General features: G+C 43.1%; 111 protein-coding genes (2 of these 111 running past the window's edge). 4 read left to right on the top strand and 107 right to left on the bottom strand.

From position 1 onward, the window contains the following. Positions 1-354, bottom strand: the 5' end (the start) of a protein-coding gene (locus tag B9Y67_RS16690; RefSeq protein WP_139823833.1) for a sulfotransferase family 2 domain-containing protein. 360 nt of this gene lie to the left of the window's left edge; the window shows 354 of its 714 coding nt (coding positions 1-354); the start codon lies at positions 352-354; its stop codon lies beyond the left edge, outside the window. Between the two features lie 196 nt (positions 355-550). Between B9Y67_RS16690 and B9Y67_RS16685 the strand changes: the two genes are divergently transcribed. The 3 genes from B9Y67_RS16685 to sat are packed head-to-tail and all read left to right on the top strand — an operon-like array spanning position 551 to position 3557. Then, positions 551-1807 carry an SLC13 family permease gene (locus B9Y67_RS16685; protein WP_085508435.1) on the top strand — a complete coding sequence of 419 codons (1257 nt, stop codon included), beginning with the start codon at positions 551-553 and terminating at the stop codon, positions 1805-1807. Positions 1808-1814: 7 nt separating this feature from the next. After that, complete coding sequence (cysC, locus tag B9Y67_RS16680; protein WP_085508433.1) at positions 1815-2402, top strand: adenylyl-sulfate kinase; 588 nt, start codon at positions 1815-1817, stop codon at positions 2400-2402. An 18-nt stretch (positions 2403-2420) separates the two neighbouring features. Beyond that, complete coding sequence (sat, locus tag B9Y67_RS16675; RefSeq protein WP_085508431.1) at positions 2421-3557, top strand: sulfate adenylyltransferase; 1137 nt, start codon at positions 2421-2423, stop codon at positions 3555-3557. A gap of 265 nt (positions 3558-3822) precedes the next feature. Here sat and glnA read toward each other — a convergent pair whose 3' ends face one another. The 7 genes from glnA to miaA all read right to left on the bottom strand — a co-directional run bounded on the left by glnA (position 3823) and on the right by miaA (position 10530). Then, positions 3823-5154 (bottom strand): type I glutamate--ammonia ligase, encoded by a 1332-nt coding sequence (gene glnA / locus B9Y67_RS16670; RefSeq protein ID WP_085508429.1) that lies wholly within the window; start codon positions 5152-5154, stop codon positions 3823-3825. 20 nt (positions 5155-5174) lie between these two features. Beyond that, entirely contained in the window at positions 5175-5579 is a 405-nt protein-coding gene (locus B9Y67_RS16665) for a MerR family transcriptional regulator (protein WP_085508427.1), read from the bottom strand. 123 nt (positions 5580-5702) lie between these two features. Continuing rightward, positions 5703-6983 (bottom strand): methionine gamma-lyase family protein, encoded by a 1281-nt coding sequence (locus tag B9Y67_RS16660; protein WP_085508425.1) that lies wholly within the window; start codon positions 6981-6983, stop codon positions 5703-5705. Continuing rightward, entirely contained in the window at positions 6980-8215 is a 1236-nt protein-coding gene (gene hflX, locus B9Y67_RS16655; protein ID WP_085508423.1) for a GTPase HflX, read from the bottom strand. Before hflX ends, B9Y67_RS16660 begins: the two co-directional genes overlap by 4 nt. A 69-nt stretch (positions 8216-8284) precedes the next feature. Beyond that, positions 8285-9223, bottom strand: a complete 939-nt coding sequence (locus tag B9Y67_RS16650; protein WP_085508421.1) for an AAA family ATPase — start codon at positions 9221-9223, stop codon at positions 8285-8287. A gap of 107 nt (positions 9224-9330) precedes the next feature. Beyond that, positions 9331-9555, bottom strand: coding sequence for an RNA chaperone Hfq (gene hfq, locus B9Y67_RS16645; RefSeq protein ID WP_085508419.1), 225 nt, complete (start codon positions 9553-9555; stop codon positions 9331-9333). Between the two features lie 39 nt (positions 9556-9594). Further along, positions 9595-10530, bottom strand: a complete 936-nt coding sequence (gene miaA / locus B9Y67_RS16640) for a tRNA (adenosine(37)-N6)-dimethylallyltransferase MiaA (protein ID WP_085508416.1) — start codon at positions 10528-10530, stop codon at positions 9595-9597. A gap of 277 nt (positions 10531-10807) precedes the next feature. Between miaA and B9Y67_RS16635 the strand changes: the two genes are divergently transcribed. Then, the gene (locus B9Y67_RS16635; protein WP_062445918.1) at positions 10808-11164 is read left to right on the top strand and encodes a helix-turn-helix domain-containing protein; all 357 of its coding nucleotides are present in this window, start codon (positions 10808-10810) and stop codon (positions 11162-11164) included. A gap of 52 nt (positions 11165-11216) precedes the next feature. On the opposite strand, the gene B9Y67_RS16630 is transcribed toward B9Y67_RS16635, so the two are convergent. The 99 genes from B9Y67_RS16630 to sucC all read right to left on the bottom strand — a co-directional run. Continuing rightward, on the bottom strand, positions 11217-11783 hold the full coding sequence (locus tag B9Y67_RS16630) for a hypothetical protein (protein WP_085508414.1): 567 nt from the start codon (positions 11781-11783) through the stop codon (positions 11217-11219). A 79-nt stretch (positions 11784-11862) separates the two neighbouring features. Continuing rightward, entirely contained in the window at positions 11863-13725 is a 1863-nt protein-coding gene (gene mutL / locus B9Y67_RS16625) for a DNA mismatch repair endonuclease MutL (RefSeq protein ID WP_085508412.1), read from the bottom strand. Positions 13726-13741: 16 nt separating this feature from the next. Continuing rightward, positions 13742-16318 carry a DNA mismatch repair protein MutS gene (mutS, locus tag B9Y67_RS16620; protein WP_085508409.1) on the bottom strand — a complete coding sequence of 859 codons (2577 nt, stop codon included), beginning with the start codon at positions 16316-16318 and terminating at the stop codon, positions 13742-13744. Positions 16319-16407: 89 nt separating this feature from the next. Then, complete coding sequence (locus B9Y67_RS16615) at positions 16408-16605, bottom strand: hypothetical protein (RefSeq protein WP_085508407.1); 198 nt, start codon at positions 16603-16605, stop codon at positions 16408-16410. A 432-nt stretch (positions 16606-17037) separates the two neighbouring features. Further along, entirely contained in the window at positions 17038-17598 is a 561-nt protein-coding gene (locus B9Y67_RS16610; RefSeq protein ID WP_062445914.1) for an outer spore coat protein CotE, read from the bottom strand. A gap of 183 nt (positions 17599-17781) precedes the next feature. Beyond that, positions 17782-18207 carry a YlbF/YmcA family competence regulator gene (locus tag B9Y67_RS16605; RefSeq protein WP_085508405.1) on the bottom strand — a complete coding sequence of 142 codons (426 nt, stop codon included), beginning with the start codon at positions 18205-18207 and terminating at the stop codon, positions 17782-17784. 2 nt (positions 18208-18209) lie between these two features. Further along, positions 18210-19781, bottom strand: coding sequence for a tRNA (N6-isopentenyl adenosine(37)-C2)-methylthiotransferase MiaB (gene miaB / locus B9Y67_RS16600; protein WP_085508403.1), 1572 nt, complete (start codon positions 19779-19781; stop codon positions 18210-18212). 131 nt (positions 19782-19912) lie between these two features. Then, positions 19913-21091: a glycine C-acetyltransferase gene (locus B9Y67_RS16595; RefSeq protein WP_085508401.1), complete on the bottom strand. Its 1179-nt coding sequence runs from the start codon at positions 21089-21091 to the stop codon at positions 19913-19915. Between the two features lie 136 nt (positions 21092-21227). Further along, entirely contained in the window at positions 21228-22268 is a 1041-nt protein-coding gene (gene tdh / locus B9Y67_RS16590) for an L-threonine 3-dehydrogenase (RefSeq protein ID WP_176224034.1), read from the bottom strand. Between the two features lie 226 nt (positions 22269-22494). Then, the gene (locus B9Y67_RS16585; RefSeq protein ID WP_085508399.1) at positions 22495-23361 is read right to left on the bottom strand and encodes a 2-oxoacid:ferredoxin oxidoreductase subunit beta; all 867 of its coding nucleotides are present in this window, start codon (positions 23359-23361) and stop codon (positions 22495-22497) included. Next, positions 23362-25107: a 2-oxoacid:acceptor oxidoreductase subunit alpha gene (locus B9Y67_RS16580; protein ID WP_139823830.1), complete on the bottom strand. Its 1746-nt coding sequence runs from the start codon at positions 25105-25107 to the stop codon at positions 23362-23364. A 212-nt stretch (positions 25108-25319) separates the two neighbouring features. Further along, a complete protein-coding gene (locus B9Y67_RS16575) occupies positions 25320-26246 on the bottom strand; it encodes a dipeptidase (RefSeq protein WP_085508397.1) in 927 nt (308 codons plus the stop codon). A 710-nt stretch (positions 26247-26956) separates the two neighbouring features. Next, complete coding sequence (gene spoVS, locus B9Y67_RS16570; protein WP_085508395.1) at positions 26957-27217, bottom strand: stage V sporulation protein SpoVS; 261 nt, start codon at positions 27215-27217, stop codon at positions 26957-26959. Positions 27218-27324: 107 nt separating this feature from the next. After that, positions 27325-28122, bottom strand: a complete 798-nt coding sequence (locus B9Y67_RS16565; protein ID WP_085508393.1) for a TIGR00282 family metallophosphoesterase — start codon at positions 28120-28122, stop codon at positions 27325-27327. 174 nt (positions 28123-28296) lie between these two features. Next, a complete protein-coding gene (gene rny, locus B9Y67_RS16560) occupies positions 28297-29862 on the bottom strand; it encodes a ribonuclease Y (protein WP_085508391.1) in 1566 nt (521 codons plus the stop codon). Positions 29863-30191: 329 nt separating this feature from the next. Further along, positions 30192-31235 (bottom strand): recombinase RecA, encoded by a 1044-nt coding sequence (recA, locus tag B9Y67_RS16555; RefSeq protein ID WP_085508390.1) that lies wholly within the window; start codon positions 31233-31235, stop codon positions 30192-30194. Positions 31236-31371: 136 nt separating this feature from the next. Then, a complete protein-coding gene (locus B9Y67_RS16550) occupies positions 31372-32646 on the bottom strand; it encodes a competence/damage-inducible protein A (RefSeq protein WP_085508389.1) in 1275 nt (424 codons plus the stop codon). After that, on the bottom strand, positions 32646-33224 hold the full coding sequence (pgsA, locus tag B9Y67_RS16545) for a CDP-diacylglycerol--glycerol-3-phosphate 3-phosphatidyltransferase (protein ID WP_085508388.1): 579 nt from the start codon (positions 33222-33224) through the stop codon (positions 32646-32648). Before pgsA ends, B9Y67_RS16550 begins: the two co-directional genes overlap by 1 nt. A 116-nt stretch (positions 33225-33340) precedes the next feature. Next, the gene (locus B9Y67_RS16540) at positions 33341-34270 is read right to left on the bottom strand and encodes a helix-turn-helix domain-containing protein (RefSeq protein ID WP_176224033.1); all 930 of its coding nucleotides are present in this window, start codon (positions 34268-34270) and stop codon (positions 33341-33343) included. 20 nt (positions 34271-34290) lie between these two features. After that, positions 34291-35082: a DUF3388 domain-containing protein gene (locus B9Y67_RS16535; protein WP_062445900.1), complete on the bottom strand. Its 792-nt coding sequence runs from the start codon at positions 35080-35082 to the stop codon at positions 34291-34293. Positions 35083-35301: 219 nt separating this feature from the next. Then, complete coding sequence (locus tag B9Y67_RS16530; protein ID WP_085508383.1) at positions 35302-35562, bottom strand: DUF3243 domain-containing protein; 261 nt, start codon at positions 35560-35562, stop codon at positions 35302-35304. 96 nt (positions 35563-35658) lie between these two features. Next, entirely contained in the window at positions 35659-36381 is a 723-nt protein-coding gene (gene ymfI, locus B9Y67_RS16525) for an elongation factor P 5-aminopentanone reductase (RefSeq protein WP_085508381.1), read from the bottom strand. A gap of 2 nt (positions 36382-36383) precedes the next feature. Beyond that, complete coding sequence (gene yfmH / locus B9Y67_RS16520) at positions 36384-37676, bottom strand: EF-P 5-aminopentanol modification-associated protein YfmH (RefSeq protein ID WP_085508379.1); 1293 nt, start codon at positions 37674-37676, stop codon at positions 36384-36386. Beyond that, the gene (gene yfmF, locus B9Y67_RS16515; protein ID WP_085508378.1) at positions 37676-38965 is read right to left on the bottom strand and encodes an EF-P 5-aminopentanol modification-associated protein YfmF; all 1290 of its coding nucleotides are present in this window, start codon (positions 38963-38965) and stop codon (positions 37676-37678) included. The genes yfmH and yfmF overlap by 1 nt, the downstream gene beginning before the upstream one ends. Before the next feature lie 307 nt (positions 38966-39272). Then, positions 39273-40232 carry an ABC transporter permease gene (locus B9Y67_RS16510; RefSeq protein WP_085508375.1) on the bottom strand — a complete coding sequence of 320 codons (960 nt, stop codon included), beginning with the start codon at positions 40230-40232 and terminating at the stop codon, positions 39273-39275. A 1-nt stretch (position 40233) separates the two neighbouring features. Further along, positions 40234-41280, bottom strand: a complete 1047-nt coding sequence (locus B9Y67_RS16505; RefSeq protein WP_085508373.1) for an ABC transporter permease — start codon at positions 41278-41280, stop codon at positions 40234-40236. Beyond that, the gene (locus B9Y67_RS16500) at positions 41280-42806 is read right to left on the bottom strand and encodes an ABC transporter ATP-binding protein (RefSeq protein WP_085508371.1); all 1527 of its coding nucleotides are present in this window, start codon (positions 42804-42806) and stop codon (positions 41280-41282) included. The genes B9Y67_RS16505 and B9Y67_RS16500 overlap by 1 nt, the downstream gene beginning before the upstream one ends. Positions 42807-43027: 221 nt before the next feature. After that, positions 43028-44146 carry a BMP family lipoprotein gene (locus B9Y67_RS16495; RefSeq protein WP_303393603.1) on the bottom strand — a complete coding sequence of 373 codons (1119 nt, stop codon included), beginning with the start codon at positions 44144-44146 and terminating at the stop codon, positions 43028-43030. Between the two features lie 117 nt (positions 44147-44263). After that, positions 44264-44989, bottom strand: coding sequence for a GntR family transcriptional regulator (locus B9Y67_RS16490; protein WP_085508368.1), 726 nt, complete (start codon positions 44987-44989; stop codon positions 44264-44266). A gap of 243 nt (positions 44990-45232) precedes the next feature. Continuing rightward, the gene (locus B9Y67_RS16485; RefSeq protein ID WP_085508366.1) at positions 45233-47551 is read right to left on the bottom strand and encodes a DNA translocase FtsK; all 2319 of its coding nucleotides are present in this window, start codon (positions 47549-47551) and stop codon (positions 45233-45235) included. Between the two features lie 178 nt (positions 47552-47729). Beyond that, positions 47730-47939, bottom strand: coding sequence for a YlzJ-like family protein (locus B9Y67_RS16480; protein ID WP_085508364.1), 210 nt, complete (start codon positions 47937-47939; stop codon positions 47730-47732). Next, complete coding sequence (locus B9Y67_RS16475) at positions 47939-48682, bottom strand: ClpP family protease (protein WP_082412051.1); 744 nt, start codon at positions 48680-48682, stop codon at positions 47939-47941. The genes B9Y67_RS16480 and B9Y67_RS16475 overlap by 1 nt, the downstream gene beginning before the upstream one ends. 149 nt (positions 48683-48831) lie before the next feature. After that, on the bottom strand, positions 48832-49704 hold the full coding sequence (gene dapA / locus B9Y67_RS16470; protein ID WP_085508361.1) for a 4-hydroxy-tetrahydrodipicolinate synthase: 873 nt from the start codon (positions 49702-49704) through the stop codon (positions 48832-48834). A gap of 28 nt (positions 49705-49732) precedes the next feature. After that, the gene (dapG, locus tag B9Y67_RS16465; RefSeq protein WP_085508359.1) at positions 49733-50950 is read right to left on the bottom strand and encodes an aspartate kinase; all 1218 of its coding nucleotides are present in this window, start codon (positions 50948-50950) and stop codon (positions 49733-49735) included. A gap of 24 nt (positions 50951-50974) precedes the next feature. Beyond that, entirely contained in the window at positions 50975-52021 is a 1047-nt protein-coding gene (gene asd / locus B9Y67_RS16460) for an aspartate-semialdehyde dehydrogenase (protein WP_085508356.1), read from the bottom strand. A 99-nt stretch (positions 52022-52120) separates the two neighbouring features. Beyond that, positions 52121-52720: a dipicolinate synthase subunit B gene (locus tag B9Y67_RS16455; RefSeq protein ID WP_085508354.1), complete on the bottom strand. Its 600-nt coding sequence runs from the start codon at positions 52718-52720 to the stop codon at positions 52121-52123. Beyond that, positions 52717-53616, bottom strand: coding sequence for a dipicolinic acid synthetase subunit A (gene dpaA / locus B9Y67_RS16450; RefSeq protein WP_085508353.1), 900 nt, complete (start codon positions 53614-53616; stop codon positions 52717-52719). Before dpaA ends, B9Y67_RS16455 begins: the two co-directional genes overlap by 4 nt. Positions 53617-54509: 893 nt before the next feature. Then, positions 54510-54749 carry a YlmC/YmxH family sporulation protein gene (locus B9Y67_RS16445; protein ID WP_176224032.1) on the bottom strand — a complete coding sequence of 80 codons (240 nt, stop codon included), beginning with the start codon at positions 54747-54749 and terminating at the stop codon, positions 54510-54512. Positions 54750-54767: 18 nt separating this feature from the next. Next, positions 54768-55703, bottom strand: coding sequence for a polysaccharide deacetylase family protein (locus B9Y67_RS16440; protein ID WP_085508351.1), 936 nt, complete (start codon positions 55701-55703; stop codon positions 54768-54770). Between the two features lie 175 nt (positions 55704-55878). Then, positions 55879-58005 (bottom strand): polyribonucleotide nucleotidyltransferase, encoded by a 2127-nt coding sequence (pnp, locus tag B9Y67_RS16435; RefSeq protein WP_085508350.1) that lies wholly within the window; start codon positions 58003-58005, stop codon positions 55879-55881. 212 nt (positions 58006-58217) lie between these two features. Next, positions 58218-58487, bottom strand: a complete 270-nt coding sequence (gene rpsO / locus B9Y67_RS16430) for a 30S ribosomal protein S15 (protein ID WP_062445880.1) — start codon at positions 58485-58487, stop codon at positions 58218-58220. A 122-nt stretch (positions 58488-58609) separates the two neighbouring features. Next, entirely contained in the window at positions 58610-59557 is a 948-nt protein-coding gene (ribF, locus tag B9Y67_RS16425) for a bifunctional riboflavin kinase/FAD synthetase (protein ID WP_085508348.1), read from the bottom strand. Positions 59558-59593: 36 nt separating this feature from the next. Continuing rightward, entirely contained in the window at positions 59594-60490 is an 897-nt protein-coding gene (gene truB / locus B9Y67_RS16420; protein ID WP_176224031.1) for a tRNA pseudouridine(55) synthase TruB, read from the bottom strand. Between the two features lie 698 nt (positions 60491-61188). Continuing rightward, positions 61189-61542 carry a 30S ribosome-binding factor RbfA gene (gene rbfA, locus B9Y67_RS16415; RefSeq protein ID WP_085508346.1) on the bottom strand — a complete coding sequence of 118 codons (354 nt, stop codon included), beginning with the start codon at positions 61540-61542 and terminating at the stop codon, positions 61189-61191. 30 nt (positions 61543-61572) lie between these two features. Next, a complete protein-coding gene (locus B9Y67_RS16410; protein WP_062445877.1) occupies positions 61573-61851 on the bottom strand; it encodes a DUF503 domain-containing protein in 279 nt (92 codons plus the stop codon). Continuing rightward, positions 61848-63971 (bottom strand): translation initiation factor IF-2, encoded by a 2124-nt coding sequence (infB, locus tag B9Y67_RS16405; protein WP_085508338.1) that lies wholly within the window; start codon positions 63969-63971, stop codon positions 61848-61850. Before infB ends, B9Y67_RS16410 begins: the two co-directional genes overlap by 4 nt. 4 nt (positions 63972-63975) lie before the next feature. Further along, positions 63976-64287, bottom strand: a complete 312-nt coding sequence (locus B9Y67_RS16400) for a YlxQ family RNA-binding protein (protein WP_062445875.1) — start codon at positions 64285-64287, stop codon at positions 63976-63978. A 1-nt stretch (position 64288) separates the two neighbouring features. Beyond that, positions 64289-64558, bottom strand: coding sequence for an RNase P modulator RnpM (gene rnpM, locus B9Y67_RS16395; RefSeq protein ID WP_085508337.1), 270 nt, complete (start codon positions 64556-64558; stop codon positions 64289-64291). A gap of 12 nt (positions 64559-64570) precedes the next feature. Beyond that, the gene (gene nusA, locus B9Y67_RS16390; protein ID WP_085508336.1) at positions 64571-65686 is read right to left on the bottom strand and encodes a transcription termination factor NusA; all 1116 of its coding nucleotides are present in this window, start codon (positions 65684-65686) and stop codon (positions 64571-64573) included. A 15-nt stretch (positions 65687-65701) separates the two neighbouring features. Next, positions 65702-66175 (bottom strand): ribosome maturation factor RimP, encoded by a 474-nt coding sequence (rimP, locus tag B9Y67_RS16385; protein ID WP_085508335.1) that lies wholly within the window; start codon positions 66173-66175, stop codon positions 65702-65704. 290 nt (positions 66176-66465) lie between these two features. After that, positions 66466-70761, bottom strand: coding sequence for a PolC-type DNA polymerase III (locus B9Y67_RS16380; protein WP_085508334.1), 4296 nt, complete (start codon positions 70759-70761; stop codon positions 66466-66468). A gap of 152 nt (positions 70762-70913) precedes the next feature. Beyond that, positions 70914-72617 carry a proline--tRNA ligase gene (locus B9Y67_RS16375; RefSeq protein ID WP_085508333.1) on the bottom strand — a complete coding sequence of 568 codons (1704 nt, stop codon included), beginning with the start codon at positions 72615-72617 and terminating at the stop codon, positions 70914-70916. 142 nt (positions 72618-72759) lie between these two features. Continuing rightward, positions 72760-74016 carry an RIP metalloprotease RseP gene (gene rseP / locus B9Y67_RS16370; RefSeq protein WP_085508332.1) on the bottom strand — a complete coding sequence of 419 codons (1257 nt, stop codon included), beginning with the start codon at positions 74014-74016 and terminating at the stop codon, positions 72760-72762. A gap of 111 nt (positions 74017-74127) precedes the next feature. Continuing rightward, the gene (gene dxr / locus B9Y67_RS16365; RefSeq protein ID WP_085508331.1) at positions 74128-75273 is read right to left on the bottom strand and encodes a 1-deoxy-D-xylulose-5-phosphate reductoisomerase; all 1146 of its coding nucleotides are present in this window, start codon (positions 75271-75273) and stop codon (positions 74128-74130) included. Positions 75274-75303: 30 nt separating this feature from the next. Continuing rightward, on the bottom strand, positions 75304-76095 hold the full coding sequence (locus B9Y67_RS16360; RefSeq protein WP_085508330.1) for a phosphatidate cytidylyltransferase: 792 nt from the start codon (positions 76093-76095) through the stop codon (positions 75304-75306). A gap of 14 nt (positions 76096-76109) precedes the next feature. Further along, the gene (locus B9Y67_RS16355; protein WP_085508329.1) at positions 76110-76877 is read right to left on the bottom strand and encodes an isoprenyl transferase; all 768 of its coding nucleotides are present in this window, start codon (positions 76875-76877) and stop codon (positions 76110-76112) included. A 281-nt stretch (positions 76878-77158) separates the two neighbouring features. Further along, entirely contained in the window at positions 77159-77716 is a 558-nt protein-coding gene (gene frr / locus B9Y67_RS16350) for a ribosome recycling factor (RefSeq protein ID WP_085508328.1), read from the bottom strand. Between the two features lies 1 nt (position 77717). Further along, complete coding sequence (pyrH, locus tag B9Y67_RS16345) at positions 77718-78440, bottom strand: UMP kinase (protein WP_085508327.1); 723 nt, start codon at positions 78438-78440, stop codon at positions 77718-77720. Between the two features lie 121 nt (positions 78441-78561). Further along, positions 78562-79446: a translation elongation factor Ts gene (gene tsf / locus B9Y67_RS16340; protein WP_085508326.1), complete on the bottom strand. Its 885-nt coding sequence runs from the start codon at positions 79444-79446 to the stop codon at positions 78562-78564. A 180-nt stretch (positions 79447-79626) separates the two neighbouring features. Further along, entirely contained in the window at positions 79627-80376 is a 750-nt protein-coding gene (gene rpsB, locus B9Y67_RS16335; RefSeq protein WP_085508323.1) for a 30S ribosomal protein S2, read from the bottom strand. A gap of 155 nt (positions 80377-80531) precedes the next feature. After that, positions 80532-81020: a DUF6115 domain-containing protein gene (locus tag B9Y67_RS16330; protein WP_139823828.1), complete on the bottom strand. Its 489-nt coding sequence runs from the start codon at positions 81018-81020 to the stop codon at positions 80532-80534. Positions 81021-81612: 592 nt separating this feature from the next. Beyond that, positions 81613-82389 (bottom strand): FliA/WhiG family RNA polymerase sigma factor, encoded by a 777-nt coding sequence (locus B9Y67_RS16325; protein WP_085508319.1) that lies wholly within the window; start codon positions 82387-82389, stop codon positions 81613-81615. Positions 82390-82440: 51 nt separating this feature from the next. Further along, positions 82441-82749: a hypothetical protein gene (locus tag B9Y67_RS16320; RefSeq protein ID WP_085508317.1), complete on the bottom strand. Its 309-nt coding sequence runs from the start codon at positions 82747-82749 to the stop codon at positions 82441-82443. Positions 82750-82796: 47 nt separating this feature from the next. Next, complete coding sequence (locus tag B9Y67_RS16315) at positions 82797-84095, bottom strand: chemotaxis protein CheA (RefSeq protein WP_085508316.1); 1299 nt, start codon at positions 84093-84095, stop codon at positions 82797-82799. Beyond that, positions 84092-84982, bottom strand: coding sequence for a MinD/ParA family protein (locus B9Y67_RS16310; RefSeq protein WP_139823827.1), 891 nt, complete (start codon positions 84980-84982; stop codon positions 84092-84094). Before B9Y67_RS16310 ends, B9Y67_RS16315 begins: the two co-directional genes overlap by 4 nt. Beyond that, positions 84972-86096 (bottom strand): flagellar biosynthesis protein FlhF, encoded by a 1125-nt coding sequence (flhF, locus tag B9Y67_RS16305; RefSeq protein ID WP_085508313.1) that lies wholly within the window; start codon positions 86094-86096, stop codon positions 84972-84974. Before flhF ends, B9Y67_RS16310 begins: the two co-directional genes overlap by 11 nt. Further along, positions 86093-88123 carry a flagellar biosynthesis protein FlhA gene (flhA, locus tag B9Y67_RS16300; RefSeq protein ID WP_085508311.1) on the bottom strand — a complete coding sequence of 677 codons (2031 nt, stop codon included), beginning with the start codon at positions 88121-88123 and terminating at the stop codon, positions 86093-86095. Before flhA ends, flhF begins: the two co-directional genes overlap by 4 nt. Before the next feature lie 21 nt (positions 88124-88144). After that, positions 88145-89224: a flagellar biosynthesis protein FlhB gene (gene flhB, locus B9Y67_RS16295; protein ID WP_085508310.1), complete on the bottom strand. Its 1080-nt coding sequence runs from the start codon at positions 89222-89224 to the stop codon at positions 88145-88147. Position 89225: 1 nt separating this feature from the next. After that, positions 89226-90005, bottom strand: a complete 780-nt coding sequence (gene fliR, locus B9Y67_RS16290; RefSeq protein WP_085508308.1) for a flagellar biosynthetic protein FliR — start codon at positions 90003-90005, stop codon at positions 89226-89228. A gap of 3 nt (positions 90006-90008) precedes the next feature. Beyond that, positions 90009-90278 (bottom strand): flagellar biosynthesis protein FliQ, encoded by a 270-nt coding sequence (fliQ, locus tag B9Y67_RS16285; RefSeq protein ID WP_085508306.1) that lies wholly within the window; start codon positions 90276-90278, stop codon positions 90009-90011. A gap of 18 nt (positions 90279-90296) precedes the next feature. Continuing rightward, the gene (gene fliP, locus B9Y67_RS16280; RefSeq protein WP_085508304.1) at positions 90297-90962 is read right to left on the bottom strand and encodes a flagellar type III secretion system pore protein FliP; all 666 of its coding nucleotides are present in this window, start codon (positions 90960-90962) and stop codon (positions 90297-90299) included. Further along, the gene (locus B9Y67_RS16275; protein WP_176224030.1) at positions 90955-91611 is read right to left on the bottom strand and encodes a flagellar biosynthetic protein FliO; all 657 of its coding nucleotides are present in this window, start codon (positions 91609-91611) and stop codon (positions 90955-90957) included. The genes fliP and B9Y67_RS16275 overlap by 8 nt, the downstream gene beginning before the upstream one ends. 34 nt (positions 91612-91645) lie before the next feature. Beyond that, positions 91646-92008, bottom strand: coding sequence for a response regulator (locus B9Y67_RS16270; protein WP_085508300.1), 363 nt, complete (start codon positions 92006-92008; stop codon positions 91646-91648). A gap of 22 nt (positions 92009-92030) precedes the next feature. Then, entirely contained in the window at positions 92031-93212 is a 1182-nt protein-coding gene (fliY, locus tag B9Y67_RS16265) for a flagellar motor switch phosphatase FliY (protein WP_085508298.1), read from the bottom strand. Continuing rightward, complete coding sequence (gene fliM / locus B9Y67_RS16260) at positions 93202-94206, bottom strand: flagellar motor switch protein FliM (RefSeq protein WP_085508296.1); 1005 nt, start codon at positions 94204-94206, stop codon at positions 93202-93204. Before fliM ends, fliY begins: the two co-directional genes overlap by 11 nt. A gap of 34 nt (positions 94207-94240) precedes the next feature. Beyond that, positions 94241-94663, bottom strand: coding sequence for a flagellar basal body-associated protein FliL (gene fliL / locus B9Y67_RS16255; protein WP_085508295.1), 423 nt, complete (start codon positions 94661-94663; stop codon positions 94241-94243). Next, positions 94660-94875, bottom strand: coding sequence for a flagellar FlbD family protein (locus tag B9Y67_RS16250; RefSeq protein ID WP_085508293.1), 216 nt, complete (start codon positions 94873-94875; stop codon positions 94660-94662). The genes fliL and B9Y67_RS16250 overlap by 4 nt, the downstream gene beginning before the upstream one ends. A 46-nt stretch (positions 94876-94921) precedes the next feature. Further along, positions 94922-95734 carry a flagellar basal body rod protein FlgG gene (flgG, locus tag B9Y67_RS16245; RefSeq protein WP_085508291.1) on the bottom strand — a complete coding sequence of 271 codons (813 nt, stop codon included), beginning with the start codon at positions 95732-95734 and terminating at the stop codon, positions 94922-94924. 86 nt (positions 95735-95820) lie between these two features. Continuing rightward, a complete protein-coding gene (locus B9Y67_RS16240; RefSeq protein ID WP_085508289.1) occupies positions 95821-96192 on the bottom strand; it encodes a TIGR02530 family flagellar biosynthesis protein in 372 nt (123 codons plus the stop codon). A 12-nt stretch (positions 96193-96204) separates the two neighbouring features. Further along, positions 96205-96636 carry a flagellar hook assembly protein FlgD gene (flgD, locus tag B9Y67_RS16235; RefSeq protein WP_085508287.1) on the bottom strand — a complete coding sequence of 144 codons (432 nt, stop codon included), beginning with the start codon at positions 96634-96636 and terminating at the stop codon, positions 96205-96207. 9 nt (positions 96637-96645) lie between these two features. Next, positions 96646-97908, bottom strand: coding sequence for a flagellar hook-length control protein FliK (locus tag B9Y67_RS16230; protein ID WP_085508285.1), 1263 nt, complete (start codon positions 97906-97908; stop codon positions 96646-96648). 35 nt (positions 97909-97943) lie between these two features. Continuing rightward, positions 97944-98525 (bottom strand): MotE family protein, encoded by a 582-nt coding sequence (locus B9Y67_RS16225; protein ID WP_085508283.1) that lies wholly within the window; start codon positions 98523-98525, stop codon positions 97944-97946. Positions 98526-98529: 4 nt separating this feature from the next. Continuing rightward, entirely contained in the window at positions 98530-98979 is a 450-nt protein-coding gene (gene fliJ, locus B9Y67_RS16220; protein ID WP_176224029.1) for a flagellar export protein FliJ, read from the bottom strand. A 5-nt stretch (positions 98980-98984) separates the two neighbouring features. After that, a complete protein-coding gene (gene fliI, locus B9Y67_RS16215; RefSeq protein ID WP_085508278.1) occupies positions 98985-100292 on the bottom strand; it encodes a flagellar protein export ATPase FliI in 1308 nt (435 codons plus the stop codon). Next, the gene (fliH, locus tag B9Y67_RS16210) at positions 100285-101046 is read right to left on the bottom strand and encodes a flagellar assembly protein FliH (protein ID WP_176224028.1); all 762 of its coding nucleotides are present in this window, start codon (positions 101044-101046) and stop codon (positions 100285-100287) included. The genes fliI and fliH overlap by 8 nt, the downstream gene beginning before the upstream one ends. After that, entirely contained in the window at positions 101039-102049 is a 1011-nt protein-coding gene (gene fliG, locus B9Y67_RS16205) for a flagellar motor switch protein FliG (protein WP_085508273.1), read from the bottom strand. The genes fliH and fliG overlap by 8 nt, the downstream gene beginning before the upstream one ends. A gap of 12 nt (positions 102050-102061) precedes the next feature. After that, positions 102062-103663, bottom strand: a complete 1602-nt coding sequence (gene fliF, locus B9Y67_RS16200) for a flagellar basal-body MS-ring/collar protein FliF (RefSeq protein ID WP_085508271.1) — start codon at positions 103661-103663, stop codon at positions 102062-102064. 64 nt (positions 103664-103727) lie between these two features. Further along, entirely contained in the window at positions 103728-104033 is a 306-nt protein-coding gene (gene fliE / locus B9Y67_RS16195) for a flagellar hook-basal body complex protein FliE (protein WP_085508268.1), read from the bottom strand. 14 nt (positions 104034-104047) lie between these two features. Continuing rightward, complete coding sequence (gene flgC / locus B9Y67_RS16190) at positions 104048-104506, bottom strand: flagellar basal body rod protein FlgC (RefSeq protein WP_085508266.1); 459 nt, start codon at positions 104504-104506, stop codon at positions 104048-104050. A gap of 1 nt (position 104507) precedes the next feature. Further along, positions 104508-104909 carry a flagellar basal body rod protein FlgB gene (gene flgB, locus B9Y67_RS16185; RefSeq protein WP_085508263.1) on the bottom strand — a complete coding sequence of 134 codons (402 nt, stop codon included), beginning with the start codon at positions 104907-104909 and terminating at the stop codon, positions 104508-104510. Positions 104910-105348: 439 nt separating this feature from the next. After that, positions 105349-106128 carry a GTP-sensing pleiotropic transcriptional regulator CodY gene (gene codY / locus B9Y67_RS16180; RefSeq protein WP_028782780.1) on the bottom strand — a complete coding sequence of 260 codons (780 nt, stop codon included), beginning with the start codon at positions 106126-106128 and terminating at the stop codon, positions 105349-105351. Positions 106129-106158: 30 nt separating this feature from the next. Continuing rightward, positions 106159-107553 (bottom strand): HslU--HslV peptidase ATPase subunit, encoded by a 1395-nt coding sequence (gene hslU, locus B9Y67_RS16175; RefSeq protein WP_085508261.1) that lies wholly within the window; start codon positions 107551-107553, stop codon positions 106159-106161. A 13-nt stretch (positions 107554-107566) separates the two neighbouring features. Further along, a complete protein-coding gene (gene hslV / locus B9Y67_RS16170; protein ID WP_085508258.1) occupies positions 107567-108112 on the bottom strand; it encodes an ATP-dependent protease subunit HslV in 546 nt (181 codons plus the stop codon). A 13-nt stretch (positions 108113-108125) separates the two neighbouring features. Then, positions 108126-109034, bottom strand: a complete 909-nt coding sequence (xerC, locus tag B9Y67_RS16165; protein WP_085508256.1) for a tyrosine recombinase XerC — start codon at positions 109032-109034, stop codon at positions 108126-108128. A 64-nt stretch (positions 109035-109098) separates the two neighbouring features. Further along, positions 109099-110406, bottom strand: a complete 1308-nt coding sequence (gene trmFO, locus B9Y67_RS16160; protein ID WP_085508253.1) for an FADH(2)-oxidizing methylenetetrahydrofolate--tRNA-(uracil(54)-C(5))-methyltransferase TrmFO — start codon at positions 110404-110406, stop codon at positions 109099-109101. 151 nt (positions 110407-110557) lie between these two features. Next, positions 110558-112633 carry a type I DNA topoisomerase gene (gene topA / locus B9Y67_RS16155; protein WP_085508251.1) on the bottom strand — a complete coding sequence of 692 codons (2076 nt, stop codon included), beginning with the start codon at positions 112631-112633 and terminating at the stop codon, positions 110558-110560. A 165-nt stretch (positions 112634-112798) separates the two neighbouring features. After that, a complete protein-coding gene (gene dprA, locus B9Y67_RS16150) occupies positions 112799-113674 on the bottom strand; it encodes a DNA-processing protein DprA (RefSeq protein WP_085508249.1) in 876 nt (291 codons plus the stop codon). A 135-nt stretch (positions 113675-113809) separates the two neighbouring features. Next, positions 113810-114712 (bottom strand): succinate--CoA ligase subunit alpha, encoded by a 903-nt coding sequence (gene sucD / locus B9Y67_RS16145; RefSeq protein ID WP_085508247.1) that lies wholly within the window; start codon positions 114710-114712, stop codon positions 113810-113812. A 16-nt stretch (positions 114713-114728) separates the two neighbouring features. Further along, positions 114729-115343, bottom strand: partial view of an ADP-forming succinate--CoA ligase subunit beta gene (gene sucC / locus B9Y67_RS16140; RefSeq protein WP_062445823.1) — the 3' portion only. The gene runs 546 nt beyond the window's last position; the window shows 615 of its 1161 coding nt (coding positions 547-1161); the start codon falls outside the window, past its right edge — the gene reads right to left on this strand; it ends in the stop codon at positions 114729-114731.

Raw genomic sequence — 115343 nt, 5'->3', positions numbered from 1 at the left:
AAAACGTATACTACGCAAATCTTTTTTAGGATAAGGTTTATCTCCGATATCCTCATTCTTCATGTATTCAACAAATTCCTCCAAATTCATTCTCTTTACTTTTTTATGCAAAGGATCGCGCTCATAATTCTGTATATAGTAAAAGGTTGATAGCACTCGATCAACTGGATCCCTTAGGAATGTAAAGAATTCAAAAGGTTTACTGAGCTCTTCAAAAAATTTCCCATGCCAAACAAGGACATCTTCACTTTGTTTCTCTAGTATATTCCATAACGTTTTCCCACCAGTTTTTGGTATATGCAAAAAACACACTAAACGATCTTGTTCAAGGTCATTTTTATTGAAATGAATCACACTAATTCATCCTTCTCTTTGATGTTATTCGGTCAATGTACTGTATTATAAAACGATTTTAAGCGAAAGGTGTGGGTTTATAACATAGTTATGTAACCGCTGCAAGAAAGATAGTACCCATACCCATTTTTATAACAAAAGTATAGAAAATGCATATTGTAGTCATAGTTATCAATATCATGGTGGTGGGCTCTAGATGGAGATCTTTTATGTAACACTTGTTTTAGCAGGAATGTTTACCATATTAATTAAACAGTGGTTCCCACCTGATGTGACTCTCTTTTCTGTATTATCGATCCTTATATTAACAAATGTCATCTCAGTTGAAGAAGCTTTTCAAGGTTTTGCAAATAAAAGTGTAATTACCATAGCCCTTCTTTTTATCATCAGTAATGGATTATTTAATAGTGGTATGCTACATCATCTGATTGAAAAAGTATTAAAATACAATGGAAATTTTCCTTTGCTCCTTCTTAAAATGATGATATCAGTTTCAATCTTATCAGCTTTTATCAATAATACTCCTATAGTTTCTACGCTCACCCCACTTGTACGTAATTGGGGATTATCCAACGGGGTTAATCCCTCTAAACTATTAATCCCCTTATCCTATGCAGCAATTTTAGGTGGAACGATCACTTTATATGGCACTTCCACGAATTTGATGGTAGACGGTCTTTTGCAACAAAGCGGACATCCAGGGTTTACAGTTTTAGAATTCTCTTATCTCGGCATTCCTCTTACCCTTGTTGGCCTAGTTTATATGTATTTAATTGGCAGACACCTGCTCCCTCACAGGAATTATAAAAGCAACCTAACACCTATGGAGAAAATCGATAATTCAGAAAATATACAGACAAACCACTTTCGAAACAACAAAATATTAGTCTTTGTTTTACTTGTAATGTTCACGCTTGCAGCCTTCCAATTCATCTCCATCATAAAAGCTGCAATTATTGCTGTCCTCATTTTACTGGCTACTAAATCGATAAGTCCTGCAGAAGCACGAAAATCGATTGATTGGAGTGTAATTATCCTTATCTCTTCTGCTATCGGGATAGGGGCAGCTATAGAAAAATCAGGAGTAACCGAAGCGATTTCAATTGCAATATTATATATAAATGACAGATTTGGTTTATTAGGAACAGCGATAACAATTTATCTGGTAACAATGATATTAACTGAAATATCTCATAATATTGCTGCCGCAGCTATGATGTTTCCTTTGGGATATTCGGTTGCGCTAGAAATAGGAACCGATCCCAAAATGTTTGCGATGATAATAGCAATTTCTGCTTCATGCAGTTTCATCACCCCAATTGGATATCAAACAAACCTAATTATTTACGGCCCAGGAGGTTATAGATTTACCGATTATTTAAAGGTCGGATTTTTACTAAGTATTTTTTGTTTAATTTGTACTGTATCACTCACATTTTTAATTTGGAGGTAAGTTTTTTATGAGTGAGCATATCACTTGGAACCAAACCAATGTATCAAAAGAAGAACGAGAGAAAGCTTATGGCCATAAAAGCTTAATTATATGGCTTACTGGATTATCAGGGGCTGGTAAATCTACAATTGCTAACTATGTAGAAAGAGAATTATTTAATCAGGGTATCCATACGTACTTGCTTGATGGAGATAACCTGCGACATGGCATTAATAACAATTTAGAATTTACTCCTAAGGATAGAGCGGAAAACATTCGCCGAATTTCTGAAATTGGAAAATTGTTTGTTGATGCAGGAATGGTTGTCTTCGTCGCCGCAATTTCACCCTATAGAAAAGATAGGGATGAAGCTCGTCAAAGGTTTAAAGATAATACATTTGTTGAAGTATTCGTTAAATGTTCTGTTGAAGAATGTAAGAAAAGGGACCCTAAGGGTCTTTATAAAAAAGCCCTTGAAGGAAAGATAAGTAATTTCACTGGTATTTCACAAGATTATGAAGAACCTTTAGCACCAGAAGTAGTTATAGACACAACTGAAAAATCCATATCGAGCTCTGTGAATCATTTGGTGGATTTTATTCAAGATAGAATTTAAGAAAGAAAGGGTATTATTATGAGTATTATAGAACCACATGGACATAAACTGATTTCCAAAGTAGATTATAATTATGATTATAGCTCTATATCAAAAGAAATTGAATTAGATTTAATGGCTCTTTCTGATTTAGAGTTAATCGCTACAGGGGCCTATAGTCCTTTGACAGGGTATATAGGAGAAAAAGATTATAATTCAGTGGTGGAAAAAATGAGATTAGCTAATGGATTGGTATGGAGTATACCTATTACACTGCCAGTTACTGCAGCCCTTTCTTCACGTCTTACAATTGGGGAAAAGATAAAACTGGTATTTGCTGACGAAGTATATGGAATTCTTCAATTAAATGAAAAATATAAACCTGATAAAAAGCTAGAAGCAAAACAAGTATACAAAACCACTGACCCTGCTCACCCTGGAGTAGCAAAGCTATTTAATAGACCTGACGTTTACTTAGCAGGTCCTATTACATTAGTCAGACCTCCCAGATCCAAAAACTTATTTCCGGATTTTTATTGTAAACCAAAAGAGACAAGGGAGGAATTCATTAAACGGGGGTGGGAAACAATTGTAGCATTCCAAACAAGAAATCCCATTCATCGTGCACATGAATATATACAAAAGTGTTCATTGGAGGTAGTAGATGGGCTTTTTTTACATCCTCTTGTCGGAGAAACAAAAGCTGACGATATCCCATCTGAGATACGAATGAACAGCTATCAGGTTCTACTCCAAAATTACTATCCAAAAAATCGAGTCCATTTGGGGGTATTCCCGGCTGCTATGCGATATGCAGGACCAAGAGAGGCAATTTTTCATGCCCTTATTAGAAAAAATTACGGATGTTCACATTTTATTGTAGGACGTGACCATGCTGGAGTAGGGGATTATTATGGAACTTATGAAGCACAAGAAATTTTTTCGTTATTCAGCAAAAATGAGCTAGGCATTAAGCCGATATTTTTTGACCATGCTTATTACTGTAAAAAATGCAGCCAAATTACAACTAAAAAAACATGTCCTCATGGAACAGAAGATCATATTCATCTATCAGGGTCAAAAGTAAGGGAAATGCTGAGAAGGGGAGAATTTCCTCCAAAGGAGTTTAGTCGTCTAGAGGTTATACAAACGCTAATTAAAGGTCTGAAGTGCTAATCTTTTGGTATTCTTTACTACTTATGTGATATAGAACAAAGAGCTAAATTTTAAATGTGAGACGTTTAATCGCCAAATCAAATTTTTCAGTTCACGGAGCCCCCTTTTTAATACTGTTCTATAAGAAGTTGAGTTAGCTCTTCAGTGACACTCTTAACCCAAACTGCCATAACCCTGTCGAATTCAGGATTATGGCAGTTTGGGTGTTTTCCTTATCTTAAATACCTAAGGATTAGTTCACATTTAGTTTTAAGAAGTTTGCTGCTTAATATACAGAGATATACTGTTCGCGTTCCCAAGGGTGGACTTGTGTACGGAACATATCCCACTCGATTTCTTTCGCTTCAATAAAGTGTTCGAAGCAGTGTTCACCGAGTGCTTTAACAAGGATATCGTCTTTCTTCAGCAGCTCCAATGCATCATATAGAGTAGCCGGAAGATCCTGTACTCCGTTCTTTTCGCGTTCTGCTTTATTCATAACATAGATATTGCGGTCAACAGGCTTAGGTGCATCCAGTGCATTTTCAATACCATCTAATCCGGATGCCAGTAATACTGCCATTGCAAGGTATGGGTTAGCTGCAGGGTCGACACTGCGTACTTCGATACGAGTGCTCAATCCGCGGGATGTAGGAACGCGGACAAGCGGGCTTCGGTTTTGCCCTGACCATGCTACGTAACAAGGCGCTTCATAACCAGGTACAAGACGCTTGTAAGAGTTTACAGTCGGGTTTGTAACAGCTGTAAAGTTTGTTGCGTGCTTGATGATACCTGCAGTAAACTGGTAGGCAACATCGGATAGTTCAAGTTCACCTTCTGTGTCGTAGAATGCATTCTGCTTTCCTTTAAATAAAGACATGTTCGCATGCATTCCGGATCCGTTGACGCCGAACAATGGTTTAGGCATGAATGTCGCATGAAGGCCGTGTTTACGGGCAATTGTTTTTACAACCAATTTGAACGTTTGGATATCGTCACAATGCTTGACGGCATCAGAATATTTAAAGTCGATTTCGTGCTGACCAGGTGCTACCTCGTGGTGGGACGCTTCGATTTCAAAGCCCATTTCCTCTAATTCAAGTACAATATCGCGGCGGCAGTTTTCACCTAAGTCTGTTGGAGCAAGGTCAAAGTATCCACCTTTATCATTCAGTTCCATGGATGGTTCCCCGCGTTCATCAAGCTTGAACAGGAAGAATTCCGGCTCTGTACCGATGTTGAATGCGGAAAATCCTAGTTCTTCCATTTTTTGAAGGTTCTTTTTCAGGATATAACGTGGATCCCCTTCAAATGGCGTCATATCCGGGTTATAAATATCACAGATAAAACGTGCTACTTTCCCTTTTTCGGATGTCCAAGGGAAGACAACAAAAGTTTCAGGGTCTGGAACTAAGTACATATCAGATTCCTCGATACGAACAAACCCTTCAATGGAAGATCCATCGAACATCATCTCATTATCCAAAGCCTTGTCCAACTGGCTCAAAGGAATTTCCACGTTTTTGATGGTACCAAGCATGTCTGTGAATTGTAGTCGGATGAATTTTACGTTTTCTTCTTCGATTTTTTTGTAAATTTCTTTTCTAGTTAATCCCATTTAATTTTTCCTCCTATATTTTAGTGGAAGAATCGTGATAATTCTCCCTGTCTTAACGATGATTTGCCGTACCTTCCAGCGGTATGTAATTCTTGCTGGAGCATGCGGCGAAGCTCTTTCTCTGAGAGGTCATTATGGATTTCCTCGACTTGCTCTTGATCCATCGGTTCGTTATCCGGTACTTCCTGCATGGACAGAACCTGTTTGATCCCTGCCAGATTGATGCCTTTTTCGATCAATGCTTTTATTTCAAGCAGACGATCGACATCATTAAAGGAAAACAATCTGCGGTTCCCTTCTGATCTTGCCGGGTGGACTAAATTGTGCTCTTCATAATAACGGATTTGTCTCGCAGACAGATCTGTTAATGATTTAACAATACTAATCGGGAATAACGGCATCGAACGTCGTATTTCATCGCTCATCGATGGCTACCTCCCTTGAATGTGATAACTTAATTATACCAATGAAATAATATGTGTCAAGAGATGTTAAGAAATCTAACATGAAAAAATAAAAAAACTGAAATGGGCTTCCCCATCTCAGTTTTACCCTGTTTCAATTTGATGAAAACCTGCTTCAACTATTTCCTCGAGCGCAAGCTTCACAGCTATTTTGACATGCTCGTAAGTAAGCCCGCCTTGAACGAAAGCCATATACGGAGGGCGAATCGGGCCATCTGCTGTCAATTCCAGACTCGCTCCCTGGATAAACGTACCAGCTGCCATGATGACATCACTTTCATACCCCGGCATCGGACTAGGATACGGTGTAACATGAGAGTTAATAGGTGAGGACTTCTGTATCGCCTGGCAAAAAGCAACCATTTGCTCTGCTGTTTCAAAAGCGACCGCCTGAATTAAATCGGTGCGCTTCGCGTTATAAGCAGGGGTGGTAGTAAAGCCAGCCTCTTCCAATAATCTGGCGGTGAAAACGGCACCTTTTAATGCTTCTCCAACCATATGAGGCGCGAGGAAGATCCCCTGGTACATTTCCTGGAGGCTGTTCAGACTGGCTCCAGCTTCTTTCCCAATCCCGGGAGCGGTCAGACGATAGCTGCATAATTCTACTAAGTCCTTATTTCCAGCTATATAACCGCCGGTACGGACAATTCCTCCGCCCGGATTTTTAATTAACGATCCTGCAATCAAATCAGCCCCAACATGCAATGGCTCCTGCAGTTCGACAAACTCCCCATAACAATTGTCCACAAAAATGATCGCATCCGGCTTTATAGTCCGGATTTTTTGAATCATGTCAGCGATTTCGTCTATCGTAAACGAAGGGCGGTCCGCATACCCTTTCGAACGCTGGATAGCTATCATTTTCGTATTATTTTTTATGGCGTTTCTGATTTCAGGGAAATCAATTTCTCCTGACTCGGCAAGGGAGACAGAACGATAGCTTATGCCGTTATCTTTGAGGGAACCGGTATCCTTATCGTTCGAACCTTTGACTACTTGTTCCAACGTGTCATAAGGTTCCCCGGTCATATATAATAATTCATCACCTGGTCTTAACACACCAAATAAAGCTGTTGTAATGGCATGGGTGCCTGAAATGATTTGAGGGCGTACCAATGCGTCTTCCCCACCGAAGATCTCCGCATAAAGTTCTTCTAAAGTATCGCGGCCGTAATCGTCATACCCATACCCTGTTGTCGGGTTGAAGTGGCTGTCCGAGATTTTAAGACGGCGGAAGGCTTCCAGCACTCTGTGTTGATTTTTTTCCACAATGGATTGTATTGATATATGGTAAGGACGAATCTCTTCTTCTGTATGTGCTGCTAGTTGTTCAATATTCATAACGTACGTTACTTCCTTTATTATAGTAATTGGTGTTTTAACGGATGTTCGGGATGAATGGCACCGGCTACTACATACCCTTCCCTTTTCTCATCAAAATGAAAAGATGAGACGATGCTTTCCCCTTTTAATTGTTGAATCCTCTTGCCGTTCCCAGCTGGAATAAAGGTGTGATAGTTATCCCATTCTTTGATCAGCGTATCCTCTATTTTATCCAGTACCCGCTTGTTATCGATAGGATCATGGACACTCACTGTAATGGATGGAAAAGCTTCCGGAATAAAATCGCCGTTCAACAGGTCCATCTTATTATAAACGGTAAGCATCGGCAGGTGATCCGCTTCCAAATCACCTAATAACTTCAGTACCGTGCGTTCATGTTGTTCATGATCGGGATGAGAAGCGTCAACCATATGAAGAATGAAGTCCGCTTCTGTCACTTCCTCCAATGTAGACCGGAAAGCGGCAATTAGAGTAGTTGGCAGATCCTGAATAAATCCGACCGTATCGGTCAGAAGCACCTGGAGGCCTGACGGAAGCTGTAACTGTCGGGTCAACGGATCCAGGGTTGCGAATAACAGGTTTTCTTCAAATGAATCACTCTCGGTAACACGGTTGAAAAACGTCGACTTCCCAGCATTAGTGTAACCTACGATCGCCACTTGAAAAGCCTTGTTTTCTTTTCGTCGTTTCCGGTACTGCTCCCGCTGCTTCACCACCGCAGATAACCGTTTTTTAATATCGTCAATGCGCCTGCGGATGTGGCGACGGTCACTTTCCAGCTTTGTTTCACCCGGACCCCTTGTCCCGATTCCGCCGCCAAGACGGGATAATTCCGTCCCCTGGCCGGCAAGTCTTGGAAGTAAATACTGCAGCTGTGCCAGCTCCACCTGCAGTTTACCTTCTTTCGTTTTAGCCCGTTGAGCGAATATGTCCAGAATGAGCTGGCTTCGATCAATGACCCGGACTCCCAATCGGTCTGTTATATTCCTTAGCTGCCCAGGGGAAAGCTCCTCATTGAAAATAACAAGGTCAACACTATTCTCCTCTGCATAATCTTTAATTTCTTCTAATTTTCCTTCTCCTAAGTATGTGGCAGGATGAACCCGGTCCCTTTTCTGAACGAATATATGTTGAACTGCGCCATCCGCTGTTTCTGTGAGCGATTGCAGTTCTTCCAGCGAGGATTGGAACCGTTTGTCATCCTGCCCGGTTTGAGCTCTTGCTACAAGTACTACTTGTTCTTTTTCTGGCATTATTTCTACCTCTTTCCATGGTCGGTATCTCTTATCATCATATCAAAAGAAAAGAGTCGTGGATAATAATTATCCTCCCCCAACCTCTTCGAATATAATATCTTTAGCTTCTATTGTCATTAGTACCTCTTTATTGATGGTGGAACATCGCATCATTCGGATGGCATGTTTTCGGATGGCATCTTCAATGATGTTCCGCACATAGCGTCCATTTGAAAAATTGTACGGCGACCGCTGCAGCAACGAATGGAAATGCTGTTTCAATTTCCATTGGGCTTCATTGGACAGTTTATAATCTTTCAGCTCTGCCATGTCGTGTGCTATTTCCAGCAATTCACCTGGCGTATAATCCGGGAACTCCAGTGTAATAGGAAAGCGGGATTTCAACCCGGGATTCAAAGTCAGGAACCTGGTCATTTCACGCGGGTATCCTGCCAGAATCAAAATAAACTCACTATGATGATCTTCCATACACTTCACAATGGTATCTACTGCTTCTTTCCCGAAATCTTTTTCCCCACCACGTGCGAGAGAGTAGGCTTCATCAATGAACAAAACACCACCAAGCGACTTTTTTATCAAATCTTTTGTTTTCTTCGCCGTATGGCCAATGTACTCCCCTACCAGATCACTCCGGTCCGCTTCGATAAAATGCCCTTTCGATAACAGGTTCATATCATAAAAAATCTTCGCCAGCGCGCGTGCGACGGTTGTTTTCCCCGTGCCGGGATTCCCTTTGAACATCATATGAAGCACTTGGTTTTCCGTAGTTAGCCCCACTTGCCTGCGTTTTTCCTTAACAAGAACCTGCGCATAGATCTCTTTTACCTTTTCACGCAGACGATCCATGCCGATGAAAGCATCCAAATGATCTTCAATTAGCTGAAACGGGTCCGCTTTACCGTTCTCCACAGGGGCCAGTGCTGCCCTGTCAGCATTATCTTCTTTCCGGTCTTTTAAAATAATGTTGATTTTACCTTGTTGGTTATGGGTCAGTTGGGAACTCATTAGATCACCCCTTATTCCCTAACACTATACGTATGACAGCCTCAATGTGTGACAAACGCCCAGGCGCATTGAAAAACGGATGCCAGAAGCATCCGTTTCACTGTCCATTATTCTTTATCTAAAGAAACGTTTTTGGTTGGAGCAAAAGTGGAAATTGCATGTTTGAAAATAAGCTGCTGCTTCCCATCCGTTTCCAGCAGAACTGTAAAATTATCAAATGATTTGACAGCCCCTCTCAATTGGAACCCGTTGAGTAGAAAGACGGTTACCTGAACGCGTTCTTTTCTTAGCTGATTTAAAAAGGTGTCTTGAATATTGACGGATTGAGCCATGAATCTTCCTCCTCTTTTCTATCTATATTACAACTAATTCTATGTCTGTTCGATCATTCCTGCTAAATCACGCAAAATAATTTGAAACTTTTCCTGAAAATTTTGTTCTGTTACGGAATACCAGGTTACATCCATTTTATTGCGGAAATACGTATATTGTCTTTTCGCGTATCGGCGGGAATTGCGCTTCAATAATTCCACCGCCCGCTCCAGGTGGTACTCTCCATTAAAATAAGGGATAAATTCTTTATACCCGATCGCCCGCATGGACTGCACGTCTTCCAGGCCCGAATCATACAGCTCCCGGACTTCTTCCAACAGTCCTTCCTCCACCATCATGTCGACGCGATGATTGATTCTGTCATAAAGCAGCTCACGATCCATTTCTAAACCAATAAGGATTGGATGGTAGGGAGATTCATCCGACTGGTTCTTTTGATACTGTGACATGGTCATCCCTGTGCTTTCATAAATTTCCAAGGCACGTATTAACCTTCTCTCGTTATTGGGATGAATTTTTTCCGCCTGCTCCGGGTCGATTTCCATCAACTGTTGATAAAGTGCCTGATTTCCTTTCATCTCAAGTTCGGATTCTAAGCGCTCGGTTATTTCACCGCTTCGCTTTTGCTCTGAAAAATTAAAATCATAAAGCACAGATTGAATATAAAGACCAGTCCCTCCAACAATTACCGGAAGCTTTCCCCTGGAGGAAATATCCTCAATTGCTTCTGTGACCCTTTCTTTAAATTCAGCGACTGAAAAGGAATCCTCCGGGTCTTTAATATCGATCATATGGTGCGGGATTCCTTCCATTTCTTCCGGAGTCACTTTTGCTGTGCCGATATCCATGCTTCGATAAATTTGCATAGAATCGCCACTGATGACTTCGCCTTTAAATCGTTTGGCTATTTCTATCCCAAGCTTAGTTTTACCCACTGCTGTCGGTCCGACTACCGATACAACCACAGGCTTCATATAGTTATCCACCTTTCATTCACAAACCTCATTATACAAACATTATACACAACAAATCCCGAAGCGGCTAATCGCGTAATTGTAAGGGGTTTCCACACCCTTGTAACGGAGTTCGTTACTTAAAAAATAACGGATTCCGTTAGGTGTGTGTAATCATTTTCTTTATCCACAGCTAACTATACCCGTTAATGAGCGGGTAACGAATTACGTTATCTGTAGCAAACAGATGTCCCTATGCCTGCTATCATGGTAAAATTAGCGGTAGGAGGGTTGCCTGATGGTCACAGCGGAACGGATTCGATTTTTACGCATCCACCATAATTGGACACAAAAAAAACTATCCGAAGAAGTCGGAGAGTCCTCTCAGGTTATCTCTAACTGGGAGCGCGGCTATACGACGCCAAGCCTGGAAAATATCGTAGCACTTGCCGACGCACTTGATTGTACGACAGATTATTTATTGGGGAAAAGCGATCAACCATTTGATATTCTTAAAAAGATAAACGACGTACTGGAAGATAAAGGAATCGAGGAAACGGATTTGTTTTATGTATATGTATGGGAGGAACTGAGCCGGGAAGAAATTATACAAATTCTGAATTTCTTCCAGTTCATCAGACAATCCCACAAATAGCCTGAAAAACTGCATAACCTTTCGTAATAAAAGGTAAGTCGCTCGCGCTCCCCTATTGTCGGTGTGCTAACTTATATTTGAAGAGTACTGCTTTAATCAGCTGATAGACAATACGGTGCTGGGCCAGTATCTGCGCACTGACAAGACGCTCATATCGCGTCAATTCCTGTTCCACCTCTTCTAAGTTTTCTTCACTGATGATGTTGTCAAAACGAACCACTCCATCCTGGAGAATGGTAACGTTCGTCCCGATAAAACGATGCTTGTTATCGATAAAATAATCATAGTCCCTATTATCATTTTTAAAATAGTCACTGACATAAACGACCAGCAATTGGAAAGCTACATCGTTGATGGTATGGAGTTCAGGATTTTCATCCGCTTCCCGTCTGGCGATATGGTAAGATTGTTTAATTAAATTCTCCAGACCAATCCGCCATTCATCCAGTTGCTCCACTCCCCTACTGATGGAAGCGTAGGTTTTTTCGTTCCCCTGATAGTAAGCATTGGCTGCCTCAAATAACTTAGTAATAGCTCCCTGTCTTTGTTTTTCATCATAAAAGTCATTAGTCTCCCAAAGAGTTTCCCCGTTGTTCTTTAGCTTTAACTGTAATACCATCGTATCCCTCCTTCATCCACCATCCCATTCTAGCATAAATAAACTGAAGAACGATATCGCTCTCCAGTTTCTCTTATGTTTACATCACCCGTTTGAACATTTTCTCCATTTCATATTCGGAAAAATGAACGATAATCGGCCGCCCGTGAGGACAGGTGAACGGGTCAGTCGATTTCCTTAGATCTTCAAGCAGCTGAAACATATCATTATGGTTCAAGTAATGATTGGCTTTGATCGACCGTTTGCAGGACATTAATGTTGCAGCTTCTTCCCGAATTTTTTTGATGTCAATCCGTTCTTCACTCATGATCTGTTCCACCATTTCTTCAATCACTTCCATCTCGAAGCCTTTCGGGAACCAATTGGGATGGGATCTGATAATATAGCTATTCTCACCGAATGCTTCAAAAAAGATTCCCACCTGCTTTAATTCTTTATTGTATTCTTCGATTCGCAGCGCTTCCTGCTTGGAGAAATCAAACGTAAGCGGCACAAGAAGCTCCTGCACCTCATTTTCTACTTCTCCCAGTTTTTCCGTATAAAACTCATATTTGATCCGCTCCTGAGCTGCGTGCTGATCGACAATATACAGCCCCTTTTCGTTTTGAGCTAATATATAGGTCCCGTGCAGTTGGCCAATCGGATACATCGCAGGTACTCTCTCGTCATCGGTTTCTGCCTGAACATCTGTACCTTCCATAGCAGCTTCCCTAGGATTTTCCTGGACCATTTCTTTGATAACTTCGTTTTGCTTTTCCTGATAATGATGCTGCCCATAATCATCGAGGTCCAGCTTTTCTTCAGTTTCATGAGTGGCAGAATCAAGCAGATGGTCCATGGATTTTTTCCTCTGTTCGTGTGCTTCTTGTTCCCGTTCTTCATAGAAGTGGAATGCCGGCTGTGTTGAGTTTATTTTTTTGACTGGCTTTTTCTGTTCCGGCGCTTCTGGTATCAAGGTTTCTTTTCTGAAAGTGGATTGGATTGTCGTTTTGACCAGTTCGAAAAGTTCCTGTTCTTTACTGAACCGGACTTCCAGCTTTGCCGGATGAACATTGACGTCCACAAGAATCGGATCCATCTCCACGTTTAACACGACTAGCGGGTTCCTCCCAATCGGAAGGAGCGTGTGATAGCCTTGCATCACTGCTTTATTTAATGTGATGTTACGAATGTACCTGCCATTGATGATAGTTGAAATATAGTTCCTTGAAGCACGGGTCACTTCTGGCTTAGCTATATAACCGGATATTTTGAAGTCTTTCGTTTCTCCTTCGACAGGGACCATCTTTCTTGCTGTTCCCATCCCGTAAATCTGCGCGATAACCTGCAATAAATCCCCCCGACCGGAGGTTTGGAAGAGCTGTTTGCCATTGTGTGAACATGAAAATTTCACATCAGGATGAGCGAGTGCCATCCTGTTTAACACATCAGTGATATGGCCAAGCTCGGTATGGATCGTCTTCATATACTTCAAGCGGGCAGGAGTGTTGAAAAATATATCATTGACGATGATTTCCGTTCCTTTACGTGCATCACTCTTTGATTTATTGGTCATTTTTCCACCTTCCAGCTCGAGGCGAGTGCCTGCTTCATTTCCAGTCGAAGTCTGAATGGATAAACGACTGACAGCAGCGATACTTGCTAAAGCCTCTCCCCGGAACCCGAGGGTCTTGACGTGGAACAGGTCATTTTCATCCTGAATTTTACTCGTTGCATGACGGAAGAAGGCATGCTCACAATCTTCCTCTTCCATGCCATCACCATCATCGGTTATCTTAATTTGTTGTAGTCCAGCTTCCAGTAATTCTACTTTAATGGATTTGCTATTAGCATCGATACTGTTCTCAACCAGTTCTTTGATGACAGAGGCCGGACGTTCCACTACTTCACCAGCAGCGATTTTATTCGCTAAATGGTCCGGCATCAATTTGATTTTTCCCATGCCCCTCCCCCTTTATTTATCTTTTTATTTGCTTTTGCAATTGATAAAGCTGGTTCATCGCTTCCATCGGCGTCATTTCCATCAAGTCCATATTTGCCAGCTGATCAAGTAATTTACTTTCTGCCCTGGTGCTTTTTCCGGGTTTCTCTTCCCGTACTTCCTCAAAAAAAGTCAATTGCTGCTCATCTGTCGTTTTTGCTTGAGTGTGTTCATTTTTAGTCCCTGTTTCATATTCTTTCAATAGGTCTGTCGCTCTCGTAATCAATGAATCTGGCAACTCTGCCAGTTTCGCTACATGAATTCCGTAGCTTTCATCCGCTGCACCTCTTTGAATCTGATGGAGAAAGACGACATTCCCCTGGTATTCTTCAGCACGGACATGAATATTCTGGAGTCGGTCCAAGCTATCTTCCAGTTCGGTCAGTTCATGATAATGGGTGGAAAAGAGCGTTTTTGCTCTGATTTCTTCATGAATATGTTCGACGATCGCCTGAGCAAGTGCCATCCCATCATAGGTGCTCGTACCTCTGCCAATTTCATCAAGGAGTATCATGCTGTTTTCGGTGGCATTCGCCAGTGCATGCTTTGCCTCCAGCATTTCTACCATAAACGTACTTTGGCCGGAAACGAGGTCATCGGCAGCTCCTATTCTAGTAAATATCTGATCAAAGATTGGAAGGTTCGCCTCTTCGCATGGTACAAAGCAGCCAACCTGTGCCATGATGGCGGTTAAAGCGAGCTGTCTCATATAGGTGCTTTTCCCTGACATATTCGGCCCGGTAATCACCAGGATATCGGTATCATCATCCATAAAAACATCATTTGGCACAAAAGAAGCGTCTTTCATCACCTTTTCCACTACCGGGTGCCTTCCTTGTTTAATGTCAATCAGCCGTTGATCATTGAAGCCCGGCTGGATATAGCCATTTTTTTCGGAAACGGAGGCGAAACCTTGCAGCACATCAATTTTGCTGATTTGTCCCGCTAGCTTTTGTAAGTCTTCAATGTATTGCTTTACTTTTTCCCTCAACGTTAAGAAGAGCTCATACTCCAGTTCGACACTTTTGTCCTGGGCTTCTAAAATCAATGTTTCCTTTTCTTTCAGCTCCGGTGTAATGTAGCGTTCCGCATTCGTCAATGTCTGCTTCCGCTCATATTTTCCTTCCGGCAATAAATGAAGGTTAGCTTTGGTGACCTCGATATAATACCCGAAGACACGATTATACCCTACTTTCAGGGATTTGATCTTTGTTTCTTCCCGTTCTCTTCGTTCCAGTTCAGCAATCCACTGCTTCCCATTCTTGGCAGCATCCCGATATTCATCCAGTTGATTGTTGAAACCATCTTTAATGATCCCGCCTTCTTTAATGGTGACTGGCGGATCGTCGTGAATACTTTCATCTAATAAATGATAGAGATCTGTCAGCGGATCGATGGATTCATGCAGTCGGCTGATTTCTGCATGGGAAAACTTTTTGAGTGTCTCTTTAATCGCTGGGATTTTACCTAACGACTGTTTTAATTGTAAAAGGTCCCGAGCATTCACATTCCCAAAGGAAATCCGCCCCGACAATCTTTCCAAATCGTAAACAGACTTCAACTGTTCCCGCAGCTCTTCCCGCTCAAAGAATTGATCAAGGAATCCCGACACCTGTTGGTGACGTGCCTCGATTTCTCTTCTGTCTAAAAGCGGTCGTTCCAGCCATTTTTTCAATTGACGAGCGCCCATGGAAGTGACTGTATCATCGACTACCCATAATAAGCTGCCCGTCTTTCCTTGTTTTCTTAATGTTTCCATCAATTCAAGGTTTCGTTTGGAATACATGTCGAGGTTCATATGCTGTTTTAATTCGATTTTTTGTACGGGCTGCAAATGATCCAGGGACCGTTTTTGAGTATGCTGAATGTAATTGAGCAGTCTGCCAAAGCCAATTTTATATTTTTCCTGCTGGATACTTTCCAGTAAGGAGGAAAATGGGGCTTCAATGGTTTCATCATCCTGATAAGAAATCGTATAAGCTAAACGTTCCTTTAAATCCTGCTGACAAGATTCAGCCAGGTCAGACGCAATGACGATTTCTTTGACAGGTCGGTTATATAACTCACTGAGCACTGCTCCCCATCCATCCGTAATAAGAGCGATGCTATTTTCTCCGGTTGTAAGATCATTGTAGGCGACTGTGTAGCTGCCATCGTCAAAACCAGTGAGGCTTGCGAGATAATTATTCTCTTTTTCATCCAGCATGTGCCCTTCCATCACTGTGCCAGGAGTGATCAATTGGACAACTTCCCGTTTGACTACTCCCTTAGCTGCTTTTGGGTCTTCCACTTGTTCACAAATTGCAACTTTATAGCCTTTTTCTATCAGGTTTTTTATGTAGTTCGCCGCCGAATGGTAAGGAACCCCGCACATCGGGATCCGTTCGTTCCCGCCATCACGGCTGGTCAAAGTGATCTCCAATTCTCTTGCCGCTTCCAAAGCGTCATCAAAAAACATTTCATAAAAATCACCAAGTCGAAAAAATAAGAAAGCGTCTTTATGCTGTGCTTTGATTGTCAAATACTGCTGCATCATCGGTGTATATTGCGCCATTTGCTATCCCCCAAAACGTTCTATAGTCACTTTCATTATTATAGCATAGATGAAAACCTTCCTTGAAAGGTTGTGTTCGAATGATTCTGTTAAACTTCCATCTTGATTTCTCCAGTAAAGCTCCCTTTAACAGAAGAATCAGTTTCAAGATATGTTGTTTCCGTTACGATAGTAACGGTTGGGAGATCCGGGAAATCACTCGCTTTCCATGGGTGTACGGTGAGCTTCCTCGGGCTAAAGCCCTGCGGGATCTCACCATGTACTTTACTCCCATAGGAGTCTCGCAATTTCCCGGACCTCCTTGTGTTTATGGGAGAAACGGAAACATCGTTATGAAGTCCTTCAACCAAAGGGATAGCTATTTTTAAAAACGTGCTTGTAACTATTGATTGTAGAAGACAGTCTCACCTATTACAGGGGTTCTTTTCTCCCATCCTTCAGATGGGTTGGTTGGGAAACTGCGAGACTCCCGCGGGAGAAGGAGCCAGGCGAGACCCCACAGGGAGTGAAAACGACCGAGGAGGCTTGCCGGTTCCCCCGCAGGAAAGCGAGTAGTTTCCCGGCCAACCCTGCCGCTATTATGGTAAAGAACCCTCACTATCTTGAAACTGAGTCTTCCACAATTCGGCACTTTTGTTGAATAAACCTTTCAAAAAAGTTTAATAAAGCAAACAAAAAGATAATCCCCGCTTTTGTTAGCAAGGATTATCTAAATGGGGTTATTCCTCTTCTTTTCTTCCGAGAAAATCCGGGTCGATCTCTGAAAAATCATCATCGGATAAGTCACCAAAATCAAAGTCATGATCGTGCTTACAGCCCTTTGGATTGACACGGACACAAAGCTTCGTTTCCCCAATTACATCCACGAAGAATTCCCGCTCTACTTCAACCGAAATCTTCTGACCGTTGCTAGTGATGTTGGCTTCCAGGCAGTTCGGTTGTTGTGTCGCTCTTGCAAAGACTTCCAAATCATCGTCAATGCAATTTTCGTCTTTGATGTACAGCGGGACATGGTCGCAATAGTGGACTCTCTCTGTTACGACTTCCGTCTTGGTATTATCATTGTATGAAAACCAGACGTTTGCATCGTAGTGGCCACTTACTTCCACATGCTCCCCTTTTTTCTTGGCGTGATAGACATGATTGATCACCCAGCAGCCCAGGATACTTGATGGACGGTGGGGTGGAGAAATCATGTGTGTCGATTGCGTGAATTTCTTCCCTTTGCCACAAACAGCCTTCGTGATGATCTCACGGTACTCTTGGTCAAAGAATGACATCTCACCTAAAACCTCCCTTTATCATACACAACATCCTATGCTTGAATTGGGCGAAATGTGCACATGCCTTTCCCTTCAAGAAGGATTTGTATAAGGTTTTAGTTCATTCTATGCAAGAGCCTAGATAATTGTACGAAAAAAAACGCTGAAGGACATATTTCTCCTTCAGCGCAAGGGAAAAAATTAGTGGCCGCAGGCTGAATCGCCAGCTTTAGCGCCTGTTTCTCCTTTGAGTACATCTCCTCCGGTGGATCGGATAACTTCATTAGTCACTTCACGGGCAATGGTATTCGTTACCATTTGTAAAACGTCGTTAATGACTACCTGAGAACTTTTGAACTCTTCTACTACCGGAATAGCGTCCAATTCTTCCTGGAGACGGTCAATTTCTTTTTCTACTTTTTTCTGGGCTTCTGTTTTCCCATAAGCCTGGAAGTTGACGGCCTGTTTTTGTAACGCTTTGATCCTGGAGATATTTTCCTGCACTTTTTTATTTTCATTTATTTTTGCTTCCAGTTGTTTAAAACGATCGATCTCTTCGATATTGGCCATCATCTTAGCCAGTTTCTGTGCTTCTTCTACTACTTGCTTGCGTGTATATTCAGCCATTTCTACTTCACCTCTGCTGCTTCTTCGACCATTTCTCCATCAAGAGACCATGTCTTTGCATTATTTATTTTCACTTTCACAATTTCACCGATTGCGGATTTTGGCCCTTTGAAATTGACCAATTTATTTCTTTCGGTGTACCCGGCAAGTACGTCAGGGTTTTTCTTACTCTCCCCTTCGACCAGTACATCAACAATTTCACCTTCGTATTTCTTCATTGCTTCTGCTGACTGTGCATTGACCAGTTTATTCAAACGCTGCAGCCTTTCTTTTTTCACTTCCATCGGAACATTATCCTTCATACGCGCTGCAGGAGTTCCTTCTCTTGGAGAGTAAATGAACGTATAGGCAGATTCAAAACCGACCTCTTCCACGAGGGTTAGTGTTTCTTCAAACTGCTCCTCGGTTTCATTCGGGAAGCCGACAATGATGTCTGTTGTCAGTGTCGCATTTGGCATCGCTGTACGAATCTTATCTACGAGCTCCAAGTAACTTTCCCGGGTATATTTCCTAGCCATGATTTTCAGGACATCTGAGCTTCCTGACTGGACAGGAAGGTGGATATGATCGAGCAAGTTTCCGCCTTGTGCCAAAACTTCAATTAAACGATCATCAAAGTCACGCGGATGGGATGTTGTAAACCGTACGCGCGGAATGTCTATTTTATGAATTTCATTCATCAGGTCGCCAAGTCCATATTCGAAATCCAAATCTTTACCATAGGCGTTGACATTTTGACCGAGAAGGGTAATTTCTTTATACCCTTGTGCTGCCAGGTGTCTTACTTCCTGAATAATATCCTCCGGCAGACGGCTTCTCTCTTTGCCTCGTGTATAAGGGACAATGCAATACGTACAGAATTTGTCGCAGCCATACATAATATTGACCCATGCCTTGATTTTCCCTTTCCGGGAACGAGGAAGGTTTTCAATGATGTCTCCTTCCTTAGACCATACTTCAACCACCATTTCTTTGCCATACATTGCTTCTTTGACGAGCTGTGGCAGCCGGTGAATATTATGTGTTCCAAAGATCAGATCGACGAACTGGTGCTTTTTCAGGATGCGGTTGACGACTGACTCTTCCTGGGACATACAGCCGCAGACACCAATGATCAGATCAGGATTTTCAGTTTTCAACGGTTTCAGGTGACCGATTTCCCCAAACACCTTATTCTCTGCATTCTCCCTGATCGCGCAAGTATTCAATAATATGATATCGGCTTCTTTTGTCTCATTAGTGGACACGTAGCCCATCTGTTCCAGGATGCCGGCCATGACTTCTGTATCATGTTCGTTCATCTGGCAGCCATAAGTACGAATCATGAATTTCTTGCCCTTTCCAAGGCCGATCATTTCTTCCGGTATATTGAAATCATAATGAACTTCAACATCTTCCTTGCCCCGCTTTTTGGCATCTTTTAAGGAAGGAGGCTGGTAGCTTGTTTCGAAATATTTGATAAAGTCTTCACTTTTCTTATCCTTAATTCGTTTCAGGTTATCCTGGTCGGATTTTACGTCCGCTGGATTCACTTCACGAATTTGACTCATCTGTTTACGCTGTTGTTCATTCATCAACAGTGCTCCTTTCGCATAACATATCTAACTTTCTCATTATATCAACTTTGATGGCAAATTTTAAGAGCAGAAGCTGAAGAATAACACAAAGGAAGGCTGATCAGCATATGTGATCAGCCTTTGTGCTATCAGGAAATGATATTCAATTTCTTGCCGGCACGTTCGAAAGCAGTCAGCGCTTCTTGTAATTCTTCTTTCGAATGCTCCGCAGTGACGATCGTTCGAACCCGCCCTTTCCCTCGTTGTACCGTAGGGAAAACAATTCCTTGGGCAAAGACTCCTTCATTGAATAGTTCGTCTGAAAACTTGTGAGTCAAGGAATCATCGCCGACCATTACCGGAGTGACAGGAGTTTCACTGATTCCGATATCGAATCCGAGAGATTTCAATCCATCTTTAAAGAATTTCGTATTATCCCACAGTTTCTGGATCAATTCAGGCTCTTCCAGTAATACGTCTATTGCTGCATCACATGCGGCGGTTACAGCTGGTGGATGAGAAGTACTGAATAGAAACGGGCGGCCTTTATGAATCAAATATTCTTTTAAGGTCTGACTGCTTGCCACATAACCTCCAAGGACACCGATTGCTTTACTTAATGTTCCTACCTGGATGTGTACTCGTCCATCCAACCCAAAGTGATTGACCGTACCGCGACCATTCTCCCCTAGCACGCCGCTGGCATGAGCATCATCAACCATAACGAGTGCATCGTATTTTTCAGCCAGTTCAACGATTTCTGGAAGCGGAGCAATGTTGCCATCCATCGAGAAAACGCCATCCGTGACAATTAAACGTGTACGATAGTCGCCGGACTCTTTCAATTTTTCTTCCAATGAATCCATATCAACATGTTTGTAGATTTTACGCCCGGCTTTTGTCAGGCGAATTCCATCGATGATGGATGCATGGTTCAATTCATCCGAAATCACCACATCTTCCTCTGTCAAAATAGATGAGAGAACTCCCTGGTTAGTCGTAAAGCCGGACTGAAAAACAAGTGCTGCTTCGGTATGTTTAAACTTAGCCAGCTTCTTTTCATATTCTTCGTGCATTTGCAGCGTCCCGGCAATCGTTCTTACTGAACCGGTACCCGCTCCATATTCACGGACCGCTTTTTCTGCAGCTTCCTTCATTTTTGGATGGGAAGTCAATCCAAGGTAATTATTAGAAGATAACTGAATCACTTCTTTGCCTTTTATCTTAACTCGTGATCCCTGCGGTGATTCCAACGGGATCAATTCCCGGAAAGTCCCCTGGTCTTTCATTTGGTCCAGTTCCTTTTGTAAGTATTCAAAACCTTTCATATACAAACCTCCTCAATGATTTACAAATGTGTAGTTATGTATGCAGGAGGATGAACCTCCTTATACCATGAAGTAATCTTTCTCTTAATAGTATCTCTCATTTACGGATTATTTTTCAACAATCCACATTTTTTAATCAAGGATGCAGTACTACTTTTCCGCATTTCCCTTCATTCATCAGCTGGAACCCTTTCTCAAATTCTTCGAGTCGCAGGTGATGAGTGATCATCGGAGTTAAATCCACTTGTTTCGAATGAAGCAGACGGGAAACCTGCTGCCATGTTTCATACATTTTGCGTCCGGTTATGCCCTGTACTTCAATACCCTTAAACACGATGTCATTAGTGACATCAATCGTCACTGGTTTCGTCGGCAGACTCAGGATGGACATCCTGCCCCCATTCGTAATCATTTTGAAGCCCTGGTCCATCGCTATCGGATGACCGCTCATCTCACAGACCACATCGATTCCGTGCCCATCTGTCAGTGATTTCGCTTTTGCTACCGGGTCTTCTTTACCAGAATTAACAACCGTAGTAGCCCCCATTTGAGAAGCCAATTCCAGGCGGTATTCGTTCAGATCAAACGCCAGAACTTGAGAAGCCCCTGCTGCTTTTGCTACTCCGACAGCCATCAGGCCAATCGGTCCACAGCCAATAACGGCTACTGATTTCCCGGCTACATCCCCGTTTAATACCGTATGGACAGCATTCCCCATTGGTTCTTGAACGGAAGCGATATCCGTCGGCATTTCTTCCGGGTTTTTCCATAAGTTCTCAGCTGGCAGTGCAACATACTCAGCAAAACACCCCTGTGTATCCACACCTATTATTTGGGTATTCTCACAAATATGATATTTGCCAGTCAGACATTGAGGACAATGGCCGCAGACCAAGTGTGTCTCTGCGCTTACATAGTCCCCTTCTTTGAATGTATTTACTTTACTTCCTACCTCTATTACTTCACCAGCGAATTCATGCCCGAACACGTATGGCGGGTTAACCCGGCTGGCGGACCACTCATCCCAGTTATAGATATGAACATCGGTTCCGCATATGGAAGTCGCTTTCACTTTAATCAATACTTCATTTTCTTTTATAACAGGAATTTGTACTTCCTGTAATTCAGCACCTACGCCGCGATGATGTTTTACAATGGCTTTCATTGTTCCACTCACAACGAACACTCCTATCCTCTATCAAACTCATAACTATTTATATATCACCATTTTATCAGGCGTAATATTTTTTGCAAATGCATGTGTCCATGTCGAAAACACAAATGATCGTTGTAGACAGTCGGATTCTCTGCAGCCTTGTAAACATGCTGGTTCAGCGTAATAGAAGCCAAAAAAACCAGGTCAGATTTTTTCTGACCTGGCTTTCGTATCCGAGAAATACCGTTTACATGAATTCACTTACTAGATTATTAAATTTTTCTTCATCGATTTTCAGATCGCTGTCTTTCAATGCGTGTTCGGCGTATCCGTGTACTAAATCCTGATAGGATTGCTGACTGTTGTTCTGATAGATCAATCCTTTAACCAGACTGTTATGTTCCATCAGCGTTGCCATCGCTTTTTTTCTGTCAGAACTATCGTATCCATCAATATCATCTAAGCTGACCAGGTTCTCTTTAAACCAATCATACGTATTGACTTTATTATAAGTAACACAAGGGCTGAATACATTGATCAATGAAAAACCTTTATGATTGATACCCTGCTCAATTAAGGAGGTCAGTTCTTTCAAGTCACTGGAAAAGCTTTGGGCAACAAATGTAGCACCGGCCGATAAAGCCATTTCCATCACGTTTACAGCAGATTCAATCGAACCTTCCGGTGTACTTTTGGTTTTGAATCCCATTTCACTACGTGGTGAAGTCTGCCCTTTCGTCAAACCATATATCTGATTATCCATTACGATATAGGTAATGTCCAGATTACGGCGGATCGCATGGACAGTATGCCCCATTCCGATTGCAAAACCATCACCATCACCGCCCGAAGCAATGACTTTCAAGTCTTTATTCGCCATTTTTACACCCTGAGCGATCGGGAGGACACGTCCATGAATCCCGTGAAAGCCGTAAGAGTTAATATAGCCTGAAATTCGTCCGGAACAGCCAATACCAGAGATAACTGCTAAATCTTCCGGTTCTAATCCTACATTGGCAGCAGCTCGTTGAATAGAGGCCTGTACAGAGAAATCCCCACAACCAGGACACCAATTCGGTTTCACCTTATTACGGAACTCTTTGAATGTCGCCATTTATAACAACTCCTTGCTTCGCTGATGAATTTGACCAGGCAGGAACGGCGTACCGTCATATTGTAAAAGACTATCCATTTTTTCCTGGCTTCCGACGTTCATCTTTATAATATTAGCTAACTGTGCAGTAGCATTGTTCTCGACGACGATTACCTTTTTAGCATGATCTACTAATGCTTTAACTTCGCTTGCCGGGAAAGGATGAACCAGGCGGATTTGAGCGTGATTCACTTTATATCCTTCTTCTTCCAGCCTTCCTTTCGCCTCTTCAATTGCTCCACGTGTGGAATTGAAACCTACAAACAATATATCCGCCTCTTCATGCTTGGCATCCTTATGAACAGGAGTCGGGAATACCTCGGGCAGCTTTTTCAGTTTACGAAGGCGTTTATCCATTTGTGCTTTTCGGTTAGAAGCAAGTTCGCTCGGCTTTCCTGTTTCATCATGTTCTACACCGGTAACATGGAATATGCCATTTTTCGTTCCCGGAAGAATACGAGGGGATACTCCGTCGTCAGTGACCTGGTAACGTTTGAAATACTCACCCTTCTCCAGTTCTGGTAATTGTGGGTCTTCTTGTAATTTTCCACGCCGCACATCAATTTTATCGTAATCCAATGGCTCCACTGTCTGTTTGCCAAGTGACAGCTGCAGGTCAGATAACAGAATGACAGGGACCTGATATTCTTCAGCAAGGTTCAATGCCTCAACCGCATCATTGAAAGCTTCCTGTACTGTACTAGGTGCCATCACTACTTTTGGAATTTCTCCGTGTGTCCCATAAATCATAGCCATCAAATCAGACTGTTCCTGCTTCGTCGGGAGTCCAGTACTCGGACCACCACGCTGGGTATCAACAACAACGAGCGGGGTCTCCGTAATTCCGGCCAGTCCAATCGATTCCATCATTAATGAGAGACCAGGTCCAGCAGAAGCAGTAATTGTGCGAACACCTGCGTAGTTGGCACCGATCGACATCGTGGCAGCTGCAATTTCATCTTCCGTCTGGATGACTGTTCCACCAAATTCCGGCAGCTTTTTTATCATATATTCCATAATTTCTGACGCAGGAGTAATTGGATAGGCAGCCATAAACCTGCATCCACCAGCCAGGAATCCTAAAGCGATTGCATCATTTCCTATCATAAACATACGTTTTTTGCCATCTGCTTTGGCTAATTCCATCTGATGCAAAGAGCCTTCATCTTGTTTCCTTACATATTCAGCCCCTTTGACAATGGCTTCCATATTCTTAGCTACAACCTGTTCTCCTTTACGTGAAAAAATCTCTTCGACAACATCCCGGAAAACTTCACACTCTAAGTTCATAATAGCGCTTGAAGCTCCCACAGCAACCATATTCTTCATCAATGATGTTCCAAGTTCTGTCGCTATTTCCGTAAAAGGCACCGCATATAAAGTAACGTCTACTCCTTCTGGCAGTTTCGGATTGAATTTTGCATCTGCCAGAACGATTCCTTTACTATGTAATTCATGTGCATTGACATCGATAGTTTCCTGGTCGAACGCGACGAGTATATCCAAATCATCAGCAATCGATCTTACTTTCTTCGTAGAAACACGAATTTTATTATTGGTGTGCCCACCTTTGATGCGTGAGGAAAAATGACGGTAGCCATACAGGTAATAACCAAGACGGTTTAAAGTAATGGCGAAGATTTCTCCAGTACTTTCAATCCCTTCCCCTTGCTGTCCGCCAACTTTCCATGAAAGTTGTTCAACCATCTAATACACCCCTTTTAATTTGTCCATGGTTCTCTCCCCCGGAACTTCTTAGTTTGATAGAATTTCAATCTATCAAACTGATTGGAAACAACAAAACTATTTCGGCAAAAGTTATTGTTGAATGCAAGCTATGATGTATGTAATATATGTATTTAAATCATAGCCCTTCGGGTAGTAATTTTCAAGCTAATCTGCCAAATTAAAGGTGCTTCTCAATTCCGGATCCGCGGGAATTTGTCGACAAAGTTCTTACAGCTTAATTTTTGCATAGTTGACCTCGTTTGACTGTGACAAAGGTCATTAATCAGAAACTTATAATCCATTATATCTTTCAACCCGATGACTTCATCTTCCGTCCCTTCGAAATCTGAACCGAACCCCAGAACGGATTCACCTCCCATAGCTACTATGTACTCTACGTGCCTGACGATTTCCTGCCTGTGAGCCACTTTTCTTCCATTAATGAATTCTGGTACAAAAGTGATTCCTATCCAACTGTCGCAGTCAATCAAAGCCTGTACCTGGGAGTCATCCAGGTTACGGATATGAGGTGCAATCTGAAAAACATTTGAATGGGAAGCCATGGGATAATCACCTATGTCCATAACATCCCAAAACCCCTGATAGGATATATGGGAGAGATCGATCCAAATCTGTTCTTTGTTCAAGTAATGAACTACTTCCTTCCCAAAAGAAGATAACCCGGCACCTCGTTCTTCTTCTATGCCATCACAGACGGCGTTAGCCTGATTCCATGTAAGTCCGACGATACGTACCCCCATCCGGACTAATGCCTTCAGTTTATGGATATCTGCCCCAATCGAGTGACAGCCCTCCAGTGTCAATATTGCTCCTTTTTCATGCGCTTTTAAATTTAATAAATCTTGCCTGTTACTAATGAACTTCACATCATCATAAGGTGCGACTATTTGTTCAAAAAAAATAGACACCATTTCAAGAGCCACGCTGAATTGTGATTCTTCTTTTACTTCCTCTGGTACAAAGATAGCGAAACACTGTACTTTGATATCACTTTGTTTCCACTTCCTATAATTAAAGCGGAGTTGTTCGCTATCATAGAAATCAACCTTCTTTTCCCATAATTTCCATAACACATCACAGTGCGCATCGATTATCACTGGTATTCTCCCTTCCCAAACCTGGCTTATGAACAAGTCTGTTCTCAATCGTGTTTTTCCAGTAAAGCTCCCTTTAATTGAAGACTCAGTTTCGAGATAAATTGTTTCCGTTACGATAGTAACGGTTAGGAGGTCCGGGAAATTACTCGCTTTCCGTGGGCATGTGGTGAGCTTCCTCAGGCTTCGCCTTGCGGGATCTCACCGCTCATGTTCATCCCACTGGAGTCTCGCAATTTCCCGGACCTCTTTGCGTTTATGATAGAAACGGAAACATTGATATGCAGACCTTTAGCTTGAACGGGTGTTTGTAACATGCATCATCGTTCAATATTAATAGCGTTGTGGAAGACACCTTCATCTTGACAGGGGTTCGTTTCTCCCATTCTTCGGATGGGGTGGTTGGGAAACTGCGAGACTCCCGCGGGAGAAGGGGCTAGGCAAGACCCCACAGGGAGTGAAAACGACCGAGGAGGCTTGCCGGTTCCCCCGCAGGAAAGCGAGTAGTTTCCCAGCCGCCCCTGACACTTTTATGGTATAGAACCCTAAATATCTCGAAATCAAGTCTTCGACTTTTCGGCTCTATTGTTGAATAAGTCTCTTATGGTAGATCATAAAAACATTAAGGAGATTCGAAGAGTAAAAAATATAAGCCGTGCTTGGATAGCACGGCTGTTCTTGTCCATTTAATTTTCAATGGAAGAGCTTGTCGTTTATCGAGGTTCGACAATCAATTTAATTGCAGTACGCTCTTCTTCATCAATCATGATGTCTGTAAAAGCCGGAATACAAATAAGATCGACACCACTGGGTGCTACGAACCCTCTGGCGATAGCTACTGCCTTGACGGCCTGGTTCAACGCACCAGCGCCGATCGCTTGAATCTCCGCTGTGCCACGTTCCCTAAGGACGTTTGCTAGAGCTCCTGCTACTGAATTCGGACTGGATTTGGCTGAGACTTTTAATATTTCCATTACTAGCTCCTCCTTCATAAACTATAGTTGTTCCATAACTACTATATTCTTGGAGATGAAGAATATTCCTTTTCATTATGAAGGAATTTTTAGAAAAGTTCAAATAATCAGCCGAAGAAAGGGTGATCGTCGTTAATCATGATCCGTTGGAGTTTCTTTGCCTTTCCTGTGGCTTCATCAACATCTGCCAATACTGCGCTTAGTTGTTTTCTACCCGTTTTTGGGACTTCGAAACGTACAGGGAGGTTTGTGAGAAACCGTTTGATCACAGCTTCTCGCTCCATTCCGAGGATGCCATCGTAAGGGCCAGTCATCCCGACATCGGTAATGTAACCTGTGCCTCCAGGAAGGATTCGTTCATCAGATGTTTGCACGTGGGTATGGGTACCGACATGGATACTGACTCTGCCATCCACATACCAGCCCATTGCCTGCTTTTCACTGGTTGTTTCGGCGTGAAAGTCTAAAAAGATGATATTGGTCCGCTTCTTAGCTGTCTCTATTAACTCATCTACTTTGCGGAATGGGTCATCATTTGGTGATAGGAATGTTCTCCCTTGCAGGTTAAGTACTGCCACCTCGCCATGGTTGGTTTTGACATAGGTAATCCCTTTACCGGGAGTCCCTTCCGGGTAATTGGCAGGCCGCACCATATATTCGGCATCTTCGATAAAATCAAATATTTCTTTTTTATCCCATGCATGATTCCCTAATGTTACTGCATTTCCTCCCCACTCAAGAAAATTGCGGTAAATTTTTTCCGTTATTCCTTTTCCAGATGCGGAGTTTTCTCCATTGATAATGGTCACTACTGGTTGATATTTCGCTTTCAGTTTCGGTAAGTATTCCTGGACCATATCTCTTCCAGGTGATCCGACCACATCACCGATAAATAATATTTTCATTAACCTAATCCTTTCTCACTATATATTCAGATTCAGTTTCACACAGGAAGGCTCCGTTGTCAAAGCTGGGTCATGCAAAGGGAATACCAGGATTTGCAATACTTTAAGCATTTAATATAGGTACACTCTCTTAAAGTATAAAAAAGTAAAGTGACCGTAACGGCCACTTTACTTTTATTTAGCATATTCAACGGATCGCGTTTCACGGATGACAGTCACTTTAATATGACCTGGATAGTCAAGCTCATCCTCAATCTGTTTACGGATGCTTCGAGCCACTTTAGTAGCTGTGACATCATCGATTTCATCTGGCTTCACCATAATCCGTACTTCACGACCTGCCTGGATAGCGAAGGATTTTTCAACCCCTTCATGAGATTCACAGATCTCTTCCAGCTTTTCCAGACGTTTGATATAATTTTCAAGCGTTTCACTGCGGGCACCTGGTCGTGCTGCAGATAGAGCATCAGCTGCTGCGACAAGTACCGAAATAATAGAAGTAGGTTCTTCGTCTCCGTGGTGGGATGCAATCGCATTGATCACTACTTCATTTTCCTTGTACTTCACTGCCAGCTCTTTCCCGATTTCTACGTGGCTGCCTTCAATTTCATGATCAATCGCTTTTCCGATATCATGCAGAAGGCCGGCACGGCGGGCTAATGTTTCGTCTTCCCCCAGCTCTGCTGCAAGCAGTCCTGAGAGATACGCTACTTCCATCGAGTGTTTTAAGACATTTTGACCATAGCTTGTACGATATTTTAAACGGCCAAGAATTTTTACCAAGTCAGGATGCAAGCCATGTACACCGACCTCGAATGTGGTCTGTTCACCGACTTCACGGATGTATTCATCCACCTCGCGTCTTGATTTATCAACCATTTCTTCGATTCTGGCCGGGTGGATCCGTCCATCCTGAACCAATTTTTCTAAAGCTATCCGAGCAGTTTCTCTTCGAATCGGATCAAAACCTGATAAAATGACTGCTTCCGGCGTATCATCTATAATCAAGTCGATTCCGGTCAATGTTTCCAGTGTCCGGATATTTCGACCTTCACGTCCGATGATGCGTCCTTTCATTTCATCATTTGGAAGGTTTACAACCGATACCGTCGTTTCCGCTACATGATCAGCGGCACAACGCTGCATGGCAAGTGAAAGAATGCTTTTCGCCTTCTTATCCGCTTCCTCTTTGGCACGATTCTCTGCTTCTTTGATCATGAGAGCAGATTCATGAGAAACTTCTTGCTCCACACGTTCTAAAATAATCTGTTTAGCCTGGTCTGAAGTTAAGCCGGAAATGCGTTCAAGCTCAGTTTGTTGCTCTTGCAGCATAGCTTTCACTTTGCTTTCCATTTCTTCAATTTGTTGTTGTCTTTCGGTAAGAGTTTCCTCTTTTTTCTCGAGCGTAAGCTCACGCTTATCTTGCGTTTCACTTTTACGATCGAGGTTTTCTTCTTTCTGCATTAAACGATTTTCTGTCTTTTGTAGTTCCATACGACGTTCGCGAATTTCGTCTTCTGCATCCTGGCGCAGACGATGATTTTCATCTTTCGCTTCCAGCAGGGCTTCTTTCTTAGCTGCCTCTGCATTACGGCGACCTTCATCTACGATCTGTTTCGCCAGTTCTTCTGCACTTGAAATCTTCGCTTCCGCTATGGATTTCCGAATGAGATACCCAACAACAATACCGACGATCAGGGCAAGCAAAATGAAGATGAGCAGGGATACCAAATTATCCATGATTTCACCTCCTCTTGCTATGAAATTGTACAATTTGTCGGCATGTACATACGTTTCATTTTCAGACAAACATTGTTTAATAGGTGTATAAAAAAATGAAAATGATACACGTTAATTTTAAGCTTGTGAAATGGTAATGTCAAGGAATCGTCAAATATATATTCCTTGATTTTCCTTGTTTCTGCTAAGTTTCAGCTACTCATGGAAAAATATTCCCTGTTTCTTAAGGTGTTGCAGCAAGGAACATGTAAGTTTTTTGCATAAAAAAAGCAGTTCAACCGAGGGGGACAGGTGCTACTATCCCCGACAATTGAACTGCACGTTATGGTTTATACATCCAGTGATTCTTGATTCGCTTCATTAGAGGCGTCTTCGCCTTCTTCCCCTTCATACATACCATAATGTCTTCTTATTTGATCATTGATAGCTTGATAGACATCAGGGTTTTCTTTCAGGAACTGCTTGGCGTTTTCACGTCCCTGGCCTAAACGTTCCTCGTTATAGGAGTACCAGGATCCGCTCTTCTGGACAATGTCCAGGTCAGAACCGATATCAATCAGTTCCCCTTCGCTGGAAATCCCCTGACCATACATGATATCCACTTCTGCCTGCTTGAAAGGTGGTGCAACTTTGTTCTTCACAACTTTGATCCGTGTTTTGTTCCCGACCATATCATTACCCTGCTTCAGCGTTTCTGCACGGCGCACTTCCAGACGTACAGAAGAATAGAATTTTAATGCCCGTCCACCTGGCGTAGTTTCCGGGTTACCGAACATAACACCGACTTTTTCACGAATTTGGTTGATGAAGATAGCTGTCGTCTTTGATTTGTTGATGGCACCGGAAAGCTTACGCAATGCCTGAGACATCAGACGCGCTTGCAAACCTACGTGGGAATCACCCATCTCGCCTTCGATTTCAGCTTTGGGCACTAAAGCAGCAACGGAATCGACAACTACCATATCGACAGCACCACTGCGAACAAGCGCTTCAGCAATCTCTAAAGCCTGTTCCCCTGTATCCGGCTGGGATAGTAAAAGTTCGTCAACATCGACACCAAGGTTCCTCGCATAGACAGGGTCCAAGGCATGTTCAGCATCGATGAAAGCTGCTTGTCCTCCCTGGCGTTGAGCTTCTGCAATCGCATGAAGCGCAACAGTTGTTTTACCGGAAGATTCCGGTCCATATATTTCAACGACACGCCCGCGTGGATAGCCGCCTACACCAAGTGCGACATCAAGTGCCAGCGAACCACTGGGAACCGTACTGACTTTTTGCTCAGCCTGCTCCCCCAATTTCATGACAGAGCCTTTACCGAACTGTTTCTCAATTTGTCTAAGCGCCATATCTAACGCTTGTTTACGATCACTCATAATATTCCCCTTTCAGCTTTGCTATCCTTATAATAACTTGTTTTAGATGATTTGCCAACTAAAAAGCGAATGAATGTTCCCTTTTTTTCATGCGTTATGATGACGATAATTCTTGCTTCCTTCAGGAAAAGGCTGGTTATTGCCCGCTTTTTTTGGATGATAAATCTTTTTTCAAACGATGAAAAAGTAATTCATAGCCTTTCTTCACGCTCCGGTTACGTACCGTCTCCCTGGTTCCATTAAAATGAAAGTGATACACTTCGGCAGGCTCATTGTTGATTTGGATACCGATGTACACGGTCCCTGGTTCTTTGCCCTCACTCGAATCAGGTCCTGCCACTCCTGTAAAACTGATCCCGATATCTGATTTAACGAGCTGTTTTATGTTCACAGCCATCGCTTTTGCACATGCCTCACTTACTGTTCCATACTCTTTGATAAGGGCACCCGGGATACCAAGCATCTTTTCTTTCATGTCAGGAGTATAGGTCACGACACTCCCCTCACAGACGCTTGAAGCTCCAGGTAACGTAATGAGGCCATCGATGAACCTGCCGCCTGTCAGGCTTTCCGCTGCAGCTATCGTCAATTGCTTTTCTTTTGATAAAGTAAGAACTTCCTGCTGGATGGTTATATCATCGGAACCATAATAATAGTCGCCCATTTTGGAAAGAATGACGTTCTTTAACGAGAGAATCATAGCTCGCGCTTCTTCTTCTGTATCCCCTTTTGATGTTAACCTTAATCCCACCTCTCCTTCTGAAGCTAAAGGAGCGATAGTCGGATTCGTCTGGCTGCTGATTAAATCTTGAAGTTCATGTTCCAACTGGGATTCCCCTATCCCGATAAAACGAAGCATTTCAGATACGATTTCGGTTTGTAACTGAAAATAATTCTGGAAATAAGGGAGTACATGTTCTTTCATTAAATACTTCATTTCAGAAGGAACACCAGGGAGAAATACCCAAAGCACATTTTCATGTTCCACCATCATTCCCGGCGCCATGCCTTCTTCATTTTGAAGCACTTTCGCATCTTCGAATACAAGGGCCTGCTTACGGTTGTTCGGTGACATAGGACGGTTGTTTTTTAGGTAGAAGTGTTCCACTCGCCTGGCGCTTTCCGGGTCCTCGATAAGTTTTTGGGCGAAGATTTTTTGTGCTGCATCCCTGGTCATATCATCTTCCGTCGGGCCGAGCCCCCCTGTAACAATAACAAGATCAGACCTGCGCTGAGCCGCCTCAAAAGTTTCGACGCAGCGGCTGAAGTTATCACCAACCACCCCGTGGAAATAGACATGGATCCCCTGGGCAGCCAGCTGGGAAGAAATCCATTGCGCATTCGTATTAGCGATTTGTCCTAGTAATAACTCCGTGCCAATTCCTATGATTTCCGCTTTTACTGTCTTCATTATTTAGAATCCCTCATTACATGCCAATTCTTCGCAAAATAATCATAGCCTGAAATGACCGTAATAATCATCGCAGCATATAAAATGATGGTTCCAAACGGAAATCCAGCATAAGCAAATGGCCAATTGTGGAGCAGCAATACGGCTATCGCTACAATTTGAAGGGTAGTTTTCCATTTCCCCATATTACTTGCTGCTAATACAATTCCTTCACCTGCCGCTACAAGACGGAGTCCTGTAACAGCAAATTCCCTGCTGATAATAATAATGACAATCCAAGCCGGAGCAAGACCTTGTTCTACAAGTAAAATCAAGGCGGCTGATACCAGCAATTTATCAGCAAGTGGATCAAGAAATTTACCAAGGTTGGTTACTAAATTATGTTTTCTTGCATAATAGCCATCTACCCAGTCCGTAGTCGAAGCAATGATAAACAAAATGGCAGCTGCCAAATGGGACCAGGGAAGTTCTCTTTCCCCCATAGTCACTTCGCCCCAGTTAAAGGGTACACTCATCAATATAATAAAAATCGGTATTAATAAAATTCGTGAAATCGTAATTCTGTTCGGTATATTCATTTTCCATCCACTCCTATTGTCTTCCGGCATGATGAAGAAAAGCTGTTCCAGTAAGAAGGGTACAAGTGTCAAAGACGACACCTTGTGTTACTAGGAACAGCTTCCCTGCAGTTTATTTATTCAGCTACTTTAATAAGAAGTTTCTGTTGCATATTTTCCACTGGAAACTCGATTTCCTGCTCATTGAGTTTGACAGTAGTTCCTGGCACAAAGCCTGTTTTAATGAAAATCTGTTCTTCCTCGCTTACATCAACTGTGATCGGTGAGTCATCTTTCCCATAGATTTTACTGTCAATTAATGTTTCCCCATTCGGTTCTTTCATAACTTCCAGATAACTATCGTTCCTCACTTCGATCGTGAGCTCCAATTCGTCTACTTGGGATATTTCTACCGTGTGTTGAGGAAAACCACCTGACCCTGTCTCCGTCACTTCCACGTTAAGCTCTTCTTGTTCTTCAGAACTATCTTCATTAGTTTCTTCAGCCGCTTCATCCTCTTCGTTTGCACTATCATCGGAGGCTTGGTTATCATCTGCTGCATCGTCTGTTTCTTCGGAATTTTCATCGCCTGAGTTATTTTCTTCAACGGAATTATCAATGATAATTTCATCTTCTCCACTTCCCTGATCTCCTGAATCCCCACCTGAATTTGAATTCAGCTGGGAAAGAAAGAAATACGCAGCAAAAATGATAACCCCTATCAATATGATGGTAATGATAGTCGGAAATACTCTGGAAAAATTGCTATTGGCTGGTGACGCTTCTTCCTTGGAACGCTGTACTCGGTTATAGGCAACACTGCTATCCTGAGGAGACGCAGGCAATTCGTTTTTATGTTCCTCCATCACTTCATCAGGATTCAGACCTACTGCCGCAGCATACTCTCGTATAAAAGCTCTGGCATAAAATGTTCCAGGCAGGGTGCTATGATCTCCTTTTTCGATAGCTTGTAAATATCGTTTTTGTATTTTAGTGACTTGTTGTATTTCTTCCAATGACAAGCCTTTTGATTCTCGCGCTTCTCTCAAGCGAGTACCGAGGTCCATGTATAACACCATCCATTACTTTAAAAATCGAACATGGAAAAACCATCGTTTGGTGAAAGCTGCGGTTTTTCTACTGTATCATACTTTATTTCTTCGTCTTCTGTATTCCTTAATTCGATGATATAATCGAAATCTTCCATTTTATACTCGGATTCCTGGACGAAAATATCCGGGTGTTCGACCACTTTGGTGGCAGGCAGCCTCATGATTTCCCGAACCAGCTGCCAATGCTTTTCATTCGCACGGCGTGTGGAAACAATACCGTCTATGATATATAGCGTGTCTTCACTGTATTCATCTTCAATCAACTGGCTTCGAATTGTTTGTTTCAGCAGCGTGCTGGAAACGAACAGCCAGCGTTTATTCGCACAGACACTGGAAGCGACGATGGACTCTGTTTTTCCTACACGTGGCATTCCTCTTATGCCGACCAGCTTATGTCCTTCTTTCATAAAAAGCTCGGCCAGAAAATCTACCAGCAAACCTAAATCTTCCCGGATAAATCGAAATGTTTTTCGATCATCGACATCGCTATGAATATAGCGGCCGTGACGTACAGCCAGCGTATCTCTGAGCTTAGGCCTTCTCAATTTTGTAATCTTAATGGTATCCATTGTTTTCACAATCGATTTCAACCGATCAATCTGCTCTTCATTTTTACATAATAAAAGCATTCCCCGATGAGAATTTTCGACACCATTGATCGTAATGATATTAATCGCTAACATACCTAATAATGAAGATATGTCACCTAGTAGTCCCGGTCGGTTATACTGAATTTCGTATTCCAGATACCACTCTTTTTTTTCCATATTACAACCCCTCTGGAATGAAATGATATGTAACTGTCCTGCACCTGCTTCAACCCTTCTTTTATAATAAATGATTTTCATATATTAGAAAAGGAATGTTTGTATATTTTGATGAGTTCCACGATTCGACATGATGAAAACCCATTTGACATAAATTGTGGCATAAGCAGATAAAAGCCGCGCTGTCGGGCAGCGCGGCTTTCTAGATCAAAGATGTATTCAGCGTTGGGTACCTTGATCTTGTACCAATTTCACCATCATATTTGCGATGGCGTGCTGTTCCTCTTTGTCAGCCACATTCCATAGATCACGCAAAATCGCTTCCTGATCGTTCTTTGCATCTACTTGCTTTGCCAGATAGCCGCCAATTTCATAAGCAATTTCTGATACGGCATTCTGATTCATCCCTTGACCTTCAGCCTGGTGCAATCGATCACCTAAAAAATCTTTCCATGATTCAAAGTTGTCAAGTACAGACATACTGTTTCCTCCTTTGTTTAAAAATACATCCTTAGTTTTAGAAAAAAGGAGAGTATTATACGCAAAAGAAGAGTCAGAAGAAAAATTTTCTAGGGATTAACTCCATGCGCCATTGATTTTAATGATTTCGCCATTAATATAACTGGCATCTTCACTCAACAGGAAGCCGACTACTTTGGCGACCTCCTCCGGGGTACCCGGTCGACCGGTAGGAATATCATCGAATAATAAAGCCCTCTCTTCGTCATCAAGCTCTATATTCATTTTTGTATCAATGAATCCCGGGCTTACTCCGTTGACCGCAACTCCACTGCGAGCTGTTTCTTTCGCCAGCGCTTTCACGAAACTGTTTTGGGCCCCTTTTACAGAGCTGTACAACACTTCCATACTGGCGCCGACATCTCCCCAAATGGAAGAAATGACCAAAATACGGCCGTATTGATGACGAACCATGGAGGGGAGCAGATGCTTTGTAATCATCCAAGGTGTTTTGACATGAAGGTGATACAAATCATCCATATCTTTTTCTGTCATGTCCTGAAACATTCCAGTCAAAGCTCGCCCACCGGCAAAGACCACGCCATCAAGATGAATATTCAGCTGATCAAGAAACTGATGGATACCAGCAGCGGTTGTTAAGTCAGCCTGCACAGCCCCAAGCCATTGGGCTTCCGGAATGTTTTCTTCCAATTGCTGGATAATCCTGCTGTTTGCATGAAACTGAAGGAAAAGGTTGTATCCTTTTCCTGCTAATTCACGGCAAATAGCACTGCCAATATCACCACTTGCCCCCACTATTAGAATATTAGATTGTGTCATTTTCAGTCCGCTTGCGGAGGTACTACTTGGAAAACAGCGATCCTGTCTTCGTGAATCCAATTTTCCAGAAAGTCATTCGCTTTTTCGATTGTCAACGCTTCGATTTCAGGCAGTACTTCAAAAAGATCGATGCCAAGCAGATGGTAGTGCGAAAACTGATTAGCGATAAACTCCATGGAATTCATGGCGCGTAGGAATTGGCCAATTTTTTTCTTTTTCATACGTTCAAAGTCTTCCTGTGAAATGTGGCGCTCTTTCAATTGGTGCAGCATTTCCTTTACACGTTTCGCTAATTCATCTGGGTTTCTGGAATCTCCTCCAAGAATGGTAAAGCCAAATTGACGATCGAGGTCCGTTTCATAATGGAAGCTGTCATCAATCAGGTCATTTTCGTATAGCTCTTCATAAAATTCTCCGCTTTTTGAGAAATAGTGGCTGAGAATCATACTGGATAGAAGTTCCGCACGGAGGATGTCTCTTCCAGACAGACCTGCTACTTTTTCTTTAAGGCCGATCATGCATTTGGAAGTGGTTACAGGCATTTCGATTTTCTCGAAGGCTTTGGCCACATTTTCTGGTTCTTCTGGATAGGATCTATGGATAGATGGGGCTTCCGCGAATTCCTTAGCATTTTGGTTGTCCTTGACTTGCTTCATCATTTCTTCCGGGTCAAAATTCCCTGCGATGAACAATGTCATATTGGATGGGTGATAAAATGTCTCATAGCACGTATAAAGATCTTCTTTGGTAATTTCATCGATCGACTCCACTGTGCCCGCAATATCTACGCGTACTGGATGCTCATGGAAAAGGCTTTGGATGGTACCGAAGAAAGAACGCCAATCCGGCTGGTCATCATACATTTTGATTTCCTGAGCGATAATTCCTTTTTCTTTCTCGACGGATTGATCGGAAAAATACGGATCTTGTACAAAGTTCAAAAGAGTTTCAACATTTTTTTCAATATTGCTGGTTGCTGAAAACAGATAGGCTGTTTTCGTAAAAGAAGTAAATGCGTTCGCAGATGCTCCTTGCTTTGTGAAGTCCTGAAATACATCACGGTCTTCTTTCTCGAAAAGTTTGTGTTCCAAAAAGTGAGCAATGCCTTCTGGAACTGTAACCGTCTCATCCTTTCCGAGAGGAGTGAACGTTTGGTCAATGGAACCATAGTCGGTTGCAAAGATACCAAACGTCTTCACCATATCCGGTTTTGTCAATAAAAAAACTTTTAGTCCGTTATCCAGTGTCTCTGTATAAATTGTTTCTTTCAGCTGCTCATAAACGAGTTCTTTCATTATTTTTCTCCCCCTTCTTTGCTAGTCAGGAAGTAGATTGTATCTAATTCAATTTTCTTTGCCATATCCACTACTTCTTGCATGGTTACGCGGCGAATATTCTCAATCAGTTCTTCCGCCTCTACCATATGGCCGGACAACACTTGATGATACAGAATTTCAATAAGCCCTTGGGCACTGTCCATCGTCTCCAGAAGCTGGTTGACGACCAATTCTTTTGTCTGTTCTACCTCTTCTTCTGTAAATTCCCCATTACGCATCGCTTCCACTTGTTCCAGAATGATGGATTTCGCCTGTTCGTATACATCTGGTGCGATGCCACTGAATACCAGGAGAAGTCCTTTATGGCTCTCAAACCTGGAAGCAGCATAGTAGGCAAGGCTGTGTTTCTCCCGGACATTCATAAAAAGTTTAGAACTAGGGAAACCACCGAATAGCCCATTGAAAATTTGTAAAGCATAGTAGTCTTCATCCCCGAATGTTGTATGGGTACGGAAACCCAAATGGAGTTTCCCTTGGTTTAGTTCATCTTCTTCAATAATTTCTTTCGACTCATCAACAGGCTGGGTGTTTGTTTTTTTCTCAATAAGTGCCTGGTTGGAGGCATTTTCTCTTGTAAAGTACTTATCAATCAATCGTTCTGCTTCATCTTCATCCACATCCCCAGTGATGTAGACATCGAGCAAGTCATGATTGATGAATGTCTGGTAATATTCGTACAAATCAGCTGCCGTTAACTTTTCAAGGTCTTCAGGATAGCCATGCACATGGTAAGCATATGGTTCATCCTTACACATATGGTCAATCAGACGCATATTAGCATAGCTCATTTTGTCATCTTTTATGGATGTTATCTTTTGCTCGAGCGTCTGTTTTTCCCTGTTGAAGATTTTCTCATCAAACGCATAATTTTCGCTTTTCGGATTGAAAAGGACATTATGGAAAAGCCGTAATGCTTCTTCGAGCAGTGGTGTCCGGTCATTCAAGTAAGCCTCATTGGCTACCTCCATCCGGAAGCTGATCACATGGTTTTCGCCTTTTTTAGTTCCATCGCTGCTCAAAATCGTGCCATACAAATTTTCCAAGGCGGATTGGAGCTGACGTGGACTCGGATGGTCCTGGGTGGCTTTTTGCAATACCATCGGTAATAAAGCCCGCTTGGTCATCCATTCTTTTTTCAATTCGGACTTGAATTTTGCCACTATGTTAATGGTTTTGTATTTTTTACTCGGAAGGATATGTAACCGATACCCTTGTTTTTCTAACATTTTTTCTTTTGTAATCTTCATCATCCCGTCCTCCTCATTCAAACTGCTTCTTTTTATTTTTACATTTTCAAGCTATATTTATCCATTCTAAAAAATTTGTTCCATTTATTATCCTACGTGATTCATGAGAAAAAGTAAAAAGTATTCCCCTGCTTAAACTTTGCTGTTGATTTTCAAATTACCTATCTTAATGTATGATTAATTTCCAGCCGCTAAACATTAAGACTCCTTTTACTTATGCTAAAAGAAAAACGAGTATGAACCTTTTCGGGCTCATACTCATTTTAGTTGTACTCAGGGCTGTCAGTTAACCGGCAAGTTGTTGTGATTAACGACTGCCTTTGATGTAAGGGGTGCCGATCGCTTTTGGAGCTTCGGCACGGCCAATGACCCCTGCCAGTGCCAGAATCGTCAATACATAAGGAGCGATGAGCAAGAATACTTGTGGGACATCCTGCAGTAACGGCACACCTGAACTGATGATACTCAGGCTTTGGGCGAAACCGAAAAACAACGCTGCTCCCATTGCTCCAAGCGGATGCCATTTTCCGAAGATTACAGCCGCAAGAGACATGAAACCCTGACCTACAATAGTAGAATGAGAAAAGTTCAGCGCAATCGTCAATGCGAATACGGAACCACCAAGCCCTGCCATTGCACCTGATATCATGACAGCGACATAACGCATTCTAGAAACGTTGATACCGTTAGTATCTGCAGCCATCGGGTGCTCCCCGACAGAGCGCAGACGGAGACCAAATGGCGTTTTATACAATACATACCAGCCTACAAAAGCCAATGCAATAGCAACGTAAGAGGTCAAATACATACCTGAGAAAAACAATGGACCAATAATCGGAATATCCGATAAAAGCGGAACATCTGTAGTATAAAACGGTCTGCTCACCATGTCTGTTTGACCTTTATCGTACCATTGTTTGGTTAAAAACAGACCTAGTCCAAGGGCCAGGAAGTTGATTGCTACACCACTCACTACCTGATCGGCACGGAAAGTAACCGAGGCAATCGCATGGATAATCGAGAAGATAGCAGAAATGATCATCGCTACAAAAATGGAGACCCAAGGGGTCCAGGAACCGAATGTATCGATAAACGTCAGATTGAAAACAATCCCGACAAACGCACCCATTACCATTAGACCTTCCAGGCCGATGTTTACAACACCGGACCTTTCACTAAATACGCCGCCGATAGCAGTAAGAATCAGAGGGGCTGAAAAGAAAATAGCCGGGCCTATGATTGATTGTAAAATATCTAAAAAACCCATTTTATTTCCCCTCCTTTTTCATTTTCAGTAAGAACCAACGGATCATATAACTGGATGCTACAAAGAAAATGATCATGGCAATTACGATATCTACTAATTCTGTAGGGACACCTGCACTTGTCGGCATATTCAATGCTCCTACTTTCAATGTGCCGAATAGTATAGCAGCAAGGACAACACCCACCGCTGCGTTTCCGCCAAGCAAGGCAACGGCGATTCCGTCGAATCCAATATTCGTAAACCCGCCTTTTACTGATTGGTAACCGAATGTTCCGATCCCTTCCATTGCGCCTGCAAGTCCTGCAAACGCACCAGAAATAACCATGGATAAAATAATATTACGACCCACATTCATTCCAGCATAGCGAGAAGCATCCTGATTGAAACCAACCGACCTCAACTCATAACCACGAGTGGTCTGATTTAAAATAAACCACATGATTGCGGCTGCGAACAAAGCAATCAGCAGACCGTAATGGAGCCGGGAGTATTGAGTAAGTGCAGCCAGCCATTCTGAAGTAAGCGAGGCGGTTTCCGGAATACGTTCGGTACGGTCCTGGCCGTCACTAATGACATTTCGGACTAATGCATTCGAGGTATATAAAGCAATGTAATTCATCATAATCGTTACAATAACCTCATGGACTCCGAGTTTAGCTTTTAATAACCCGGGGAGGAATCCCCAGGCTGCACCAGCTAAAGCAGCTGCAAGAATAGCTAATGGCAGGTGGATGATCATCGGTGCGTCAATTGCAAGCCCAACCCACACAGATGCAAGCCAGCCCATAATTACCTGTCCTTCCACTCCGATATTAAAAAGTCCGGTACGAAAAGCAAATGCCACGGCTAACCCGGACAGAATGTACGGGGTAACTTGTCTTAAAGTCTCGCCAAAAAAGTAAGAATCCCCAAAGGCTCCCTCCCATAAAGAAAGATACCCAGTTAAAGGATTATATCCAAAGCCAAGCATGATGAATGCCCCAACCAATAAGCCTAAAAATACGGATATAAGTGGTATTAATATATTTACTAAACGATTGGAAAACATCACTGACCACCAGCCTTCTGCTGTTTACTGCCCGCCATGAGCAGACCGAGTTCCTGTTCGGTCGTATCTTCCGGCTTCACTTCGGCTACTATGCTGCCACCGAACATGACTGCAATCCGATCGCTCAGATTCATAATTTCATCCAATTCAAACGATAATAGCAAGACTGCTCGTCCTTTATCCCGTTCTTCGATCAATTTCTTATGGATGAACTCAATGGCCCCTACATCTAATCCCCTGGTAGGCTGTGCAGCGATAATCAAGTCAGGGGAGCGGTCCACTTCCCGGCCAATGATGGCTTTCTGCTGGTTCCCCCCAGAAAGAGCACGAGCTTTCGTATAGACAGAAGGCGTCCGCACATCATATTCTTCAATAAGCGCTTTGGCTTTGTTATAGATCTCTTTGTAGCGTAAGACGCCTTTTTTTGAAAAAGGTTCGTGATGATAGGTTTGCAGCACCATGTTTTCACCGATGGGGAAATCAAGTACCAGACCGAACCGATGACGGTCCTGAGGTATATGTGAAATACCTGCTTCTGTGACTTTCCTTGGTGTCAGATTGGTAATTGATTTACCATTCAGCATAACCTCACCACTATCCACTTTTCTCAAACCTGTTATAGCTTCAATCAATTCTGATTGGCCATTCCCATCCACACCAGCCAGTCCCACTATTTCACCTGCATTAACTTTCAAGTTCAACCCTTTGACCATATCGACATGGCGCGCATCCTTCACGTTAAGATCCTGGATAGCTAAGGTGACCTCCTTTGGCTGGGCAGGTTGCTTTTCTGTGGAGAAAGTGACCTCCCGACCAACCATCAAAGAAGCAAGTTCGTTCGGATTGGTATCTGGCACATTTACTGTACCGATCCCTTCTCCTTTTCGGATGACGGTGCATCGGTCACAGACTTGCATGATTTCTTTCAGTTTATGAGTGATAAGAATGATTGATTTTCCTTCACGAATTAACACACGCATGATTTCAATCAACTCTTTAATTTCCTGTGGTGTCAACACAGCAGTAGGTTCATCAAAGATCAGGATTTCTGCACCACGGTACAAGGTTTTCAAGATTTCCACGCGTTGCTGCATACCAACAGATATATCCCGGATTTTCGCTTTAGGATCGACTCGAAGCCCATAGAGCTGCGATAAACGTTCTACCTCTTTTTCCGCTTTCTTAATATCAACGGTACCTTTCTTTCTAGGTTCACTTCCCAGGATGATATTTTCTGTGACTGTGAATGTATCCACTAGCATAAAGTGCTGATGCACCATTCCGATACCAAGCCGATTAGCTACATTCGGATCAGTGATTTTGACACTTTCCCCACGTACCTTTATTTCTCCCTTTTCCGGCTGGTAAAGGCCGAACAGGACATTCATCAATGTTGATTTACCGGCTCCATTTTCCCCTAACAAAGCGTGGATTTCTCCTTGTTTCACTTGCAGGGTGATATTATCGTTAGCGACTATCCCGGGAAATTCTTTCCGGATATTCAGCATTTCTATAACATAACTCATGGTTTTCCCCCACTTTCTTAATCGACCGTAACCCTTTTTATCTACTGGGATATCAATCCCAGGGTTCTTTATTTGTAATGAAATATTTTAGCAGTTTAATAGATAAATACCTGCTAGAATCTTTCTCTTTAAAAACATCAAATGAAAAGGGCTGCCTGCCTTTCATTTGATGTTTTTATATAAGAAGGAAAGGCTGGCTGACCAGCCTTTCCGATCCATTATTAAAGTGAATCTTCAAATTCTTTTACTTCATCTATCGTGCTAGGGACTTCTACTTCACCATTGACGATTTTTTCTTTCCAGTCCTCTACAGCAGTTTTAATGTCATCTGTCATAGCTTCCTCGTTTGTAGTAGCAACACTGATCGCATCATCTTCAAGACCATACTCTACTACTTCCCCACCAGGAAACTCGCCGTTCATAGCATTGGTTGAAACGTCCTGGACAGCGACATCTACACGCTTGACCATAGAAGTCAATGTAACGTTTGTGTCATTGATTTGACCTTCTTCATGCTGGTCACGGTCCACACCGATAACCCAGACATTGCGGTCAGCGTCATTTTGCTTCAAGTCTTTAGCTTGAGCGAATACACCGTTACCGGTTCCGCCGGAAGCGTGATAGATAACATCAATTCCTTGAGAATACATGTTGGAAGCGATTGCTTTACCATCATCCGGTGCATCGAAAGCACCTGCATATTGTACTTTTACTTCAATATCTTTATTTACAGATTTAACACCAGCGCGGAAGCCAGCTTCGAATTTATTGATGAGGTCACTGTCTACTCCCCCGATGAAACCTACCTTGTCAGATTCAGTTTTCATAGCAGCCGCTACTCCAACAAGGAAAGAACCTTGGTGTTCTTTGAATACGATGCTTGCCACGTTGTCTTTTTCGACAACAGAGTCAACGATTCCGAAGTTTGTATCCGGATTCTGGTCAGCAACTTCCTCAATAGCTGGAGCCAGCAGGAAACCGATACCGTAAATAAGGTTATAATCACTACGTACCAGACGGTTTAAATTGGTGTTATAGTCAGCATCACTTGCAGACTGGGCATAATCGATGCCTTGACCTTTTTCCATGCCATTTTCTTCGCCAAAAGCCTTTAGACCTTCCCAAGCAGATTGGTTAAATGATTTATCATCGATCCCGCCGACGTCAGTTACCATTGCTACAGAAAAATCATCCCCTGCAGCTTCTTCTCCGTTAGAATTGTCATTTCCATTGCCTTCTGCCTCTTCTGAGCCGCCGTCAGATGAGCCGCAAGCACCAAGAACCATACCGATCGCCAACAACAGTGCTAAAATTAATAATGAACGACGATTTTTCAACATAATTACCCCCTATTTGTGATAAAATTAGCAAAATTCCGACTAAAAAACGTTTTCATTTTTTGCTGATTTACAGGCGACCACCTCCTAAAATGAAATGTGTCACATTATTGAAATCGCTTACACTCTTTTTCTTAGCACGTGGAAACTGAACTTATCAGCCCGGAAGTAGTTGGATGAATACAACACAGGTTCATCCATTTCCGTATAGTGCATTTGTTTAAGAAGCAAGAGGGATTGTTCAGGTTCACATTCAAGCACCGGCGAAATACGTTCATGGTAGCCAATCGGTTCAATATACGTGACAGCATAGCTGACTCGTTTGCCTGCATATTCTTCGAGGCTATCGAATATGGAATCCTTCTCCAGTACGTCTTTGACGGGTATCAAACCATCCGGCAATTTATCGATACAATAGACAACGGGTTGGGAATCAGCTGTTCTCACGCGTTCAATTTGTGCTAAACTATGTACGGTAACCGGATCAAATCGTTTCTTGTCTTCATCTGTCGGTTCAACGAAATCGGTTGAAAGGAACTGCGTTCCGGGTGTCATACCTGATTTTTGAATCATTGCTGTTACACTGATCAGCTCTTCTATCCCTGAGGAAAATACTGGTTTCGGATTGACAAAAGTCCCGACCCCATGCCTTCTTGTTACGATGTTTTCCTCTTCGAGAATCCGTAATGCTTCCCGTAGTGTGGCCCGGGAAACCCCCAATTTCTTTGATAATTGAAATTCGGACGGAAGTTTTTCTTTCTCTTTATAAACACCGTTTTCAATATCACGTTTAATTTGCTCAATCACCTGTAAATATAAGTGACGGGTGTCCTGTCTGATTGACATAGAGTTCCCTCCAATATTCCTAACGTATGAGATCTGACATCTGACGTTCGACACATCTTGTCAGACAATAATATACCATTAAACTAGTAATAAATAAATAGAATTTTATTATTTTTACTAAATAAGACACAATTTTTCGCCATTAGTGTGATTAAATAGGTCTAAGCGATCTGTCGCAGGCGACTATATCCGTATATTAGAAAAGACCATATATCCTTGGTACCAGGACATATGGTCTTTATATTAGGAGCTTTGTTGTTCTTCCGTTGTTTGGGATACAAGCACAGTCCTCGGTTTACTTCCTTCATAAGGACCTACCACTCCATTATCTTCCATGGCGTCTATTAGTCTGGCTGCTCTTGTATAGCCGACTCGAAACCTCCGTTGCAGCATGGAAACACTTGCACTTTGCATTTCAATTACAAGCTGAACTGCTTCTGGATACAGTTCGTCATCCACTTCCTGTTTCACTTCGCTCTCTTCTTCTGGAATCATTTCTTCCTGATACTGGGCACGTTGTTGTTCTACACAGTAGTTGACGATCCTTTCCACTTCTTCATCCGATAAAAACGCACCCTGTACACGGGTTGGTTTCGAAGCACCTACTGGCATAAACAGCATATCTCCCCTGCCCAGCAGCTTTTCAGCACCTCCGGAATCGAGAATGGTCCGGGAGTCTGTCTGTGAAGAAACGCTGAATGCTATCCGGGACGGAATATTCGCTTTGATAATTCCTGTGATAACATCAACGGATGGTCGCTGAGTAGCAATAATCAAATGGATACCTGCCGCACGTGCCATTTGAGCAAGTCGGGTAATAGCATCTTCCACATCATTGGAAGCTACCATCATCAAATCGGCCAGCTCGTCCACAAGCACAACAATATAAGGAAGCTGTGGCTGTGTTTCTTCGCTATCTTTATTCTGTTTTGCGATATATTCATTATACCCTTCGATATTTCTTGTTCCGGTATCAGAAAACAAATCATAGCGACGTTCCATTTCTGCTACTACTTTCTTCAGGGCCCGGGCTGCTTTCTTAGGGTCCGTGACTACAGGAGAAAGCAAATGAGGAATGCCATTATAGACATTTAATTCTACCTTCTTCGGATCAATCATCATCATTTTCACTTCATGCGGTTTCGCACGCATCAGGATACTTGTAATAATGCCATTGATACAAACACTCTTCCCGCTTCCCGTCGCACCTGCAACAAGTAAGTGGGGCATTTTGTTTAGTTCCCCGATCACCGCATCCCCGGATATATCTCTTCCAAGAGCAAATCCCAATTTGGATCCCTGCTTCGCCGAGTTTGATTCCAGCACTTCCCGTAAAGAAACCATGGCCACTTCCGTGTTCGGAACTTCTATGCCTACAGCAGACTTGCCAGGAATCGGTGCTTCGATTCGTATATCTTTTGCGGCAAGGGCTAATGCCAGGTCATCATGCAAATTGACTATTTTGCTTACTTTTACTCCTACATCCGGATAAACTTCATATTTGGTTACAGCAGGTCCTACATGGACTTTTGTCACTTTTGCTTTCACGCCGAAGCTGTGGAAAGTCTTCTCCAACTTCCTTACTGTAGCCTGAATTTGCGAGCGTTCCTGCGACTGGGAATTATGGGTTGGTTCAGCTAATAAATCCATACCTGGCAAATGATAGTCCTTATTCTCCACTTCTGTCATCGGCAATGACTGGGTGAGTGGATCTTCTTCCTTTTCTTCTTCAGGAGCAGAAGATGTCTGCTCTTCTGGGGCTGAATTTTGCTGCTTCAGTTCAGAGGAATAAGCAATATCAGTGAAGTCCTGGATGATCGGCTCCTCACTCTCTGCGATTCCTTCAACCTGTGGTTCCCCTTCTTCCATCTCCATTTCTTTTTCACGCTTGTCTTTTTTCTTTCGTTCTTTCTTTGTGTCCTCTTTTTCTTTTGATTTGCGATTCGTTTTCATTGAATTCCATTGCTCACGGGTAAAAGCGGTTATTTTCCCTAGTACATTTTCCAGCCAGGTTCCTAGTGACCATTCCGTCAAGAAAATGATACCGATGATAATACCAAATACAGAAAGTATCTTAGCCCCGGCAGCGGAGAAGAGAAAATATGTGAGTGCAAATAAAACAGCACCGACCATTCCCCCGCCAATCGTAGCGAAAGGAAGATTTCCATCTAAATAAGCAAAATAGTGTTCCCAGGTCGTTTTCAAAATCGATGGCTGGCTGGAGTCTGCAAGAATACGCTCAAATGACTGGATATGTGTGAATAGAATGGTGGAAAGAAAAATGATATAAAATCCTGTCATACGTTTATGTAAAAATACCGGCCATCTTCTTTTAATCATTAAAAATAATCCTAGCACCAACAGGAAGATGGAAGCTACGAAATACCATACACCAAAGAAGAATTGTAAGATATGTTCCAATCCCCCAGGAATTGCTCCATCACTGATGGCACTTGCCCCGCTGCCAAATACGGCAAGCAATATAAACAACAGGCCGAGAAGTTCTACCTTTAACTGTTTTTTCAACCTCGCCTGTTTTTTCTTGTTTCTTTTTTTTGCCATGCTGTCACCTCTATCTACTATAATGAAGCTTTGTTTAGGAAGTAGAAAAACGCTCTCCCTACAACATACGGAAAATTAGAAGGATGCCGGCCAAATGAATAATTCATTGAGAGGCGACATCCTTTACAAATAATAGTCAGTATCATTATAGCACAGGCAAGCATGTGTTTGGTGGCATTCAAGCGTTAAATTGAATTCCTGGCTGATAGTCCGGGTGTAAATAATCAGATGGATCGGTTGATAGGAGTTGTACGATCTGATAATTGCCATTTTCAAGCTTTGTTGCTTTGACAGTAGTTTGTTTGTAGGCAGTGATAACCGTACTATCGTATGCATTTGGATCTGCTGGGAATATATCCGTCTCACTTAAGGGTGTATAGAGAACCATTACTGGATCACCTGCTCTTCATCTGGTTTTCTCTTATCGATCTCCTTGTTCAACATTTCCATCGCTTCCTTAACCCCTCCCACAGCATCGATTAAGCCATAATCGACTGCGTCCTGTCCGACTACATTCGTACCGATATCACGGGTAAGGTTTCCTTTCGCAAACATTAATTCTTTGAACTTGTCTTCATCGATATTAGAATGCTGGGTAACGAAATTCACTACGCGATCCTGCATTTTGTCCATGTATTCAAAGGTTTGCGGGACGCCGATGACAAGTCCGGTCATCCTAATCGGGTGGATGGTCATCGTAGCAGTTTCGGTAATGAACGAATAATCTGTTGAAACAGCGATCGGCACTCCAATTGAATGGCCGCCGCCAAGGACAATTGATACCGTAGGCTTCGATAGAGAAGCAATCATTTCCGAAATAGCTAATCCTGCTTCTACGTCCCCTCCGACGGTATTCAGTAAAACAACAAGTCCTTCAATTTTAGGATTTTGTTCAATTGCTACCAGCTGGGGAATCAAATGTTCATACTTAGTCGTTTTATTTTGAGGTGGAAGCTGCAAATGTCCTTCTACCTGACCGATAATAGGCAGGACATGAATATTTGAATCAGGAGCCTGAGGAACATTGGATTGTCCCAGCTGCTGGATTTTTTCTACCAGCTCCGATTTTTTCGGTTGATCTCCTGGCTGATCTTTTTGTGGCTGTTGTGGCTGATTATTGAATTCTGTCATAGTCATACCCCTTTCTTTACGGTTAGTATGAACCAGACTACAGTATCCAATACAAAATAAGGTATGAAGGTTAGAATAACGTGTAACTTAAAAAATTTCGAACAAAAAAAGCACCGTATGCTTTCACACATACGGTGCTTTCTGATTTGTTACACCGTCACATTAAGGAGCTCTACCAGCCTTTTTCGTTCATCAGGAGAGAGTGGTACAAGGGGAAGTCTTACCCCGCCCACATCCACGCCTTTGATTTGTAAGGCTGTCTTCAAAGGTGTAGGTGAAGGAGCGCGGAACATCTCAGTCATAATCGGAATGAGCTGGCGATGGATCTTTGCAGCTCCCTGGACATCTCCTTGATCGAATTTTGCTAACATCTCCTGCATTTCATTTCCAATGACATGGGAAGATACAGAGACAATTCCTGCTGCACCAATGGCGCAGATAGGCAACGTGAGACTGTCTTCCCCGCCATATACATGGAAGTTATCAGGTGTAGACTCGATCATTTCTGAAATGGATTCAATATCTCTGCTTGCATCTTTAATAGCAACAATATTAGGTATCTTTGAGAGTGCTATTACTGTCTCAGCAGATATTGATACAATGGAGCGACCTGGAACATTATATAACATTACAGGGAGGTTTGTTCCATTGGCGATATTCTTGAAGTGTTCATAGAGCCCACGTTGATTCGGCTTATTGTAGTAAGGAGTAACCAGCATGACAGCGTCTACACCAGTTTGTTCTGCTTTTTTGCTTAACTCAATGGAAGCATGGGTATCATTACTGCCACTGCCGGCGATGACAGGCACTCGTTTGTCCGCCACCTCCACCGTATGCTTCCATAATGCAACTTTCTCTTCCGATGACAAGGTTGGAGATTCGCCTGTCGTTCCTGCAACGACCAGCCCATCTGAACCATTATTGATCAGGTAGTTGACAAGTTTTGTTGTCTTATCGAAATCTATATTACCCTTATGGTCAAATGGGGTGACCATTGCTGTCAATACTCTGCCGAAATTCATCGTGCACTTTCTCCCTTCTTACTCACAATTATTCAAGATCAAGTTCAAACACTTTGTGCAAGGCATTGACAGCAGTCACTAAATCGTCCTGAGGGATTAACACCCATATGGTTGTATGGGAGTCGGCAGACTGCAAAATCTGAACCCCAGCTTCCGTCAGCGTATGGACGATTTTTGCAGTAACACCCGGAACTCCCGTCATTCCAGCGCCAACTGTCGACACTTTTGCACAATTACGGATAACTTCAGGCGTATAGCCCAGATTCTCCAAAATTTCCACAGCACGGTTTGTATATAAGTCTTCAATCGTATAAACTACCCCGCTAGGAGAAATATTAATAAAATCAACAGATATACCAGCTTCGGCCATGGATTTAAATACTTCCGACTGCAGCTGATATGGTTCTTCTTTAGCAAGGACACGAATTTGTGTTATTCCGGATATATGGGCAATTCCTGTAACCAGTCGATCCGGGATATCCTTTCCAGCTTCCGACTCACGAGAGGAAGTGACGAGTGTACCTTCATCAACCGAGTAAGTAGAACGGACCCGGATTGGCACTTCCGCCTGCATGGCAATCTCAACTGCTCTTGGATGGATCACTTTTGCACCCTGGTAGGCTAGATTACAAATATCATTGTAAGTAACCTTATCAAGCGCACGTGCTGAATCTACAATCCGCGGATCTGCTGTCATAATACCTTCTACATCTGTGAAGATATCCACAAAATCCGCCTGCAGGGAAGCACCTAATGCAGCTGCTGTCGTGTCACTTCCTCCACGGCCGATCGTCGTGATTTCATTCTCTTCCGATCTGCCCTGGAAGCCTGCTACAACCACTACATCATGGGAATCCAGTTCTTCTTCCACACGTGTAGCATCCATTTTGATTATCTTAGCTTTTGTAAAATCTCCATTTGTTATGAATCCAGCCTGACCGCCGGTTAATGCGATCGAATGGATACCTGCCCGTTTCAGTTCATTGGAAAAAACTACAGAGGAAATTGTCTCTCCGCATGACATCAGTAAATCACGTTCACGGGAAGAAATATTAGAGGCAGGGAAACCCACGAGGTCAAGTAAAGAATCTGTGGCGTAAGGATCACCCTTCCTGCCCATTGCAGAAACGGTGACCACCACTTTGTATCCTTGTTCAATAGCTATCTGAATATGTTCGATTGCTTTTGCTCTTCCTGCTTCATCTCTTACAGATGTTCCACCAAATTTTTGTACTACTACTTTCATGTTGACACCCCATCAACTAAGAAATTACAACCAATCATTAGCAACCAGTTGTTCTGCGATCTGTACAGAATTCCAAGCCGCTCCCTTTAATAGATTATCAGAGACGATCCAAAGATGGAAACCATTTGGCTGATCCAGGTCTTTTCTAACCCTGCCTACAAACACATCCCGCTTTTCTGCTGCGCTTAACGGAGTAGGATATGTTTGAGTCGCCGGTTCGTCTTCCAATACAATGCCTGGTGCATTTTTCAGGGATTGATGTAGATCCTCAACTGATAGTCCTTCTTTCTCTGTTTCAATATATACACTTTCAGCATGAGATGTGAAAATCGGAAGTCTTACGCATGTAGCTGCTACAGACAAGTCTTCCGCGTGCATGATTTTCTTCGTTTCGTTAATCATTTTCATTTCTTCGAAGGTATAACCATTCTCTTCAAATGTGTCGATTTGCGGTAACGCGTTGAACGCGATTGGATAATGCTTCTCGTCGCCTTTGACCGGAAGGATTTCTGCCTTCATATCTTCTCCGTTTAAGAAGGATTGCGATTGTTCGCGCAATTCTTCGATCGCTTCTGTACCAGAGCCTGAAACAGCCTGATAGGTAGATACGATTACTCTGGTTAAGCCGTAAGCATCTTTAATCGGTTCCAACGCTGCTACCATTTGGATGGTGGAACAATTCGGATTCGCTATAATTCCTTTATGCTCTTTGATATCTTCTTTATTTACTTCAGGTACGACAAGCGGTACCTCCGGATCCATACGATAAGCACTCGTATTATCCACGACAACTGCTCCTCGTTTTACTGCTTCAGGAGCCAGCTTTTTAGAAATAGAACCACCTGCAGAAAATAGGGCGATATCAATTCCTTCAAAGCTTTCAGGTTTAGCTTCTTCTACTGTAATTTCTTCACCTTTATAAGAAATTTTCTTACCCGCTGAACGCGAGGAGGAAAGCAGCTTCAGACTTTTGATTGGAAAGTCACGATCTGCCAAGGTTTCTATCATTTTTTGACCAACAGCGCCTGTGGCACCTACTACTGCTACGTTGTATTGTTTTGATTGACTCATATCCGTGTCCCCTTTCTCGTTTGAATAATTGAAAATTCTCTGAAATAGAGTCACTTCTTGTATTCTATCATAATAAGGGGAGTTGATGTTAGCGATATTCTATGCATCTTCAAAATGACGCTGGATCAAAACGGGTTGTTTCTGTCTTCCAGCAATGGCTGCCTCTACTGTTTCCGGTAATTTTGTCATATCTGCGACAAGCGAGTTCGGTTTTTTATATGGGTTATCCTGACCGTATGGGATAAAGTAGATATTCTTCGTTGCCATCAACCTCATAAGATTGACTCCGTTAAGCCCTAGTGCATCATTCGTGGATATCCCTAGAACTACTGGTCCTCCATTCCTTAATGTTGCTTTGGCTGCCATCAATACCGGGGAATCCGTCAAAGCATTTGCCATTTTGCTCATGGAATTACCTGTAAGTGGAGCAATTACCATACAGTCGAGAGGACGTTTCGGTCCTAACGGCTCGGCATCCGGAATTGTCATGATCAGTTCTTCACCGGTCAATTCCTTCAACTTTTTCAAATGGTCTGTCGCATCCCCGAACCTGGTATCCGTCTTTTGTACTGTATAGGAGAGAATCGGTATCACTGTCGCTTGCATATCCACTAAGCGCTTGATTTCTGGAAATACAGCATCATACGTACAATGTGATCCCGTCAATCCGAAGCCGATCGTTTTTCCTGAAAGACTCATTTAGATTCTCCATCCTTTCGCTTGTAATCTTTTAAAATCTGCGAAACGGTGTTCGCTAATATCCTGCCGGCAGTTTTAGGAGCTACAATTCCCGGGAGGCTGGGGGCGATGATCGCTTTTATGCCACGTTTCTCTGCATAGCGGAAATCTGTTCCTCCTGGTTTAGACGCCAAATCTAAGATGAACGTATGACTGGGCATTTTTCTGATTACGGAAGCATTTATTATCGGAGCTGGGATTGTGTTGATCATGATGTCGCTGTTTTCAGCATTTTTTTCTAAGTTATTCAAATAGAACGGAACTAACCCCATTTCCTGCACTCTTGCGTAATGGGCAGGTTTCCTTACCCCTACATGTACTTTTGCTCCAAGACCATGAAAAGCACGAGCGACACTCATTCCCACTCTTCCTAAGCCAAGGACATGGACTCTGGAAGAATGTATAGTGAAATCAGTATTTTGAATAACCATCATGATTGCCCCTTCAACTGTAGGGACAGAATTATAAATCGCTACATCATCACGGGATAGTAAAGGCACCATCCTGCGATCCGTCTTATCCAGTAAATCAATTAAATAATTATTGGCTATACCTGTCAGGAAGATACATTCGTCTTTTGTCCGTGTCACCCAATCCTCATCGAGCACCATTTGTTGATTGGAAAAGATACTATCAATATTGCCGTTTTCATCTGTCCCCGCCACAGGAAGAATGACAACGTCAAATTTTTCTACTTCTTCATCATCCATATCGATATGGTTTGCTCCGGTGAAGCCGTAATCTAGTTGGTCGAAGCCTACTAAGTGAAGTGAGGCATCCCATTCACTCAGCTTGCGGATCATTTCGATTTGTCTTGCATCCCCGCCGAGGATTGCCACATTCCATCCGGTCAGCATACCGGACACCTCCTTTTGCATTGGTGCTTCACGTTCTCCCTCTATCCTATGTAGGAGCGGATTGTTCGTTCCTTGTATCACTGGCAAAGTTGAAAGATAGGAAGTCTGTGATTACCATAAATTTAGAAAAAGTATGAAGAAACATAATAAAAATATAGAGGCTATACTCAGTGGGGGTATTACAAATAAGCTCCCTTTAATGGAAGACTCAGTTTAGAGATTTGTTGTTTCCGTTACGGTAGTAACGGTTAGGAGGGCCGGGAAATCACTCGCTTTCCATGGGCGTACGGTGAGCTTCCTCGGGCTAAAGCCCAGCGGGATCTCACCGATCATGTTCATCCCACAGGACTTTGAATAATCTTCTTGAATAGACACCGCACGAAGGAAATGTGTAGCATTTTCGAGGAGTCTCACCGTTTTCCCGGCCACCATACGTTGGTGAGTTTCTTGAAACTTCGATCAGAATTAGAGTGCTTTGAAAGCAGAAGATACAGTCAACTTACTATTGTAAAAGGATTCTCATCACAAAATAGGGCTGGACTTTCCAAACACGATTTCGAGTATCTTATTTGGCAAGGGGCGTAGGGGAAGGGTGAGACTCCCGCGGGAGAAGGAGCAAGGCGAGACCCCGCAAGGCTTGCCTAAGGAGGCTCGCCAGTTCCCCCGCAGGAAAGCGAATCCTTCCCCTACGCCCCTAAACTCTCACAATCATCTCGAAATCAAGTCTTCGACTTTTCGGTCCTTTAGTGGAATAAGTTGAAGTTTATGACGTTAAAAAAGATACAACTCCTCCTGGCTGCATCAATATATAATAAGTATTTTGCAAAAAAATAAAAAGGCACCGATCGTTATTCGATCGGCACCTCTATTTATAATAATTACATAAAAATCTCTTATCCTTTTTTTGGCTGGATCAGGATCATGTCTTCTCCGACACGGATAATTTCATTCCACGTTATCCGGTGGCCTTCGTGGCCGGATTTAACTCCGAACCACTTATATTCCGGTATCACGAATGATTTGATTTCCCCTGTTTTTTCATCTATCTCTAAATCGGTCTGCCCTAATATCCCAAGTTTCGTACCGCTGGATACATCGACGATTTCTTTGCCGCTCAAACTTTTGAACCTCATCAGCTGCCACTCCTTCTTTCATCTTGATTCACTCAATAAAGATTCAATGTCACTGACTTTTAGCCCTTTCTCCCTGATTTGATCAATCATTTCATCGAGACTTTGAGCAGTTACAGGGGTTGGGTGCATCAAAACCATTGCTCCAGGGTGGATTTTTGAAACCACTCGCTGCACCATAACTTGCTGGGTTGGCTTTTTCCAATCAACGGTATCAACGGTCCACAAAATGGTTTCCATTTCCAATGCAGCTGCTGTATCCACTACCGCTTTGTTGTAGCTTCCTGAAGGTGGAGCAAACCATTTTGGGGTTTCATCTGTAAGCGATGTGATGACCTGGTTGGTCCTTTCTATTTGCTCTTGTATTTGACCACTGTCCATTCTACTCATATCAGGGTGATTGTATGCATGATTTCCAATGATATGACCTTCCTCTTTAATCATCTTGACCAGGTCAGGGTTTTTCTCAGCAAATTGTCCATCGATGAAGAAGTTAGCCTTTACCTTTTTTTCTTTCAAAGTTTTTAACATATTCGGGATATGTCCCTCTCCCCATGACACATTGATCAGGAACGTTACCATTTCTTTGTCAGGATGACCGCGGTAGATGGGAGAGGCAGGCAGGTCCTCTAATGATACTTTGGTTGGAACTGCATCGTAGACCAATTTATCTTCATCAAAAGTATTCACTTTTTTCATTTTCTCATAGGACTTTTTCACATTCACCTTCCTGCCTTCGAGTCCAGGTGTTTTCTTCCACACTTTATCGATATAGGCGTCTTGGGCGGGTAAATCATAATCTCCTTTTTTAGCTTCAATTTCTTTATAGAGGTCTGTGGTTTCTACAGAGGCGGTTAACGGAGCAAACACCTGGGTGTAAGAGAGAGGTCTTGCGGACATGGAAAAATAAATGATGATCAAAGCTATGACGCCTATTCCTATGTATCTCCATTTCATAACAAACTCCCCCTTACCGTTAACTTATGGACAGAAAGGACGAGTTAGAACTTATATTAAGCATTTTAGAATAACGGCTATTCGCCTAGTCTTTATGGTGAAATCCTAAGTTTTTCTAATACCTTTAAACCTTTTTAATGTAAAAAAAGAAACTGGATGTCCAGCTTCTTTTCATTTATGCATCGCTATTTTCTTTTTCCTGCTTTTTCTTTTCTTCAATCAGTACAGCTTTTCGGGAAAGGTTGACGCGTCCCTGGTTGTCGATTTCCTTGACTTTCACTTTCAGAATATCACCGATTTTCGCAACATCTTCCACTTTTCCGATGCGTTCTTCAGCCATTTCTGAAATGTGTACAAGACCGTCTTTCCCTTTGAAAAGTTCTACGAAGGCACCGAATTTTTCAATCCGCTTCACTTTTCCTTCATATACTTCTCCGACTTCTACTTCACGAACGATATCCTCGATGATCTGTTTCGCCTTCAAATTCATTTCTGCATTTGTAGAAGAAATGAATACTTTACCATCCTGCTCGATATCGATTTTGACTCCGGTATCTTCAATAATCTTGTTGATCTGCTTTCCACTTGGGCCGATGACATCGCGGATTTTGTCCGGTTTAATCTGCATCGTCAGTATCTTAGGCGCATACTGAGAAAGCTCCTGACGGTATTCAGGGATTGTAGCCAGCATACTTTCCAAAATGTGCATACGGCCCTTCTTCGCCTGAGTCAGTGCTTCTTCCAGAATTTCACGGGAAAGTCCTTCAATTTTAATATCCATCTGAAGTGCCGTGACACCCTTTGATGTACCTGCCACTTTAAAGTCCATATCGCCAAGGAAGTCTTCCATTCCCTGGATATCACTTAGAATCGTGTAATCTTCACCAGATTTAACGAGTCCCATAGCGATACCAGCGACAGGGGCCTTTATAGGTACACCCGCATCCATCATAGCTAATGTACTTGCACAGATACTTGCCTGAGAAGTAGAACCATTAGATTCAAGAACTTCTGATACCAGACGGATCGTATAAGGGAAGTCTGCTTCTGAAGGTATGACCACTTCCAATGCACGTTCACCTAAAGCTCCATGTCCAATTTCACGACGTCCCGGTCCACGGATCGGCCCCGTTTCACCTACAGAGAAATGCGGGAAGTTATAGTGGTGCATAAAACGTTTGGATTCTTCCAGGTCCAACCCATCAAGAATCTGAACATCACCCAGTGGTCCCAATGTACAAATACTCAGTGCCTGCGTTTGTCCACGTGTGAAAAGTCCGGACCCATGAGTGCGAGGCAAGACACCAACACGGGAGGACAGTGGCCGGATTTCTTCAGGACTACGGCCATCTGGACGTACCTTTTCTTTTGTAATCAATCGGCGAACTTCCTCTTTCACCATATCATCTAAAATAGCTTTTACTTTCTTGATTGTATCTTCATCAGCTTCCTGTTCTTCATAGCTGGCGATAATATCTTTCTTAGCCGTATCGATAGCTTCTTCGCGGGCTTTCTTTTCGTGCGTCTGGATAGCATTGACCATCGTATCTTTGGCGTCAGTTTCCAGCTGCTGTTTCAATTCCTGATCGAGGTCAACCAGTGTCACTTCCATTTTTTCTTTTCCTACTGCCTCGATCACTTCTCCCTGGAATGCCACCAGGCGTTTGATTTCTTCATGACCGAACATGATTGCTTCCAGCATGTCTTCTTCAGGAACTTCCAACGCTCCCGCTTCTACCATGTTGACAGCATCCTTTGTTCCGGCAACAGTCAAGTTGATATCACTTTTATCCTGCTGTTCCGTTGTCGGGTTGATGACAAACTCTCCATCAATACGTCCGACAATTACTCCAGCAATCGGACCGGCGAACGGGATATCTGAAATGCCTAAGGACAATGATGAACCAAGCATGGCTGCCATTTCTGAAGAACAATCCTGGTCCACACTCATCACGGTGCTGATGACCTGAACATCATTACGGAAACCATCCGGGAACATCGGACGGATAGGACGATCGATCAAACGGGACGCGAGAACTGCTTTATCGCTCGGACGACCTTCCCTTTTAATGAATCCTCCCGGAATTTTCCCAACTGCATATAGACGTTCTTCATAATTGACAGTCAACGGAAAGAAAGGTAGATCTTTCGGCTCTTTAGATCCAGTCGCAGTGGACAAAACGGATGTATCTCCGTAGCGAACCATACAGGCTCCATTAGCCTGCTTGGCTAATTCTCCTACTTCGATGGAGAATGTCCGACCGCCAACTTCGATCGAAAAAATTTGCTTTTCTTCTGCCATAACTTTTAATACTCCTCTCAATAACAACTGTTAAGTGAACACGATTCCTTGTATAGCCTGTATGCTCATTAGCTTTTCCTATTTTTATAAAAAGCATGAGCTGTCTGCTTCGGGAATATACATGAATTTAAAGTATACAGCTTCCAGCTGCACCTTTATGTATGCAAACATACAGAAAAAGCGGGATTAACTCCCGCTTTTTGTCTTTACCATTAACGACGCAAGCCAAGACTCTTGATCAACTCGCGGTAACGTGTAACATCATTTTTACGTAGGTAGTTCAAAAGGTTACGACGCTTACCTACCATTTTCAACAAACCACGACGAGAATGATGGTCTTTTTTATGCGTACGCAAATGCTCATTCAAGCTGGTGATCTGCTCTGTAAGTACAGCGATCTGTACTTCTGGAGAACCAGTGTCGTTGTCATGAGTCTTATACTCATTAATGATTTCGTTTTTACGTTCTTGTGTGATTGCCATTTCGGCTACACCTCCTGGATTTCTATAAAAATTCCCTTTCCCCGAGCAAGCGTTGGAGGAACGCGTTGCCAAGCGAAGGTTCCGTATTTAAGGGTACAACTTTTGCTGCAAAAATGCAAGGATTAGTTCATGTTCTCTATGAAAAATTGACGGATATGTCTTTCATCCTGTTTCAATTGTTCAACAAGTGCTTCGACCCCGTTGAACTTCTTTTCATCACGGATGAAAGCATGCCAGTATACATCGAGTCCTTCGTTATAAATATTACCGGAAAAATCAAAGATATATACTTCTAAATTAGGCTTCTCTTTATCCTCGTTGAAAGTCGGTTTAAATCCAAGGTTGGCCATACCTGGATAAAGTTTACCCTTATATTTTACACGGACAGCATAAACCCCTACCTTTGGCAGCAGGTAATCTTCGTTCAATGCTATATTTGCTGTTGGAAAACCAATCGTCCTCCCTCGCTGATCTCCCTGTACTACCTTCCCGTACGTAGAAAAAGGACGAGCGAGCAGCCTGGCTACCTCTGACATATTCCCTTGCTTCAATTCACGGCGAATTCGGGTAGAGCTGATTTTTTCTCCATGATCTTCCACTTTATCAATCACTGTCTGGTCAAACATTCCCCTGGAATGGAACGGCAGTGTTTCCATGTTGCCACGCCCCATCCTTCCATAGCTGTAATCAAAACCTGCCACAACATGCCGTACATTCAATTGAATGAGAAAGTGATCAACAAATTCCTGGGGCAATAAATCCGCCAGCTGTTCGTCAAATTTAACAATGAACAATTGCTCGACGCCCAGTTCTTCAAGAACTTGCTGCTTCTCCCGCATAGGAGTAATGTAGGCAACGTGCTGTTCCTGTTTTTTCAACACAACGGATGGATGAGGGTAAAATGTCATCACAGCACTATTTAATCCCGTTTCCCTTGCCTTTTCCACTGAAGTACTAATCAGCTCCTGATGGCCTTTATGGACGCCGTCAAAAAAGCCGAGGGCCAGAACAGAAGGAGGGAAATCTTCTTTATTAAAGTCATGGGGATATTTCAATTCGGTAATTTTCACGATGTTCACCTACTTTTATTACAGATAAAGCACGAATCAAAAAACTCGTACCGGCTTTACTTTGCCTTGCTTTTCCGGATGGAATTGATAGATTGCCAGAACCTTACCCTGATATTTGACTTGAAAAATATCACGTTCAAAAGATTGTGCCGGAGCCGGGAGGACTTGGCCGTGTTGGACCCTCTCACTTGTTTCTTTATCAACCTGCCAGGAATCCAAATGATTCAACCCTCTTTCAAGCGGCAGCAGCAGTTGGTCATAGGCTCCCTGCTCAGCCAGCTTCTCGATGTCTTCGATCTGATAACAATCTTCTTTTCTGATATCGCCCGTACGGGTGCGTTCAAGAAATGACATGTGTGCTGGATATCCGATGGCTTTTCCGATATCGACACATAATGTTCGGATATAGGTGCCTTTAGAACAAACTACCCGAAAAGGAAAACTCGCTTTCCCGTCTTCATAATTGATCGTTCCCAGCATTTCTATATTATGAATATAAACCTCACGGGCTGGACGTTCAACTATTTTCCCTTCTCTTGCATACTCGTACAGTTTTTTTCCTTTTATTTTGACCGCAGAATACATCGGAGGGATTTGTTTGATTTCTCCTTGAAAAGTCTGTAAAACTCCTTTGACTTGCTCTTCATCAAACACCTCAGCAACTTCTTTCGTTTCGACTGCTTCACCGGAACTGTCCTCTGTGTCGGTTGCCACGCCCAATGTTACGACTGCTTCATAGACTTTTGTGGTATCGGTCAAAAAAGGGACGATTTTTGTTGCCCGGCCGATACAAAGCGGAAGTACCCCTTCCACATCAGGATCCAGGGTGCCGGTGTGTCCAACTTTTTTCGTATGTAGGATTTTACGTACCTTCATGACACAGTCGTGGGATGTCCAGCCCTTTGGTTTCCAAACTGGCAGTATACCGTCCACTATATCCACCTCGCTATCTTATTTTAAAGTAAAAAAGCTCTGTTAAATACCATTGATTTAATCGAATTAAATATCCAAAAAGTCGAAGACTTGTTTTCGAGATATCATGGCTTCTTTATCATGATAGCGTCAGGGGTGGCTGGGAAACTACTCGCTTTCCTGCGGGGGAACCGGCAAGCCTCCTCAGTCGTTTCACTCCTTGCGGGGTCTCGCCTGGCTCCTTCTCCCGTGGGAGTCTCGCAGTTTCCCAGCCACCCCATCCTAAGGACAAGAGAAAAGAAGCCCTTTGATGAGATTGTCTTCTACAATTACAAGTAGCTCTCCCTTTGTTTGAAGGACAGCATATCGTTGTTTCCTTTTCTCTCTTAAACGCAAGGAGGTCCGGGAAATTGCGAGACTCCAATGGGAGGATAGTACATGGTGAGATCCCGCAGGGCTTTATGCCCGAGGAAGCTCACCGTACGCCCATGGAAAGAGAGTAATTTCCCGGACCTCCCTACCGTCACTGCCGTAATGGAAACAAATATATCCTGAAACTAAGTCTTCAATGTAAATTAACCCGAGATTTAACAGGCCGCATCAAAAAGAAAAGACTGTCACTTTTGTCTCCTCTCTATGCCCTTCCTGATACAGTGGGTTCCTCAGGCAGCTGTACATAAGGGCAAAAGAGCAGGTTGAAAAGGACAGTCTCGTCTTGATTATTTGCTATCTGTATCATTCAAATCGCGTAAAATTGCTTCAATTCGATTACCACGTTCAATTGCTTCATCAAATTCAAAAGCTATCTCTGGCGTTTTGCGAAGGCGGATCCTTTTCCCGATTTCGGAACGGATGAACCCTTTTGCCTTTGCTAATCCAAGTAATGTGTCTTGCTGTTGCTTGTCATTGCCTAATACAGAGATATAAACTTTCGCTTGTTGAAGGTCACCGGTGACATCTACATCTGTAACCGTAACAAAACCGACGCGAGGGTCTTTGATTTTCTTACTGATAATGTCTCCGAGTTCCTTCTTCATCTGTTCTGCTACACGATTGGCTCGTAAATCACTCATCTCTTCCACCTCTTCCTTGACCAGGCAGCATCAGCACCATTCGATGGTCGTTTCTGCCCTTTCAATTTCAGGAAATGAATCAATGAAGGATAACGCTTGCTGAATGAGGCGTTCTGCCTGAACACGGTCGCTTGAAATCGTCACGATTCCGATGACTGTCCGCTGCCACAAATCCTGATGTTCGAGCTCGCTTACAGCAACATTGAATTCATTTTGCAGCCTGGTCGTTATCCGCTTGAGGACAGAACGTTTCTCCTTCAACGATTGTGCGTCATAAATGAAGCACTCGATTTCTGCGCTTAGAATCATGTACGTTCAACTTCCTCCATAACAAACGCTTCAATGATGTCGCCTTCTTTGATGTCATTATAATTTTTGATGGTAATCCCACACTCGTAGTTTTGTGCCACTTCTTTGACATCGTCTTTGTAACGCTTCAAGGTGTCAATTTCACCCTCAAAGATGACGACGCCGTCACGAACGATACGCACACCTGAGTTTCTTGTGATTTTACCGTCGGTGACATAACCACCTGCGATGGTGCCGATTTTGGACACTTTAAATGTTTCCCGAACTTCCACCTGACCGATGATTTTTTCTTCATACTCAGGGTCAAGCATTCCTTTCATAGCTGCTTCAATTTCTTCAATTACTTTGTAAATGACACGGTGTAGACGGATTTCCACATCTTCAGATTCTGCTGCTTTTTTAGCATTAGCATCCGGACGGACATTGAACCCGATTACGATACCATTTGAGGCAGATGCCAGATTGATATCTGATTCATTAATAGCACCGACACCGGTATGGATGATGTTGACTTTAACACCTTCGACATCAATTTTTTCAAGGGAAGAAGCAAGTGCTTCCACAGATCCTTGTACGTCGGCTTTAACAATCAGATTGATATCCTTAATATCCCCCTGTTTGATTTGTTCAAACAAATCATCCAGGCTGACTTTTGTTTTGTCACTACGCTGTGCTTCGATTTGTTTCTGCTGACGGGCTTCTCCAATGGCACGTGCTTTCTTTTCATCTTCAAATGCCAGGAAGCGGTCTCCAGCCTGCGGTACATCATTCAAGCCGGTGATTTCCACAGGTGTGGAAGGACCGACAGATTTTACGCGGCGGCCAAGGTCGTTAACCATGGCACGGACACGACCGAAAGTATTCCCGACTACGAGTGGATCTCCTACATTCAATGTACCATTTTGAACAAGCAAGGTCGCAACAGAGCCACGGCCTTTATCAAGTTCTGCTTCGATAACTGTACCATAAGCCGGACGGTTAGGGTTGGCTTTCAATTCTTCCATTTCAGATACAAGGACAATCATTTCTAAGAGATCATCAATGCCTTCATGTTTGACTGCTGACATCTTGACAAAAATGGTTTCGCCACCGAAATCCTCTGAAATCAACTCATATTCCATGAGTTCCTGCATGACGCGGTCCGGGTTGGCGCCTTCTTTATCCATTTTGTTGACAGCAACAATGATCGGTACCTCAGCTGCTTTGGCATGGTTGATAGCCTCTACAGTCTGTGGCATGACTCCATCGTCTGCTGCAACTACTAAAATTGCAATATCGGTAACCTGAGCACCACGGGAACGCATGCTTGTAAACGCGGCGTGACCTGGTGTATCAAGGAAAGTGATTTTCTTTCCGTTTTCTTCCACTTGATAGGCTCCGATGTGCTGCGTAATACCTCCAGCTTCACCTTCTGTTACTTTAGTATCACGGATGGAATCAAGTAATGTCGTTTTACCATGGTCGACGTGGCCCATGATTGTAACAACGGCAGGACGCTCTTCCAAGTCTTCTGGAGCGTCTTCAAATTGATAGTTCTCGATATCTGTTTCATCTACTTGTACTTCTTCTTCGACTTCTACGTCATATTCTGAACAGATCAATTCAATGGCATCGACATCTAAATCCTGGTTTTTCGTTGCCATTACTCCAAGCATCATCAACTTTTTGATGATTTCAGAAGTATCTTTGTTCAATTTGTCAGCCAGTTCAGCAACGGTTAGTGTACCAGAGAAAAGAATCTTATCCGGTGTCCCTTTAGAAGCAGGTTTTTGCTGTTGCTGTTGTTGCTGCTTACGGTCCTGCTTTTTGTTTTTCTTCTGATTATTGCTCTTTTTCTTATTTTGGTTTGAATTTTTCTTGTTGTTAGCTTGCTTGTTTTGCTGGCTGTTTTTGTTATTTTGTTTATGTGTGTTCTGTTTGTTGGAGTTACTTTTTTGTTCAGCCGGTTTTTGTTCTTCCTTTACAAACCCGAATTCCTGATCCAGCTTGGCTTTGGTGTCATCGGTAATCGTTGACATGTGATTGGATACCTCAATATTCAACGACCCCAATTTATCGATCACTTTCTTACTTGTCATTTCATTTTTCTTCGCATATTCATATACTCGCATCTTACTCATACGTTCACCCCCGAATAGATTCATCGAGCAGCGATTGCAACTTTTTCGCAAATCCTTGGTCAAGAACTGCGATCGCGACTCTCCCCTCCTTACCAATAGCCTGGGATAATGTATCCCTGTCGGCCGCAAGATAGTAGGGTATGTTATAAAAGCTGCATTTATCTATCAGCTTCTTTTTCGTCTGATAGCCGGTATCTTCCGCTATCCAGACAAGCTTTGCTTTTTTCTTCTGGATATCCCTGGTGATTAGTTCTTCACCAAGCGTGCACTTGCCAGCACGATAGGCAAGTCCTAATAAATTCAATGCTTTTTGCATGTTACTGCTCTCCAGCCATTGATTTCAGTTCTTCATAAATCGTATGATCGACTTTTGTATTCAGCTGACGGCTTAAGACATCCTGATCCTGAGCGGTTTCAATGACCTTTGGATCCTTTGAAATGTAGGCGCCTCTGCCATTTTTCTTTCCGCTTGGATCAACAAAGACTTCTCCTTCTTTGTTGCGTACCACGCGGATCAGCTGTTGTTTCGGCTTCATTTCTTTTGTTACGACACATTTACGCAATGGAATCTTTCTTGAAGCAGCCATTATTACCACTCCTTATTCAAAGCGTTCTTCGTCAGATTCAGAAAAAGCATCAACTGCTTCATCTTCTTGCAGATTATCATCTAACAGGCCTTCTTCTTCTGCTTCTGATTCACTCTTAATATCAATTTTCCATCCTGTCAGTTTTGCGGCAAGACGGGCATTTTGCCCTCGTTTACCAATCGCAAGGGACAGTTGATAGTCCGGCACGATGACAGTAGTAGCCTTTTCTTCTTCATTGACCAGCACTTTTACCACTTTCGACGGGCTCAAGGCATTGGATACGTAAGTCACTGGATCCTCGGACCACTGCACAATATCAATCTTTTCGCCTTTCAATTCATTTACGATTGCCTGCACACGCTGGCCTCGCTGGCCGACACAGGAACCAACCGGATCCACTTCCGGATCTTCCGCATGGACGGAAATTTTGGATCTGTCTCCAGCTTCACGAGCTACAGACTTCACTTCCACTGTACCGTCGAAAATCTCCGGTACTTCCATCTCAAACAAACGTTTCAATAGGCCTGGATGGGTACGGGAAACATAAATCTGTGGCCCTTTATTGGTATTTTCGACTTTCGTAACCAATACCTTAAGGCGATCATGGACTTCATAGGTCTCTGTCGGCATTTGTTCCGCTTCTGGAAGACGGGCTTCAATTTTACCAAGGTTCACATAGATAAAGCGAGGATCCTTCCGTTGGATGATCCCTGTCATAACATCTTCTTCCCGATCACTGTATTCACCATAAATGACTCCGCGTTCCGCTTCACGTACGCGCTGTGTCACCACTTGTTTGGCTGCCTGTGCAGCAATACGGCCGAAATCTTTTGGTGTGACTTCTACTTCGATAACATCTTCCAATTCATAATTAGGATTGATTTCTTTTGCTTCTTCTGTTGAAATCTCTTCCTGCGGGTCATCCACTTCATCTACTACCGTTTTACGGGCGTAAACTTTCATGGTTCCTGCATCCTCGTTCAAATCTACACGAACATTGGTAGCTGAATTGAAGTTCTTTTTATACGCCGAAATCAAGGCAGCTTCCAAAGCGTCGATTAATACATCTTTATCAATGCCTTTTTCCTTTTCTAAAAAATGGATAGCATCAAAAAGTTCGTTGCTCAACTATCTTCTCCCCCTTTAATTGAAACTCACTGCTAAACGGGCTTTAGCAATCTTATCGTACGGAATTTCAACTGTTTTTGTCTTTGTTTTAATTTTGTAAGTAATGGTGGCGACCTCATTTTCAAAGGAAGTCAAATCACCTTCAAATTCTTTTTCGCCACTCATCGGTTCATATAGCTTTACATGGACACGGCGGCCGACGTTCTTTTCAAACGCTTGTTTGGTTTTCAAAGGCCGTTCCGCCCCCGGCGATGCTACTTCGAGAAAATAAGGGAATTCTATCGGATCCACGTCATCCAGCTTTTCACTAAGCTGTTCAGATACATACCCACATTCCTCGATGTCTACGCCATCTTCCTTATCTACAAATACACGAAGGAACCAGTTCTTTCCTTCTTTTTTGAATTCAACGTCGACGAGCTCCAGGTTCATCTCTTCGAGTACCGGCTGAACCAGCTCTTCTGTCAAGCGTATAACATTGTCACCCATGTCGTTCCCTCCTTTTTCTTATCCTTAGTATTTCTAATATAATCATTTCCTATCATGTAATTCTTTTGAACTAATCAGTAAGCATTTGTTACAGGCAGTCATCCACAAAAATACGGCACTACAGCAAGTGTAGTGCACAGACAGGTGCGAAATCGAAACAGAAAAATAACCGTAAAGATAAACGAAAGAGCGGGTTGCCCCACTCTTTCGTCGTCCTCCGTATCACTTTTCTAACCATTAAAAATATACCATACGTTCCTTTTTAATGCAAGAAAGCACCTTCATACCAATCAGAATAAGGACAATTGATTCTCTTCCGGCATGCCTTCCAGGCAGCCCTGCTGGTCCAGGTATTCAAGAACCGTCTTTGAAATACGGCTCCTTTCCCGCAGATCCTGTTTAGACAGGAATTCTCCTTCTTCCCTCGCATTTACGATGTTGATAGCAGCATTCGTGCCAAGACCATCGATCGCGTTGAAAGGCGGGATCAATGTATTTCCTTCTACAAGGAACTCACTGGCACTGGATTTATAAAGGTCTACGGTCTGGAAGGAATAGCCGCGCTGACACATTTCAAGAGATAGCTCGAGTACAGTAAGTAAACTCTTCTCTTTTGGAGAGGCGTCATTTCCTTTTGCCAGAATCTCTTCAATCCGCTTCCTGATTGCATCTGCACCCTTGACCATGGTTTCCAGTTCATAATCACTGGCACGGACTGTAAAGTAGGCAGCATAGAAGTAAATTGGATAGTGGACCTTGAAGTAAGCGATCCGTACAGCCATCAATACATAGGCAGCCGCGTGGGCTTTCGGGAACATGTATTTAATTTTCTTACAGGAATCAATGTACCAGTCTGGCACCCCGTGTTTTTTCATTTCTTCAATCCACTCATCCTGGAGGCCGCGCCCTTTACGGACAAATTCCATGATCTTAAAGGCAAGGGATGGTTCAAGCCCTTTGTGCATCAGATACACCATGATATCATCACGGCACCCGATTACTTCCGGCAGTGTACAGATGCCGTCATTGATCAATTCCTGGGCATTACCCAGCCATACATCCGTACCGTGGGACAGGCCTGAGATAATGACCAGTTCCGCAAATGTTTTCGGGCTGGTATCCTCAAGCATCTGACGGACAAAACGTGTGCCGAATTCCGGAACACCAAGCGTACCAGTCTTACAAAGTATTTCATCAGCAGTTACGCCGAGCGCTTCCGGCCCACTGAAGATTTTCATTACTTCCGGGTCATCAACCGGAATTTCTTTCTGGTCAATGCCGCTCAAATCCTGAAGCATTCGGATAACCGTCGGATCATCGTGTCCGAGTATATCGAGCTTCAAGAGGTTATCGTGGATGGAATGGAAGTCAAAGTGAGTCGTACGCCATTCTGCTTTCGTATCATCCGCTGGGTACTGAATTGGAGTGAAATCATAAATCTCCTTATCATCGGGCACCACGATAATACCACCCGGGTGCTGACCGCTGGTCCGTTTCACACCGGTGCATCCCTGGACAAGACGATCGATTTCCGCATTTTTATATTGCAATTGATGGTCTCCGGCATATCCTTTCACATAACCATACGCCGTCTTTTCTGCGATCGTACCGATCGTACCGGCACGATAAACTTTGTCTTCACCGAACAGCACCTTCGTATAGTTATGCGCCTGTGGCTGATATTCACCGGAGAAGTTCAAATCAATATCGGGGACTTTATCTCCTTTAAACCCCAGGAAGGTTTCAAATGGGATATCCTGACCATCCTTATTCATAGATTCCCCGCATGTAGGGCAATCTTTTTCAGGAAGGTCAAATCCGCTCCCCACTGACCCGTCCGTGAAAAATTCAGGCTCTCTGCAGTGCGGACATACATAATGCGGAGGCAGTGGATTCACTTCCGTAATTCCCGTCATCGTGGCAACGAAAGAGGAACCAACCGATCCCCTGGAACCGACCAGATAGCCATCATCCAACGATTTCTTCACGAGCTTTTGAGAAATCAAGTAGATGACAGCGAACCCGTGCCCGATAATACTGTCTAATTCTTTTTCTAATCGTTTCTCTACCAGTTCAGGCAACTCATCTCCATAAAGGCTCTTCGCTTTATTGTAAGACATTTCCCTGATTTCCTGGTCGGCACCTTCAATATTAGGCGTATAAAGGTCCTCTTTTACCGGAGAGACCTCTTCCACTTGATTTGCTATTGCCTTAGTATTAGTGACAACAACCTCTTTCGCCTTTTCTTTACCTAGAAATGTAAAATCATCTATCAGTTCGTTTGTTGTCTTAAAATGAACCTCTGGCAACGTTTGACGATTCAATGGATTACCATTCTGAGAGGATATTAGAATCTGTCTGTACATCTTTTCATGCGGTTCAATGTAATGCGTATTCCCGGTAACCACTGCTTTCTTGCCCAGACGTTCTGCCATGGCCACCAGTTTCTTTAAAATATCAAAAATCTGTGCTTCATTCTGCACGAGCTCTTTTTCTATCAAATGTCGATAGTTTCCGGGTGGCTGTATTTCAATATAGTCGTAATATTCAGCGGTCTTTTCTGCTTCTTCTTCCGACTTTTGCATCATCGTTTCAAAAACTTCACCTTTATCGCAACCGGAGCCAATCAGGATGCCTTCACGCAGTTTGGATAATTTCGATCTTGGTATTCTCGGCACCCGGTAAAAATAATCAATATGCGCATGGGAAACAAGGCGGTAGATATTCTTCAATCCGGTCTCATTTGTCGCTAACAGTGTACAATGGAAAGGCCGGGAGCGTTGATAGGCATTCCCTTCCCCCATATAATCATTCAAGTTCTTATGATTAGTAATTCCTCTTTCCAGTGCCTTCTTGACAAGCTTCCATAATAGGTACCCAGTTGCTTCGGCATCATAAATCGCACGGTGGTGCTGAGTGAGTTCGATATCAAAGAACTTACATAACGTGTTCAACCGATGATTCTTCAGCTCCGGAACCAACAGACGAGCAAGTTCCAATGTATCGATTACAGGTAACTCAGACTTCCCGAGGCCGATATTTTTGTATCCTGCATTAAGGAAGCCCATATCAAAGCTGGCATTATGGGCGACAAGGATCGAGTCTCCTGTCCACTCATGGAAATCTTTTAGTACATCTTCGATTTCCGGGGCATCTTTTACCATATCATCGGTGATACCTGTTAAATCAGTCGTTGTCTGGGATAATGGATGGTGCGGATTCGCGAATGATTCAAAACGATCGATGATGTCACCATCTTTTACTTTTACAGCTGCCAGTTCAATGATTTTGTCATAAACAGCAGACAGACCCGTGGTTTCAACGTCAAATACGACGTACGTATCAGTCGCAAGTTCCCTGTCCTGCTCTTCATAAGCGATTGGTACACCATCATCAACGAGATTTGCTTCAACTCCGTAGATGATTTTTATCCCATGTTTACTACCTGCACTATGGGCTTCCGGATAAGCCTGTACTACTGCATGGTCTGTAATAGCAATCGCTTCATGGCCCCAACGTGCAGCCGTTTCGATCAGACGACCCGGGGCTACCGGCGCATCCATTTGGCTCATGGTAGTATGGGCATGGAGCTCGACTCGCTTTTCTCCTTCCGGTGCCTCATCGACGCGCAGGGATGGCTTGATTTCATTAATATCGTTTGCCATCATGGTCAGTTCTGAAGTGAAATTATCCGTTTGGATACTTCCACGGGCTTTAATCCACATTCCTTTTTTAATCGCCTTAAATTGTTCCGCATGATCATCACCGCGGGAGAACATTTTGATAGAAAAGGAATCCGTGTAGTCCGTCACTTTTAATAGCAGGAGGTGACGTCCGGAACGAAGCTCTTTTACTTCGACATCAAAGATGTGACCTTGTACGATTTTCCTGCGTTCTTCTTCAAGGATATCGCTCATCTTATCAGGTTCTTCCTGGATGTTATAACCGATCATGACAGGTCCTTCATGCTGTCCTTCGCTCTGTTGTTTTGCCCGTTCCTCTTTTTCCTTGACGGCCTGCTGGACAAATAATTGATCTTCTTTTTGGCGCTCCTGCTGAAACTTCTTGATTTCTTCTTCCTGACTTTTCACTTTAGTGGTGATCGTGCAAGGCGTGATACCCACTTTTTTGCAGAAGGAGAGCAGCGGTTCATGCAGCCGCTTCCTGACAGCGTGACTCTCTGCTTCATTCCTGCAGGTTAACATAATCTTATTACCGTTTATTTCTGGTTGTTGTTCCAAGACAAGATCCTTATAAGCAGGAGACAGCTGAGGAACAGTAGTGACAAAACATTTCCAATAATCCAGCAGGTCTTGTTCTTCAAGCGATTGTTGATCGGTATGCATCGTCCAGTCCACTACTTCAGCTATATGCCTGAACCCTTCCTGCAATTTCGTTGTGAATAACTGATAAACAGATGGAGGCAGCGGGCATTCCAGTTGAAAATGAAAGTGCCACGTTTTTGTTTGCGTAAAAACGTCCAATTTCTTTAAAGAACTCTTTCCCATATGCTCCTCTGCCAGCTCTTCAGGAAACTGAATCTGTTCGAATAACAACTCCATCTTCTCTCTACTTGAAACTCCCACGATGATTCCTCCCAGTGTATCTGCAGCCTTTACAAACTGAATGCCGCTTTTCTAAATTAATCCAATTGATTTTCATTCCGTGCAATAAAATATACCCTCGCATAATAAATGTAGCAAGGGTATATCCACTTAATCAAGATGAAATTCTTTTCCTATTTGCCAAGGAATGTTTTTACTTGATCGATGACCTGGTCGGTTTCAAGTTCGAGCTGCTCTTTTGTCGCACGTTCCTTGAACTCTACAATGCCTTCACCAGCACGCTTTCCGACTGTTATCCGGAGCGGGATACCGATCAAGTCGCTGTCTGCAAATTTGACACCTGGACGTTCTTTCCGATCATCATATAAAACTTCAATTCCCTGAGCCTGAAGCTTTTGGTATAATTCTTCTCCGAGTACCGACTGCTCTTCTTTTTTAGGGTTCAATGTCAATAAATGAACCTGGTAAGGAGCAACATTTGCCGGCCATGTGATTCCATCTTCGTCATGATACTGCTCCACGATCGATGCCAGCGTACGAGATACTCCGATGCCATAACATCCCATGATCATCGTGTTCGCTTTCCCCTGGTCATTCAGGTAGGAAGCATCCATTTTCTCGGCGTAGAACTTACCCAATTTGAAGACATGTCCTACTTCAATACCTCGGGCAAACTTGATTTTGCCTTCTCCATCTGGCGAAGGGTCGCCTTCTTTAATAAAACGCAAGTCAGCATATTTATCGATAGAGAAATCTTTACCCGGTGTCACATTGACATAGTGGTATCCTTCTTCATTAGCTCCACAGGTCGTATTGACCATCGCTTCAACCGCAAAGTCAGCAACCACTTCTACTTCCTCCGGTACATCTACAGGACCGAGGGAGCCGAACCCTGCGCCCATCAGCTTTCTTGTATCCTCTTCGGAAGCAAGATCAATCAGACTGGCATCATACAGGTTTTTCAGCTTTACATCATTTACTTCATGGTCTCCGCGGGTAACGACCATAACAAACCGGTCGTCCACTTTGAACATGATCGATTTCAAGCCCTGATTCAATCCATGGCCGAGATAATCAGCAACTTGCTGCATCGTCTTCTGGTCAGGAGTGGCTACTTTCTCCATCTCTTTCGGAGTTTCATTCGACTTTTCATACTCGGTGATGACAGGTGCCATTTCTATGTTTGCGGCATAGCGGGAAGTATCCGAATATGCGATTGTATCTTCACCGACTTCTGACAACACCATGAATTCATGGGTGTCTTTACCGCCCATTGCACCTGAGTCTGCTATTACCGCCCGAAAATTCAAACCACAGCGACGAAAAATGTTGGAATAAGCATCGAATAATCTTTGATATGTACCATCAAGGCTTTCGAAAGAATCATGGAAAGAATAGGCATCTTTCATTAAAAACTCGCGGCCCCGGAGTAATCCAAAACGCGGACGCTTTTCATCACGGAATTTATTTTGAATTTGATAAACAGTAAGTGGCAGCTTTTTATAGCTTTTCACTTCATCACGGACAATGCTTGTAATTACTTCCTCATGAGTTGCACCTAGTGCGAATTCCCGTTCATGACGATCGTGAAGGCGCATCAGCTCTGGACCGAATGTATCCCAGCGACCCGTTTCTTTCCACAGTTCAGCTGGCTGTAAAGCAGCCATAAGCATCTCATGAGCTCCCGCTTTTTCCATTTCATCTCTGACGATATCTTCTACTTTACGCAACACTCTGCGACCGATCGGTAAGAAACTGTACACACCAGATGCAATCTGGCGAATATAGCCTGCCCTGACTAAAAGCTGGTGGCTTTTTATTTCAGCATCGGCTGGGGTTTCACGTAAAGTCGGTAATAACATTTCACTTTGCCTCATAATAAAACACCCCTATTCATTACTACGTGATAGAAAACTGGAAGTAAAGGGTAGTAAACCCTCCACTTCCAGCAGACTTTGCATTCGTTTCGTTACTGATAAAACCTGCTTTCCTCTTTCTATTGTAACAGAAGATCAGTTATCAGAGGAATAGGCGTTGAATATCATTCCAGGTTACTACCAGCATCAATAGCATTAGCAGTGCAAAACCAATAAAGTGCACCACGCCTTCTTTCTGTGGATCAATCGGCTTTCCTCTAATTGCTTCAACTCCCACGAATAAAAGCCGTCCACCATCAAGTGCTGGCAATGGCAGCAGATTGACGATACCAAGATTAATGCTTAATATTGCCGACCACATCAGGTAATTGATGATACCGGTCTGCACAACTTTGTCTGTGGCATCATAAATGCCCACAGGCCCAGACAGCATATCCAGTGAAAACTGGCCGGTTACCAGCTTCCCTAAATTGGTGAGAATCAGCACCGTCCAATCATAGGTTTGTGTGAAACCAAATTGGATCGTTTTCAGGAAGGAATCCTCAAAGGCCCTTTCAACACCAATTTGCCCTATTTTAACATCCTGTTGTTCAATTGCTGCCGGTGTAACGGAAAATTCCTGCTCTTGTCCATTCCTTATTACAGTAAAATCCATCTCTGTATCCGGGTTGTTTCTCACAATTTCAGTAAACTCATCCCAGGTTGCTACCTGCTGGCCTTCAATGGCGACAATCTTATCCCCTTGTTGCAAACCTGCCTGCTCCGCAGGTGTATCCTCGACGATATTTCCGATTTGTGCTTCGTTTACCGGAACCCCCTGGATGAAACCGAGGATGAAAAAGATGATAATCGCTAAGACAAAGTTCATCATCGGACCAGCAAACAGCTGCATGGCACGCTGACCTACCGTTTTGGATGCGAATTGCCGATTATATGGGGCAATTTGTGTTTCCTTCTCATCCATTACAAAGAAGGCTTTAGGATCTACTTCAAAAAACAGCTTTTCATCTTCATCAATTTCATATCCTTCGATAACCAGGCGGTGGTCGAGGTCCGCTTTTTCCACTTCGATCACACGCGCGTTTGGATGTTTGGATTTGTTATTGACAATGATCTTATTGACTTTGCCTTGATCATTGAATTCCAAACCAACGTGATGTCCTGCTTTCAATTCGATGATTTCCGGGTCTTCTCCTGCGACTCTTACATAACCGCCGACAGGGAGCAGACGAATGGTATATAGCGTTTCATTTCGCGTGAAGGCAAATATTTTCGGACCGAAGCCGATCGCGAATTCCCTTGCAAGCATCCCTGCCCTCTTGGCAAAGATCAGATGGCCCCACTCATGCACAAATACAAGAACACCGAACATGAGTATAAAAGCAATAACAGTCGTCAAAAAGAAGCACCTTCCTTTTTCATCGCTGTTAAATCTTTCTATTGATAGTTACCAAGTCAAACTCAGACACAGGAAAGACTGAAACTATCAACAACAACATTTAACAGGGTTTTATTTTAAATACGAGCACACCTGGCTTCTTGTTTCCTGATCAATCGCTAGAATCGTGTCTAAATCAGGCTTGTCAATGGTCTGGTGGCTTTCTAAAGCTTGTTCAATCAAGGTCTCTATATCCAGAAACGAGATTTTCCCTTTCAGGAATAGTTCAACAGCCTGCTCATTGGCGGCATTTAGAACGGTAGTCATCGACCCACCTTCTTTTCCTGCCTGAAATGCTAACTTCAAACAGCGAAAACGTTCATAATCCATCGGCTGAAAGTGCAAGGTTGCAATTTCTTCTAAGTTTAACCGTTTGGTCATGGATAAATCAAGACGGTCCGGGTAAGTGAGTGCATATTGAATCGGAACTTTCATGTCTGGTGTACCTAATTGTGCAATGACACTTCTATCCTTGTATTCAACCATGGAATGAATGACACTCTCTCTATGAAGTATAACATCAATCTGTTCGTAAGGTATATCAAAGAGCCAGTGCGCTTCAATTACTTCCAATCCTTTATTCATCATCGAAGCGGAATCAATCGTAATCTTGGCTCCCATGCTCCAGTTCGGGTGATTCAAGGCATCTTCTACCGTAACACCTTTCAGTTCTTCCCTTGTCTTGTCCCTGAAACTTCCACCGGAAGCTGTCAAAACCAGACGTTCAATCGTATCCGGTCTTTCCCCATTCAAGCTTTGAAAAATTGCAGAATGCTCACTGTCCACTGGTAAAAGATCCACGTTATATCTATTAGCTGCTTCCATTACCAGATGGCCTGCTGTTACAAGCGTTTCTTTATTAGCAATGGCAATGACTTTCTGCGCTTCAATTGCCGCAAGGGTTGCCGGAAGACCTACACTGCCCATGACAGCATTGACCAGCACATCCACATCAGCTGCTGTGCTTGCTGCAATCATACCTTCCGTTCCCAGTAATACTTGGATAGCAGGGAATTCACTTTCCACTTGTTCTTTAATCGTTTTATCCTGGACGACGACTACTTTTGGTGAAAATTCTTTGATCAGCGGTAATGCTTTTTCAATATTTTTGCCAAAAGCAAGCGCATAGACCGAGAAATGATCAGGATGCAGCCGAATGACTTCCAGCGTCTGGATGCCAATGGATCCAGTGGCCCCGAGCAACGTAATTTGCTTCATATGATAAATCTCTCCCACTTCTATTGAATGCTATGAAATGAAATTTATGAAATGTAATACAGGTAAAATGAAAATTAAACTATCAAACCGGTCGAGTACACCACCGTGACCTGGAAGAATACTGCCAGAGTCTTTTACTGCATAGTGACGTTTAAAGGCAGATTCGACAAGATCTCCAATCTGGCCAAAAAAAGATACAACTACGGTTACAATCAACACAAGGATGGTAGATGAGTGTACCGGATAGAAAAGCTGAAAGGCGAGCGCTACAATACAGGCCAGTACAATGCCACCGACTGCACCTTCCACTGTCTTTTTGGGGCTGATCTTCGGCCACAGCTTATGCTTGCCGAAAGAGCGTCCGAACAAGTATGCCCCTGTATCCGTTGCCCAAATGACAAATAAAGCGTAAAAGATATACTCCAGACCACTATCCCGTGTTTCCATTAAGTAATGGAAGCCCATTCCTACATAGATGGCAGAAATCAGAAGAAAGCCTGCATCATCAAAAGTGAACCGGTTTTTTACTAAGACGGTATAGCTAAGTAACAATAATACCGCAACTAATGTAAGTTCAGATTTAGTTACGACATCTTCTTCGATACCGAATATTTGACCGAAAGGAAACATTAATGCCCACATTAACAAAAGCGTCAGTATAGAAGGAATGGAATATCGGGAAATCTTTTTCATTCGGATCAATTCCAATATTCCTATACTAGCTATCAAATAGACGAATATTTTAAATGGCCACCCTCCCAGAATGATTAAAGGGAGAAATATAAGTGCTCCGACAATTGCTGTAATCGTTCTTTGTTTCATGCTACTTCAACACCTTATATCCCGCCATAGCGACGTTTTCTATTCTGATAGTCGTACAGCGCTTTTTCAAAATATGTTTCATCAAAATCAGGCCAGTATACATCTGTGAACCAAAACTCACTATACGCTAGTTGCCATAATAGAAAGTTGCTTAGACGCTGCTCGCCGCTTGTACGTATCAGTAAGTCTGGCTCTTTCAGGTTTGCCGTATACAGGCGTTCGGAAATACAGGCCTCATCGATATCCTCAGGAACCAGGTCCCCATCCCGCACTTCGTCTGCTACTTGTTTGACAGCTTTCACCATTTCATAACGGCTTCCATAATTCAGTGCAAAGTTCAACACCAGGCCTGTATTTTGTGACGTACGGTCCTTCGCTTCCTGAACAGCTTTCTTTGTATGGTGAGGCAATCTCTCGAAATCACCGATAGTCTCAACACGTACGTTTTTCTCTATCAGTTCCGGGAGATATGTATTTAAAAATTCCATTGGTAATTTCATAAGAAAATCGACTTCTGTCTTCGGACGCTTCCAGTTTTCCGTAGAAAAGGCGTATAGCGTCAACACTTCAATTCCCAGGTTCGAAGCGTGCCTGACAATTTTCTTTACTACATTCATGCCCTCTTTATGTCCTGCTATTCTTGGAAGACCTTTGCTTTTTGCCCATCTTCCATTTCCATCCATGATAATAGCTACGTGAGATGGTAAATGATCGTAATCTAAATCAGGCGTTTGTTCTTCAGGCTTTGATTTAATTTTTGTAAATGGAATTTTGATTGGCATTTCGACATCCTCCAATAAGGATACTTATCTTATTTATTATACTATAATCCTACCCTAAGCGTATAATGACATAAAGTATAACGTCAAAACTTTCTATAAGAGTAATCTACGTAAACAGCTGGAACGAAGCTTGGAACATTTTTAATAGTTTTACACTCAACCCAAAAGGTCAGACTGACAAAATAGAAAGCCGCGCCAATTGCAGCGCGGCTTTTTACTTTAACACCGGAAGGTATAAACATCCTGCGTCTATTAAATGTAATAGACACTTTGCCCTTCCTTTATACTTCCAGGATTTCTGCTTCTTTGTTTTTGGAAAGTTCGTCGACTTTCGCCACGTGGTTATCGGTAGCTTTTTGGACATCGTCCTGGAAAGATCGTAATTCATCCTCCGTAAGTTCGCCGTCTTTTTCAAGCTTCTTCAGCTTATCATTACTGTCACGACGAATATTACGAATTTGGACTTTCGCTTCTTCTGCATATTTCCCAACAACTTTAACAAGATCTTTACGACGTTCTTCAGTCAATGCTGGAATGTTAATGCGAATTACATTTCCATCACTGGAAGGAGACAGTCCAAGGTCTGCCTTTTGGATCCCTTTTTCAATATCTGCGATTGCAGACTTATCATAAGGTGTGATGACAAGCAAACGCGCCTCTGGTGCGGATACTTGTGCTAATTGGTTCAACGGAGTAGAAGCACCGTAATAATCGACATAAACACTGTCTAAGAGGTTAGGATTAGCTCTCCCTGCACGTACAGTTGCCAATTGACGGGAATACGCCTGTACCGCTTGTTCCATTTTAGAATTCGTTTCTTTGATTACTTCGTTGGACATGTTATTTCCCCCTAACAATCGTTCCGATATTTTCACCCAGAACTGCTTTTTTAATGTTACCCTCTTCAGTTATTGAGAATACCAATAAAGCAATATCGTTGTCCATACATAAGGATGAGGCAGTTGAATCCATAACGCCAAGTCCTTCGTTCAGTACATCCATATAGGATAGCTGATCGTATTTCTCAGCATCTTTATTGAATTTAGGGTCAGCGTTATAAACGCCATCCACATTATTTTTAGCCATTAGAATGACATCTGCCTCTATTTCTGCAGCGCGCAGTGCCGCAGTAGTATCCGTAGAGAAATATGGATTCCCGGTACCGGCAGCAAAAATGACAACACGCTTCTTTTCCAAGTGACGGATTGCTTTTCTACGGATGTATGGCTCAGCCACCTGGCGCATTTCAATTGAAGTTTGCACACGAGTAGGAATACCGTGGTTTTCCAGGCTATCCTGCAATGCCAGGGAATTCATGACCGTAGCCAGCATTCCCATATAATCGGCATTCGCTCTGTCCATTCCCATTTCGCTTCCGACTTTGCCTCGCCAAATGTTACCGCCACCTACGACAACGGCTATTTCAACTCCTAGTTCGGCAACTTCCTTAATTTGTTTCGCTACAGACTGGATGATAGCAGGATCTAATCCGAACCCCTGTTTTCCACTTAAGGCTTCACCACTTAATTTCAATACGATTCGACGGTAACGAGCTGCAGTCATAGTAACCTCCATATACCTATTTTATCAGTTTGATAATCTTTTGTTCTTGTCAATATACATGGTATGTAGCATGTTTGAAAATAGGGAACACTGCGTGTGTCCCCTATTTTTTCAGGCATGCTTATTTTTTCACTTGGCTCATGACTTCTTCAGCAAAGTTGTCTTCACGTTTTTCCATGCCTTCTCCTACCGCATAACGTACGAAACCTTTGACAGAACCTTTTGTGGATTCAACAAATTGTTTAACTTTTTGATCCGGATCTTTGACAAAGCTTTGTTCAAGCAGGCAGATCTCTTCGAAGAATTTGCCTAGACGGCCTTCGACCATTTTCTCAACGATATGCTCAGGCTTGCCTTCGTTCAAGGCTTGAGTCTTAAGCATTTCACGTTCTTTGTTTACTTCCTCTTCAGAAACCTCATCACGAGAAACGTAACGCGGGTTAACAGCAGCAATGTGCATGGCTACGTCTTTAGCTGCAGCTTCATCTGTGCTGCCTTCAAGAAGGGTAAGGACACCGATGTTACCACCCATGTGGATATATGCGCCAAAAGCGTCGTTATCTGTTTTATCAAGGATTGTGAAACGGCGAAGCGAGATTTTCTCACCAATTTTTGCAATAGTGGAGTTGATATATTCCTGGACAGTATCTCCTTCACCGTGCAGCTTTTGCTCTAAAGCTTCGTCTGCAGTGGCAGGCTTTTGAGAAAGCAGGTGCTTTCCAAGCTCTTGAAGAAGAGATTTAAACTGATCGTTTTTAGTAACGAAGTCAGTTTCACAGTTTACTTCCAGCAATACTGCTGTATTACCATCAACTTCAACGTGGGCAGAACCTTCTGCAGCGATACGGTCTGCTTTCTTTTGTGCTTTAGAGATACCTTTTTCGCGAAGCCATTCCATCGCTTTGTCCATATCTCCATCCGTTTCCGTTAGTGCTTTTTTACAATCCATCATACCTGCGCCAGTTTTTTCACGCAGTTCTTTTACCATTTTTGCAGTTACAGCCATGTTATTTCCTCCTTTAGAATTTAAGCATTTACGTATGCTTCATCAATTTAGTTAAGAAGAAAAAGGAAGTCAGGCTCCGGGTGGAAGCTCGATATTCATCGTTACGTCCTAATGCCTTTGGACATCCTCTTTAAAAAAGGTGATAAAAGGTCCACCCTCTTATCACCTTTGAAACCTTTGTTACTCGGTTGCAGTTTCCACTTCAGCGTCTTCTGCTGGTGCAGCTTCTTCTGCAATTTCAGTTTCTTCGCCTTGCTTTGCTTCAAGAACAGCGTCAGCCATTTTGGAAGTAAGCAATTTAACAGCACGAATCGCATCGTCATTCGCAGGAATGACATAATCGATTTCGTCTGGATCACAGTTTGTATCAACAATTCCGACAATCGGAATGTTTAGTTTATGAGCTTCAGCAATCGCAATGCGTTCTTTACGTGGGTCGATAACGAAAAGTGCATCAGGAAGGTTCTTCATTTCTTTGATACCGCCCAAGAATTTCACCAGACGATCTTTTTCTTTAAGAAGTCCGACTACCTCTTTCTTAGGAAGTACATCAAATGTTCCATCTTCCTCCATACGCTCGATATCTTTCAGACGGTTTATACGCTTGCGAATTGTTTGGAAGTTTGTCAACGTACCACCCAACCAGCGTTGGTTGATATAGTACATACCGCAACGAGTCGCTTCGTCACGTACAGTGTCTTGTGCTTGCTTTTTTGTTCCGACGAAAAGGATAGTTCCTCCGTCAGCAGCAAGATCCTTTACATAATTGAATGCTTCATCTACTTTCTTGACCGTCTTTTGAAGGTCGATGATGTAGATACCGTTACGCTCTGTGAAGATGTATTTTTTCATCTTCGGGTTCCAGCGGCGAGTTTGATGTCCAAAATGAACACCAGCTTCAAGCAGCTGCTTCATTGAAATAACAGACATGTTAATTCCTCCTGTTTGGTTTTTTTAGTATCCTCCGCCCCCTTCATCTTCCTTCCGAAACTCTGGAATAGAGCACCCTCGGCAGGAATCTGCGGACGTGTGTATTGACACCAAAAGTAAATATATCATATGCCATTGGTGCAATCAAGTAATTATTACATTTTTTGTGGCTGGAATTTCAAAATCAATTCAATTTCGGTTTGGCCACAATTCATTTTACGGGCTATATCTTCTATTGTATAGCCATCGTTCCTCATTGCAACTACGCGTGTCGACAAAGAAGGCTGATACTCTACATCATTATTTCCCGGGAGGGGCGGGTTATAAACAGGCTGGGAAAAATCCTTATTCAAATCGGAGTGCGTTTCTTCTTTAGCAGTTTTCCCGTGTTCATTACTTATTGGCTGGTTAATTTGGGGACTCTTATGTTTCTTCTGGCTGTCATCCAGCCATTGCTTCAGCTGTTCGTTCTCTTCTTTTATTTCGAGCAGGTAGGCGGTAAACATCTCCTCAATTTCCCCCGCTACCTGCTTTTGCCTCATTTCCAGCTCTTCTGCTTTTTTCACTCTGGCAAAAAGGACAAAAATGACCAGGAGCATAATGCCATGGAGTAAAAAACTAACGACCAATAAGAAAGTCGTCATATGTTCCATCACCTCATTAAAATGGTAATAAATTGACTCTGTTAATTCCGTGCTTGCTTTAAAAGGCTTCTTCAATGAAATGCCAGAAAGTCGAAGACTTGATTTCGGCATAACAAGGGTTCTTTACCATAATAGCCTCAGGGTTGGCTGGGAAACTACTCGCTTTCCTGTGGGGGAACTGGCGAGCTTCCTCGGGCTATTGCCCTGTGGGATCTCGCCTAGATCCTTCTCCCACGGGAGTCTCCCAGTTTCCCAACCAACCCAACCGAAGGAAAAGCGAAACGAACCCATGCCATATTGTAGATGTCTACTTTAAAGGAATAATTAAAAACACGCGATTTAAAGCTCACATTTCATGCATAGCGCACTCTTTGTTTGAAGAACAATATACCGATGTTTCCGTTTCTCTCCTAAACGCAAGGAGGTCCGGGAAATTGCGAGACTCCTATGGGAGGATAGTACATGGTGAGATCCCGCAGGGCTTTAAGCCCGAGGAAGCTCACCGTACGCCCATGGAAAGCGAGTGATTTCCCGGACCTCCAAACCGTTACTAACGTGACGGAAACAACATACCTTGAAACTGAGTCTTGTACTATGCGTTTATGAGGTTACCTAGATTGTTCTTGAGTTTAAATAAGGCTTTGGCGTGTATTTGGGAAATTCTTGACGTTGTCAATCCTAATACCTGGCCGATTTCAGTCAATGTGAGTTCTTCATAGTAGAATAAACTGATCACCAGTTGCTCTTTCTCCTTCAGCTGGCGAATCCCATCAGCTAAATCCTGATGATTTTCCTGTCGGATCAGACTTTTTTCCGGAGTCAACGATTTATTATCCGGCAAAGTGTATCCCACACCTTCCTTTTGATCATTGCTCCCATCTTTCGCCTTATCTTCCATGGATAAGATATTTGCAAATAAAGCATCCTTTACTACTTCAGCAACCTCTTCTTCTTCCAATCCCGTTTCTTCCCCGATTTCCTTGGCAGTGGGCAGTCGTTGTAATTTTTGTTCGAGTCGTTCTGAAACATGTTCAATTTTTTTGGCTTTATCCCTGTCAGACCTTGGGAGCCAATCCTCCTTTCGAAGACCATCCATGATGGCACCACGAATACGAAAAGATGCATATGTATCGAATTTCAAGTCGCGTTGGACATCAAACTTTTTTAAGGCGTCGTATAAACCGTATAAACCAAGACTTTTAATATCATCTTTATTGACACTTGCAGGCAAATGAGCCGCAATCCGCTGCACATGAAAATTAACTAAATGCATATGGTTCTCAATCAATTCATTGGCTGCTTCCATATTCTCCTCCAGCTGCCAACGGTTCCATAACTCTTGTTCTTCCACCGATAACGAACTTGCCATCTTCTCCCTCCTTCAATTATAAATCTATATCGCAGTTAGCCTATTAAGTTATCAATCTTCCTTTAATAACTGTCTGACTGCTTCCGTAGCTTGTTCGGATAGCTGATCATCCTCTACGATGTCTTTATTAATAGGAAGAGGACGGTTTATTTCCTTATTTCTTGCTGCTGGTTGAGCCTTCTCCCGTTTAATAAACTGAAATGCCCAGCGAAAAAAGTAACCAAGCACATATAAACAACCAAACACTAAAGCTGCTCTTATCATGGAGGTATCAAGGGAATTATTTTGCAGTGATAGAAACAAAGAAAGAAAAAATCCCGCTATCGCTAACGCTAAGTTCCATAATAGATTTCCGGCCATTCTATTTAACCACCTCCATCCAAAACCATTGCAATCCGGTCCACTCCTCATGTAATTGCTGCTTTTCCCTCATTACCTAAAGGCAGGCGGATAAGAAACGTACTTCCCACCCCCATTTGGGAGGTGATGTCTATTTGGCCGCCAAGGGATTCAATCGTATTTTTCACGATATCAAGCCCTACACCACGACCAGACACATCCGAAACTTTATCTGCTGTGGAAAAACCACTGCTCATCATTAAATGGAACAGCTGGGAATCTTTCATACGATATGCCTCATTTTCACTGACAAGGTCACGGTTGATTGCCTTGCGCACTACTTCATCACGCCTTATCCCCGCACCATCATCCGTGATTTCTATGTAAATGTAACTTGTTTCTTTATAAGCTCGAAGAGTCAGGGTGCCCTCTTCTTTTTTCCCCATACGCTCTCTTTCCTCAGGTTGTTCAATGCCATGATCAATCGCATTACGGAGCAGGTGGACAATAGGAATTCCGATAGTGTCGGTAATCGATTTATCTATTTCGACTTCTGTACCGCTGACTTCTAATTTGATGTTTTTACCGAGATTTCTTGCCAACTGCCTGACCATCCGGGGGAATCTATCAAAAACTTGCCCGACTGGTACCTTCCTTAATTCACTTGTAAGCTGCTTTAATTCCGTGCTGCATGTTAAAACACGTTCCACCACTGCCTGTAATTCCTTGTCATTGGTTAATTCAGCAATTTGGTTTAACTTCCCTTTTTCTCTTTCCAGCCTATCCGCCACTTGAGACAATTTGCTTAACCGATCCTTCTTTACCCGAATGGATGTATCTGTCTTCGTCTGGCTCTGAAAAAAAGGGCCAGATACTCTAGTGGTCTCAGGGGGATCAATTTTTTCCAGCGCTGCAGCTTCGAATTCGTTCTCAGGAAAAGAAGTAGTTTGACTTTCCGACACAGGTTCATTAATGGATCCGCCCGGAGAACTGCCCCTTTGTTCTATTAGTTCTAACTGACGGAGAGTTGCATCTATGTCCAGTTTTCTGTGGCCGCCTTCCGCAATATTCATGAGGATGGATTCCAAATCGTTTACAGCATTTAAAAGCACATCTATGCTCTGCGGTGTAATGAGAATAGCCTGGCTTCGCATAGCATCCAATACACTTTCCATCGAATGAGTAAGTATGGCCAGGTGCTGAAACTCCATTGCGGCAGCCATGCCTTTCAGTGTATGAGTTGCACGGAAGACTTCAGTGATTCGGTTCAGGCTGAAAGGATCTTTTTCTAAGGCGAGCAGATGATCGTTAATGCGTTGAATATTTTCTTTACTTTCTTCAATAAAAATATCCAGGTATTGATTCATTTCCAGGCCCCCTTCCCCTGAAGTGAAATCAATCGTTTCAATCTATCCACAAACCCATTTTCTGCAAAGCGATTGATAGTAATAGACCCATCCAAATACTGGTCAGTCATTTGCAAAAGTGCTTGAGAAGCTGATGATTTCCGGTTGAATTGTAAGAATGGTACCTGAGAAACTACCGCTTTCCCAACATTAGGATCATCAGGTAAAATACCAAGCGGATACAATTCTTTATTAAGAAACTGCTTTCCTGCCCTTTGAAAACGATTCAGGGTCTCCTTACCAGTCTGAATGTCAGAAGCCCGATTGATCAGCATGTAAATGTTCATGTTTCTCTGTAGCTGATGAATATATTTAAGGATGGCATAACCATCCGTCAACGCAGTAGGTTCCGGTGTGGTGACCAATATGGCTTCTTCAGCAGCTAAAATGAACTTTAAACTGTCATTTGTAACGCCAGCCCCCATATCAAAAATAACAAAATCATAGAATTTAGATATAGCTTCAAACTCAGATAAAAAGTGATGGAACCGATGTTCATCCAATTGGAACAGCTCGGCTAAACCTGAGCCTCCTGCTATGTACTCCAAGGCTTCCGGTCCCTTGGTCAAAATATGCTTGAGAGATACATTCCCCTCAAACAGATCAACAAGATTACGGCTGGCGCTTTTCCCAATGAGGATATCGATATTACCCATCCCGATATCAAGGTCGAATAACAAAACTCTCTGCTGTCTCTCTTTTAAGGCAATAGAGAAATTCAAGGCAAAATTTGACTTGCCCACTCCCCCCTTACCACTGATAATGGCAAGAGTTTTGGCTTTATGTTCTTCTCTATTCTTTTTTTTCAGCATACGGTCACGCAACTGCTGGGCCTGGTCATGCATCATTACTGTCACCTGCTATTCTCGATGCCACCCAATCAATGGAGGCTCCCCGAATATCATCCGGTACATTTTGACCATCGGTAATGTAGGCTGCTCCCACTTTGTTGTGATAAAGCATGTTAAAGGCGCTGCCGAACGTGGACGTTTCATCCGCTTTTGTAAAGATCAGCTTATGAATCGGTACTTCATGAAATTGATCGTAAATCACTTGCATATCCCGATATCGGGAGGTCAGCGATAATACTAGATAAGTCTCCATATTCACCCCGAAATCAATCAATTCTTTTAATTCTTTGATGTACTGAGCGTCGCGAAAATTTCTACCTGCCGTATCGATCAATACTAAATCATAAGCTGCGAACTTTTCCCGTGCTGCCATATAATCTTCAGTAGAATAGGCGACCTCAATCGGAACATTTAATAACTCTGCATAGGTTTTCAATTGTTCAATAGCAGCAATACGATAGGTATCTGTGGTAATAAAAGCTACTTTTTTGTTTGCTGATAATACCGCCTGGGCGGCTACTTTTGCAATCGTAGTGGTTTTTCCTACCCCAGTAGGACCGACAAATTGAATATATTGATTACGATAATCGATTCCCCCGAATGATAAAGGAGGATTAAAATGGTTGAATGCTGAGGAGATAACTTCATATATCCCACCCTCAGGTGTAATATCGCTGTTATGTTCCTTCCACTCTTTTATGATTTCTTCTGCAATTGCCGGGGCAACTTCTTGTTCCATTAACCGCTCGTATATTTCATGAAAAGGGGAGACTAAAGGAAATGATTGGGGCTGCTGTCTTTCAAGCAGCTTTTTCATTGCCTTGATTTCCCTTATTACGTCCAGATCCGTTGATTGATTGTCAGGGGGGGAAAGAGGCTGGACCGGTTTCGCTTCTTCCTTAATTTGATTTGGGTTCCCCTCACGCTGAGATTCCCTGTTATCAGGGTCGATGGCTGCAATTACTTCCATATTCTTTTTTTTGAATAAGCCTAGGAAACCACCGCGATAAACGACCTTAGAATTTAAAATCACCGCGTCGCTCCCCATCTCTTTTTTTACCTGAGACATAACCTCCGGCATGGATCGTGCCTGATATTTTTTTACTTTCATGCCACATTCACCACCCCTACACTTTGGACTTCTATGGTTGGCTCCAGCTCATTATAAGACAGTACATAGACCTGAGGCAGATATCGGTCGAGTAATTGTTTCAAATACATACGGACAGCAGGTGAGCAAAGGACAACCGCTGTCTCTTCTTGCAATGAGAGTTGTTCTGCCTGCTCTGCTACAGATTGGATAATGGTTTGCTGAGTATCCGGGTCGAGTGTTAAATAGCTGCCATGTTCTGTCTGCTGGATATGATCAGCTAACAACTTTTCCACTTTCCCGGAAACGGTCAGAACCTTCATGGCCTTACCATTAGAAAACTGTTCGGTGATTTGCTGGGAAAGGCCCTGTCTGGCATATTCACCAAGCAGCTCGGTATCGTTGGTCATTTTGCCGAAGTCTGCTAACGTTTCAAAAATAACTGGAAGGTTTTTGACCGATACATTTTCTCTCAGCAGCTTTGCCAGCACTTTTTGGACATCTCCAATGCTGAGTGGTTCAGGAGTTACCTCGTCCACTAATATTGGATAAGTATTTTTTAAATGATCGATTAGCTGCTGTGTTTCTTGTCTTCCTAACAGCTGGTGAGCATGCTTTTTAATGACTTCTGTAAGATGCGTAGATACGACGGAAGGAGGATCGACAACTGTGTAACCGGAAAGTTCAGCTTCGTCTTTTACTTCTTCGGTTACCCATTTCGCTGGAAGCCCAAAGGCAGGCTCCCTGGTATCAATCCCATCAATCGTCTCATCATCGTCCCCTGGGCTCATAGCCAAATAATGATCAAGAATCAGCTCCCCCCGGGCTACTTCATTTCCTTTTATTTTCAACCGGTACTCATTAGGGCTTAATTGAATGTTGTCCCTAATTCTTACCACTGGAATGACGATACCAAGTTCAATCGCAAGCTGACGGCGAATCATGACAATCCGGTCGAGGAGATCTCCCCCCTGATTCGTGTCAGCGAGCGGTATAAGCCCATAGCCGAATTCAAATTCAACCGGATCCATGCTTATCAAATTGACGACATTTTCCGGTGATTTCATTTGACTGCTGTCTGCTTCTTCTTCTTGTTCCTCCAGGTCCATTTCATCTTCTTCGGGATCACGCGACAGCCAGTAGCCTCCAAAAGCTAAAATAGAGGCGATCATTGTTGTCAGAAGAAAGTTAATTGGTGTCAAACCTAATAAAAAGATAGTCCCGGCAGCTATGTATAACATTTTAGGGTCCTGCAGCAACTGATTCGTGACGTCTGTCCCAAGGTTCCCCTTTGATGCAACCCGGGTGACCACAATACCAGTCGCTGTAGATATCAACAGTGCTGGTATCTGGCTGACAAGACCATCGCCAACAGTGAGGCGCATATAGACATCGACCGCTTCAGCGAACGACATATCCATTTGGACCATTCCAATGATCAATCCAAACATGATATTGATCAACACGATAATAATTCCGGCGATAGCATCTCCTTTGACAAACTTGCTTCCACCATCCATCGCTCCATAGAAATCAGCTTCCTGTTCTATTTTTTCCCGACGCTCTTTTGCCTGCTGTTCGGAAATCATCCCGGCATTGAGGTCGGCATCGATACTCATCTGTTTACCAGGCATGGCATCCAGGGTGAATCTGGCTGCGACTTCCGACACTCGTTCTGCCCCTTTCGTGATGACTAAAAACTGAATGATCACCAGGATGATGAATACGACGAAACCTACCAGTGGATTGTTTCCGATGACAAAGGTACCGAATGTATCGACAACCCCTCCTGCATCCGCTTTGGATAGAATGGAACGAGTAGTGGACACATTTAAACCCAGCCGGAATAGCGTCATTAATAATAACAAAGACGGAAAAATGGAAAATTGCAGGGCCTCTTTCATATTCATGGACACAAGGATGACCATTAAAGCAAGGGAGATATTGATTAAGATTAAAAAACTTAAAAGCCAACCCGGTAAGGGAATGACCAGCATAATTATAATCATGATGACGCCTAATAAAACAGATAGATCCCTTGGTGCCATTTGTCTTCTCCCCCTTACTTTCTAGACTTTCTTCTGAATACGGTAGACATAGGCAAGCACTTCTGCCACCGCTTTGTAAAACTGTTCATCGATTGCTTCCCCAATTTCCGAATCATCATACAACGCTCTTGCCAGGGGCCGATTCTCCACCATGACTACCTTATTCGCCTGCGCCACTTCTTTTATTTTCTGCGCGACAAAATCGACTCCCATGGCAAGGACAATCGGAGCGTCGCCCTTTTCCTCGTCATATTTAATTGCAATGGCATAATGCGTCGGATTGGTAATCACAACATCTGCTTCCGGAACTTCGCTCATCATCCGCTGCATGGCCATTTGCCGTTGTTTCTCTTTTATTTTCGATTTAATTAACGGGTCGCCCTCGATATTTTTATGTTCATCTTTGACATCATGTTTCGACATCCGGATGCTTTTTTCAAAGTCATACTTTTGATAACTGTAATCCAGTACCGAAATAATCAGCAGGGCTATAGCAGAAGCTATCCCCATAATGACAGTCGTTTGACCAAAAAAAGCCAATGCCCCCTCGACCGGTCGCTGGGACATCATCATCATGTCATCTTTTCTTAACCAGATAACAGCGAAGGTGATGGTACCAATCATTGTGATTTTCAATAACGATTTCACCAGTTCTACGAGCGCCCGTGCCGAAAAAATCTTTTTTGCCCCCTGGATTGGATTGATTTTACTCAATTTGAACTTCAAAGGATCAGTGGTAAACATGAAGCCGACTTGCAGCCAGTTAGAAGCAAGTCCAGCTATGACCGCTACACCCATAATAGGTGCAAGAACTTTGCTTAACTCAATCGTCGTCTCTGTAAACACCTGGAACACATTCTTCTCGGTCACATCCCAGTGGATATATTCCTGGAAAGCATGTTGATACATGCCTGTCATCACACCTTTAAGAAAATCCCCGAGCACCATAAACAGGGCGAACATGAACAGCATAAGGATTGCTGTATTGACGTCCTGACTTTTTGCGACCTGCCCTTTTTTCCGTGAATCCTGCCGCTTCTTAGGTGTTGCTTTTTCTGTTTTTTCACCTGCGAAGTACTGCAGGTCTAATTTCAAATACATGTCATGCGCCTCCAAACAGTTGCATCAATCCTCTCATCGTAGCAAGCATCGTTTCGAACAAGTTTTCAATTAACATCATGAAAATTCCGATGGATAAAAATAATACAATGAATGCGACGAGAATTTTCAAAGGAAGGCCGACGACAAATACATTCAATTGTGGAACGGTACGTGCGACGATTCCCAGTGCAACATCTACCAGGAACAAGCATCCAACCACAGGTACAGCCATCAAAAAAGCAATGATGAACATCTGGTTGAATGCCTGAATGACAAAGGCAGCAAAATTACCATCCGATAACGGCAGCCAGGACTGCATTGGTATCAATTCATAGCTGTAAAACACCCCGTCCAGCATCAGATGGTGACCATTGACGGCCAACAAGAACAGCAAGGCAAAGGTATAAAGATACTGGCCGATCAACGGACTTTGTGCACCTGTTTGAGGATCGATGACATTGGCGATAGCAAACCCCATCTGGAAATCGATGAACCCTCCTGCAATTTGGACGGCAGCTAAAATGATGTAAGCAATCAGACCGATCATCAGGCCGACCAGCGCTTCTTTTAGAAGCAAAAGTACAAAGGTGCCATTAGGCAAAACGATGGGAACATCGATAGTAAAGAACATCAATAGCGCCAGGAAAAAGCTGAAGCCTATTTTATGCTGCGCGGGTACATTTCGATAGGAAAAGAGCGGCAAGGTAACGAAAAAAGCAGTCACCCGTACCAAAACAAGTAAAAATGCAGGTATGCTTGCCAGATTGATTGTTTCCAGCATACTTTAACCTACCAATATATTAAGATTTCTAAAGATATCTGCCGTGAATTCCACTACCTGGGTAAGCATCCATGGCCCAAAGAAAATAAGACCAAGAAGAACAGCTACAATCTTCGGAATAAAAGCAAGTGTCTGTTCCTGTATTTGAGTGGTAGCCTGGAAAATACTGACCAGCAAACCGACCCCAAGCGCCAAAATCAATAACGGACCTGTAACCATCAAAATCGTATAGATTCCTCTTTCCGCCAGTGAGATGACCATTTCACTGTTCATTAAAGCTACCTCCTGTCTCTAAAACCCTTCCAGTAACGAGTGGGTAATCAAATACCAGCCATCAACCAATACAAATAAAAGAATTTTGAATGGCAGGGAAATCATGACTGGCGGCAGCATCATCATCCCCATCGACATCAAGACGCTTGCCACTGCCATATCAATAACAAGGAACGGAACGAAAATCATGAACCCCATTTGAAAAGCGGTCTTCAGTTCACTGATGGCGAATGCCGGGACAAGGGTTGTCATCGGGATGTCCTGGATCGTATCCGGCCGTTCCATTTGAGCATAATTCATAAAAAGAGCCAGGTCTTTTTGCCGTGTATGCTTTGCCATAAACTCCTTCATCGGTGCCGCGGCTTCTTCATAAGCTTCGTCCAGCGTGATTTCTTCATTGAACAATGGCTGAAGCGCTTGATCGTTCACTTCCTGTAAAGTGGGAGACATTATGAAAAAAGTCAGGAACAACGCTATTCCTATCAGGACCTGGTTAGGAGGCATCTGCTGAGTAGCCAGTGAAGTTCGGACAAATGACAATACGATTAATATACGCGTAAAACTTGTCATCAATATTAAAATACCTGGTGCTAACGAAAGTACTGTAAGCAGCAAAAGGAGACGGACAGCTGTAGAAACGTTCTCCGGATCTGAGCTGGAAAAGATCTCTACGAATTCATTCATCGTTTTGTTCCTCTCCCCGCTTTTTGTTATGTAAAAGCTGGTTACGTTTATCCTTCAGGTCCCCCAGCTCTTCCTGAAACAATTGTTGAAACTGAATGGAAGAGGATGAATCTTCATAAGGAGTACGTTTGTCTTTCTTCTTTGGAAAGAACCGCGTGAAAACCCGCTGATCCATTGACGACTCCGGTTCCGATTTTAATAGCTCCTCTTTTGTATGTTCATCTGTGATTTCTGTAATCATTTCAACATTGTCTCCTACTCCAATTACCAAGACACGACTCCCGATACGAACAACCTGAAGGGAACGGCTGGGACCTAACGATAGACCACCGATATTTTCGAGTTTACGCGTTTTCTGGAATAACTTATTTCTCCGATTAAAAAACTTCAGGAGACCGTAAATTAATCCAAGGACCAACACGAGTGAAAATAGTAACTGGACAAGATTCCAAGCCATTGAACCATTGGCTGTGCTTATTTCGTGCGATTGACTATTTTGGTTAACCGGTGATTCCGTGGACTTTGTCCCCGCTTCCTTGCATCCTTCCAATTCAGGGTTTTCTGTACAATCAATCACCGAAGGGGTCGCCATTACCGGAGTCAATGGAAATGATACCAATAGGAAGAGGACCCCAATCATGAAAATCATTCTATTTATAAACATAACAGCCTCACTTCTTCACTTAATCTATTGCTTTTTGAACTGCTTCGACCACGCGTTCCGCCTGGAAGGGCTTAACAATGAAATCTTTAGCTCCCGCCTGAATCGCTTCGATGACCATCGCCTGCTGTCCCATTGCTGAACACATAATAATTTTTGCGTTCGGGTGGTTCTGCTTAATCACTTTCAGAGCTGAGATTCCATCCATTTCCGGCATCGTGATATCCATAGTCACTAGATCAGGGATAATCTCTTCGAATTTTTCAATGGCTTCTTTCCCATCCTGTGCTTCCCCCGCTACGACATATCCGTGTTGAGTGAGGATATCTTTTAACATCATCCGCATAAATGCAGCATCATCTACAATTAAAATTTTATTAGCCATACAAAACCTCTTCTCTATCCTATCATTTAATCTTTTTCAAGCGATCCTTTGGGCTTAATATATCTGTTACCCTTACACCGAAATTTTCATCAATGACAACGACTTCCCCTTGGGCAATCAGCTTATTATTGACATGGATATCAACAGGTTCACCTGCAAGCTTGTCAAGCTCTACTACGGAACCGGAAGATAATTCTAAAATATCCTTTATCGTGCGTTTTGCTCTGCCTAATTCCACCGTTACCTTTAACGGAATATCGAGCAGCATATCCAGGTTCCGCAGCTCTTTCGATACAGGTGGCTGCGTACCAAAATCAGAAAACTGGGCGGATTGAATCTCCGCTTCCTGCTGTTGGCTACCATATGTACCTAATAACTGGGAAGGCTGCTGTTGCTTATCTTCCTCCGTTAGCTCATGGCTGAAAGGCGTATCTCCGTCCTGCTCCTTACCTGGATAAGAAACACTGCCCTGAGTTGGTACAGACCTTTCAGAAGAAGAGTCATGTTGCAGCAGGTTTTCCACCAAATCTTTCGCAAAACGATAAGGAAGCAATTGCATGAAATTAGAATCTATTAAATTGCCAACCTTCAGATTAAAGGAGATTTTGACGAGGATGTTTTCGTCAGGAATATAATCTAATCCTTCATCTTCCGGGAGATCGAGCATATCAATTTTTGGAGGTGAGATATCTACCCGCTTTTCAAAAATAGTTGACATGCTTGTCGCTGCGGCTCCCATCATCTGGTTCATAGCCTCCTGGACAGCACTCCTATGCATGTCTTCCAGCTCTGTCGGAGGAGTTGTTCCATCCCCACCCAACATTAAATCGCCAATAATACCTGCATCATCTGTGCTGATGATTAGTAAGTTATCCCCTTTAAATCCTTCCGTATAGGTTACTTTGATGGCAACATGGGGCTGAGGGAATTCTTCGTGAATCCGCGCCTTGTCTATTACCATCGTGGAAGGTGCCGTGATTTCCACCTTTTGTTTCAATATGGTGGACAATGCGGTGGCCGCACTGCCGAACGAAATATTTCCAATTTCTCCCAAGGCATCCCTTTCCAGTTCGGTCAGAAAATCTCCTGTGTTCATCCGGGGTTTTGAGGCAGCAGGTTTGCTTTCTCCAGGTTCATCACCCATATTACTTCCATTGAGCAGTGCATCTATTTCATCTTGCGATAACATATCATCATTCATCATTGTCTTCGTCCCCCCCTTTGATTTCTTCCAAAACCTGGACAGCCATTTTTCTCCGCTTCTTTCCTGGCTGAACATAAAACTTAGGTTCTTCATCAATACACAGAAGAAGTGGGTCACTAATCAGCTGATCCAGCTGAATCACATCATCCGGCTTCAGCTGGATGAATTCTTCAATGCTGACCTCTGCTTCCCCTAATATCGCTTTCGCTTCAATTGTTGTTTTTTCCAAAGATTTTGAAAGTGCCTGGTACTCTTCCGGTTTACTTTCCGTCAGCTGTTGGTTCTGCATCCAATAATGGACGGAAAGCTTTGGAATGATTGGCTCCAGAACGACATGTGGAATACAAATATTGACCATTCCAGTCGTTTCCCCAATTGTCATATTCAAAGAAATGATGACCACCGTTTCATTCGGTGAAACTAATTGAAGAAACTGTGGATTCACTTCAAAATCTTCCATTGTCGGTTCCACTTCTACTATGGAACTCCAGGCCTCTTGAAAGTTCTCCGCAGCGTGCTCAAACAATTGCTTCATAATTGTCGTTTCAATTTCCGTCAGATTATCAACTTTGTTAAAACTGGCACCTCTTCCGCCTAATACTCGATCCAGCATGGCGTATGCGATATTCGGATTGATTTCAAACAGAATTCGGCCCGCCAAGGGCGGAAGGCTGAATATATTCAAAATTGTCATTTTAGGTATGGAACGGATGAATTCTTCATAAGGAGCCTGGTCGACAGAAGCGACCGTTATATGTACATAGGTCCGGAGCTTTGCAGAAAAATAAGTAGTCAAAAGCCTCGCAAAATTTTCATGGACTCGTGAAAGGCTCCTTATCTGATCTTTAGAGAAACGGAGCGCACGTTTAAAATCGTAAACCCTGACCCTTTTTTCATGCTGTTCTTCCTTTAATTCTTCCGCATTCATCTCTCCGGTCGAGATTGCGGAAAGAAGTGCATCAATTTCATTTTGAGAAAGTACATCTTCTGCCACTAGTGTCACCTCCGTTCATAAACAACTGATTTTTTTATTGCAAAACTTTTTGAATCGTATAGACTTCAGTAACCTTGCCTTCTGTCATCATGGCATTCAGTTTCGTTTTCAAACTGGCCTCTAACTCATCAAGGCCGCTTTTGAACTCGCTGACTTCCATGGCAGCCAGCTCTTTAATTAACACATTCTGTAATTGAAAATCCCTTTTTTGCAATTCTTCATGGGCGCCTTTACTGTCCGTCACGATTCGGAATTGGATGCGGACAAAACGGTTGTCCTTTAAATCAGTAGTTATCTCTTCCGTTTCATAAGAGGTCTCGATGATATCATCGATGGATCGTTTCCCCTCTGCCTGTGGCTGCTCTCCCATATTCAAGACCAGTATAAGTGCTACGATTCCGAGAACAGCAACACTTGATAAAGAAATAACCATTGTTGTGAGCAGTTTGGAACTCATTCTTGATCTCCAGCTCCCTTCCATTGGCCTGTGAGCCCGATGTCCTGATAAAACCGCTTCATACGAGCGACGATAATTTGTTCTTCTTCCCGGACCACTAATTTTTTGCCAGTCGTGGTGGTTATGGTGGCATCCGGACAGGACTGGATTTGTTCTATGTACAACGCATTAAGTTGAAATGTTTCCCCATTAAGCCGTGTAAGTGTGATCATATGATGGAGGACCCATCTTAAATGAATCCTCCTTTCCTCCCTTATATTAACGCTTCAAATTGACCAATTCCTGAAGGATTTCATCTGATGTTGTTATGATTCTGGTATTAGCCTGAAACCCACGCTGAGCGGTTATCATCTCGGTGAATTCTTCCGAAAGATCGACGTTAGACATTTCCAACGCACCAGCGACTGTTTGTCCCGCCCCGTTTTCCCCTGGTGTCACAAACTCGACGAACTCCCCAGAGTTATTAGTAGCCCGGTACATATTAGAACCGATTTTTTCTAACCCATCCGGGTTTGAAAAATTAGCCAGTTGGATTTGTCCAGCCACTTTGGCTTCATTATCCTCTACAAAAGTAACTGTTCCGTCACTCTGAATACTAAAGCTCTGCGCAGTTTCAGGGATAGTGATTTTCCCTGATTCCCCAACCAAATATTGGCCGTTTCCGCTGACGATATCTCCATTTTCATCGAGATAGAAATTCCCGCCTCTTGTAAAGCTCAAGGGGGTATTCATAACATTACCTTCACCGGTCTCTGAGAGCACAAACATACCGTCCCCTTCAATCGCAAGGTCCAATGGTCGTTCTGTTGACTGACGATTACCTTGTGTATGAATGGTATCTATTGTCCCCAGTTTTGACCCAAGGCCGACCTGAGAAGGGTTGACACCCCCACGCCCATTGTCTGCAGCTCCTTGAGCCCCGCTGATCGTTTGGCTCATCATTGCCTGGAAGGTAGTCCGGCCTTTTTTGTATCCATAGGTGTTGACATTAGCTATATTGTTTCCGATCGTATCAAGTTTTGTCTGAAACCCTTTCATTCCTGAAATTCCACTGTACATTGAACGTAGCATGCAGCTGACATTCCTTTCTTTTTTAAAAGTTTTCAAACTGCTTCAATCAGTCAGCAGTTCCTACGGCTTCCCTTACTGGGTCCAGCCTACTCATCCATTAAAATCGTGCCATTAATATTTGAAAATATTTTTGAAGAAGCTTCGTTACGGTTCATCGCAGTTATAACCGTGTTATTTTTGGTACTGACTAGTAAAGCCGCCTCTGGAAGCAATACCAGTGAATCGGTAATTCCCTTTTTTTTCGCTTCTTGCATCTTTTCAGATAACCGGTCCCATTGCGCTTGGGAAATCACGATATTTCTTTGTTGCAATCGTTCTCCGGCATGCTTACTTAATTTGACTTGCGTGGCATCTGCCAGTACATCTTTGAAAGAAATGCTGCCCGTATCGGAAGTCTGCTGCTTATTAACCTTAGGTAAGGGCATCGGTTGATGCAGCTGATGGATGCGAGGTTCCATATAATCCCCTTTCTATACATCACTCGGCAACTGGCTTATCCGCAAAACGGACTGGACATCGACTTTCGTGCCATTCTCCATTTCCAGCCAGGTTTCACCATCTTTTTGGCTGACAGCTGCAACCACTCCCATTTCTGTTTCAGATTCACCTTCCACAGGATAGGACACTTCTTTTCCAATGAGGGAGCTATACTGTACTACTGGTACAAATGACTGGGAGTCTGCCATTTTTTCCATTGCTTGTGACATATTCATCATCTGCTCCAAACTGGAAAAGCTGGCCATTTGAGAAATGAATTCCTTATCCTCCATTGGGTTCATTGGGTCCTGGGTTTGCAGTTGTGTCATTAATATTTTTAAAAAGTCATCCTTATCTAATGTTGCACTTGTGGATCCCCTGGTTGGCTGCTGTGGTAAATTAAGGGATGGATCTATCTTTGTCATGGCTATCACCTACACTTTCTCATTCACCAATATATCGTGAAAGCTTTCCTTATCCTCCTCCTTGCTTCCGTCAGAATTTTGCTCTCCTGAAGGATGTTTAGAATGAGAGTCGCGTTCCTGGCCGCTGAATGATTGTTCTTTTGATTGGAATTGCTGTTGTCCAGGATGCATATCTGATTTCTCAATGACAACCTGTTGAGGGGAGAACATATGTCGAAGCTGCTGGATATTCCCTTCCAGCATTTCTTTAGCCGACTGAGAAGTTACGAGAATCTTAACAGCCATTTCTCCATTCAATTGCGTCATCTTTACTACTACGTCACCTAAGTTTCCAGGCTTCAACTTCAATTGCATTTCCATTGCGCCAGATTTTAAATGTTGCAGGTTACTAGATTTTATGGCGCGTTCAAACGCGTGCATCAGCTGCTTTTGCACCCCTTCCGATGATTGGTTTTGGTCCAGCCGAATCATAAATTGTTCTACTTTGGAAAGTGGTCCGGCAGAGACAGATCCCGGTTGTGTACCAGATAACTCATTCAAGTTGTATTTGTTAATCGCCTGTTTCAGCCATTTGCTCATATCTTTCGCCGTGACTTGTGACTGGGAGTGGTAAGCTGCGTTTGGCATAGAAGTGCGTGATTGATACCATTTGATCACATCACGTAAAGCCCGATCACCCTCGAGGGTTTCAACTTTCTTCCAAACGGCAGGTTCCTGTAACTTACTTTGCTGCGTCAATAGTTCGAGTGATTGAAGCAGCTTTTTCGCTATACCTCCATACGCACTAACTGAATCAGTACCCGCCTGTTGTAATAATTCTTTGATATGTATGAGTAATGACTGAATATCTCTCGGCATTACTTTTTCTTCACTGGTCTGGATTAGTACATCTGATTCAGCAATGATTTTGCCTGTATCCTCTTCAGAACTGACATAAAAACCGCTGTTTTCAAGGTCGGGTGGGAGTTTCTCTATTTGAAGCAGTTCCACATCTTGTGCAGTGAGCACCAAGGAAGAGAGGGATCCATTGTCTTCCTGCAAGTAGTCCAGCACCGATTGCGGCAATTCCTTCACAACCTCTGAAGCATCGGAACTCCCTTCTCCCTCTGTTTTTACTATAGTTGAGGTAACATACTCCTGCTCCCCTTCTCCAGCAGAAAAGCTATTCGATACTAACTGTGCAAAAGTTTGAGCTGGACCACGAGGGCGATGCTGTGCTGTTATAGAACCGCCTGGTAAGGAAGATGTTGATTTTATAAGACTCGCTTCCATCCTATTTCACCTCCTTTCAAGAATCAGAAAGATTATCAATTTCCATTTGTGAGTAATAGACTGGTTAACTTGGCAGCATCTTTGGGCTCCATTTCTCCTAAGATAGCTCCTCTTTCGTTGGCGGAAAGATTAACTAGCACGGTAACTGCAACCGGCTGATCTAAATTTTTGATGATAGCGGCTGCTTGTTCAGGATCTACTTCCCGGAACGAAGAGGAAATTTGCTTAACCTGAGCTTCTTGTTCTTCATCCGTATCTTCTGCTTTTGTTAGTTTGGCTTCCAGATCTCCAACCTGATGTTCCAATTCATCAATGTTGGCATTGAGCCCCGCTTTTTCCTGTTCCAGCTGCTGAATCTTGGCTTCTTTTTCATCCAGGGTATGTTGTAATTGACCGATCAGCTCTTCCTGTTCTTTTTCATTATCTGTAGGGAATACCGAAGAAATCACCGGCACATCAGCGGCATGCTTCGAAGCCCAATCGCCGACATTTATCCCTGCTATCGTCATGACTATCCATGTTAAAGCAATAGCGAATAAAGCAGGAATGAAGATGACAAAGAAGAACCACTGGACTTTATTCGTTTGTTTTGATTCTTCATCATACGTTTTTGCCATGATCTCACCTGTTTCTTTCTAATAAAAATTGACGCAGCGAAAGCTCATCCATCTGCTTTTTCTCTATTTCCTTCTGACTGTCTTGCCACTGTTTCACTTTTCTATCAATCAACTTATCGAACTTTTTCACTTCTACATGAGCCTCTGTCATTTTCCTTCGGCAGTTCTCCATGTAACTTCTCGCCTGATTGACCTCCGGCTGCAGTTGCACTATCTGTTGGTCCAGGCGTGTAATATAATGCTGCAATTGAGCAAAATGGTGAGCAGTCAACGTTTCACCTGTTATCTTTTCATGCAGCTGCTCCTCGGTTTCTTCTTTCTTTTTCAAAACTCGATATAAATGTTCTGCTATCTCTTCAAACTTCTTTACAGCCTGCTGGTAAGTTTCCTGTGCTGCTAACTTATCATTCTCATGAACATCCCTGATTTTATGAAAAGCTTGTATACTTGCCACCCTTATTAACCCCCGCTATTGAACTGTTTAAACTGGTCCAAGGTGTCAAGAAAAGGTGCTGATTCATGGGTACCTTGCCTTAAAAAATCATTGATAGTGGCATTAGCCTGAATTGCTTCATCCACTCGTCTGTCCGCACCAGTTTTGTAGGCACCAATCTGGATCAATTCCTTATTTTCCTCGTAAGTGGCAAGCAGGTTGCGAACCCGATCAGCCGCTTGTTTGTGGCTTTCATCAATTACCTGGTTCATCACTCTGCTTATGGATTTCAGGACATTGATAGCAGGAAAGTGATTCTGTTCTGCCAGCTTTCGATCTAATATGAAATGACCGTCTAATATCCCCCTGACCGTATCAGCGATCGGCTCATTCATATCATCTCCGTCTACGAGGACGGTATAAAATGCTGTAATTGTTCCCTGGTTACTTGTCCCTGTGCGCTCTAACAGTCTGGGCAGGATGGCAAAGACGGAAGGGGTATAGCCTTTGGTAGTAGGAGGTTCACCTGTAGCCAGCCCTACTTCTCGCTGGGCCATTGCCACCCTTGTCACTGAATCCATCATTAAATTGACCTGATAGCCCAAATCCCTGAAATATTCACTGATAGCCGTCGCTGTATAGGCACCTTTGATTCTCATCAATGCAGGCTGGTCAGAGGTAACTGCAACAATGATCGATTTTTTCAATCCTGCTTCTCCTAGATCGTTTTCAATAAATTCTCTGACCTCTCTTCCTCGTTCGCCAATAAGAGCAATCACATTAATGGTGGCGGAACTGTTTCTTGCAATCATTCCCATCAGTGTACTCTTACCGACACCACTACCCGCGAAAATGCCAATGCGCTGTCCTTTACCAACGGTTAGAAGCGTGTCGATCGCCCTTACGCCAACCTGCAGTGGTTCTTTAATGGTAGGCCGTGATAATGGAGAAGGGGGATCCTGGTCGGTGGGATAAGAACGAAGGCCTTCAGGCAGAGGCTGATTATCTAATGGCTTTCCCAAAGCGTCGACAACCTTCCCAATTAAACCAGTCCCTGTCTTGATAAGCAGAGGAGCACCTGTAGCTTCTACCAGGCTGCCTGGTTTAACATCTTTCACCTCTTTAAAAGGCATCAATAGGATATTCTCATTGTGAAAGCCGACCACTTCCGCTTTTATCTTTTTCTTACTGGGGGAGTGAATGAGGCAGACATCGCCAATCGACGCTTCCGGTCCTTTTGACTCAATCATCAGCCCTACTACCCGATGAATTCTGCCAAAACGTTTATATGTATCCATCTGTTCGATAGCCGTGAGGAGTTTTGCCTTATTCATCTGAGTTTCCCTCATTATTAAATTCTTCAAGCTGTTTCCTCAACTCTGTCAATTGGCTGTCAATGGAAGCGTCGATTCTTCCGAATGGCGATTCGATCAGACAACTGTAGGGATCGAGTTGGGTATGGGGATAAATGGTGAGCTTGGATTTACTGGAAATAAGAGGTTCCAACTCCTGCTTTTGTGTAAGCAGCAGAGAATATTGCTCAGGATGAACCGAAATTATAATTTCCGGTTGATCTTGAACTTCCGCTATTACCCCTTTCACAAGGGACATAAAACTCTCCGGGCTATGTGTGAGCTGCTGGCATATTACTTTTTCAGCAGCCTGTACCGCGATATCCAGTATGTCCGTTTCGCTGGATGCTAGAATCTGTTGATATTCCTCTTTTGCCTGGTCGATTACCAAGCGAGCCTTCTCAATATGCTGAGCGAATTCCTCAAATCCTTTATTTCTCCCCTCTTTTAAACCCTGTTCGAATCCATCCTTTCTGGCATCTTCTGCCAATTGGACACGTTCCTGCTCCCAAATTTGTTTTTTGTCGTTTATTTCTGCTTCCGTATTTCTTAACAGGGCCTCTGCCTGTACACGGGCAGCGTTTCGTTCTCGTTCTGCTTCTTGTAATTTCCTTTCTATCTCTGTCTCCAGGTTCAGATTTTGCGGTTGGTTCTCCTGACCTTGTTCCTGTTCAGAAGCTAATACTGGTCTCAGACGTATAAGACGTGATTTAGCTTCAGATTTAAATTCAGACAATAATATCGTCACCTCCACCACGGGCAATTACGATTTCACCAATTTCTTCCAATCGCCTGATGACTGATACAGTACGTGTCTGGGCTTCTTCTACATCCTTCAAACGTACCGGCCCCATGAATTCCATTTCCTCTTTAAAGTTATCAGCCATTCGCTGGGACATATTGTTAAAGACAACCTCTTTCACTTCTTCGCTTGCTACTTTCAGCGACAGACGCAGGTCATCGTTTTCCACCTCTCTGATTACACGCTGAATGGCACGATTATCAAGCGTGACAATATCTTCGAAAACGAACATCCGTTTCTTGATTTCTTCTGCCAGTTCCGGGTCCTGGATTTCCAGTGCGTCGAGAATGGTTCGCTCTGTACTTCGATCGACGCCATTCAGCACTTCCACTACCGCCGGGATTCCACCCGTCTGAGTATAATCCTGTGTCCCTGTAGATGATAAATGCCGCTCCAGGATTTGTTCTACTTGATTAATGACCTCTGGGGAAGTCGAATCCATTAAAGCTATTCGTTTGGCAATATCCGCCTGCATTTCCTGGGGGAGCTGTGATAAGATTTCAGCAGACTGTGCTGAATCCAAATAGGATAATACGAGCGCAATCGTCTGTGGGTGCTCATTCTGGATGAAATTTAAAATTTGATGCGGGTCTGCTTTCCTCGCAAAGTCAAACGGCCTTACCTGCAAAGTAGAGGTGAGTCTCCCGATAATATTAGAAGCCTCGTTTTCTCCCATCGCTTTCTCAAGCACCGTTCTTGCATAACCGACCCCGCCCTGGGTAATGTAATCCCGCGCTAAAGCAAGCTGGTGGAATTGTTCCAGAATGGCTTCTTTTTGTTTCGCATCGACCTTCTGGACAGAAGAGATCTCCAGGGTCAACTCTTCAATTTCTTCTTCTGATAAATGTTTGTATACTTGTGCAGAAACATCTGGTCCGAGAGAAATTAAAAGAATCGCTGCTTTTTGTTTCCCCGTCAATGTCTTTCTTTTAGGCATCTAATATTCCCCCTAATCTTCCGCAATCCAGGACCTTAATAGCTTGGCGAAATCCTCCGGCTTTTCTTTGGCCATTCGTTCCAGCTGTTTACGTTTTTTTGTTTCCTCAGTGTCTTTTTCGACATCCAGCTCAGGGATAGGTTCTTCCGCCGGTTCCTGGATAAATTCCTGATAGCTTTCTTCTTCGTACTCCTCTTCACGATTTTTACGGAATAACACCCATAATAACGTGAGTACGATAACGAGCAATATGCCCCCGGCAATATATGCCCATAGCGGGATCACAGGTGAAGCAGGTGCTTTCGCTTCCGCTCCGCTGAATTCCTGAAAGACAATCGACACCTTTTCTCCAGGTGAACTCACTTCATATGGGGCTGCAACAGAGGTAGATATAATCGAATCGAGCAGTGAGGTGACACTGGCTTCTACAGTTGCTTGTTCCTGTTGAGATAAAAGTTGAACCTCCCCAGCTTCATCCGTACCTTTTGAAGTGTCAATGGCTACCTGTATACCAATGTCCCTGATTTTATATGGACTTTCGACGATTTCCCGTTGAATCCGGTCAAACTCGTTATTAATGGTCTCTTTGACCATCTCATAATCTCCTTCGCCGGCCTCTTCTTCTGCATTGTAACCCGGCACGTCTTCCTCTCCTGCAGGTACACCGCCTTCTATCGGTGGATTGCCGGTATAGGTTTCTGTTAAGCGTTCCACGCTGACAGGAAGGCCTTCCATCGTATCTGGATCGACCGGCTCTACTAATTCTTCTATCCGGTTTTCCTGTGTGAAATCGATATCTGTTGTGACAGAGGCCACTACTTTATCCATACCGATCATGGTGCCCAGCATTTGCTGGACGCGGCGCTGGATATCCCGCTCAATATCTTTCTTGATGTTTTGCTGTTGGGTATATGTATCTCCACTCGCCAGTGAATCTGAATTATTTAGATCGTAATACTCAAAGTATTGATTCATGATGACGATATTGTCAGTAGATAGATTTGGTACTGATTTGGAAACAAGGTTATAAAGACCTTGCAGCTGATTATCTTTGAACTGATAACCTGGCGTTGTATGTAATACGATAGATGCTGTGGACTCCTGGTTTTCATCTCCGATAAATACTGGTTCGGGCGGCTGATTGATCATTACTTGCGCGTCCTGGATCCCTTCAATTCCAATCATTAAATTAGCCAATTCGGTCTGCATGGTATCCAGTTTGATCATGTCGAATTCGTTGTCTGTCATCCCCCAGGATGTGTTTTCACTAAAAAAGGAATAATCGATACTGCCGTTTTTGGGAAGCCCTGCCGCAGCTAACTCTACTAAAAGTGTATCGACCTGCGATTCCGGCACCAGTATGGTTGTACCGCCTTCCGTCAACTTATAGGGAGTATTGCGTGCATCCAGTTCCGTTTTCATAAGACCGATTTCCTGTAAAGAAAGGTTTTGGTAAAGGGGGACCATGTTGCTCTTTGAAGATAAAACACTTATCAAAAGCAAAGCGATAAAAAAGATCAGTACCGAACCAATCAGGGTTCCTTTTTGAGCTTTCGTCCGTTCTTTCCAAAAGTTCGAAACAGATTCTTTGAAAATTAATAAATTTTTTCTCATAATTGCCCCCATAAAACACACACTTCATCAGAATAATATAATGTCGAATCGCGATAGATCGGAATTACACTTGCATCCGCATAATTTCGCGATAGGCTTCTATCACTTTACCCTGGACTTCTACCGAGGTCTGTAAAGTGATACTCGCTTTTTGTGCAGTTGTCATAACGTCATGCAAATCATTGATTTTTCCTTTTGCCAAGGCTTCTGTTTTTTGATCCGACAGTTTCTGGCTGCTGTTCACACCAGCTATCGCTTTTTTCAAGTCGGAGGCAAAAGCACTATGGGCCTCAGCGGGAGTATTCTTTAGGTTTGTCTGTGACTTGTTTAGAAATGGAGACACTTGATTAACTGCGGATAAATTGGTCATGTCTTTCACCTGCCTTATTTTCCGATTTCTAACGCTTTCATCAACATTGACTTTGACGCGTTAATGGAAGTAATGTTGGCTTCATAAGAGCGGGTAGCGCTCATTAAATCGACCATTTCCCTTAGCGGATCGACATTAGGTAACCTTACATAGCCGTCTTCGTCCGCATCAGGGTGAGTGGGATTATGCTCCATTTTGAAGGGCTCTTTGTCATCTTCCCGGATTTCACTGACACGTAATCCTTCTGCTGAATCAGCGGACGCTGCTGTCGCTTTCTTTAAAAATGTACCGAAGCTTTTCTGGCCAGATTCAAAAACCACCTGTTTACGTCGATAGGGCTGCCAATCTCCGTTTTCATCCAATCGGGCCCTGGTGGTCTCCGCATTAGCAATGTTGGAAGATATCGTGTCCATTCGTAAACGCTGGGCAGTCAGCGCACTTGCACTCGTATTCATAGACTGAAAAATACTCACACTATCTACCTCCCTTGATTACAGTTTCCAGACTCCGAAACTTTCCATTTAAACGATCGACCATTGATTGATAAAAGAGCTGGTTTTTTGCGAGCTCATTCATTTCTTTGTCGATATCCACATTATTTCCGTTGTGATTATAGGCAGTCCCGTTATCTTTCACTACCTTATAAGCCATTGGACCATCGGAAGCTCCGCCAATCGGAAGGTGTTGAGGGTGTGTGCGAATCCCTGAAATACTTTCTTTCTGTTTTTCAGCCAGTACTTCTTTGAATAAAACCTTCTTAGCCTTAAAGCCTGGAGTATCTACATTCGCAATATTGTTTGCAATCGTATTGTTTTTCTTAGATGCGTAGTTTAAGGAATGCTCCAGTGTCTGGATGGTACCTCCAAATAAATTCATCTTTCTTCTACCTCCTGATTTATGGACATGGTCCCATAACCTACCAACACATTGTAAGAAATTAATGACACGTTGTCTATGCGAATTCGTCAATATGTTATGAAACCTTACAGAAAATGACTATATTACCGGGTACTTTTAATTAATTATTATACATATTTTTACATTAAAAACTTTATGTAGGAATATTGTAGGATTTTGCCGAATAATGAACACCTTACCAATATTATGACACACAACATAAACAAAAGGAATCTACCATTTGTGAACATAGAGAGGATATTTTTCAGACATAGACTACGTTAGCTTTGCAGATTTAATAGAGCGAGTAATTATTAGTTATTGAAGAGGCAGCCCGGCATAAATAAAGCTCAGAGTCATTATCGACTCTGAGCTTTTGAAGTTATTTCACGAAACTGTACTTTTTTGATCTTTTCTATTAATTTGTACGAAGTTTTTGAAGTTCGACTAAGAAATTGTTATTGAGCACTTTGATATAGGTACCTTTCATTCCAAGGGAACGGGATTCTATAACTCCGGCACTTTCTAATTTACGTAATGCGTTAACGATGACGGATCTGGTGATGCCGACACGATCCGCGATCTTGCTGGCAACAAGCAGCCCTTCGTTCCCTTCCAGTTCCTCAAAAATATGTTCAATCGCCTCCAGTTCACTATAAGACAAGGAACTGATTGCCATCTGAACAACAGCCTTACTTCTTGCCTCTTGTTCGATTTCTTCGGTCTTTTCATGAAGGATTTCCATTCCTACCACCGTAGCCCCGTATTCAGCAAGCAACAGATCATCTTCTTCAAAACTGTCACTCAGGCGGCTGAGGATCAATGTTCCAAGGCGTTCCCCGCCCCCGATAATCGGTACGATAGTTGTGAGACCATTTTCAAAAAGTTCCCTGTTTTCTACAGGAAATGCGGTATATTCACTATCAATATCAATATTGGCAGTTGTTTCCTGGATGGTGAATAGATTTTGGGTATACGCTTCCGGGAACTGACGTTCAGAAAGCATCGCTTTCATACGCTCATTTTCAATTTCCTGTTTAATCGCAAAACCTAATAGCTTACCTCGGCGGCTCAAAATAAAAATGTTGGCCCCAATGACATCGCGCAAAGTGGCTGACATGTCATTGAAATTAACTGATTTCCCTGTTGTTTTCTGTAACATAGAGTTGATTTTTCTGGCACGTTCTAATAATTGCATGTTTCTTTTCCTCCTAACTTTACTCGCTTACTAAAGGATAAACCGGCTTAAATCTTTATTTTTCACGATGCTGCTAAGTTTTTCATCGACGTATTGTGGGGTGATTTTTATCGTGTCCATCGTTACATCGGGAGCTTCAAACGATAAATCCTCCAGCAATTTTTCGAGAATTGTGTGCAGTCTTCGCGCGCCGATATTATCTGTGTCCTGATTAACTTCAAAGGCGATTTCTGCTAGCTTAGTTACAGCTTCGTCAGAAAATTCAACCTTTATACCTTCTGTTTCCAATAAAGCTTCATATTGTTTTAAAAGTGCATTGGAAGGCTCTCTCAAAATCCGTTTAAAGTCTTCTACAGTAAGTTTCTCCAATTCTACACGAATCGGAAACCTTCCCTGCAGTTCCGGGATAAGGTCCGAAGGCTTAGCCATATGAAAAGCACCGGCAGCCACGAATAAAATGTGGTCGGTTTTGACAGGTCCGTGCTTGGTAACTACAGTTGATCCTTCTACAATGGGAAGAATGTCACGTTGGACACCTTCACGGGAGACATTTGCCTGATTATCACTTTTGGCAGCGACTTTATCGATTTCATCTATAAAGATCATGCCGGATTGTTCTACTTTTTCAATAGCCTGCTGGCTGACTTCATCCATATCAATTAATTTTTGCGCTTCTTCCTGTGTCAGTATTTTTCGGGCTTCCGATACAGGCAGGCGGCGTTTCTTCTTTTTCTTCGGCATGAATTGACTCATAGCATCTTGCATATTCATACCCATTTGCTCCATTCCTGAACCCTGGAGCATATCAAACATGGATGGCTGCTGTTCTTCCACTTCTACATTGACAATGCGGTCTTCTAACTCACCCATTGCCAGCTGCAGGGCTATCCGCTTCCGTTTACTTTCGACTTCCGCTTCTTCATCACCCATAGTATCCTGGGTTTCTTGACCGCCTTGCTGATTGAACAGCATTTCAAAAGGGTTCTTGAAGTTCGCCTGCTTTTTCTTAGATGGAACCAGCAACTCTACAAGCCGCTTGTTCGCTTGTTCTTCCGCGCGTCCTTTAACGGCTTCCATCTTCTCTTCTTTTACCATCCGGACTGCGGTTTCCATCAAATCTCTTACCATTGATTCGACATCCCGTCCGACATAGCCGACTTCCGTGAATTTAGTAGCTTCCACTTTGACAAACGGTGCCCCTACCAGTTTGGCAAGTCTGCGTGCAATTTCGGTTTTTCCGACACCAGTGGGACCAATCATCAAAATGTTTTTCGGTACAATCTCTTCCCGCAGCTGATCATCCAGTCTCATACGGCGGTATCGATTCCGTAATGCGACAGCAACTGATTTTTTGGCATCATTCTGGCCAATGATGTATTGATTCAGTTTTTCTACAATTTGTCTGGGGGTTAATTCAAATGACATTCCACCAGCCTCCTTATTCAATGACCTCGAGGGTAATCTGGTCATTCGTGAAGACACAAATTTCTCCAGCGATCTCTAATGCTGCCTGGGCGATTTCTTTGGCACTTTTTTCTGTGGAATAACGTTTCAGTGCACGCCCGGCACTTAGGGCATAATTGCCTCCGGAACCAATAGCCAGAATGCCATCATCCGGTTCAATCACTTCTCCAGTACCGGAAACCAGAAACATGCTGTCTTTATCCATGACAATCAACATGGCCTCCAGCTTTCTTAGCACTTTATCGCTTCGCCACTCTTTGGCTAATTCCACCGCCGCCCGGGCAAGATTGCCATCATAAGCTTCCAGGTTGGCTTCAAACTTTTCGAACAGTGTGAAAGCATCGGCTACGGAACCGGCAAAACCCGCCAGAACCTTTCCTTTAAAGAGACGCCTTACTTTCTTCGCGGTATGTTTCATAACTACCTGGTTGCCAAGTGTCACTTGGCCGTCGCCGCTCATCGCACATTGCCCTTTGTGCTGTACAGCAAAAATTGTCGTTGCATGAAATTGCTCACTCATCCTCTTCTCACCTCTATTTATTCGCTCTCGGGTGACTATCCCTATATATTTTACGCAAATGGTCCTTCGTCACATGAGTATAAATCTGTGTGGATGATAAATTTTCATGACCAAGCAGCTCCTGGACTGCCCGTAGATCAGCACCTTGATTCAGCATATGGGTCGCAAAGCTATGCCTTAATTTATGGGGATGTATGTTGACAGTCATAGCAGCTTTTTCAACCAGTTTATCCAGGATAAGACGTACACCGCGATCGGACAGGTCCCCGCCTTTTGCGTTCAAAAACAGCTGAACTGGCTGGGCTTTGCTTTTTTGTGATAGCCTTTCGCGTCCATCCTCGATATACCTCTTCAATGCCCTTTCAGCAAACTGGCCAAAGGGTACATACCTTTCCTTTCGCCCTTTTCCCCTTACCAAAATTGTACCGATAGCAAAATCTATATCCTCTACTTTGGTACCGACACATTCACTGACACGCATTCCCGTCCCATACATCAATTCAAGCAAAGCCTGATTCCTTTGCCCAAGAGGATCAGTCAAATCGCTCACAGAAAATAACCGCTCCAGTTCTTCTTCATAAAAGAATTCTGGAATCGGTTTACCCTCCTTTGGCAGGGAAACATTGAGGAATGGGTTATGGGAAATTTTTCCTTCCCTCTCCAGGAACCGGTAAAACGACCGCATACAGGAAAGCTTCCGTGATACACTTCTGCGGGAAAGCTTCTGCTGGTATAACTGCGTCAGGAATATCCGGATCAAAGGGTAATCAACTTCTTTGATACTGGCTATACCTTCTGTTTGCATAAAAAGAAAAAATGCATCGACATCTTTCTCATAGTGTTGAATCGTTAATGAAGATGCATTTTTTTCAATTTGCAGATATTCCAGAAAAAGTAGTTTTTCTGTTTGTAAGTCGTCCATATATCCACCTCTTCAAGGCGTTTAAATTTTAACACAATTCAATCAATTAACGCAATCGTTTTAACTAAATTGTAACAAAATTCTGAATTGTCTCCAAGGCTCTGTTAGCGTAGGCTTCATTTCTTTCTTTTTTATTTTTGATTTTTTTATCCAGCGGTTTAATAAGACCGAAGTTTGCATTCATCGGCTGGAAGTTCTTCGGGCTCGTCGTCGTAATATAATGAGCCATGCTTCCCATCATCGTTTCATGCGGCAGCACAACCGGCTCTTTCCCTTCGACGAGGCGAGCAGCATTGATGCCGGCGATGAGACCTGCAGCAGCAGATTCAACGTAGCCTTCCACTCCTGTCATTTGTCCCGCAAAAAATAAATCATCTCTATCTTTATATTGGTAAGTTGCTTTAAGTAGATTCGGGGAATTAATGAATGTATTCCGATGCATGACGCCATAGCGGACAATTTCAGCATTTTCCAGACCAGGGATCATTCGGAACACTTCTTTTTGCGCTCCCCATTTCAGGTGGGTTTGGAAACCTACCATATTATATAATGTTCCAGCTGCATCATCCTGACGTAATTGGACGACTGCATAAGGAGTGTTACCTGTTTTCGGGTCTTCTAAACCTACAGGCTTCAACGGGCCGAATGTCATGGTCTTTTTCCCGCGCTGGGCCATTACTTCGATAGGCATGCAGCCTTCAAAGAAAATCTCTTTTTCGAACTCTTTTAATGGTACGGTGTCAGCAGAAGTCAGAGCTTCGTAGAATCGGTCAAATTCTTCTTCTGTCATCGGGCAGTTCAGATATGCCGCTTCACCTTTATCGTAGCGTGATTTCAGATAGACTTTGTCCATATCAATCGAATCTTTTTCTATAATTGGAGCAGCTGCATCATAAAAGTATAAGTATTCCTCACCTGTCATTTCTTTCAAATGGCTGGATAATGACTCGGAGGTCAATGGTCCGGTGGCAACAATCACGGGGCCATCGGTTGGGATATTTCCAATTTCTTCATTATATACGGTTACGTTCGGGTGGTTTTTCACATGCTCCGTCACATAGCCCGCAAATTCGTGGCGATCCACAGCAAGCGCTCCTCCGGCAGGAACTTGTGACTGATCAGCCGCTTGTATGATAATTGAATCCAAGCTGCGCATTTCTTCTTTAATGACCCCCACTGCATTGGTCAGGGAATTGGCCCGCAGGGAGTTACTGCAGACGAGTTCTGCAAATTTATCTGTATGGTGAGCCGGGGTCTGTTTCGATGGCCTCATTTCGTACAAATGTACTTGGATGCCTCGCTTGGCAAGCTGCCATGCCGCTTCACTTCCTGCCAGACCGGCGCCGATTACTGTCACATGTTGTGTCGTCATCAGACATGCTCCTTTCAAATTCGTGTCAAGTATATCTCCTTACCATTCGGTAATTATATCGATACGGTCAACTGGTGTCAATAAGATATTACAAACATGGTTCACTCCTATCATACATACCAAAAAGAAAAAGCAAGCGCAAATTTTGCGCTTACTTTTGAGGTTCTTCTTTATAATCACATTCCGTACACTGGATTTGCACACCTTTTTTCGACTTTTTCTCAACAAGCAGGGAGCTGCACTTTGGACAAGGACGACTGATCGGCTTATCCCAGGAAATGAAGTCACAATCAGGATAACGTTCGCAGCCATAAAAAGTCCGGCGTTTCTTGCTTTTCCTTTCCACTACTTCTCCCTCTTTACACTTCGGACAGGTGACGCCGACTTTCTTTAAAATCGGCTTTGTGTTCCGGCAGTCAGGAAAGTTGGAACAAGCAAGAAATTTTCCATAACGCCCCATTTTATAGACCATTTCATGCCCGCACTTCTCACAGTCGACGCCGGCAGGTTCATCTTTGATTTCTACTTTTTCCATCTCTTTTTCAGCTTTTTCCAGTCTGGGTTCAAATCCTGTGTAAAAGTCTTTGATGATTTTTACCCATTCTACGTTTCCTTCTTCCACTGCATCGAGATCTTCTTCCATCTTGGCAGTGAAATCGACATCAATAATCTCCGGGAAGTATTCCTCGATGGATTCATGAACAATACTGCCCAGTTCTGTTGGCACAAATCGTTTATTATCGAGTGCGACGTAGCCTCTGCGCTGAATGGTATCCAAAGTCGGAGCATAGGTGGAAGGTCTTCCGATTCCCAACTCTTCCAATGTTTTGACCAATCTCGCTTCCGTGTAACGGGGAGGAGGCTGGGTAAAATGCTGATTCGGTTCGATTTCATCTGCTTTGACGGTCATTCCTTCTTCCAGCTCCGGCAGCATTTTATCTTCCTCTTTTTTGTTGTCATCCCGGCCTTCCACATATACTTTCATGAAACCCTGGAATTTCACCTTGGATCCCGTAGCACGGAACTCAACCCCCTGGTTGGTCATATGCACAGTCATCGTATCCAAAACTGCAGGCGCCATCTGGCTAGCGATGAAGCGGTCCCAAATCAACTTATATAGTCGATATTGATCACGGGACAAAATACTTTTCATTTTTTTGGGGTCCCGTACGGCAGAGGTCGGACGGATGGCCTCGTGGGCATCCTGGGCGCCTTCCTTCTGTTTCTTCTTCTTACTACCGCCCAGGTACTCATTACCAAACTTATCCTCGATATAGCTTTTAGCTTCGTTCTGAGCCGAATCCGATAGACGTGTGGAGTCTGTACGCATATAGGTGATCAAACCAACGGTACCTTCTTTTTTTCCCAGTTCAATACCTTCATATAATTGCTGGGCGATCATCATTGTCTTTTTTGCACGGAAATTCAGTTTCCGCGCCGCCTCTTGTTGAAGCGAAGAAGTCGTAAACGGTACCGAAGGGTTTCTTCTGCGTTCCCGTTTATTCACTTTATCAATTTGGAAATCCTTGCCCTTCATTTTCTGAAGGACCTGGTCTACGTCCTGTTTGGTTTTCAATTCCTGCTTTTTCCCGTCTATCCCATAAAAGGCACCAGAGAATTTTTCTTTCTCTTTTAGGAAAGAGCCGTCAATGGACCAATATTCTTCTGGCTGGAACTTGTTAATTTCGTTCTCTCTATCGATGATCAACCGCACCGCGACCGATTGTACCCGGCCGGCACTCAGGCCTTTTTTAACTTTTTTCCACAGAATTGGGCTAATGTTGTACCCTACCAATCTATCCAGGATACGTCTCGCCTGCTGAGCATCGACACGGTCCATATCGATGGTGCGGGGATTCTTGAATGAATTTTTTACGGCGTCTTTCGTAATTTCATTAAAGACCACACGACATTCTGTTTTGTCATCTATTTCAAGGCTATGAGCCAAATGCCAGGCAATCGCTTCCCCTTCTCTGTCGGGGTCGGCAGCGAGATAGACGCGCTTGGCTTTTTTAGCTGCTGTTTTCAATTCTTTAAGAACGGGACCTTTCCCGCGGATCGTTATATATTTTGGTTCAAATTCTTTGTCGACATCTACACCCATCTGACTTTTAGGCAAGTCACGGATATGACCTAAAGAAGCCTTTACTTTATACTTTTTTCCTAAGTATTTCTCGATTGTTTTAGCTTTTGCAGGTGATTCGACGATAACTAGATAATCTGCCATTACTGTTCCTCCCATAGAGGTGTGTGCACCTTATGCAATTTCTTTGATAAACTTTCCCTATTATTAAATACTTTCTTTTCATTTGTCAAACATGATTGGTCAGAATTTTTTTAACTTAAGCTGTGAAAAGGGGTTATCCGTCATATTTCGACAGTAAACCGAGTTTTATTTCGGCCAGGATTCTATAATGTCATGGGTATTTAGAACCATTTTCGCCCCTTCCTGGATCATGCGATTACAGCCTTCACTATTCTCATTCAAAAGTGAACCAGGAAACGCAAATACTTCTCTTCCTTGTTCCAATGCCTGATCCACCGTTATTAAAGAACCACTTCGAGCTTTCGCTTCCACTACCAATGTAGCCGCTGACAAACCGCTTACAATCCGGTTTCTTTCAGGAAAATGATACTTCTGGGGACGGACATCCGGGGCATATTCTGAAATTACCAATTGGGATGCAGCCATTTGCTGAAATAAGGATATGTTCTCTTTTGGGTAAATATGATGGAAGCCAGACCCAATCACCCCGACTGTTGTACCATGATAGCGCAAAGCCAGGAGGTGTGCAAACCTGTCTACCCCTGCAGCAAGCCCGCTGACTACCCTCCAGCCTGCTTCGATCAGTGGAGAAATGACCCGTTCCATTGCGGGGTAAGCTGACTTCGTCGGTTTCCTTGTACCGACTACACTGATTGATGGTGTATGATTCAATAGCTCTCGGTTACCAGCCAGATAAAGCACAAATGGCGGATCCGGAATATTTTTAAGCAGGATGGGATAATCCTCATCAAAAATTGTTATCACAGAGAATTCTTTCATAAATTGTTCACTTTTATACCTTCTCGCATCAGATTGAAGCTGGTCATGAAAAGCTTTAGCTCGTTGGAAGGGTATGTTGTAAAGCGAAGAGATATCTTGAGAAGACATATGAAAAACAGAGGTCAATCCAGGATCATGAAGGAGGATTCTTCGAAGTAAGGGGCGGGTTGCGTAGTCATTATTGTGAAGAAAAATCAACAATTTTCGTCGCGGATCATTCAATACTAATCACTCCTGTTTTGGTGGTGAATTTATAACGAGGTTTATTACTAAAAAAGGGGAAAAAAAAGGGGGGATTTATGGCTAACTTAAAGAAGACCGTGCATGGAGATGCCATGCACGATCTTATACTTGAAATTAATGTGTTTTACACTTGTCATAAAGCCCGTTGTCTTGTAATACTTCAATCAATGTCTCACCCATGACAGATGGTGTTTCCGCCACTTTGATGCCACATTCATTCATGACCCGGATTTTCTCGTCAGCTGTACCTTTACCACCGGAAATAATGGCACCAGCATGGCCCATACGCTTTCCTGGAGGTGCTGTACGTCCGCCGATGAAGCCTACCACAGGCTTGGTCATATTTTTCTTGACCCATTCTGCCGCTTCTTCTTCTGCCGTACCACCGATTTCACCAATCATGATGACTGCTTCTGTGTCTTCATCTTCGTTGAACGCCTGCAGAACATCGATAAAGTCTGTTCCATTGACTGGGTCTCCACCGATACCTACAGCTGTCGACTGGCCAATTCCAGCTTCAGAAAGCTGATGTACCGCTTCATATGTCAAGGTACCAGAACGGGAAACAACCCCGACATGCCCCTTCTTATGAATATACCCAGGCATGATACCAATTTTACATTCTTCTGGAGTAATGACACCAGGACAGTTAGGACCTACTAAGCGTGTCTTCTTCCCCTCCATGTAGCGTTTTACTTTCACCATGTCAAGCACAGGAATATGTTCTGTGATACAGATCGCTAAATCCATTTCAGCATCTGTCGCTTCCATGATGGCATCCGCTGCAAAAGGTGCAGGGACGTAGATGACAGAAGCATTGGCACCGGTCTTTTCAACTGCTTCTGAAACTGTATCGAATACAGGGACACCTTCAACCTCTGTGCCGCCTTTACCTGGTGTGACACCACCTACGATTTTCGTACCGTAATCCAGCATTTGTTTCGTATGGAAAAGGGCTGTTGAACCTGTAATTCCTTGCACGATTACTTTTGTGTCTTTATTAACATATACACTCATCTGATTCCCCGCCTTTCTACTTCACTAGTTCTACTATTTTTTGTGCACCATCTGCCATTGAATCCGCAGATGTTATGTTCAAACCGGACTCATCAAGGATCTTCTTCCCTTGCTCAACATTCGTACCTTCCAGACGAACGACCAATGGAAGTGTCAAACCGATTTGTTTTGTAGCTTCTACAACACCTTCAGCAATGACATCACACTTCATGATACCACCGAAGATATTAACAAAGATCCCTTTGACATGTTCGTCAGATAAGATGATTTTGAAGGCTTCTGTAACCTTTTCCGTAGTAGCTCCGCCCCCTACATCAAGGAAGTTGGCCGGGTCGCCGCCATAGTGTTTGATGGTGTCCATTGTAGCCATTGCAAGACCAGCACCATTAACCATACAGCCGATATTGCCATCCAGTGCAATATAACTAAGGTCATACTTAGAAGCTTCCACTTCTTTCGGATCTTCTTCATCGAGATCACGAAGCTCCTGGACGTCTTTTTGACGGTAAAGTGCATTGTCGTCAAAGTTCAACTTAGCATCCAGCGCCATGACATCCCCATCACCTGTAGTGACTAGTGGGTTGATTTCAGCGATGGAACAATCTTTTTCGACAAAAACTTTGTAAAGCCC

This window comes from Thalassobacillus devorans, from assembly GCF_900176565.1.
Classification (GTDB): domain Bacteria; phylum Bacillota; class Bacilli; order Bacillales; family Halobacillaceae; genus Thalassobacillus; species Thalassobacillus devorans_A.
The sequence above is the reverse complement of the archived record's forward strand: the minus strand, read 5'-3'. Positions and strand labels throughout refer to the sequence as shown.

Bases quoted from the DNA above. Each gene is read 5' to 3' on its own strand.
- fliY (WP_085508298.1), bottom strand. From the start codon at position 93,212: ATGATGAATGATGATATGTTATCGCAAGATGAAATAGATGCACTGCTC.
- B9Y67_RS16665 (WP_085508427.1), bottom strand. From the start codon at position 5,579: ATGAGCGATGAAATACGACGTTCGATGCCGTTATTCCCGATTAGTATT.
- B9Y67_RS16510 (WP_085508375.1), bottom strand. From the start codon at position 40,232: ATGGGTTTTTTAGATATTTTACAATCAATCATAGGCCCGGCTATTTTC.
- fliG (WP_085508273.1), bottom strand. From the start codon at position 102,049: ATGCCTAAAAGAAAGACATTGACGGGGAAACAAAAAGCAGCGATTCTT.
- pgsA (WP_085508388.1), bottom strand. From the start codon at position 33,224: ATGAATATACCGAACAGAATTACGATTTCACGAATTTTATTAATACCG.
- B9Y67_RS16535 (WP_062445900.1), bottom strand. From the start codon at position 35,082: ATGGAAAAAAAAGAGTGGTATCTGGAATACGAAATTCAGTATAACCGA.
- B9Y67_RS16410 (WP_062445877.1), bottom strand. From the start codon at position 61,851: ATGATTCTAAGCGCAGAAATCGAGTGCTTCATTTATGACGCACAATCG.
- fliF (WP_085508271.1), bottom strand. From the start codon at position 103,663: ATGAGAAAAAATTTATTAATTTTCAAAGAATCTGTTTCGAACTTTTGG.
- B9Y67_RS16565 (WP_085508393.1), bottom strand. From the start codon at position 28,122: ATGAAAATATTATTTATCGGTGATGTGGTCGGATCACCTGGAAGAGAT.
- cysC (WP_085508433.1), top strand. From the start codon at position 1,815: ATGAGTGAGCATATCACTTGGAACCAAACCAATGTATCAAAAGAAGAA.
- mutL (WP_085508412.1), bottom strand. From the start codon at position 13,725: ATGGGAAAAATCAAATTGATGCCGGACCATTTAGCGAATAAAATCGCT.
- flhF (WP_085508313.1), bottom strand. From the start codon at position 86,096: ATGAAAGTAAAAAAATATCAGGCACGATCCATGCCGGAGGTTATGTCT.
- fliE (WP_085508268.1), bottom strand. From the start codon at position 104,033: ATGACCAATTTATCCGCAGTTAATCAAGTGTCTCCATTTCTAAACAAG.
- flgG (WP_085508291.1), bottom strand. From the start codon at position 95,734: ATGCTACGTTCAATGTACAGTGGAATTTCAGGAATGAAAGGGTTTCAG.
- B9Y67_RS16325 (WP_085508319.1), bottom strand. From the start codon at position 82,389: ATGGCAAGTTCGTTATCGGTGGAAGAACAAGAGTTATGGAACCGTTGG.
- dxr (WP_085508331.1), bottom strand. From the start codon at position 75,273: ATGAAGCAAATTACGTTGCTCGGGGCCACTGGATCCATTGGCATCCAG.
- B9Y67_RS16310 (WP_139823827.1), bottom strand. From the start codon at position 84,982: ATGATGCATGACCAGGCCCAGCAGTTGCGTGACCGTATGCTGAAAAAA.
- hslV (WP_085508258.1), bottom strand. From the start codon at position 108,112: ATGAGTGAGCAATTTCATGCAACGACAATTTTTGCTGTACAGCACAAA.
- B9Y67_RS16270 (WP_085508300.1), bottom strand. From the start codon at position 92,008: ATGGCTAATAAAATTTTAATTGTAGATGATGCTGCATTTATGCGGATG.
- rpsB (WP_085508323.1), bottom strand. From the start codon at position 80,376: ATGTCTGTTATTTCAATGAAGCAGCTGCTTGAAGCTGGTGTTCATTTT.
- tsf (WP_085508326.1), bottom strand. From the start codon at position 79,446: ATGGCTGTAACTGCAAAAATGGTAAAAGAACTGCGTGAAAAAACTGGC.
- B9Y67_RS16315 (WP_085508316.1), bottom strand. From the start codon at position 84,095: ATGAATCAATACCTGGATATTTTTATTGAAGAAAGTAAAGAAAATATT.
- B9Y67_RS16440 (WP_085508351.1), bottom strand. From the start codon at position 55,703: ATGAAATGGAGATACATAGGAATAGGCGTCATAGCTTTGATCATCATT.
- B9Y67_RS16500 (WP_085508371.1), bottom strand. From the start codon at position 42,806: ATGAGTTATGTTATAGAAATGCTGAATATCCGGAAAGAATTTCCCGGG.
- B9Y67_RS16585 (WP_085508399.1), bottom strand. From the start codon at position 23,361: ATGGCGACATTCAAAGAGTTCCGTAATAAGGTGAAACCGAATTGGTGT.
- B9Y67_RS16320 (WP_085508317.1), bottom strand. From the start codon at position 82,749: ATGGCCGGAAATCTATTATGGAACTTAGCGTTAGCGATAGCGGGATTT.
- fliL (WP_085508295.1), bottom strand. From the start codon at position 94,663: ATGAGTTCCAAACTGCTCACAACAATGGTTATTTCTTTATCAAGTGTT.
- B9Y67_RS16650 (WP_085508421.1), bottom strand. From the start codon at position 9,223: ATGAGTTCCCAACTGACCCATAACCAACAAGGTAAAATCAACATTATT.
- yfmF (WP_085508378.1), bottom strand. From the start codon at position 38,965: ATGAAGATTACAAAAGAAAAAATGTTAGAAAAACAAGGGTATCGGTTA.
- B9Y67_RS16635 (WP_062445918.1), top strand. From the start codon at position 10,808: ATGGTCACAGCGGAACGGATTCGATTTTTACGCATCCACCATAATTGG.
- topA (WP_085508251.1), bottom strand. From the start codon at position 112,633: ATGGCAGATTATCTAGTTATCGTCGAATCACCTGCAAAAGCTAAAACA.
- B9Y67_RS16275 (WP_176224030.1), bottom strand. From the start codon at position 91,611: ATGATTTTCATGATTGGGGTCCTCTTCCTATTGGTATCATTTCCATTG.
- rny (WP_085508391.1), bottom strand. From the start codon at position 29,862: ATGGATAATTTGGTATCCCTGCTCATCTTCATTTTGCTTGCCCTGATC.
- B9Y67_RS16550 (WP_085508389.1), bottom strand. From the start codon at position 32,646: ATGAAGACAGTAAAAGCGGAAATCATAGGAATTGGCACGGAGTTATTA.
- B9Y67_RS16240 (WP_085508289.1), bottom strand. From the start codon at position 96,192: ATGGAACCTCGCATCCATCAGCTGCATCAACCGATGCCCTTACCTAAG.
- xerC (WP_085508256.1), bottom strand. From the start codon at position 109,034: ATGGACGACTTACAAACAGAAAAACTACTTTTTCTGGAATATCTGCAA.
- hflX (WP_085508423.1), bottom strand. From the start codon at position 8,215: ATGCCAGAAAAAGAACAAGTAGTACTTGTAGCAAGAGCTCAAACCGGG.
- B9Y67_RS16480 (WP_085508364.1), bottom strand. From the start codon at position 47,939: ATGGTTCTCTATACACCCTTAAGTGAGACGGATATATTCCCAGCAGAT.
- sat (WP_085508431.1), top strand. From the start codon at position 2,421: ATGAGTATTATAGAACCACATGGACATAAACTGATTTCCAAAGTAGAT.
- B9Y67_RS16540 (WP_176224033.1), bottom strand. From the start codon at position 34,270: ATGGACCTCGGTACTCGCTTGAGAGAAGCGCGAGAATCAAAAGGCTTG.
- rnpM (WP_085508337.1), bottom strand. From the start codon at position 64,558: ATGGCTGCTTCAAGAAAGATTCCATTGCGTAAATGTGTCGTAACAAAA.
- infB (WP_085508338.1), bottom strand. From the start codon at position 63,971: ATGAGTAAGATGCGAGTATATGAATATGCGAAGAAAAATGAAATGACA.
- rpsO (WP_062445880.1), bottom strand. From the start codon at position 58,487: ATGGCAATCACACAAGAACGTAAAAACGAAATCATTAATGAGTATAAG.
- miaA (WP_085508416.1), bottom strand. From the start codon at position 10,530: ATGAAGCCTGTGGTTGTATCGGTAGTCGGACCGACAGCAGTGGGTAAA.
- B9Y67_RS16580 (WP_139823830.1), bottom strand. From the start codon at position 25,107: ATGGTTGAACAACTTTCATGGAAAGTTGGCGGACAGCAAGGGGAAGGG.
- B9Y67_RS16685 (WP_085508435.1), top strand. From the start codon at position 551: ATGGAGATCTTTTATGTAACACTTGTTTTAGCAGGAATGTTTACCATA.
- asd (WP_085508356.1), bottom strand. From the start codon at position 52,021: ATGAGTCAATCAAAACAATACAACGTAGCAGTAGTAGGTGCCACAGGC.
- B9Y67_RS16605 (WP_085508405.1), bottom strand. From the start codon at position 18,207: ATGGCTGAATATACACGCAAGCAAGTAGTAGAAGAAGCACAGAAACTG.
- flhA (WP_085508311.1), bottom strand. From the start codon at position 88,123: ATGGCACCAAGGGATCTATCTGTTTTATTAGGCGTCATCATGATTATA.
- miaB (WP_085508403.1), bottom strand. From the start codon at position 19,781: ATGAATGAACAACAGCGTAAACAGATGAGTCAAATTCGTGAAGTGAAT.
- frr (WP_085508328.1), bottom strand. From the start codon at position 77,716: ATGTCCAACGAAGTAATCAAAGAAACGAATTCTAAAATGGAACAAGCG.
- B9Y67_RS16595 (WP_085508401.1), bottom strand. From the start codon at position 21,091: ATGAAAGGTTTTGAATACTTACAAAAGGAACTGGACCAAATGAAAGAC.
- codY (WP_028782780.1), bottom strand. From the start codon at position 106,128: ATGCAATTATTAGAACGTGCCAGAAAAATCAACTCTATGTTACAGAAA.
- B9Y67_RS16375 (WP_085508333.1), bottom strand. From the start codon at position 72,617: ATGAGGCAAAGTGAAATGTTATTACCGACTTTACGTGAAACCCCAGCC.
- fliQ (WP_085508306.1), bottom strand. From the start codon at position 90,278: ATGAACAGTGAAATGGTCATCTCACTGGCGGAAAGAGGAATCTATACG.
- sucD (WP_085508247.1), bottom strand. From the start codon at position 114,712: ATGAGTGTATATGTTAATAAAGACACAAAAGTAATCGTGCAAGGAATT.
- B9Y67_RS16495 (WP_303393603.1), bottom strand. From the start codon at position 44,146: ATGTTGAAAAATCGTCGTTCATTATTAATTTTAGCACTGTTGTTGGCG.
- yfmH (WP_085508379.1), bottom strand. From the start codon at position 37,676: ATGAAAGAACTCGTTTATGAGCAGCTGAAAGAAACAATTTATACAGAG.
- fliR (WP_085508308.1), bottom strand. From the start codon at position 90,005: ATGCTGGAAACAATCAATCTGGCAAGCATACCTGCATTTTTACTTGTT.
- dapG (WP_085508359.1), bottom strand. From the start codon at position 50,950: ATGAAAGTAGTAGTACAAAAATTTGGTGGAACATCTGTAAGAGATGAA.
- pnp (WP_085508350.1), bottom strand. From the start codon at position 58,005: ATGGCAGAAGAAAAGCAAATTTTTTCGATCGAAGTTGGCGGTCGGACA.
- fliI (WP_085508278.1), bottom strand. From the start codon at position 100,292: ATGAATAAGGCAAAACTCCTCACGGCTATCGAACAGATGGATACATAT.
- trmFO (WP_085508253.1), bottom strand. From the start codon at position 110,406: ATGACGACACAACATGTGACAGTAATCGGCGCCGGTCTGGCAGGAAGT.
- fliP (WP_085508304.1), bottom strand. From the start codon at position 90,962: ATGAATGAATTCGTAGAGATCTTTTCCAGCTCAGATCCGGAGAACGTT.
- glnA (WP_085508429.1), bottom strand. From the start codon at position 5,154: ATGGGATTAACTAGAAAAGAAATTTACAAAAAAATCGAAGAAGAAAAC.
- flgB (WP_085508263.1), bottom strand. From the start codon at position 104,909: ATGAATTTATTTGGAGGTACCATCCAGACACTGGAGCATTCCTTAAAC.
- ymfI (WP_085508381.1), bottom strand. From the start codon at position 36,381: ATGACACAATCTAATATTCTAATAGTGGGGGCAAGTGGTGATATTGGC.
- B9Y67_RS16230 (WP_085508285.1), bottom strand. From the start codon at position 97,908: ATGGAAGCGAGTCTTATAAAATCAACATCTTCCTTACCAGGCGGTTCT.
- B9Y67_RS16610 (WP_062445914.1), bottom strand. From the start codon at position 17,598: ATGTCATTCTTTGACCAAGAGTACCGTGAGATCATCACGAAGGCTGTT.
- B9Y67_RS16505 (WP_085508373.1), bottom strand. From the start codon at position 41,280: ATGTTTTCCAATCGTTTAGTAAATATATTAATACCACTTATATCCGTA.
- dapA (WP_085508361.1), bottom strand. From the start codon at position 49,704: ATGAATTTCGGCAGAGTATTGACAGCAATGGTCACCCCATTTGACCAT.
- B9Y67_RS16485 (WP_085508366.1), bottom strand. From the start codon at position 47,551: ATGGCAAAAAAAAGAAACAAGAAAAAACAGGCGAGGTTGAAAAAACAG.
- B9Y67_RS16455 (WP_085508354.1), bottom strand. From the start codon at position 52,720: ATGAGTCTTTCAGGAAAAACGATCGGCTTCGGATTGACGGGATCACAT.
- spoVS (WP_085508395.1), bottom strand. From the start codon at position 27,217: ATGGAAATATTAAAAGTCTCAGCCAAATCCAGTCCGAATTCAGTAGCA.
- B9Y67_RS16630 (WP_085508414.1), bottom strand. From the start codon at position 11,783: ATGGTATTACAGTTAAAGCTAAAGAACAACGGGGAAACTCTTTGGGAG.
- mutS (WP_085508409.1), bottom strand. From the start codon at position 16,318: ATGGCGCAATATACACCGATGATGCAGCAGTATTTGACAATCAAAGCA.
- B9Y67_RS16530 (WP_085508383.1), bottom strand. From the start codon at position 35,562: ATGTCTGTACTTGACAACTTTGAATCATGGAAAGATTTTTTAGGTGAT.
- B9Y67_RS16225 (WP_085508283.1), bottom strand. From the start codon at position 98,525: ATGGCAAAAACGTATGATGAAGAATCAAAACAAACGAATAAAGTCCAG.
- flhB (WP_085508310.1), bottom strand. From the start codon at position 89,224: ATGTATTTGAAATTAGACCTGCAGTACTTCGCAGGTGAAAAAACAGAA.
- dpaA (WP_085508353.1), bottom strand. From the start codon at position 53,616: ATGCTGACCGGATGGAATGTGGCAATCCTCGGCGGGGATGCAAGACAA.
- B9Y67_RS16490 (WP_085508368.1), bottom strand. From the start codon at position 44,989: ATGTCAATCAGACAGGACACCCGTCACTTATATTTACAGGTGATTGAG.
- B9Y67_RS16360 (WP_085508330.1), bottom strand. From the start codon at position 76,095: ATGAAACAAAGAACGATTACAGCAATTGTCGGAGCACTTATATTTCTC.
- B9Y67_RS16400 (WP_062445875.1), bottom strand. From the start codon at position 64,287: ATGCAAAAAGCATTGAATTTATTAGGACTTGCCTATCGTGCTGGCAAG.
- B9Y67_RS16250 (WP_085508293.1), bottom strand. From the start codon at position 94,875: ATGATCACACTTACACGGCTTAATGGGGAAACATTTCAACTTAATGCG.
- hslU (WP_085508261.1), bottom strand. From the start codon at position 107,553: ATGTCATTTGAATTAACCCCCAGACAAATTGTAGAAAAACTGAATCAA.
- B9Y67_RS16355 (WP_085508329.1), bottom strand. From the start codon at position 76,877: ATGCCAATCAAAATTCCATTTACAAAAATTAAATCAAAGCCTGAAGAA.
- rbfA (WP_085508346.1), bottom strand. From the start codon at position 61,542: ATGAGTGATTTACGAGCCAATCGTGTAGCAGAACAGATGAAGAAGGAA.
- B9Y67_RS16475 (WP_082412051.1), bottom strand. From the start codon at position 48,682: ATGACAGAATTCAATAATCAGCCACAACAGCCACAAAAAGATCAGCCA.
- recA (WP_085508390.1), bottom strand. From the start codon at position 31,235: ATGAGTGATCGTAAACAAGCGTTAGATATGGCGCTTAGACAAATTGAG.
- flgD (WP_085508287.1), bottom strand. From the start codon at position 96,636: ATGACAAAGATAGATCCATCCCTTAATTTACCACAGCAGCCAACCAGG.
- hfq (WP_085508419.1), bottom strand. From the start codon at position 9,555: ATGGCTCAATCCGTCAATATTCAAGACACCTTTTTAAATCAGCTAAGA.
- pyrH (WP_085508327.1), bottom strand. From the start codon at position 78,440: ATGACTGCAGCTCGTTACCGTCGAATCGTATTGAAATTAAGTGGTGAA.
- B9Y67_RS16445 (WP_176224032.1), bottom strand. From the start codon at position 54,749: ATGAGGTTCAAAAGTTTGAGCGGCAAAGAAATCGTCGATGTATCCAGC.
- B9Y67_RS16330 (WP_139823828.1), bottom strand. From the start codon at position 81,020: ATGACGACTTTCTTATTGGTCGTTAGTTTTTTACTCCATGGCATTATG.
- rimP (WP_085508335.1), bottom strand. From the start codon at position 66,175: ATGGGTGACAATGTTATACGCTTGACAGAAGAGCTGGTTCAGCCGGTA.